Below are 115,343 nucleotides of genomic sequence, written 5' to 3'. Positions count from 1 at the left end.
CCCGTTATATTGGTTTAACCATGCCGCGTGTATTGGGTCGCCTACCTTATGGTCCAGATACTGTACCTGTTCGTAGCTTCAATTACGTCGAAGAAGTAAAAGGGCCAGATCACGAGAAATATTTGTGGACGAATGCCACATTTGCCTTTGCTGCCAATATGGTAAAAAGCTTTATCAATAATGGCTGGTGTGTGCAAATTCGTGGCCCGCAGGCAGGTGGCGCAGTGAAAGATTTACCTATTCATTTATTTGATTTAGGAACAGGTAGTCAGGTCAAAATCCCATCTGAGGTGATGATCCCAGAAACCCGCGAGTTTGAGTTTGCGAACCTTGGTTTTATCCCGCTGTCTTACTACAAAAACCGTGATTACTCCTGTTTCTTTTCTGCCAACTCAGCCCAGAAACCAGCACTGTATGACACCGCTGACGCAACTGCAAACAGCCGTATCAACGCCCGCTTACCGTATATTTTCTTACTGTCTCGTATCGCCCATTACTTGAAGCTTATTCAACGCGAAAACATTGGTACCACCAAAGATAGACGCCTCCTTGAATTAGAACTCAACAACTGGGTGCGTGGTTTAGTGACTGAAATGACTGATCCGGGGGATGATTTACAAGCCTCTCATCCTTTACGCGATGCAAAAGTGGTTGTCGAAGATATTGAAGATAACCCTGGCTTCTTCCGCGTGAAACTGTATGCCGTCCCACACTTCCAAGTCGAAGGTATGGATGTTGATTTATCGTTAGTTTCACAAATGCCTAAAGCCAAAGCCTAACGGTTCATAAAGGTCATTCAGGATGAAAATCTACCGTCCCCTATGGACAGACGGGGCCTTTTTGGCCCCTCAACAATTTCAACAACAAGCCCGTTGGGACAGCCATGTCGCTGAAGTCGTTGCTCAAATGGGCATTGCCTCAACGTGGGGGGTGATTAGCGCGGAATTTGATGCCAGTGCTTTAACCTTATCTCGCGTTAGCGCACAAAAAATGGTTGTGCGTTTCCATGATGGCACACTTATTGATACCACTCTAGCTGATGCGCTTCCTCCTGTGTTATCCCTTGCTGACTACGCAGACCGCCAGTCGTTAGACATCGTTTTAGCATTACCTTTAATGCTAGCAAATGGTGGCAACTTAGCCTCTGAAGCGGGTACCGATCGCCCTCGTCGATTTAGTCAAGAGTGGGTTAAAGTTCAAGATCTGCTCGGACATGAGGAAACGGATATTGCCGTATTGCGTCATGTGGCAACGCTACGTTTTGCCCATGATGAGAATGAAGCCTATATGACCTGTCCGGTTGCACGGCTTATCCGCAACGCTCAAGGGATGTGGGAATTCGACAACCGTTTTATTCCCCCCTTGCTTGCTTGTCAGGGTAGCCTTGAATTACGTTCATTACTCTCGGAGTTTATGCATAGATTAGTAGCTAAACGCCGCCGTTTAATGGCGCTACGTCGCGAAAGTAATGAAAAAATGGCCGACTTTGTGGTTGCTGATGTCTCATTATTTTGGCTATTGAATTCACTAAACAGCGCTGAACCCGTACTCAATGAACTCGGGTCTGCATTACATCGTCATCCTGAATTACTCTACCGAGAACTTGCTCGTTTAGCAGGGAGCTTATTAACCTTCTCTTTAGAACATAAATTGGAAGATATACCACTATACAAACATGAGCAGCCTGAGCAGGTTTTTCCACCGCTTTTTTCTTTATTAAATACGCTACTTGAAGCCAGCTTACCTTCGCGTGTTATCAGTATTGAATTAGTAAAAGAAGGTCCATTCTGGAAAGGTCAACTCCATGACGGTCGATTACGTGAAGAAGCCGATTTTTACTTATCGGTTCGCTCATCATTACCGGCTCACTTATTAATCGCTCAATTTCCACTCCTTTGCAAAGCGGGTAGTAGTGATGATGTGGCTGACGTCGTTAATGTAGCACTCAATGGTATTCCATTGAAACCGCTCAGTCATGTCCCAACGGCGGTTCCTCTTCGCTTAGAAAATCAATATTTTGCGCTAGATATTGAAACACCTGCGGGTCAAGCCATGCTCTCTTCTGGGCAGTGTGCGTTCTATGTTCCAAGCACGTTAGGTGACATTCAATTAGAGCTGTTTGCGGTACTTCGCTCATGAACAATACAACATCGCACCATACTATCGACATGATCTTCGCTCAAACTTGGCTGATGGTTTGCCAATTACATCAAGGCACTGCCATCACTCAAGGGGATAGTTTTTATCGTCGTGTTTGCCAACTCATTGATGAAACACGCCAAAAATTACTCGAACATGGCTACCCTGAATCCGCCATTGAACATATGCAATATGCCCAATGTGCGCTAATTGATGAAAGCGTGATGAATCGCCAGCACCAAGATGATGGGTACAACACTTGGATCCAATCTCCTTTGCAAGCCCGCTACTTCAATACATTAGAAGCGGGAGACAAACTTTGGGATCGCCTACGCAGCATTTTAAACGAAACCGCCCCGAATCCTGACGTTTTGCTCTGTTTTCATCGTGTGCTTACCCTCGGGTTTGTCGGTAAGTTTCGTCAAAAAGAAGCGCCAGAACGTGAGCGGATCGTCGCTCAACTCAATGTTCAACTTCCGGACTATCTGGTCACTTCAGAATTACCTCTCGTCGTAAAACCTAAATTACGGTTTAGCCGTCGCAGACTTTACTGGTTTGGTTGGATAGGCGGCATTCTCATACTCGCCGCCATGTGGTGGGGGTTCAGTGCTTCGCTAGAACATTTACTACAACAGTGGATGACACAAGGATAGGTATGCAAAATCCAATCAAACCGTGTCTGACGCTTTTTGCTACGGGACTTTTCTTGTGGCTACTTTGGGGGTTTTGGTCTCTAGGGCAAAGTGTCTCCATTTTTGTTTCCGTCTTCGTCTTAGTACTGACGGGTGGAATGTTGTTTTGGCAATATAAACAACGACGCCAAGTGTTATCCACTGAACATGATTATACAGGTGCATTTCCGGCTGATAATTATCAGGGGCCTGTCATTTTAGTTTGTGGTCAATCTCAAGCGCTATTTCTGGATGTCCAATTACACAGAGAAACAAATCAAGGTTGGTATATTCGTGTATCCGCGCCCACTGAGCTCGTTAAATTGATTGCCGCATTGGTGGAATATGCCCCATCGCTATCTGGGCACTTATCCTTACTATACGTTGTATTACCCGAGCAACTGACACAACAAGAAACCCTAACACAAGCGCTACTCAATTGGCGTCGAGCTATTGGGGAAGGTCGTCAAAAAATCGGTGCTAAATTGCCATTTTGGGTAACGGTATACCTTTCTAAACCTCATCACGCTGATACCGCTATGCATGTTGATGATGAACATACCCCTTGGATGACGTTACTCAGCCACCAAACTGAATTTCAGGTGGAGCAAGAAGGTACAATGTCAGTCCCTTACTCTGTGTGGCTACCCACGCATATCGGTCAGTCAGAACAAAGCCTGCAATTTTCTCTATGGCTAGATACCTTACAAAGCTGGCTAAACCAAGTTTTAGTTCCTCAATTCATACTACCTCAAGCTGGAGCACCGAAACAAATCCCTTCAGCATGGGCTATTCAGTGGATTGATATCACTAGCCAACCAAACAATTTATGGCAGCAATTTATTCAAGAAAAAACCATGCTGCCTCTATATTCATCAATTCAAACTACTGATTTGCTAGCTTTGCCCGATGTGATGTTGCGTCGCTTACACCATGATATTAGCTTAAGCCGTACAGAAAGAACCCTCGGCGCTATCGGAATTATTTTTGGTGTTTTCTTAATAGGCACATTAATCGGAAGTTACTACCATAATCAGCAACTCATTCGTCATATTGGTGAAGATATTGCGCGTTTTTCGCAACTGTCAGATACACCACTTGCACCAAAACAGACTGCTTACCAGCAACTGCAAGATGATGCAGCTCAATTAGCGCGCTGGGAACGCGAAGGAGTCCCAACCTCTCATTCTTTAGCGTTATATCAGGGAGCGAGAATATTACCCTACTTGCACACACTATTAAGTGGTTGGGCGCCCCCACCGCCTCCTGCGCCTATCATTGTTCAAAATGCCCCCGAAATAGTCAGCCTTGACAGCTTATCGCTATTCGATGTGGGACAATCGTCGCTAAAAGCAGGTGCCACCAAGGTTTTGGTCGACGCCTTACTCAATATTAAAGCGAAACCCGGTTGGTTGATTGTCGTCTCAGGCTATACCGATAACACCGGAAACCCAGCACTCAACCAAACACTATCCCTGAAACGCGCCGAATCGGTCAGAGATTGGATGATAAAGACCAGTGATATCAGTCCAGCCTGTTTTGCCGTTCGAGGAGATGGCCAGAATAACCCTGTTGCCGATAATCAAACCGCTGAAGGCCGAGCGAAGAATCGGCGCGTTGAAATACGACTCATCCCTCAGGCAGATGCTTGCCAAGAGACAGATAATCAAACCGTGTCACCGATGGACGATGACACACATTCGACCCGAAAGGAGAAGTAACAATGGCTATTCCTGTTTATTTATGGCTAAAAGATGACGGCGGCGCAGATATCAAGGGCTCTGTTAATGTACAAGACCGTGAAGGCAGTATTGAAGTGGTCGCACAAGACCATAACCTGTACATCCCAACCGATAACAATACCGGTAAGTTAACGGGTACACGTATTCATACCCCGTTTATTTTCGTGAAAGAAATTGATGCATCAAGCCCTTATTTGTACAAAGCGGTAACGACTGGCCAAACCTTGAAAGAAGCCGAATTCAAATGGTACCGCATTGATGATGCAGGACAAGAAGTCGAATATTTCAATACCAAGCTCGAAAACGTCAAAGTGGTCAAAGTCGCGCCAAAAATGCACGACATTAAAGACCCTAATAAAGAGAAGCACAACCATCTCGAAGAGATTGAGCTGCGCTATGAAAAAATCACTTGGACATACAAAGACGGCAATATCATTCATTCCGACTCGTGGAATGAGCGTGCTACCGCTTAATTAAGACAAGCAGGCGTTTCGGCGTCTGCTTTTTTGTACGTATTCGTACGCCGATGACACACAACACACAATTTATCTTGATACCTAATGAACCTCGGTTAACGGTTAGGGGCGGTAGCGTTCCTTGCTGTCTCTAACCATTTTCCCCCCAATACAAGAGAGAGAATATGGACAATTCATCCGTGATGCTATTACGTCGCCTAAACCCTTACTGTGCCAGCGCATTAGAAGCGGCAGCTTCACTCTGCCAGACACGAGCGCATGCGGAAATTACCATTGAACATTGGTTGCTCAAATTATTGGAAATAGGGGAAAGCGATATCACGGTGTTAGCTCGCCGCTATGAGTGGGATATGTCAGCCCTTTGGCAGAGCTTATTGGCTAAAATCGATAGCTTACCGCGCTCTATCCATAGCCGCCCCTCCCTCTCAAAATCACTCCTAAACTTAATTCAAAACGCTTGGGTGATAGCCTCATTGGATGAAGATATCGAGCACATTCGCAGCGTCCATATTCTTGCGGCGATTGTGAAGCAACCCTCTTTAGTTCCGAACGACGCCCTTTGGCCATTAATGACCTTAAGCATCACACAATTACAACGCTTAAGACCGATGCTTGATGCGCAATCCGATGAGCGCCCTGAAGTGCAGCAACTTGCGGTACATAATCAATCTTTACCGGCAGAAGCGCCACTTGAAACGCAATCAACAAACGAAACTCCAGCACCGAATGTCATCGGTAACACACTGAACGATGCCTTACTGGCAGTGCTGAATAAATTTACGGTGGATGTCACCGATAAAGCACGCGAAGGCGCGATTGACCCTGTCTTTGGACGTGATGACGAAATACGCCAAATGGTGGATATTCTCTCTCGCCGTCGCAAAAACAACCCCATTCTCGTGGGCGAACCGGGGGTGGGTAAAACCGCCTTGGTAGAAGGTTTAGCTCTACGCATCGTTGAAGGCAACGTTCCTGTCAGCCTGCAAACCACATCATTACGCACATTAGATTTAGGGCTACTGCAAGCGGGAGCTGGCGTAAAAGGCGAATTTGAACAGCGCTTAAAAAACGTGATTGAAGCCGTACAACAATCCCCAACACCAATTTTACTGTTTATCGATGAAGCCCATACCATTATTGGTGCAGGCAACCAAGCCGGTGGCGCAGATGCCGCTAACTTACTCAAACCCGCTCTGGCCCGTGGTGAATTACGCACGATTGCCGCAACCACTTGGTCTGAATATAAGCAATATTTCGAGCGTGACGCCGCTTTAGAACGCCGCTTCCAAGTGGTCAAAGTCGATGAACCTGATGATGAAAAAGCCTGTTTAATGCTGCGTGGATTAAAACCTCGCTATGCCAAATATCACGGTGTTCACATTACCGATGATGCGGTCAAAGCCGCTGTCACCTTATCTCGCCGTTACTTAACCGGTCGTCAACTCCCCGATAAAGCTGTGGACTTGCTCGATACCGCCAGCGCGCGTATCCGCATGAGCCTCGATACGCTCCCGGAAGAACTGACGCGTTTAAAAGCCAAACGCACCGCATTAGAACTTGAACAGCAAGCCATTCTTGATGACTTGGCCATTGGCAACACCACCAACCAATCCCTGCTGAGCGAATTAGTCACTCAAGACGCCCAAATCGCCCTACAACTGGCTGAGCGAGAACAGCGTTTTGAACAAGAAAAAAACCTTATCAGCGAGCTCTTAGAGCAGCGTCGACAATCCCAAGATGTCAGCGATATCCAATCACAGTTAGAACTCGTACAACAAAATGAACCGCTGATCACTCCGGATGTGGATGTCAGAACGGTGGCCACTGTCATCGCTGATTGGACAGGCGTGCCCTTATCCAGCCTATTAAAAGATGAACAAACCGAGCTACTTGAGTTAGAAGAGTCGCTAGGTAAACGCGTAGTCGGTCAAGAAAGCCCATTATTGGCGCTTGGACAACGGTTACGTGCGGCGCGTACAGGACTCGCTTCAGAAAATGGCCCGCAAGGGGTGTTTTTACTGGTTGGCCCAAGTGGTGTAGGGAAAACCGAAACTGCCTTAGCCTTGGCAGATGTCCTGTTTGGCGGAGAAAAATCCTTAATTACCATCAACATGTCTGAGTATCAAGAAGCCCATACCGTCAGCCAATTAAAAGGCTCGCCTCCAGGTTATGTGGGTTACGGTCAAGGCGGGATTTTAACGGAAGCTGTTCGCAAGCGTCCTTATAGCGTCGTATTACTCGATGAAGTGGAAAAAGCCCACCGTGATGTACTTAACCTGTTTTATCAAGTATTTGACCGTGGTTTCATGCGCGATGGCGAAGGCCGTGAAATTGATTTTCGCAATACCGTGATCTTAATGACAGCCAACTTGGGCAGTGACTTGATCATGCAACAACTCGAAGAATTCCCTGAGTCGACCGACGACGAGTTACAAGAACTGCTGCGCCCAACCTTGCGTGACCACTTCCAACCTGCATTACTTGCCCGCTTCCAAACCCTAATTTATCGCCCATTAGGCCCTGTGGCACTGCGCCAAATTGTTGAAATGAAACTGGGTAGCGTCATTAAGCGTCTCTACACCCACTACAAGCTTGAGGGTATTATCGAAGAAGCGCTGTATGACACCCTCGTGAGCGCCTGTTTATTACCCGACACTGGCGCACGCAATATTGATAGCCTGCTTAACCAACAAATTTTACCGGTACTTAGCCAACAATTACTTATGTGTCAAGCCAACCACCAGCAAGCACAAAGCCTGACGTTAGGGTATAGCGAAGAAGACGGGATCACCCTGAGTTTCAGTGATATTGAGGATATAAATCCATGAGCCTACTCGATACAGCCAAAAACCTGATCCAAGGCCAAAGCCGCTACCGATTAGAAGTGCAAGGCTGCACAGATTTACTGGACGTTGAACATTTTACCGGGCGTGAAGCCGCTAGCGACACCTATCACTATCAAATTACATTTACCTGTTCTGCCCAAGATCTTTCTGCTCAACAATTATTGCGCCGTAATGCCAGCCTAACCTTTTGTGCGCCTATAAATAACGTAATGGGACTTGCCACTCAACCTACCGTTGCCAAGCGAGTTCATGGCGTGGTGACCGATTTCCGTCGCCTCTCAGGCTCTGCCGATGAAGCCCGCTACCAGTTAGTTATCGAGCCTTTTTTTGCGCTACTGCGCCATCAAATTCGCAGTCATCGTTTTTTTATTAACCAATCCATACCGGATGTGGTCGAGCAAATCTTACGTGAACATAATTTCAAAGGCTGGGAATTCGAATTTCATCTCGAAAAAGCGTACCCAAAACGCGAACAAATTAACCAAATTAACGAAAGTGACCGCCAATTTATCGAACGCTTACTCAGTGAGGTGGGTATTTTTTATCGCTTTGGTTTACAAGATGATACCCAAACTGAGGTGCTCCACTTTACGGACAGCCAACGCGGTTATGTGTATGACAAAACGCTGCCATTGAATAGCCCATCTGGGCTAAGCGATAACCATGTCGACAGTGTTTGGGGATTATCTTTACGTCATCAAGTAGTTGAAAGCACTGTTTTTGCCAAAGACTATAACCACCGACTGGCGGAAGATACGTTGATTTCCGCTGTCGCAGACATGACTCGCGGTGATGGCGAAAAAACCAACTACGGCGATGTTTACCACTATAAAGGCCGCCACCTCACCCGTGGAGATAAAATTCGCCCTGAAACTGAAACCGCTAACTTCTGGGCAAGACTCGATCACGAGCGCTTTTTGGCTCGCCAGACTTTGCTACGCGGAGAAAGCAGCGCAGCAGACCTGACGCCATTATTGGTATTAAACATTCAAGATAACCCGCTCAGTTCGACCTTACCGGCCGTCTTTAAATCACCGATTTTAATTACGCGATTACGCTTTACCGCCAGCCGAGATAAAGCGCTGACTGTTCGTTTTGACGCCGTACCTTACACGGAATCACTGTGCTGGCGTCCTGCACTCAAACCGCGCCCTGTCATTGCCGGAACCTTAATGGCACGCGTCACCAGCGCAAAAGACCACGATATTTATGCCCACCAAAATGAACATGGGTTTTATTGGGTCAAATTCGATGCAGACCGTGATGATAAAACCAAGGGTTATGAAAGTATGCCCGTACGTTTGGCGAAACCCTACGCCGGCGATACGTATGGGATGCATTTCCCGCTAATTCAAGGGACTGAAGTCGCTATCGCATTTCATGAGGGTGACCCAGACCGTCCTTACATTGCTCATGCACTCCATGACTCCCGCCACCCCGACCACGTAACGGATAAAAATAACACCCGTAATGTGATCCGCACGCCTGCGAATAACAAACTGCGCATGGAGGATAAACGCGGGCAAGAGCATATTAAACTCAGCACCGAGTATGGCGGAAAAACGCAGTTAAACTTGGGGCACTTGGTCAACGCCGAACGCGAACAACGCGGTGACGGTTTTGAGCTACGTACAGATAGCTGGGGAGCGATCCGTGCGGGTAAAGGGTTGTTAATAAGTACTCAAGAGCAAGAAAAAGCGAGCGAGCAACAACTCAATATAGATGAAATTAAACGCCAACTTTCTGATGCATTATCCATGGCTGAATCTCTCTCAACAATATTAGAGACAGCGGAGGTTGAGCCTTTAGATAATCAAACGCAAGAGACCTTTTTACATGGCAATATTACGCAATTACAAGAACCCGTGATCCTTGCAGGGGCTCCAGGCGGTATTGCAGTATCCACCCCCAAACATATTCAGCACAGTAGTAATGGCAATCAAATCTATACAGCGGTAGGTAACACAGAAATATCATCACTCAAACGTATGGTTTTATTTGCCAAGAAAAAGATGGTGTTATTTGCTCATGAGTTAGGCATGAAGTTAGTGAGTGCGGCAGGCAAGATAGAAATTCAAGCTCAAACAGGTGAAGTCGACATCATTGCACAAAAAGGGCTGAATATTACTAGTACCAATGATGAAATTATTATCAGTGCGAAGAAAAAAATTACACTGCAATCTGGTAGCTCGTATATCACCATTGAAGGTTCACAAATTGAGCACGGAACTAGTGGAGATTTCAATGTAAAAAGTTCAAATCTTCAATATATGGATGCTGCAACATTGAATATGCCATATTCACAATTTACAGCTTGTGAATCCATGGCTTCAGAAGCTGCCCAAAATGGAACGGGTACGGTTCCACTGCGCTAGGAGTTTATATGGAATATTATTTATCTCAACCCAAAGCGCTTGGTGAACATCAATTTGCCATCATTGACAAAGCGTTCGCCAGCGAATTAGTTGAACGTTTTCCCTCATTAGATATGGTCTCTGCACACCTTAAACCACAAGCACATTTGTACCCTGCGTTAATATCACTACATGAATTGCCCGCATCTGACTGGCAAATGCTGCTGGCAGAAATAAAACAGCAGTCTGTCGATTCATCGACACCAAAAGTATGTTTATTTTTAGAGAGTCTATTATCCGCTGAATCCTTATGTAATGAATTAGCTAACGCCCTATTAATTAGCGATGAAAAACACCAAAATTATCTGCTACGCTACTACGATCCACGCGTGTTATTTCAGTTATCATGGATGCTCACCCCTTGGCAATTACAAATTTATTTAAAAACTCAAGTGGTTCCTTCATGGACATTTTGGCTAGATAAACAATGGCATACATTAAATTTTTCAGAAAAAATCAATTATCATAAAAATACCCCTATTGATTTGCCACTAGCTCAATTACACCGTATCGGTCTTATTAATCAAATTCTGAGCAAGTATTCACCGTTCGTCTCTTTAGACGAAAGGAATATCCTTAGTCAACAGATTGATTCATTGTTATTAAGAGCTACTGAATATGGTCTAAACACAAACGAAGATATTATGACTTTTGTCAAACAAGGCTGTTCTTTGCAATGTGCTTTTTGGCTACATCATGATGTTCAAGCGTTATTAAAAATCTCAGCCCACAACCCCAACTATTACAGCCGCATAACATCCAGCTGGCATGACTCTCATTGGCAAGAAATTAAATCCCACACCTCCATATTGGCTTTTTCTAAAGGACTCTCAAGATGACCGAACAAAATCAATCGCAAGGGTGCAATTTCTGTATTCGTCAGGGATTGCCCATCTTACTTGCTCGCCCAGCCATCATGTCTAAACAGGATATTCTCCCTGTCATGCCTCAAAGCATACACGTTCCCGTTGAAGCCCAAGGGGAAACAGCGTATACCTTGCGATTATTGCGCTCTGGCTACTTAAACATTTGGGATGAAATCGGCAATGAATGGATCAATTACTATATTACTGAGGAGGGATTTTATTACCCCTTACCACCTGATGGGGATGTACCTGACAATGTAGTCTCAGGGAAAATCAAACCTTGCATCTCCCAGCCTGAAGAATTAGCAAAAGCCTCACTCATTGCATTGCCTATGATGCCGAAAGGCATGAAAAATGGCCAGTTCTGGTTTGCTTGGTCTGAAGTCAAATGGACCGATACCATTCGAAAACAATTCGAAGAGAAAAGTCATCGTGAACAGTATATGCAACGCTTTGATATGGATGCTTGGCTAAATAACCAAAATACTGAGCAAGCCTTGCCATTAGCACAAATTGAAAACACCATTGCAGAATACAACCAACATGCCCAAAAAAGTCAAATGCGAGACTGGTCTACCTCGCTATTATCTCGAGCACTTGATGGATTTATTACCTATTCTTACCGATTTAAAACACAGTGGTTTACGCCAACGGCCTCAGGGGAGAAAATTGAAACCGCAGTTCAAAGCCAAATTGACCAATTAGATCCTCGTGGTGCTATTTTTGTTCTGCAAGACCCTACGGGAATATTAAAAGACCTCCCGACATTAATTCAATATGAACTGGATAAAAACGTCTATAGCCGACCAGATATTGAGCGAAAAGTAGCACTCTATGGAGCTATATCCAGCTTGAAAGCGGGTATGAGAACAGACTTTGAAAGAGCTTATACCGCAGAAACAGAGTTTAATGATAAGATCGCTAGAGGTGGTGTTTTTGAGTACCTCCATGTCAGAAACAAACCCGCGATTGAAACAATATATACGCCTGTTCGTGATAAACGCATGTCAGCAGCTGCAGATGCCAACTGGGCAAAATATCAACAGTATTATTATGCGGATGCCGTTGATGATTTTAGACTCAAATTCCAAAAAATATTAACCGAATATAATCAGCGTGTTGTCAGCCCTCGAACAAAACTCTATTTGGATTGGTTTCAGTCTTCAGCACTACAATACTATTTTCAACAATACTTTGATCCTAATGATTTGTTAAGCGGCATTGCTTACACAACGATTGTTAGCTACTGCATTACGAATATGTCAGACAAAAAAGGTAGCCTGGATTTTTTTCATCAGTCACTTTTAAATAACTTGTCTGATCCTAGTAATATTCTGGGAAGAGCTTTAGTACTTAATCAAGCAATTTTAGCGGAGAAAATTGATGAAGCAACAGCACAGCAATCAATTGAAGTGCTTGAGCTACCATGGTCTACCATCGACCAAAATATTTCCGTCAGCAAAATTACATTGCCTTGGTCTGGACTAGCTGATGCTTTTGCAAAAGTGATAGAGCCTCAGCGTTTAGCATCACAATCAGTCATAGCAATCTATTTAGGGCGGCTAGCCACCATTACAATGAAAGCATTTGATAGCACCATCAGCTCCCCTAAAGTTTATGCTTTTGCTATCGCAATAGGTGCATTTCAAAATAAAGAAATTGTACGAGTTCATGAAAAGGCAAAATTTGGCCATTTTGTTAAAAAAGTGTCAGACGCCTTGATTCGATTAAGCGATAGCAACAATACATTAAATGAGTCTGAAATTAGGCGGCTTGCCCACGAAGAGCTAAAGCGTTTACGGGTTTCAGGTTTACCGATGAACAAAAATAAAATCTTGGATTATTGGGTTGATATTGATACTAGAGAGCTTGACCGAGTAAAACAGCTTCCCCCGCAACAACAAGAGAGGGCTTTAACTAAACTCTTACGACTATTCAGTGAAACCGAAGCAACAAATTACGCCCAATATCGCACCAGTATGACCTCTGGGACAGGAAAATCCGCGATAATTGTCAGTGCTGGTGGATTATCAGTAATTTTACAAAGCTTAGCCTTGTTCCATTCCGCCGATTTAAGTGATAAAAAAACACTTTCTGAAGATCAATTTGAAGCACATAGCCGTTTCTTATCAGGCATTGCTGGTATCATCAGTGGAATTATCGGTGTATTGGATGAAAGTGTTCAACGATTTGTGCTATTACGAAGCTTCAAAAATATCACGGCATATAACACCCTTAAAACAGTTGGAGTACGTTTAGGTGTAGGGGCTGGGATAGTAGCTGTTGCGTTTGATATTTTTAATGCCATAGATGAGATAGGCAAGAACAACTATGGGCTTTTTATTGCTTATCTTCTTTCTGCCGCCAGTGGTGTTTGGCTTATTTTTGCTGCACTTGTATCAACAATACCTGTTTTTGGCACCGTGATTGCCGTACTCATCGCATTAGGAACTGCTATTTTCATTGCGTATGAAGGACAGGACAATATTCAAAAATGGTTAGAGCAATGCTGGTGGCGACGCGTCCCCAAACATATCCCTGTAGATAAATGGCCCGAAATCTACCCCTCAATGTGGATGGAAATGGCTGAGTTTAAACGCGCAATAGGACAATAAATATGGATTATTACGGGTTATTTCCACAATTTAAAATCAATAGACCATTAAATGAAAGTGAGTTTTCTGGAAAATTAGAGCAAAAAATACGAGTAAATATCGATACAAAACAACTCATGCCGGATTTAAAAGTTATTACTATAAACTCTAATTACTTAGAAATGGTGGATAAATTTTATTCTTCCAAGGGATTATTATCACTTGCCGCTTCCTTTGGTTGCTTATTTTTTATAGGTACATTTGCTTGGCTAGCTATTGATGTTATTACTCGGTCATTCTATGAAGTAGGGTATTTACTGGCTATTCTAGTTGGTTTGCTAATAATATTTCCGATGGCATTCTGGATGCTATTCTTATTAAAAAAAGAGTGGTTCGCATGGACTCATTACCCTATCCGATTTGATCGTAAAAATCAGTTGGTCCACGCAACTCGCATTGATGGCTCGGTCTTTACTGTCCCTTGGCAAGACATATTTTTCACGACCGGATTAAACCATCGCAAAGAAATTGGCAAGGATTACTATATTAGTGGGCATGTTTTGGCTGAAGATGGCATCACGATTATCGATACCTTTTGTCTACCTGCCTCACATGGCAATCTTGAAGAGCTGAGAGCCCACTGGGAATTTGTGCGTCGTTATATGGAAGAAGGCCCACAAGGTATGAAAGAACGTATTCCTTTTTGTTTACCAATCGCCAATAAAAAAGAAAGTTTTGGATTTACCTTCTTCTACTCCATGACGCAACATAATGGTACACCCGTGATACTGTTCCCTATCACAGTCCCTTTAGCTTTTTTATACGCAATACCTCGCTATATTGCAATTTTAACCAGCCGTCGCCCTGTTTGGCCTGATAATATTCAAAAGCAAGCGATAGTAGATGAAAATGACCCTTACTATTTGGATGCCTCCACCAACCCTAAAAATTTGTGGAAAACTTTTTTTTAAATAGCAAAAAAATACTAACAATATTGGGGATTTTAACTCCCTGAGTCTGTGATTGTCTTTTACCTTACCGTCACAGATTCATTTTGCACGCCATAAAAACATTGAATGCATTCCTCATCAATCCAATTTTACACTCTATCAATCACAATCTAAAGGCTCCTCATCATGAAAGGTATTATTCGAACTGGCGATAAAACTACAGGCGGTGGTCAAGTTCTCTCCGGCTCATCACTCATGGTATTTAATAGTATTGGTGTGGCTCGCTTAGGTGATCCCGTTTATTGCCCTAAAAAAGGACACAATAATGTGGTTATTGCACAAGGCCATCCCACATTTTTAGATAATGGGATCCCTGTTGCATTTGATGGTCATAAATGTAGCTGTGGCTGCACCTTGATATCCTCTCTTCCTAATGCCAAAGCGAGCCTCTAAACTGATGCCTGTTGATTTATTATCACTACCGCCAAAAGCAAAACGTCAAGATTTCCCATCAATTAAACGATGGAGCATTTTTTTTGTTTTACTATCAGTAGTCATTTATATTTCACATCGATTCTTAGTTTCCCAGTCGTTAATAGAAAAAATACCAGAGTTTAATTTACTCATTTTCACCATCATAATTTGGCTAGGTTTATATTCTGTTAGATACATATTTTTTCTTTTTAATAAATGGGCAGCTGATGGATGGGATACACAAAGACAAATAGACAAAGATAAAAGAATATCGATAGGCCAAAGAAAAGTTACACTTTTAGCACAAGCCATGATTCTTCCTCACATAACAAACTGCAAAGATTTATCAACACAAATAATTGCCAGTAAAACATCTCTTTTGCCTCCTAACCTAGTCAACGGTAAAGCAAGTTACTGTGCTCAGTTCATTGATAGCAACACATCAGATGTAGAAAGAGTTATCAATAGAATTAAAGCGTTAATTAGTGAGCCATCAATGCTAACCGCAATCAAATGTCTATCTAACAATGTATCATTAAATATTTTAGTTTCGATTGGTGAAAGTATCATTCTAAGTGAAAATGATACTAAACAAATTAATCAAGAAATATCTCAATTACTCGAAAGACCATTCCGTATTAATTATAAAAAAAATATCCCAATTAGCATTATAGATAACTGGTTAGATAAAGTTGATGATTTTGAATACTTACTCACTATAAACCTTTACCTGATTAAACAACCTATTGATAAATACACAGAGGTTAGTGTGGCTCATTTATTATCATCGCCTAAAAAAACGCTTAACAAATATATCGCTTTTATTCACCGACCTGAATCTATACCCCAGCATAAGAACAATACGCTGGAGTTAAGTAAATCTATTGATAATGCTCTCCTTTGGGGGAATGTCGAGCTAACCAAAGTAAAGTCTATTTTTATTAATGCTTTTTCAATCAGCAATCTGGATAATACTAGAACAGAAGTTCTATTTACCGAAAACGGAGGGAAAATTCCTTTATATAGTATTGATAATATTATTGGCTGTACTCAGCATGCCGCCCCTTGGGTTAACCTTTATATTAGCATTTCATGTTTAATAAAAACCGAAGCTGCCCAACTTGCGATTACACATCAAAATAATGAAATATTTGTTTGGATAGTTACCCTCCCATCGGAATTTAATGCTTCATTACATTGAAACACATTAATTACTTTATTTTCATCGTATCTGGAGCCACGATATGAAATCTTATTTACTCTCCATACTAAAAAATTTAGAAAAACCATGGGTTATTCTATTAGTGTTATTCAGCATAGCTATAACCCTTGGCTTCATTCTTTATTTCTCACCAGAAATATTAGAAATTCAGCCTAATTCGGAAAAACAATATAATGCTCTGAATACCCTCGTATGGGTTAGTGGTTTTATTGGCTTGGCTTCTATTGTTGTTTTTACTGTTAGTCGCTGGATAGGTAAACATGCTTATAGTGGAACAAAAGAAAAAACAAATAACATCATTAAAAATCATAATGATACGGAGAATGTATTACTACTAGAAATCCAAAACACCCTAAAATCCCAATACGGCACTTTCTGGCATTCCAAAGTCTCCATTCAGCTCCTCCTCGGCTCCCACTCCGCCGTCGAAAAACTCGCCCCTAGCCTGACGCAAGAAATCTGGCAAGAGTGTGATGGCACCTTGCTTATCTACGGTGGCGATATCGGCAGTTCCATCGACTCAAAGCGACTAGAGACCCTCAAACACCTACGCCGGCGTCGTCCGCTCGATGGCGTGATTTGGGTGACGGAAAACAGCATTTCTTCCCAGCTTTTAGACAACAACGTCACTTTCACTAATCTCAATACCGCAACAGCCCATAACGCAGGGCGTGCAATCCAAAACCTCTTCCAAGCATTAGGTTGGCGTGCGCCTGTTTGGGTATGGAGTGTCAGTGACCAACAATCCCTCAGTGCTGTTGAAACGCCCTCTATCCTCTGCATGATAGAGCAAAATATGCCAGCCGAGGCGTTATCACCTAGCTTGTTAAGCCTGATCCCCGCACTTGTGATCAACGGAACCCAAGCATTACTTCGCGAACAGAAACACACCTATCTACTCGCCTTAGCCCAATTTCTACAAAACGGGGGCAGCCAGCAGCTTGCGACCGCATTAGCGCCACTCAATACCCAATTACGTACGCTGCCTTTTTCTGGCATCGCATTTAGCCCTTCTATCAATTCGTTAAATCAGCAACGGTTACCCAATAGTTGGCACCCTGATACCCGCTGGACAAGCTGGTTGAATGTGCAATCTGAACTGGCATCCGGTTTACAGCCTGCCTCTTTAGGCTTTGACAAAAAACGTCTCGTTCAATACGGCGCGGCCACCGCCATGACCTTGTGGGGCGCAGGCATGATTGTCTCTTATTTCGCCAATCGCCAGCTTATTGAAGAGAGCTACCAAAGTGCGAGCGTCGCCGCTAACAGCCAATTACCGGAAACTGAACGCCTCAAAGCTCAGTATGATTTTCAGCAAACTCTTGGGCTGTTAACTCATCGGGAACAGAACTCAGTGCCTTTTTGGCTGCATTTTGGCTTGAATAGCAATGAGCCGCTATTAGCGCATTTATGGCCGTTGTATCAGCAGACGGTACTCCCTCCTCTGCGAGATAATATCCGTCAACAACTTGAGCAACGATTGCAAGCCTATACACAATTATCGCCAAATAGTGATGAGCGTCGCCAAGCTACACAACGTGCATATCAAGATTTAAAAACTTATCTCATGATGAGTACGCCTGAACGCATGGATCCGGCGTTTTTCACTGATAGTATCCTAACTACCCTACCCGCCCCTCAGGGAATGGATGAAGGAGAATGGCACACTCTCGGCAAAGAGTTGCTCATGTTCTACGCGCAGCAGCTACCCAAGCATCCTGGCTGGCAATTATCGGCTAACAATAATCTGATTAATCAAAGCCGTACCTTACTCATTCGACAAATCGGCCAACGCAGCGAAAGTGCTTCGTTATACCAAAAAGTGCTTTTGCAAGCACAGAATCAATTTCCGGATATGACTCTCAATGACATGACAAACGATACCGATGTTAGCTTTTTATTGACCACCGATGAGTTTGTACCGGGAATTTTTACTCGCAAAGCATGGGAAGAGTCCATTGAGCCAGCAATCAAAAAAACGGTCGAATCGCGACGCAATGAAATTGACTGGGTATTGAGCGACAACCAGCATGAACTTAGCCAAGATATTTCGCCTGACGTACTTAAACAGCAACTCACCGAGCGTTATTTTGCCGATTTTTCAAGTAGCTGGTTAAATTTTTTAAACAGCCTGCAATGGCGACAGACCGACAGCCTGTCCGATACTATTGACCAGCTCACATTAATGAGCGATGTTCGCCAATCTCCGGTAATTGCACTGATGAATACCCTTTCCTACCAAGGAAAAACCGGACGCCAAACAGAAAAACTAGCCGACTCTTTTGTTAACTCGGCGAAAGAATTGCTCAACAAAGAACAAAAACCAGTGATTAACCAAAAAGCCGATTTTACGGGCCCATTGGAAGACACTTTTGGTCCTATCCTGAACTTTGTTGACCCTCAAGCAGCCTCACAAACTGGCGATAATCTGAGTTTACAAGCGTATTTAACCCGCATTACTCGTGTACGTTTAAAACTCCAACAAGTCGTGAATGCCCCCGACCCACAATCGATGTCACAAGCATTCGCACAAAGCATTCTAGAAGGCAAAAGTGTCGATTTTGCCGAAACGCGGGATCTGGGGAGTTTGATTGCCGCTAGCTTTGGGCAAGAATGGCAAAGCTTTGGGGATGCATTGTTAGTGGAGCCCATGACTCAAGCTTGGCAACAATTACTCACACCAACAGCTCAAGGTATCAATAGCGAATGGCAAAATGCGATTGTCAATGAATGGAACAACGCCTTTGGTGGCCGCTATCCATTGAAAGATACGCAAAGTGATATTTCTTTGCCTCTGATGGCGCAATATCTTCGCCCTGATAATGGGCGCATTCAACGTTTCTTAGAAACGCGTTTGCAAGGTGTTTTACGCAAAGAAGGTAATCACTGGGTACCTAACAGTACTAATGCGCAAGGATTGCGTTTTAACCCTGAGTTTATTCATGCAGTAAATACATTGAGTGAGTTAGGCGATGTGGCCTTTGCTAATGGAGAAGCTCGCCTATACTTCGAAATGCGCCCAGGCACCAGTAAACAAGTGATGCAAACCATATTGGTGGTCGATAAGCAAAATCTCACTTACGATAACCAATTCCCACAATGGCAACGTTTTGTGTGGCCTGCCGATACCATCGCCTCAGGTGCCTCATTGGCTTGGATGACGACCTCCACAGGCACCCGACTCTATGGTGATCATCGTGGTGTCTGGGGGTTAATCCGTTTACTCGAAACAGCCAATGTCGCGCCTTATGCGGGCAGCTCCAGCAGCTATACCGTGTCGTGGGTAACACCGGATGGCAACACGCTCAATTACCAACTGCGCACCGAAATGGGCCAAGGCCCGCTGGCGCTATTAAAACTACGTAACTTTGTGCTACCTGAAAAAATCTTCTTGGATTAGCCTCGATAGGACATCACCTATGCCTTTATTAACTGCCTTACGCACAGCCTGTTTTACCGGAAATCCGCTTGTCGCTAATCAATTAGTGGAACAACAAGTCGTGTTATGGGAACGCTGGTTATTGCCAATCACAGCTGAAAATCCGGTTGGGGAAGACCCTGGCTATGACGATGACTTCGAACGCATGAAAGAAGAAGTCAACAAGTTATCAGGCTCAGATACACAATTAATCTGTACACTTGCCGAAAATCTCTTAACTCATGTCTGTAAAGACGCACGCGTGATCACTTACTACGTTTGGGCACGCTTGCATCAAGAAGGTGAAACGGGCCTAGCCGATGGGTTAGGATTACTGGCAGGGTTACTCCACCGTTACCATGATGACTTGCTACCAAATCGCCAAAATAGCCGAAAGTCGGCCATTGAATGGTTGGCGGGTCAACGGGTTATCGACAGCTTATCCCTTTATCCTGAAGTGGATAGTAACGAATTTGCACGTATCGTGGCGTTACTTAGCTCGATTGTGGATGAATTTAGTACATGGGATGAAGTACACCGCCCTAATCTTGCACCACTACTACGCGCATTAGAAAATCGACTTGCACAATCTGGTGGTGCGAATAGTGTTGTTCCACAAAATATTAAATCAACAGAAAATATCTCAACGAAACAGACATCATCGGGTATCAGCACTATCACGCCTATTCAGTCTGGTCGAGAATTACTTGATCAAGCCAAAGTACTCGCCAATTATCTGCGTAATCAACCGAACGGCTGGCTGTCGGGTCACCGGCTGATGAAATCTGTCCGTTGGGATACCCTGCACCAATCGCCACCACAAAATCAGCAAGGTTGTACTCGATTAGCCCCACCACGCTCAGATGCCAAAGCGCAGCTAAAACGTTTATATCTGCAACAAAATTGGCTCGAACTCACCGAGCAAGCTGATCGATTGTTTGCAGAAGGAGTTAACCATTTTTGGTTAGATGTGCAGTGGTATTTGCATCAGGCATTGAGTAAATCCCCTGCGCCGTGGGACGGCTGGGCAGAGGTGATTGCTTCTGATTTAAAGCAGTTCTTACTTCGCTTGCCGGGTTTAGAAAATCTCGCTTGGGAAGATGGCACACCTTTCGCTGATGAAGTCACATTAGCGTGGATCAAACAGCATATTCTAGAAGAGAATATTCAGTCTCTCCATCACATGCCTGTTCGTGGCACAAGTGACGATGATAACGACTCAATATTTTCGTTAGAACAAGAAGCGTTAACTCAAGCTGACACTGAAGGCGTTGAAGCCGCATTAGCCTGGTTAATGTCACGTCCGAATATCCAAACACCCCGTCAAAAATGGTTGCTGCAATTAGTGATGGCAAGAGTGGCCGAACAATTTGCTCGTTATGATTTGGCACTGAATTTACTTCGTGAATTAGACCACAGTGCTGAGCAGATGCGTCTCGCTGATTGGGAACCACACTCGTTATTTGAAGTTAAAGCCCGCCAATTGCAACTGTTGCGAGGGAAAACGCAGCGTAATACACCTGACAAAGCTGAACTGCATCATCAGATGTCTGAGTTACTGGCTCAACTAACACGATTAGATCCTGTGCGAGCCTTAGTACTCTACCCCTAAATTAATCAATGAGAACCACACAAATGGATGATTTAACCCTTCGCTATTATGATGCGGAGATGCGATATCTGCGTGAAGCAGCTAAAGAATTCGCTCAAGCTCACCCCGATCGTGCGGCGTTATTAGATTTAGACAAAGTGGGCATTCCTGACCCTTTTGTTGAACGACTTTTTGAAGGTTTTGCCTTCTCCATGGGGCAATTGCGCCAAAAAATTGATGATGATTTACCTGAGTTAACAGAAGGGTTAGTTAGCCTACTTTGGCCTCATTATCTACAAACCATTCCATCGCTTTCTGTCGTTGAACTCGCGCCAGATATTCACGATATGAAACTCTCATCGGTGATCCCTGCTAACTTTGAAGTGCTTTCGCGCCCGATTGGTCCCAAAAAGACCGTCTGCCGCTATCGCACAACGCGAGACTTAACGCTCAATCCCATTGTGCTATCAACCGTTAATTTAACCACAGAGCCTGATGGCCGTTCCGTAATTCGTTTGCAGTTCGATTGTGCGAAGCTCGCTGACTGGAAACAAACCGCACTTAATGCACTCTCCTTTTATCTCTCTGGTGACGTTCCAACGACCTATGCACTCCATTTAGCGCTGACTAAGCAAGTTGCAGCCACCTATATTCGCCTGCCATCGTCCCCTGATCGTATTCGTTTACCCCTTTGGTTTTCCCCGGGGGGCTTTGCTGAAGAAGACCAACTGTGGCCTAAAAGTGATAGCACTTTCAGCGGCTACCAGCTATTACTGGAGTATTTTTCTTTCCGTGAAAAATTTTTTTTCGTCAACTTAAACGGGCTCGGTGAAATTCAATTACCTGAAGGATTGAGTCATTTTGAACTCGAAATTGTGCTTGATACGCTATGGGATAGCGACATTCCATTAAGTACGGATAACCTAAAACTGCACAGCGTTCCGGTGATCAACTTATTCAATATTGAAGCTGACCCACTCACCGTTAACGGGTTAGAAAGTGAATATTTACTGCGTCCCCGTCGCCTACAAGATGGGCACACCGAAATTTATGCTGTCGATACGGTTCATGGCACAAGACGAGATGAACACATTCACTATGTTCCATTCAGCAGCTTCCGCCACAGAGGCGGCATGTTGCGCCGCAATGCGCCAGAACACTACTACCACACTCGTGTTAAGCGCGGTGTCAGTGGGTTACATGATACATGGCTGATTTTAGGGGGAGAACGAGAACAACCGACCGCTACCCTTGAAAGTGAAACCTTATCTTTACAATTAACCGGCACTAACGGACAACTTCCACGCAAAGCGCTGCAAAGTACATTGCTCGACAGAACCGAAGAAACGCTACAAACCCAATTGCAGGTTCGTAATTTATGTAAGCCAACCCTGCCGTGCTATCCCCCTGCAGAAGATCGGTTCCATTGGCGTGTCCTCAGTCACCTTGGCGCTAGCTTCCTCAATATGATGGATAACGTAGAAGTATTACGTGGCACATTGGCACTCTATGACTGGCGAGATGATGATCTAAACAGCCGCAAACTCGATGCCATGATCCACGTTGAACAGCACCTTATTGAGCGCTTCGAAAAAGGCTTTTTACAGCGTGGTATTGCCATCGATATCACCCTTGATAGCAACGGATTTAACGGTGAAGGTGATATTCATCTCTTTGGTGAAATGCTCAATCGCTTTTTCGCGCTTTATACCGACGTGCATCTATTTAACCAATTAACTCTCCATATTGTACCAAAAGGAAATAGCCTCACATGGACAGAGAATCATCCTCAGTAAATCAGCTTTTTGATGCACTAGGGGAGCGTCTACCACTGGTTAACTTCTATCGGTTTTGCCAACTGCTAGAACAGAGTAATAAACAGCGCCCGCCACTCGGTAGCACCCAAGACCCGAAAACAGATGTTATCCGGTTTCGTCCCCATCGTGGGATGGGTTTTCCTGTCACCGAAATTAAAGGTATCGACATTGAAGACCGCTACCGAGATAGCAACACACCCAGTATTCGAACGACATTTTTAGGGTTATATGGTGTCACTTCCCCGCTACCGACAACCTACCTTGATGACATTGCACAACGACGTGAGGGAACCGAGTCTCTTACCGATTTTTTAGATATTTTTAACCACCGACTGACGACGCAGTTTTATCGTATTTGGCGAAAATACTCTTACCCTGCAACATTTTTAGCGGGAGGTGAAGACGAAACTTCCCAGTATTTATATGGGTTAATTGGCTTAGGTATACCTGGCACGGCGCAACATATACAAGCTCCGTTATCCCGATTTCTCGCATTACTGGGTACGCTACGTTTTCCAACTCGTACCGCCGAAGGGGTTATATCATTAGTTAAATTACTCGCGCCTGATACCCAAGTTAACATCAAGCCTCATGACCCAAGACGCATTGAGCAAACCACTCAAACAGGGTTATCCTGCAGAACACCGATGACCTTAACCAACAAGCCTGTTTTAGGTCAGTATTCTACCGATATAAACAGCCAAATTTTGATTACCTTACAGACAGATAACTTTAATGAAGCCCGCAATTGGTTGCCTGACGGACAACTGTATCAAGATTTAATGGCGCTGTTGCATGTTTACCTAGGGTCAAGAGTCAATGCCCGTCTTTGTCTCAAATTACCCAGAAAGTTGCTCCCTAACGCAACGTTAAGCACGCAATCTCGCCAAGGTGTTCAACTGGGACGTACCGCCGCGATGGGCACATTGGCGCCTAATGCCCCTCACCGAGAACACATTATTACCTTAAATTTGGGGCGCTATCAGCGGTTATCGGCAACATCACACTCTACGCCGCCCTCACATTATGCTAATTATCGATTCTAATTCTGGGACTCACCTATGAAACAACTCCCTTTATTGTCATTTTGCGGCAAGACATTGGTGCTTCTGACAGCATTAAATCTCACTGGATGCGGACTTACTCAAATGGTCAGCGATGGCACTCGCAGTGCAGCAAACGCGATATTTTATAAGCAAGTGAAAGTCGTCCATCTTGATTTCGTGGCACGCGAAGCACTCAATACTGACGATACTGGCGCTTCGCTATCAACGATTATCCGTGTTTATCAACTAAAAAACTTTGAAAGCTTTGTTGAAAGCGACTATGCCACCCTTTTCGCTAAAGATAGCCAAGTACTCAAATCCTCATTAGTCACACAAAAAGACCTGCGAATTCGCCCTGGCGAATCAATTTCTCTTGATATGCCCCTTGAGGACGGTGCTGAATTTGTTGCCGTTGCCGTAATGTTCCATCACCCTGACCTTATCACCGACGACTGGCGCGTGGTGATCCCCAAAAAGCGGTTATTACCCGATGATCCACGCTTACTCACCCTCGCGGATAACACCATGACCTTGAAACCACTCGGAGAAAAATAGCATGTCCCAGCCTTCATTATATGAAATGTTGACGGGGTATTTTGCGGGAGGATTAGATATTGATGCTATCCCAGAACATGACCAAGTGATGGTATCCGTGATGGACAATATTCGCCGCATTCTCAACGCCAGAGCGGGTAGCATCGAACATCTTCCCGACTACGGACTCCCCGATATGAGTAAAATGATCCAAGGTCTCCCCGGTACCGCTCACAATATGATGACCATTTTATCAGCAACGTTACTCAAGTATGAGCCCCGTATCAAATCACTCTCTTTAGTGTTATTACCGCAAAATAGCTTTGGGGCACTCCATTACGCCCTTGAGGTTGAATTACATGAGCAAGGGTTAATCCGTTATGGCACTGAGTTTATGCCGGATGGACGCATTCTCGTCCACCATCTGAAAAAACAATTCGATACGATTTAACCGACGATAGCGTGAGAAGACTATGACCCCAGATTTAAACACATTACGCCTTGGTGGCGACCCTCGCACCCTGACTGATTTCTCTGCCCTTAAAGACGAGTTAAACAAACGCTTCCACCCTGCCCGCCCTGATGTTGACTGGGCTCGAGCTCATGGGCTATGTTTGTCCTTATTCAACCAAAATGGCGCTGATTTACAAACTTGCGCATGGTTTACCCTGATCCGCCAGCATCAAAATGGCATAGCGGGATTAAACGAAGGCTTATCTTTACTCCAACATTTACTGAGCCGCCACTGGCAAGGATTATGGCCACAACAGACCCATGCCCGGGTTGAGATCCTCGCAACGCTGAGCCAACAACTCATGACAGGGTTACGCGCCCATGCACCTGTTTATGCAGACCTGCCAGCACTGTATCAAACTGAAGCGACGCTCAACCAAATTGGACAGTTGCTGCAAACATTAGAGCTCAAACACCTCACTCAGCTGGAACGACTGCAAAACTTGCTCACCACTCAAGCCAAGCAACTCGAAAATACCGATGTTCCCGATAGTGGTTTTATTCCACCAACGCCGCTGCAATTGCCGAAAACCTCACCATCATCATTTCATGCCCGTGCCGCAGCAACGCCAATTTCCATCAAGGCCAATGCCACTATCAGTACACCGACACCGACCAAGCCTTCTTACCGCAAAGGCATTTGTGTGGGTCTGGCTTTCGGTATTGTGCTCACAGGCGCGCTGTGTGCAGGAACTTTGTATGTGTTACACCCGCAAATCAATAACCACGTTTTAGCGCAAGCGCTACCCCAGTTACCTGACTTTACGCCGAATATTGCCTCAATTCTTGAGCAACAATTACAACCTAATGCCGCGCAACCGAATAGTTTTTCTCCTGAAAAACTCAAGTTAATCAATAACTACCTCGTAGAATTAGAGTCCGTCTCCCCAATTTGGTCTCAACAGTATGGATTAAGCATGGTGAGTTACCTCACGAAGCAATATGGTGAACGGCAAGAAGTCAGTGCGTTAAACGATAAATGGCAGCAAAATATGCAAATCAATGCGTCATCTCGCGATAAACTCCAACAGTGGTCTGAAGGAATGTCAGAGTTAAATAATCTCAGTACGCGCTTAGACAGTCTCGATGGTAAACCTCGCAGCTATATCACTGGGTCTGAATTAAAAACGATTATTTTTAATGCACGTCAACATTTTAATCAAGGGTTGCCACTCGAAGAAGAACTACGCCAACTAGAACAATTACAAGCGCAAGGCACTGTACCTGAATCAGAATATCAACGTATTGATACTCACTTTAAACAACTATTGAACCGATATGCATTGATTCAGCAAAATAAATAATTCCCTATCACTCGATAAATTGCTCATCGATATTGCCATCATTCTCGCCTTATTTTTCATAAATAAATGTATTTGAGTATAAGTGGGAATATCAAATCAATCATCGGCATGCTCAATTTGAAGAAAATACAATGAGTCAGGATGAACAAGGCGAAAATATCCAGCACCATTTTTGTCAATTTGATGTGAAAAAACGGATTTCTTGGGAATGTACGACTGAACATCAATCACGGAACGCCAAAGCCCACCTTTATGTCCCTGCAACCAAAGTGGTTCCTGTTATTTTTTTACCTAGCATTATGGGGTCTAACTTAAAACATAAAGATACGGGCGATTCTGTCTGACGACAACCGTTCTACTGAGATGAATGGCGATAAGCGCAAATATACGTTACTCAAATCTAGCAATAAATGGAAAAGTACGCCATCAATGGATTATGAGGGCGGGCACGATGACGGTACAGTGCCTAAATATTCTATAAATTTAGATAGAAAAGAAATGTTTAAAGAAATTTTAGAATTCATTATTAAGACAAATATAACAAATGATTGAAATCTGGAATAGGATTTTACAACCCTTTGATGTTCGTCAAAATGCTTATTAATCGGTTAATTAACGCAGTGCTAACTTACTTTCTGCTATTACGCTATGTATACTAGTTATCATCGATGAATGAATCAAAAATGAGTTACCTTCTATTTATTAGTGCATTATTCTCATTCATTATATTAAATTGTGCATATGCAACTAAAACCATTGGTTGCTATTATTTACACTATTCCGAGAAAAAATCAAATAATGATGTTAATACACTTATTAATCTAAAATTTAAATTTAACAATGAGGCTAAGTTAACTATTTCATCCTGGCAAGAATTATATTCTTGCCAGGGGAATTATACATTAAAAGAAATAGCCACAGGATTTAATGCATCTATTATTGATGAACAGGATTGTAAAATCCCCCCGCCTCAATTCGTTATAAGCAAAAATGCTAATAGATATTTAATTAAAAATGAGTCACTTTTAATTAATGATCCCTCCTCCTACCAACTGATTGAGTGCCATTCTGAGTGATTGAAATGACTTGGCCGCTTGAATGTTATTTTATTTTTTATACGAGAATTGATTAATTATTTTTACTTCCAAGAAGGTCTAGTAATTTCTAGTGGAATCTAAGTACTCATGTATATAGTATTTTTTATGGGCAAATTTATTTAGCCGATACCAGAAGAAAAGAGATGAAGCAAAAACAGCCTTTAGAGAGCATAAACCAACTGATAGATGTACAAATAAAGTTATTGCTAAAATTATTTATACTGTAAGAGCCGGACAGGCCACTGAACCCTATTTATTCTAAATGTTTTTTTATCGTACCAATACATTGTTTGGAATTATCTATAATGATGACTTTAGAAGAAAATAAAGGATTTTGTGCAAAGAAATCATCAAGCTGCTTATCAAATTGCTTTGCAAAGCGTAGTAACTCAACTGTATTGAAAAATGTCTCTTTGGGCCCTCTCGTTGTAAATTTAGATGCAAGGTATCGTTTTACGATTCTAAAGGCACATATATGGTAAGGTACATTTAAGCGAATAATTAACGTACAGTCATGAAAAAAGGGAGTTAAACGCCTATCGTAAGCACCTTCAATAATCCATTCTTTTTTAGATGTTATCTCTAAGACTAATGCGTTAATAATAGGTTGAGGATTTTTGATATATTCTGCCTGAGTTTTATTCCAATAAATTTCATCATAGCCATATACAGGCGTATTAAATTCATCGGCTAGCTTGGCAGATAATGTTGTTTTTCCTGCCCCGGACGTCCCTATAATACAAATTTTCATATTTTATCTTCATTTATTAATAATCAAACTGCGAATGATAGATTTACATAATAACTATGCCGATGAACCAAAAATTAAAAAATATTATTCGCAATAATATATTTTAATTAATTTTAACATAAATATCAATGCGTTAAAAACAATGTAGACCATGATAATTTTAATTTATATTGCTGAATTATTGATAAAACAATATACTTATCCCCCTTATGACTAGTACTATAGCTAAGTACCAGATAATTATAAGTGACACTATTCATATCCCCACAATAAAACCGTCGATAGGATATATACATGATAAATCAAAGCCCCACATGCAATGACACACCGGATGGCTATATCAATGCACAAGATGCAGGTATATTACCAAATACAGATAAAGATTTAAGTCAGGCGATATTAAGTTTACTTAAAAAAAGTAACACATCTCATAAAGGTATTTATTTCCCTGCCGGTACTTACTTATTTGCTAGCGATGTATTATTAACATCTTATAATTCCTTATTGGGTTCGATAGAAGGCACAATTTTTCGTTGTTTAAATCCCAAAGGACAATCGGTTATGTTCGGTGATAGTACCTACAGAACAAAAGTGTCAAATATAAACATAGAGAACATAATCTTTGACAATATTCGAATACATTTTTATGGACACAAATCTGCAATTCGTATTAGCCATAATGTATTTATTAACACAATAACCGAATACAGCACAGCGCAACTGACCTGTTCTAGTCATTTCTATACAATAAATGGTAATGTTTTTATGCGTGGGCGTAACTATGCAGGAGTTGGTCTTAGTACTTATGGTAATAGTTCCGGTTTATTAATTGAACAAAATTTTTTAGGTTCGGTCGATGAGATTAACTTAGCAACACCATGGCTTGATAAAAAAACACAGATACTGCTCACCACACTTTTAAGTTTAAGAGATAAAAAATTAATATCTTTTGATGATGCCCAAGGTGAATTTGTTTCCGGTTGGTATTCGACGAGTAATCTCAAAAAAGGGATATTTCGTAAAAACTTTATTTCAGGTAGTGACCAAATCTTTCTCTACAATCCTAAAACAGATAAAGATGATATACAACGTGATCATGGTATTTATATTAAACAGTATGAACAAGTTGAAGTTATTCAAAATTATTTCTCTGGCTGGCCAAAAGATGATAAGCCATCCGGTCAATTAAAGTTTCGTAATGCAAAAGGACTCGTATTTGCTGGTAACTATCTTAATCACATTTCTTTTAATGCACGCCCCTATGACAATGTCGATGACAAATGGCTAATTATGCAAGACACCTTCATTTTTAATAATTATTTATCTGACGCTTTAATTAGCTATTGGCAAAATTTTGTAGATACTGAAGATAAATCTATTAATATTAAAAATTATCTAGTTTTCTCTAATCGCTTTATCAATAGGACTAAGAGCAAACCATTAGTTACTTCACCAGAAAAATCATTCTCATCTAATCAGTTCTTTTGTTCAGAGAATATTTTCGTTGAAACAAACGAGTTAGTACCGACAAGTGGTGTCATTGCTGAAATAACAATTGATAAATTAAAGGCTCGCCTACCTGATTATGCAGCACAATATTTATCGACTAAACCGATCATGCCATAATTTATAGGTACTTTTTATATATCACGTTTAGTTAAATAATGTCGTTGCATGCCTGTCTCCGGGAAGTCAGGTAATGACATTTGTTTCACATATCCTAATTTTTCATAAAATGGTAAGGCTTGAAAACTAAATGTGTCAACTAAGCTATGAATACAACCTAATTTTATTGCTTCCCGTTCAGCGGTATACATCAATTCACGCCCTAATCCATCATTTCTGGCACTTTCACTAACCCATAAATAATCAATACATAACCAATTTGCCTTAACTGAGGCAAGTAAACCACCAAGCATCACACCATCATCATTTTTAAAATAAATTCCTAATGAACCAAATCGGTCGGCATTTAAAAACTGAGTATTAAAACTACGCAACCCTGCAAGTAACTCCTCTTTATCTTCAGTGGTGATTTCATGTGCAATAATAATATTCATTCGATACTCTGCTGATTCTCGGCTAATAACGTATTATTTCAAACATATTTACCTTGGTAAGTAAACAGTAAAATAGAGATAATAGAATAACCTATTTTAAAATACATCCGTTTCGATAATTTGGGTAATTAAGGCTGTTACAGACAATATCAATGAAGATTTGATCATTTGCTGAAAACGGTGTTTTTGCAATTCAATTAATTGATTATCAATAAGATCTTCCGGCTGATTAAATCTCATCATTTCTGGTAATGGTTCCATACAATGAAGCATTTTAATACTGCCTAAAATTTCATCATCCGTAAAATTTATATTTATTTTTTCTGCAGATAATGACTCATTCAAAGCAAGAAATAATTCTATATCTTCATAGGTTTCACGAGAAATAGCCCCTAACGCAAATAAGAGTTTCAAACGAACCGATAACTCCCCTAATGGGCCATTTCCAGTTAAAAGAGGCTCAACTGCATATTTTACTGCATAGTCATCCTTTCTGAAAACTTTTAACATTAATTTATCAATAGCTTGTGAAATTAAAATAACGACATCTTGAACAAATAAGTGCACCTCTGGTCGTTGATTCAACCGCTCAAGAATTTGATTTTCAATGTTTTGTTTATTTTCCATATTAGCTTCTTTTATCACTTTATGGCTATATTACTTGCTTTCACATAGTAGGTAGCCATAAAGTGATTGAACCTCAATAATTAACCCATTATCCGTAATATTACTTTTTACTCAACATCATTAACTGGTATTGAGTACAAATTTTATCAATTACCTCTGGATATTGCTCTATTCCACAAAGTTGAATGACCGTTTGGGTAAGTCCTTTGTCTGCAATTAACTTTGCCATTTCATTTGCTTGGGGATCAGTTTCACACCTAAAATGCAATGCAGCTGCAATACCTATGATCAGATTTTCATGTGATAATTGATATTCAAATGTACCAAATAACGGCTTAATTAGACGATCATTTGAACTTAATTTTCGCATAGGTTGTCGTCCTACTCGGCTAACATCATCTTTTAAATATGGGTTCGCAAAGCGGCTCAGTATTTTATCTATGTATTGATTATGTATTTTCGAATCAAAGCCATAACGTTGAATTAATACTTGCCCGCTTTCTTTCATTGCCGATTTAACAATAGTGTGGATCCTCAAATCGCCAATCGCTTCACTAATTGTTTGGTATCCATATAATTGCCCCAGATAAGCTGTTATTGCATGGCCTGTATTTAACGTAAATAGCTTACGTTCAACAAATGCCATTAGATTATCCGTTAATTCCATTCCTTCGATAATAGGAATATCACCAACAAATTGTGTCTGGTCAACAATCCACTCACTAAAGGATTCGACGGTAACATCAAGCGGGTCATCATTCGCTGCCTCCATCGGAGGAACAATACGGTCAACTGCGGAGTCTACAAAACCAATATGCTGCTCAACCCATTGATGTAACTCTTCAGGCAATTGAGCCAATACATGTTGCTTTAATTGGCTAGTTCCTCTCACCATATTTTCACATGCAATAATATTGAGTGGCTGGTTATTTCCCAACGATTTTCTATGAATAATGCCTTTAGCTATCGTTGAGGCAATTTTTTCAAGCACTTGAGGCCCGACTGCTGTTGTAAGCATATCTGCCGTTGCAATAAACTCTATCGTTTTAGGGTCATTACTATTAACAGCGTGAATGTGTTGGACTTTCTCAATACGATTTTCCTGACCAACAACATGAACATTATAAGATTGTTGATGTGCTAGTTGGTCAATTAATGGCTGATTGACATCCGTAAAAGTGACTTGTGAATTTGCGTCTGCTAATAATTTACCAATAAAACCGCGGCCTATATTTCCTGCACCAAAATGAATGACTTTCATTATTATTCTCCTTATGCTGCACTTTGAGACGCTAAAATTTCGAGTACTTCCTGAACATCTTGGGTTTCACATAAACGCTCAATGACCCCATCTTCATCTAAAGCGGAAGTAATTCGTGTAATAACTTCAATGTGCTCATTATTTTGTGCTGCAATACCAATCACTAAGCGAGCAATTTCATCGGGTTCTTCACCAAATTGTACGCCTTTAGGATATTGGCAAATAACAATGCCAGTTTTTAATACGCGGTCTTTGGCTTCTATTGTTCCGTGAGGTACCGCAATAGACTCTCCAAGATATGTTGGTGTTAGTTTTTCACGAGCTAGCATAGCCTCTATATATTCAGGCTCAACATACCCGCCTTCAACTAGCTTCTGCCCTACAAAGCGGATAGCTTGGGTTTTATTTTCTGCCGCCAGATTTAAATGAATGTGCTTCGCACTTAAAGTAAACAAAGCCTCTTCATGTTCGGTTATGTCATATGACTCATCATTAGCCGCAACAATAGTTTGTTTAATTAAATGCCCATCATTAGCTGCCTTAGGATTTTTTTTAGCTATTAAATTCGTGACTAAATCATTATACGTTTGACTATCTAAGAAGTTTGTTAAAGAAATATGGATTGCATTTGGCGCAAATGATTTCGCTCTTTGCGTTAAATCCCTATGAGTGATAACAATATCAACATTTTCTGGTAAATCGTTGATTGCCATATTAGTGACGGTGATGTCTAGCAAGCCAGCATCACGTACTTTTTTGGCTAATACCCCCGCTCCCATTGCACTTGAGCCCATGCCTGCATCGCAAGCGACAATAATGTTGTGCACTTGAGCTAAATTGATAGAAGCATCTTTATTGATTGAATTTACTGATGATGACTTTGATTGCGTTTTCATATTACGCATTTTTTTCGTAGCACTCTCGAGTTCATCATCATCACCAATTCGTGTTCGTTTTAATAAAAGAGCTGAAACGATGAAAGAAACAACTGTAGCACTTGCGACCGATAAAATAACGCCGATAAGTGATGATTTAGGCGTCATCAGTAGAACTGCAAATATTGAGCCCGGGGATGCAGGAGAGACTAACCCAGCATGAAAAAGGTTCATCACAAATACCCCTGTCATTCCACCCAGAATAACAGCAAGAATTAACCGAGGATTCATTAAGACGTAAGGAAAATAAATTTCATGGATGCCACCAAAAAAGTGAATAATTGCGGCTCCTGGCGCAGACTGCTTAGCATTACCTTTGCCAAAAAACATATACGCGAGTAAAACACCTAAACCGGGTCCAGGGTTGGCTTCAATTAAGAAAAAGATGGATGCACCTGTTTCTGATGCTTGCTGAATACCTAGTGGTGAAAAAATACCGTGATTGATAGCATTATTAAGAAATAAGATTTTGGCAGGTTCAACAAAAATAGACGTGAGTGGAAGTAAATTATTCTCCACCATCACATTTACACCGGCTGCTAATATCTTGGATAGCCCTGCAACAAGAGGCCCAATCGCTAAATAAGCCAAAATGGCTAATAACATACCGATAATGCCAGATGAAAAATTATTCACTAACATTTCAAAACCCGTTTTAATTTTGCCTTCTATCCACAAATCAAAACGTTTTATTGCATATCCGCCTAATGGGCCAGCAATCATTGCCCCCATAAACATTGGCATGTCGGCCCCAACAATTACACCCATTGTTGTTATTGCGCCAACTATTCCACCCCGCTCTCCACCGACTAAACGGCCACCGGTATAACCGATTAATAGTGGTAGTAAATAGGTGATCATAGGGCCTACAAGTTGAGCTAATGTCTCATTAGGCCACCAGCCAGTTGGGATAAATAACGCAGTAATTAATCCCCAAGCGATAAAAGCACCGATATTAGGCATAACCATATTACTGAGGAAACGCCCAAAATTCTGTACCTTTAATTTGATATTTGATGTTACCATGACAGAACCCCGTGGTACGAGAATGATAAAGTAGTAACGTTATCGCCAAATAACGTCCGTGATTTTTTCAACACTTTCACTCTAGCATGAGCTTTATCAGATTCGCACCACGTGGGCCTTTATGTGATCAAAGTCACCATTACCCCCCTGTCCACCCTATATTTATATTGATGAAGCTCACAAAAAGCTCGTGTCACTAAATTACATTGATCTTTTTTTGTACTAAAAAATCATTTTTTGTGACTTAAATCACAAATTAAAAAACGTTATTTATCTTTAAATAGTGACTTTTGTCACAATTAATTTTCAGTTTCTCTTTTTTAATCCTATGAGCTGCTATCAAATTCTCAACTGACCAAATACTTTTTTAATTTTGTAATAAAATTACCAAATGTATTTTCTTTGTTTTTCTTTTTATGCTGCAACAAATCAGATTATCGTTTCTTATGGTCAATGCTTGTTATCGCTATTTGTAAACTTCATTCTTAATTACATTATTGTTATCTTTTAGCGACAATCTTAAATGGAGCTAACTGCAACATGTTATTATCAATACATTATTTAGCCTTGCTTCGCTGAGTGTTCATCGATAAATTACCTCTAATTTTCTTAATTAAAATGTGAATATCATGACGTTAACCGTTATTGTTTTTCTTTTAGTTTATATTGCAATGGGCTTTGGTAAGCTACCAGGCTTCAAAGTTGATAGAACGGGCGCTGCTGTTATTGGCGCCCTCGCTATGATGGCTATCGGCAGTATTACACCGCCTCATGCGTGGAATGCTATCGATTACCGAACGATTGGTATGTTATTTGGGCTTATGGTCGTTTCTGCTTCTTTTGTTGTGTCTGGTTTTTATAGTTGGACCGCAAACCGAGTGGCAATGCTAAAAGTTTCTCCCCCTACATTACTCGCGGTTTTAATTCTTGTCGGTGGCTTTCTTTCTGCATTTCTCACTAACGATGTTGTTGTTGTCGCCATGACACCATTATTAGTATCAATTAGTTTATCTCGCGGTTTAAACCCAATTCCATTTTTACTTGGTTTTTGTTTCGCGGCGAATAATGGCGCGGCCGGCTCATTAATTGGTAGCCCACAAAATATGATCGCAGCCCAAGGGCTCGATATCTCGTTTGTAGGCTTATTACAGGCATCAGCAATACCAGCCCTACTTTCTTTACCATTAACATGGTTGGTACTCGTTTGGTTATATCGTAATCGTTGGTATTTGGCTAAAGAAAATACGCTAGCAGCTTCCCCACAAAAAACCCAAGAAACATTAAATGTATGGGAGACAGCAAAAGCTGGTGTTATTACTTTCGCAGTCATCATTGCCTTTATTGTGACTGATATTCCTAAAGAACTTATAGCATTGACTGCTGCTGGGTTTTTATTATTAAACCGGTCCATTGCCTCGAGTGATATGCTTAAACTCGTCGACGGTAATCTTCTATTACTCATCATGGGGTTATTTGTTGTTAACGCTGCTTTTGCCGCCACAGGCCTTCCTCAGCAATTATTAACGGATTTACGAAGCTACGGTGTGGATCTCAATAATCCATTAGCCCTATTTTTAGTGACCGGTGTTCTAAGCACTATCGTTGGAAATAATCCCTCAGTTATGTTACTCGTCCCATTCTTAACACCTGATGGTAATGCCGATTCATTAGGCGCAGCTCTTGTATTGGGTTCAGGCTTTTCAAGTAATTTACTGGTCTTCGGTAGCCTTGCTGGAATTATTGTCGTTGAACAATCAGCGGCATATGGTGTAAAAATCTCTTTCGGTGAATTTTCTAAATCTGGAGGAGTTGTCGCGCTATTGTGTATGCTATTAGCCGCTGCATGGATTATAATTGCTTTATAGCCGTTTTAACCAATCTGCTATTACATTAGCAGATTGGTTATAATTATATTTCCTATGGAAGTATTGCAAAAGAACGCACAGGAAAACCACTGGCATTATTTGGTTTAGCGACAATATTAAAAATCACGGCACCACGTGTGGGCACTTGGTCTAAATTAGCGAGTAATTCAACTTGGTATGTATCTTGCTCTAATACATAATACTCACCGAGTAATGCATTATTTTTTCGAAAATCTTTTGCTGCATCAGTATCAAATGTTTCATGTCCAATAGCTTTTATTCCACGTTCTTCAAATAAAAATTTAAGAGCGTCCATTCCCCAACCCGGTATTTGGTTATTGCCCTCATCATCTTTATTATCCATAAGCTCTTGTGATGGCCAACGTTTACTCCAATCGGTACGTAATGCAACAAAACTCCCGGATTCAATTTGGCCATTTTGTGCTTCAAAATTGAGAATATCATTACGAGAAAATGCAAAATTTGGATCTTCTTTTGCTCTTTCTGATTGGTCTATAACAATCAATGGCAAAACAAGTTCCTTTAATTCGAGTTCATGTAAATAACGCATTCCTTCGACAAAATGACAAGGAGCATCAATATGAGTGCCATATTGGCCTGGAAATGTAAATTGCTGTGCAAAAAAACCCTCTGGATAACCAAATAATGTTTTAAACTCAGCAGAATCAAACATAAAAAAATGCGGTGAATCTTTATCGAAGCTATGTGTCAAATCAACCCATCTTTTAGATTTTATTACATTAAATGCATCAATTAATTCGTTACTCATACTTTCCCCTGTCAGTTTTATTTTTTACATAAACTTATCTATATTCTATTTTTATAATTCAGCTCTTAATCTATTAAATAACGAAAAAACATCAGATTGTCTACAAATTCAACACGAATATTTTTCACATTAAATCAGTAAGATATTTAGTTTATATAGAAAAAACCACTAATTAATAAAAATTAGTGGTTAACGTAATACTAATAATAAAAAAACAGACTAGGGTTTTATTTAGGATATTTGTTCCAGCTTTCAGGTTCAATAAAACCATCGTAAATACGCTGCGAACGAATATAATCTGCATATTCTTTAGACTCAAAAGCTTCTTTCAAATCTTTTGCCCACTGAGCATCTAGGTCTTTTTGCATGACAGTCACAATAACACGATGCTCTAGCGGTGAATTTTCTACGACCAAGCCATCAGCAATGCGCTGACCTGCACTTGCAACATAGTTGCCATTCACAACGACAAAATCGACATCATCTAATAATCGTAACCCTTGTGCTGCATCAGTTTCTCGGATATCTAAGTTATATTTATCAGGCGAAATATCATTAACACTAAAGCTTAATGTACTCACATTTGGCTTAATTTTAATCCAACCTAACTGTTCCAGAATTCTAGCACCACGTTCTGCATTAACAGGGTCATTAGATAGCGCGACGATCATACCATCTTTCACATCATCCAGTGTTTTATGTTTATTTGACCGCAGACTTTGTGGCGCACTCGGTGAATCTGTCAATGCCACCATGTTAATATTATTCTTTTTGTTATAAGCCTCCATATAGGCGCGGCTTTGATTAACAGAAGCATCGATTGAACCTTCTTCAAAAGCAGGATTAATTTGCCTATTCTGCGAAAATTGGCGCAAATTAACCGTATAACCTTTTTTCTCTAAAATCGGGACGATACCTTTATCCACTTGGTCAATATAATTACCAACACCAAAACCTATCGTAATTTGTTTTTTATTCGGATTATCTTTTTCACTATTATCACCACAACCTGCCAACGCAACTAAAGCCGTAGTAATTAAAGACAAGCCTATTATTTTTTGTTTTAACATATGTAACAACCCTGTAAAGATATTTTGGGCAGTATAATCATAATTAGAGAGCACGACTTAGACTATATCGTTATAACTTAATACAAAAGTAATATAAGGGCTTAGTTTAATTTCTTTTGGTTATAAGCATATAACAAATAGATCGTTCGATTAGTGATGTGATTGATATGTAATGAAGGAGATAAAAAACGTTTAAAAAAAGTGAGTTACTTTATGACTATTTCCAATAATGATGTAATTAATTATTTAACTAACTTAACACCAGATTCCAGTCTAACTAAGATTCGCCATGAACGTAATGTGGCGACTGAAAATACTCAAGCCGTATTTGAAGCCATTTTTTCAGCGCCCTCGACACGGCTAACAAGTGATGTGAAATATTATTTTGCCCATGAAGTTGCAAAAATTACAGGAAGTCCCCGCCTTGCTGAATTTTATTTGCAATTAATAAACTCAATTCCTGATGAACCGCTTAGCAAACCACTTGCCACAGCAAAAGAATATCTGCAAGTTTTAACACAGTCACCGAAAGACACTCATTACCAATTGATTGCCGAATTAACTAACCAAGGTTGGCAAGAAAGTGACATTATTTTACTTGCTCAATTAATAACTTATGTCACTTATCAAGCTCGGCTAATCGAAGGAATTCTGTTACTGACGGATAGTAGTAATCTTACAAATAGTGCACCTAAAGTTGTTGCAGGTAAGTGGAACCACCAACCTTTAACCCGCAAAGGAAATTCATCCCCAACCGCTTTTACACAAGATAATTTAGGATGGGAAGCTTGGATTTCAGCAAGAGATGCGAAGACATTATCCGCTGAAGAAGCCCAAGTTATGAAAAAATTTGGTCAATTAAACTCTGAATATTTTTTACTACTTGCCCATCAAAGCAAAATTTTAGAATTACGAACTTTAATTGACCGTGGCGTATTTTATACCTCTGAAGGGCTACCTCGCTGGGAACGTGAATTTGCAGCAGCTGTAACTAGTAAAGTTAATGGTTGCATATACTGTGCTTCTGTTCACGCAAGAAAAGCCAGTCAATATGCAAAAGAGCGACGCGCTGATGTTGATAAACTATTAGCAACGGCGACAGGTTCAGTACTTGCAGAAGGTTTTGATGACAGACTACTAGCCATCACAGATTTGGTTGCTTCCTTGTCTGCAACCCCCATCCAAGCCACATCATCACAAATTAAAGAGTTACAAACGCTAGGCTTGTCTGAACTTGAATTACTCGATTTAGTTCAATCAACAGCCTTCTTTTCATGGGCGAACCGCTTAATGTTATCACTAGGAGAACCCTTTGAAATAGCCGAGGACAAGGAGTAATTCAATGGAACTGATTATGGGTTTAGAGGCATTAGAAGCGCAAATAAAACAAGATTTGCAATATTTAAATTTACCAATAACGTCTTGGTCATTATCAAAAAACTGTCCTGAAAACCAAGTTATTGATGTCGCTATCATTGGCGCGGGCATGTCAGGGATTGCAGCAGCTTTCGCTCTGAAATTACGCGGAATTAACGCCATTGTTTTCGATCAGGCCGCTTCTGGCAAAGAAGGCCCATGGCAAAGCCCTGCACTAATGGAAACATTACGTTCACCAAAACATGTGGTTGGCCCTGCACTTGCATCTCCCTCATTAACTTTCCAAGCTTGGTTTAAAGCCCAATTTGGTATTCAAAAATGGGATGAACTTGATAAAATTCCACGTTTGCAATGGGGTGAATACCTGCAATGGTATAAAACCATGACTGAACCCCATGTGCTTAATCAATACCATCTCGTTGATGTACAACTTAATGATAACTACCGTGAATTAATTTTTAATACCCCTGAAGGAACAGTCAGTTATCAAGCACAACATGTTATTTTAGCAACGGGTATGGAGTCTTTTAGTGAGGCCAATATCCCTAGCTTTATGAATGATATTCCAACAGCCTATTGGGAACACTCCTACGCAGGCACTGACTATCGCCGTTTTAAAGGCTTAGATATTGGTGTTGTAGGTTATAGTGCAGGAGCGATGGATAGCTCAGCAACGGCATTAGAAAATGGCGCTAATTCGGTTGAAATTTTGATCCGAGCTAACGATATGCCTCGTGTAAACCGAGGAAAAGTTGCTGGAAGTGCAGGTTTTACCAATGCATATACCTATTTTACCGATGCTCAAAAGTGGCATTACACGGATTATGTTGCTAAAGCTAAAACACCAGCCCCTCACGGAAGTACCTTGAGAGTCTCTCGCCATGAAAATGCTTATTTCAATTTCAATACTCAAGTTAAATTTATTGAAGTAAAAAACAAAAAGTTGCACGTCACGACCACAACAGGCAAATTCATATTAGATTATTTAATCTTGGCAACTGGCTATCGAATTAATTGGGCTAAGGACAGAGCTTTTCATCAATTATCTCCGCTAGTCAAAACATGGGGGGATGCATACACACCATCTTTCCATGAGGAAAATGCAGAGTTAGCTTCACACCCTTATTTAGGTAATCACTTTGAATTTCAAGCTAAAAGCAACTCAGACACATTAAAAATCAATCAGTTATATTGTTTTAATTTAAGCGCATCACTCAGCATGGGGCCCGTTATAGGGTTAATCCCCGGAACGAATGTTGGAGCTGAACGATTGGCTGACCATATTGCCGCTCAATTGTATCTGAACCATCAAGAACAACATCTTGAGCAAGTCAAAAATAGCCAAGAAGCTGAATTATTAGGTGATGAGTGGCTCCCCGCTGCACCACCTTCAGAACGTATGCAATTAACTGATAATGTAGAGTAAATTATGATTACCTTTCAAAATATTCAAAAAGTCTATGAAAAAGATGGGCAGTCTTTAGTTGCATTGCAAGATATTAATTTGCATATCAATAAAGGGGATATCTTTGGATTTATTGGTTATAGCGGAGCTGGTAAAAGCTCACTTATCCGCCTAGTGAATCAATTAGAAAAACCAACCAGTGGTGCTGTTATCATTAATGGCCAAAATATTGCTGAGCATACCCCAGCAGAAACTCGTTCACATAAAAAAAGCATCGGTATGATTTTCCAGCATTTTAATTTACTGGAAACGAAAACTGTTGCACAAAATATTGCGATGCCCTTAGTACTCTCAGGTATCGATAAACAGGAAATCACTCAGCGAGTTGATAGCATTCTTGAATATGTCGAACTTAGCGATAAAAAAAACCAATACCCAGGGCAGTTATCTGGTGGACAAAAACAACGAGTTGGTATTGCTCGCGCTTTGATCAATAACCCACAAATTTTATTATGTGACGAGGCCACCTCAGCACTTGACCCACAAACGACTCGCTCAATTTTGCAATTATTAAAAAAGATCAACCAAGAACAACATATTACTATCTTACTCGTGACTCACGAAATGGAAGTTATTGAACAAATCTGTAACCGTGTTGCTGTTATGGAATCAGGTAAAATTGTCGAAGAAGGAACCGTACTTGATATTTTTGCCAACCCACGCCAAGACACAACCAGAAAGTTTGTAGGAACCGTGTTAAACGAAGAAATTCCAGAGCGCGTTCTACATAACTTAGAACATCAACAAGATGTTTATCGTCTTGAATTTTTAGGAACTTCCGCTCAACAACCTGTTGTTAATGAGTTAATACTGAAAGAAATTGTCAAAATAAATATTTTATTTGCCAACATGAAAGAAATCAGTGGTGTCGTGCTAGGTAGCATGTTTGTCCAATTTATTGGTGATAAAGAAAAAATGGATGAGGCGGTTTCTTTTCTTCGTCAACGTGGGGTTGCTGTCAATAAGGGGGCAATATGACACAATTATTCGAAACCGCTTTAACAACTAAACAGTTTTTATTAGCGATGTCAGAAACCTTTACGATGGTCAGCGTTGCACTCGTATTAGGCTCTATATTTGGGATTCTGTTAGGTATCGTACTTGTTGTAACGAGGCCAGACGGTATTTGGGAAAATAAATGTATTTATCGTATAGTGAACCCTATTATTAATATTATTCGCTCATTGCCTTTTATCATATTATTAGTTGCAATGATCCCCCTAACACGCTTTATGGTTGGAACCTCAATAGGAACAACTGCAGCAATTGTACCATTAGTTATTTTTATTGCTCCTTATACTGCACGTTTAGTTGAAAACTCATTACTCAGCGTACATTCAGGTATTATTGAAGCGGCTGATTCTATGGGAGCAACAAATTGGCAAATTGTTTGGCACTTTATTTTACCTGAGGCGAAGTCATCATTAATCCTAAGTTTAACCGCTGCCAGTATTACTTTAGTTGGTGCAACCGCCATGGCAGGCGCCGTTGGTGGTGGTGGTGTGGGTGACTTAGCTCTAAACTATGGTTACCAGCGTTTTGATAATGTCGCAATGGCTATCACCGTTGTTACATTGGTAATTATCGTTCAAGGCATGCAATTTATTGGCGACTATTTAGCTAAAAAAGCTCGCTATCATTAGTGTAATGGTGAAGGTCGAAAATTTTTTCGGCCTTCTTTATTTTGACCTTACTTTATAAATGCCTATTCCCTCCCTTCAATACTTCTCTCCCCACGCCATAATTATCTTTGATTAAAAAAATATAATAAGCCCACCTCGATGCTTACTTATTCAAATTTATCGTTTTTTTACGTGCTTTAACTCACTTTAATGACAAAAAATGCGATAAATAATCAAATTATTTAAATTTATTTATATTATAATCATGTAGATATACTTTTTAATGGATATTATCGGCTTTTCGCTAAAATAATCTATTCTCAGTGTATATTTAGTTATCTTGCTATTTTGACATTTTTTGCTTTCTACGCGCGCTTTACGATGCATCGTCAGCGTTTTATTCACTTACAGATTAAACTGATTATGCCAACTATTGAACAACTCATTTTATTGATTTCTATACTCATTCTTTTGGGTATTTTCTCTAGCAAATTGTCAGCTAGACTTGGTTTACCCATGCTAGTCATGTTTTTATTTATTGGCATGTTAGCCGGTGAAGATGGGATAGGTAAGATTACGTTTGATAACGTTAATGTTTCGTATGCCGTTGGTTCTCTTGCTCTTGCTTTAATTTTATTTGATGGAGGTCTGCAAACATCCGTAAAGTCAATTCGTTTAGTTTGGAAACCGTCTTTTACACTAGCAACACTTGGTGTTCTTGTAACTGCTGGTGTAACTGGGCTCGCCGCAGCTTATATTCTCGGTGTCCCTCTGCTTGAAGGGCTACTACTTGGCGCTATCGTCGGTTCTACCGATGCCGCTGCCGTCTTTTCCTTACTGCGCAACGCTGGGATCTATTTAAACGAGCGTCTGCAATCTACTTTAGAAATAGAAAGTGCAACCAATGATCCTACTGCCATATTCTTAACGGTTGGTTTATTACAACTCTTAATGAATCCACAAGCTTCAGGTAGTGAATTAATTTTGCTATTTTTTAGCCAGATGGGAATAGGGACAGTTGTTGGCTTGAGTGTTGGCTGGGTTTCAGTCAAAATTATCAATAAGATTAAGCTACTAGCAACTGGATTATATCCTGTCCTTGTCGCTGCATGTGGACTACTTTCTTTCGGGCTCGCCAGTAACTTAGAAGGCAGTGGTTTCTTATCTATTTTTGTTACCGGTGTGGTAATTGGTAATCATCGGTTTGTTTTTCAACGTAATACATTTTTATTCCATGATGGATTAGCATGGCTAAGCCAAATTATCATGTTCGTTATGTTAGGGTTACTTGTCAACCCAAGTTCTCTTATTGAAGTCTGGCTTGAAGGCTTAGTTATCGCCCTTGTCTTAACTTTTATTGCGAGGCCATTGGCTGTAATACCTGTCCTAAAATTATTTGGTTTTCCAAAACCTGAAATAACATTGATTTCCTGGGTAGGTTTACGTGGCTCAGTGCCTATTATTCTCGCTATTTTCCCGTTTATCTACGGGCTACCTAATGCCCATCTGATTTTTGACGTGGTTTTCTTTGTGGTATTAATCTCAGCAACTTTACAAGGCTCAACCTTGCCTTATGTAGCACGTAAATTGAATTTAATGCAGCCACCTCCATTGATCCCTGCAGCCACTTTAGATATTACCGCAGTAGACCAAATAGATGCTGATTTAGTGGAATATACTTTAGGGGAGGATTGCTCTGCGGTAGGTCGTCGGTTATCACAATTAGCATTACCAGACCAAACTGTCATTGCAATGATTACGCGAGAAAAAAGTGTTTTACCACCAAGGGGGTCAACTATTCTTCACGCTGATGACCATTTATTCGTTGTTCTTAAACCTGAAAACCGTATTTTCCTTGAACGTCTTTTTTCAGAAAAAAATATCTCTGAGCACATACCTATTGAACTACCCGATACAGGGTTAAGTCTAAAAGGAACGACGCGATTAAATGAGATCCAATCCTCTTATGGTATTCAAATTGATAACGGCGATGAAAGGACGCTTAACCAATTTATTTATGCTTCTATATCGAGTCCTTTACAAGATACCGTCATAAAACTAGAACAACTGCAATTAAGAATTGGAGAAATGATCGAAACACGTATCGTCACAGTAATATTAGAGCCAATTCAAGAACAAGAAAGTTAACTAAGCATAAGCACGCCAGAAAAACTACCCCCATACCGAGTGAAATATTAAGTAATTGTTAGTTTAAGGATATAAAAATAAAAGCCCTTTCGGGCTTTTATTTGTTCTATTATGAAACATAAGCTAAAAATAGCTATTGTCTTATTTAAATCATACACAGCAGATACATTTAATTTACGTTCCCAATTGAAATAATTAAGAACGAAAGTTAATTGCGTTTCATTCTGAGACAATATGGATATTTGGTTATACAAGGGTATATGCAGAGCTTTCAAACCCTTTATCACCAGTGCTCTCATCTACTTGAGTATCATCTTGTAGGACTTCACTAAAAAACTCACCCATGTTAACGTCTAAAACTTTTAACACTCGAACAAGGCAATCTATATCAATACGATTAACACCGCGCTCGTAACGAAATAGCTGCTGTTCACTTATATCTATCTCTTTAGCTAACTGAAAAACAGTAAAGCCTTGAGCTCTTCTAAGGGCTTTTATTTTTTGTCCAACTGCACAAGCGACAGGATATTTCGTGTTCATAAACATTCTCGCTTCAATTTATATTAAGGAAATAAAAATTAGCAGATAATTATCTACATATTTTATTTTTATATTTATGTGTATAACATTTGATAATGCTATAGTCGATTCAGCATATATCGGAAAGAATGATATACTACCATTATAATTAGTTTCAACTAGTCCTAAATTGACATTGCAACTATGTAACAAAGTATTTCACTCTATACACTTCATGTTTAAAATCAAAATAGTGCTGTAATATCACCTAGTTACGCACAAAATGAGTAATACCTCATGCTTATATTCCATAAGACACCCACCTTTCTTTGGAATATTTATCTAAAAAAGACCCATATAGCCGATGTATAATCTAAAAACAAAGGAAATAAACAGAATTATTTAACACTGTAACAATATTAATGTTATTGATACAATTTAAGTTGGAGAAATGTGATAAACCCAGTTTAGATGGTACTTTTATGTAAAAAATAGTAAAAACAATCAATTTTATCTCTAAAACTCTCTGATTCGACAAAATATCAGTACGCTAAAAAGCCAGTTAACCTGTTACAATTAGCGAAATAGTAAATTTTTAAAGTAGCAAGAATAAAATTTATAATATTCAAGTACCAAACATAACAAAACCATAACGTTAAGAAAGCTTATTATTCATTTTACTAGATGAGCATCACAAAATTATGAAAAATGACTTTCATCGACAATCTAATTTGGTTCTTACTAGTTTCTATTTTTTACAGTACGCAGATTGCTATAATATTTCAAAAACAAACACGATCTCAGAGTTTATAACCAAGATGTAGTATCTCACATTTACGATATAATAAAAATAGTTTATAAAAAATTGATATGTACTTTCTCTATTCCACAAAATAGCAATTAGACATTCATTTATACAATTTTATTTTGTCATTTATGCCTAATTAAATCATTATAGTCTATCGCTTACTCCTTTATTATCTATTAGTAGTAAAATATATTCTGCTAATGCCATATAGAAATATAGGTGTAAGAACGAAATGATCATTGCAAAGCGCATCCTGAATTATTCTACATATCAGGCAAGCAGTATAATTGCTAATTACTTTAATCCTTATTGAGTCCTTTAAGAAATAAAACTGCCATAATATGTGTGTATTCGCTAGATTTAGTCTGCAATAACACCATGTCTTAATGGTGGGTCGTACAGGATTTTCCCTACGGGCTGAACCTGCAACCAGCTTGTCGAGGTATAGCTTGGCAACTTGAGTATTTACTTGATTGGGAATTAACTTAGAAATGGCTGAGATGGTGGGTCGTGCAGGATTTAAATCCTTCGGATTTTCCCTACGGGCTGAACCTACAACCAGCTTGTCGAGGTATAGCTTGGCAACTTGAGTATTTACTTGATTGGGAATTAACTTAGAAATGGCTGAGATGGTGGGTCGTGCAGGATTTAAATCCTTCGGATTTTCCCTACGGGCTGAACCTACAACCAGCTTGTCGAGGTATAGCTTGGCAACTTGAGTATTTACTTGATTGGGAATTAACTTAGAAATGGCTGAGATGGTGGGTCGTGCAGGATTCGAACCTGCGACCAATTGATTAAAAGTCAACTGCTCTACCGACTGAGCTAACGACCCATCTTGGAAATTCTGATTTTTTTACTGCTTAGATGGTGGGTCGTGCAGGATTCGAACCTGCGACCAATTGATTAAAAGTCAACTGCTCTACCGACTGAGCTAACGACCCATCTAAATTGTATTTTAATGCAAGTATCTAATGAAGTGGTGGGCGATAGCGGGCTCGAACCACTGACCCCCTCCTTGTAAGGGAGGTGCTCTACCAACTGAGCTAATCGCCCACTTCATGACTTATATTACATTATAATAAATAATTGGTGGGCGATAGCGGGCTCGAACCACTGACCCCCTCCTTGTAAGGGAGGTGCTCTACCAACTGAGCTAATCGCCCAATTATTTATTGTCATCGTCAACGGTGGTGGGCGATAGCGGGCTCGAACCACTGACCCCCTCCTTGTAAGGGAGGTGCTCTACCAACTGAGCTAATCGCCCCGTCGTCGATGGAGGTGCATTATAGGGATACTGAGTTCTGAGTCAACGCTTTTTCAATAGATTTTTATCGTTCGTTGCAAAAATAATCAAGATGTTTCAATATTCACCAGAAAAGCTGTCTTTTTAATCAATTACCTATCATTTTCTCTTTGTTCTTTTAAGAAAAAAACAGAAATTATTTTTAAAGCGCATTTATTTATGTCAAATTTGTCGAAACTGCGTAATTTCTTGTCTTCTATTCTGATAACTTGATTGAGGAATCATTGTAGGATGATAGAATAGATACACATTTTAGCAATGCTTAGACATTTCGCTGTTTAGAACATCAAACTTGCTACCCAGTTAACTGTGCTTGTTTTTAGTCTTTTACAGTAAGTAAATAGATAAGCGCTTCAAAAACATGTTTTGCAATTAAGGCAATCTCGATGAGTAAAATCAAAACCCGTTTTGCGCCAAGTCCAACTGGCTATTTACACGTTGGTGGTGCACGTACCGCTCTGTATTCCTGGTTATTTAGTCGCCACAATCAGGGCGAATTTGTCCTGCGTATTGAAGATACTGACTTAGAACGTTCAACTCAGGAAGCTATCGACGCCATTATGGACGGTATGAACTGGTTGAATTTAAATTGGGATGAAGGCCCTTATTATCAAACTAAACGTTTTGACCGTTATAATGATGTCATTGATCAAATGTTAGATGCGGGTACCGCTTATCGTTGTTATTGTTCAAAAGAGCGTCTAGAAGCGTTACGTGAAGAACAAATGGCAAATAACGAAAAGCCTCGGTACGATGGTTGCTGCCGTGATCATGCTCACAACCATACGCCAGATGAGCCACACGTTGTTCGTTTTCGTAATCCACAAGAAGGTTCCGTTATTTTTGACGACAAAATTCGTGGGCCAATTGAGTTTAGTAACCAAGAACTGGATGACTTAATCATTCGCCGTACTGATGGTTCCCCGACATATAATTTCTGCGTCGTAATTGATGACTGGGATATGGAAATCACTCATGTTATTCGTGGTGAAGACCATATTAATAACACACCTCGCCAGATAAATATTCTAAAAGCATTAGGGGCACCAGTGCCTGTGTATGCCCACGTGTCAATGATCCTAGGTGATGATGGTAAAAAACTGTCAAAACGCCATGGTGCAGTTAGCGTTATGCAGTACCGTGATGACGGTTATTTGCCGCAAGCGCTTCTTAATTATCTTGTGCGTTTAGGTTGGTCTCATGGTGACCAAGAAATTTTCACCGTTGAAGAAATGAAAGAGTATTTCAGCCTTGATGCTATCAGTAAATCAGCAAGTGCGTTTAACACTGAAAAACTGCAATGGTTAAACCACCACTATATCAATACATTACCAGCAGAAGAAGTTGCAACCTATCTTGCATGGCATATTGAACAACAAAACATTGATACCAGCACAGGGCCTCAATTAGTTGATCTAATCAAATTACTGGGTGAACGCTGCAAGACATTGAAAGAAATGGCGGAATCCTGCCACTATTTCTACCAAGATTTTGAAGAGTTTGATGCTGATGCCGCGAAAAAACACTTACGACCTGTTGCACGTCAACCGTTAGAAGTCGTAAAAGATAAGTTAGCTGCGATCACTGATTGGACGGCTGAAAATGTTCATCAAGCCATCGAAGCTACTGCAGCTGAATTAGAAGTGGGTATGGGTAAAGTGGGAATGCCTTTACGTGTTGCTGTAACAGGTGCCGGCCAATCTCCAGGCCTTGATGTGACCGTTCACGCTATCGGCCAAGCCCGTTCAATCGCTCGTATTGAAAAAGCACTTTCATTTATTAGTGAGCGCGAATCAAGCGCACAATAATAACAACTAAAATTAAATAACCTCATGCGTCTTATCACGTATGAGGTTATTATTTATATATTACCTGGGTTCATATAAAATCTTAATTAGACGTATGGGTGATGATTAATTTATGGTAAATACTTCTATCACACAATTACGGTCATTAAATGAAAAAATTCATTATCAATCTCACAATCATATTACCTATATTAATATTTTCAAAAATGAGTTTTTCCTCTATTCTCTCAGAAAAGAAAGTACTCATTGATAATAGTAAAAACCAACAAATTAGAATAGCTGAAAACAGAAACAATATTCCTATTATAGAGGTAAACCCAAGCGATAAAAACCAAGTTTCCCATAATTATTATCAAGAATTTCATGTTAATAAAAAGGGATTGAAAATCAATAACCACCCTATTTATCCAGCAAAATTAATTATTAGCGAGGTCACTTCCAATAACAAAAGTTATATTAACGGTAATATTAATATTAACACCGAGAAAACCCATCACCTTATCGTCAACCCCAATGGGATCAACTGTAATCGCTGTAGCTTTGATAATTTAACCACTTTAACAGCCTTTTCAGTCCAACATATTAATAATCAAGGAGAATATAAACCCAATACAGTTCAAAAAGGAACAATCAACATCAGTAAATTAAAAAATAATTATAATGACTTGAATTTGATAGCCAATAAAATTAGGTTTAATAAAGAAAATCACTCTGAAGGAAGTATTAAAATTTATAATGGTGATGTTAAAATCACAAAAGATGAAATAATTATTCCAGATATCTTTCCTGAGGCAATACCACAACAGCGGAAAAGAAAAAATATTCTGATAAGGCCAGCTGCAACGGTAAATACACCTTATCTATTCATTCATAGCGAAAATGAATTTAATATAGCAAATAATGGAATTATTAATACTAAACGCGCAGAGATCTCAACTCTAGGTGAGTTTCAAGGAAAGGTGTTTTCCGCCATTAATATCACACGGCCAGATGATAAAAAAACCTCATCAATAAGCATGAATAACATATCATTAAAAAATACGCTCCTTCTCGTTGATAGCAGTAGCTTATTGCTTATGGCTCCAAATCTAACTAATGATGATATCCAATATAATAATACGCTGCTCTTGAGAAACGGTGCAAAAATTAACATCGGCCAAGGGTTTGGCTTTAATAAATAAAAATTACCCGCTGATTACTTCAATCATTTGAATTAGCTAGAATTTGCTTTATATTTAATCAATCGGTTTGGAAATGCTATTATTTGATTGACACTCTCTCTAGCCTTGAATATCATCCCTGCGTCCAAAAGATTTTGTTTGGGGCTATAGCTCAGCTGGGAGAGCGCTTGCATGGCATGCAAGAGGTCAGCGGTTCGATCCCGCTTAGCTCCACCATCTAATTCCCTGTTAGATGGCACAATACAAAACATTTCGATTGGGGCTATAGCTCAGCTGGGAGAGCGCTTGCATGGCATGCAAGAGGTCAGCGGTTCGATCCCGCTTAGCTCCACCATTAACTTTCTACACTTTCAGTCTGTTTAGCTTCCGATTTAATCCAATTTAAAAATGCTAAAACTTCTGGTTTTTCAATAGATTCCGGTAACATCACTAAATAATACGCGAACCTCGCTGGCCATGGCTTATCAATCACTTGCACTAGCCGCCCTTCTTCGATTTCCTGTATCGCATACTCTTTTGGGACTAAGGCTAAACCTTGCCCTGCAATCGCAGCACGGATCAATAAATAATCATCATCAAATGCACTTCCCCGTTTTGCTCTTTCGCTATTTTCCACGCCATGAGCCGCTAGCCAAAGTGACCAGTCCATACGGTCATTATCTTGTAATAATGGGTAATTCAGGCAGTCTTGCGGGGTTTCAATCGCGCTATTAATCGGAAAATCAGGACTCATCACCGGTAATAAAACAGGTGTAATTAACCGCTCACTCACTAAATTTGGGTAATGCCCTAAACCATGGCGAATAGCTATATCAACCCGCTGCTGATGCAAATTAACTAATGCTGAAGAAGCTTCAATATGCACCTCAATTTCAGGATGTGACTGCGTGAACCTCCCTAAACGGGGTACTAGCCAAGAGGCGGCAAATGAAGGAACGGTACTAATGTTAATCGTTTTTTCTTTACGAATATTTTCTAGCACATACATTGAACCTTCGATTTGTTCGAATGCCTGCAACAACGCAGGGTAAACACACTGCCCTGCATGTGTTAATTCCATGCTGTGGTGACTGCGCACAAACAATGGCATTCCAATCCGTTCTTCTAATAAACGAATTTGCTGGCTAACCGCACCTGATGTCACACCAAGAAAGTGTGCGCCGCGCTTAATACTTTTATGTTTCGCCACTTCGGTGAAAGCTCGTAAAGCAAGTAATGGAAGAACCGGATTCATAGTTTAGTTTTTCTAAATTTAAGTTGAGTTAATATGGTTTTATTTTCTTCAGTAGAAAACCAATAATCAAGGCATCAATTCAATCTTAACGATATAGAAAAGCGAATACAACTATGCTTGAACTTTATACTGATAGCTCACCAAATGGATTTAAAATAACAATAGCATTAGAAGAACTAAACCTTCCATACCACCTTAATCATATACAAATTTCTCGTGGTAACCACCAGCAACCCGCTTTTTTACAGTTAAATCCTCATGGACGTATTCCTGTTATTTATGATCCACAAACAGAGATTACTCTCTTTGAATCAGCCGCAATTTTATTATATCTTGCTGAAAAAACAGGCCAACTTCTTCCCGCTATCCCTAAACAAAAGTGGGAAGCCATTAAATGGCTACAATTCCATTCTGCCAGTTTAGGGCCGATTATAGGTCAATGGGTAAACTTCGCTATTTTCGATAAATCACCAAAGCCAGAGATTGTGGAACGCTATTTTAATATGACCCACAAGGCACTCGCGGTATTAGACAAACAACTCGAAAATGCACCTTATCTTGCAGGCTCTGATTACTCCATCGCAGATATCGCTAATTTCGGCTGGTTACACATTGCTCAGGTTATTGCGTTCGATTTTAGCCAACACACACATTTAACGAAATGGTATGACCGAGTTGCCTTGAGACCCGCTGTCATGAAAGGGATCACTCTACCCGCCCCTGCTACAGAAGCCTAATATTGGACAATGACATGAATACATCCCCATTTTTCCCTAAACAAAAAGCACAGCCATCATCGTCCTTTGCATCTCATGTAGGCTATAATCGTATGTTTTCTCCTAACAAACTTACTGTCGGAATTTTCCTGCCCTTACGTTTTTATCAAGGAGATACCCAGATATTAAAAGGGCAAATAAACTTAATCGAACATATTGATGAATATAATTTTGCTGCAGTTTGGGTGCGAGATATTCCCTTATTCGACCCATTGTTTGGTGATGCAGGTCAGTTATTTGATCCTCTGACCTATTTGTCCTTTATTGCTGCCAGAACAAAAAATGTTGCATTGGTTACAGGAAGCTCGATTTTTTCATTACGACACCCAATTGATTTAGCCAAAGCGGCCACCACAATTGACCAACTTTCAGGTAACCGGCTAGTAATGGGTATTGCCTCAGGAGATAGAGCTATTGAGTTTCCTGCCTATGGTATTAATTATGAGCAACGTGCAAAAAGATTTGCACAGGCTGTTGATTACTTTAGGCAGTTAATGGCTGATGGGTTACTGAATATTCAATCCCCACTAGGTGAGTTCAATCGAGCCCAGCTACTCCCGAAACCAATCACTGGGCAAATACCATTAATCGTCACAGGAGGCTCAGGCCAATCTAAACAGTGGATTGCTGATTATTCCGATGGTTGGTTATCCTATCCTGAAGCTACCAGTCATCCAGAAGGCGCTCTTCGTTTAGCTGAGAAAATTGCATCCTGGCGTGCCCTCATCCCTGAACATGACTTTAGGCCACATATGACAAATGAATGGATTGACCTTGTCGATGATCCTGATTTCCCGCGCACTCCTTTACGAGGAGGATTCACTCTACGAACAGGCCGTAACGGTTTGATTCAACTACTCGAAGAATGGCAAGCTGCGGGAGTTAACCATGCCGCGATTGGAATTCAATACTCTGAGCGACCAGCTTTAGAGGTACTACAAGAAATGGCTGAAGAGGTTTTACCACATTTCCCTAGCCACCAAGGGATGCAAAGCAGGCTCGTAGACTGGTAGTAATTTTGGCGTCTTCCCTCATTTTGTGGCTGACGCCAAACCTTGATTATTTTGCATCACTGCGCAGTATAACCACCATCAATAGGAATAAACGCCCCTGTTATAAAGCTACTCTCTTCTGATAACAAGAAAGCGACAACATTAGCAATTTCTTGCCGAGTAGCCATTCTACCCATTGGATGAGTTGAAGCCATCCATTGCTTCGTTTCCTGTGGTAATACGCTAATATTCGGTGTTTCTACATAGCCGGGGCCAACCGCATTGATACGAATACCTTTTTGAGCGTTTTCTAAGGCTGCTGAACGCGTTAACCCCAGTACCGCATGCTTTGCTGCGGTGTAAGGTGCTATGCCCGCTATCCCTGTTACCCCATTGCAAGCTGATAAATTCACGATAGCTCCCCCACCACTGCGCAAAATCGCAGGAATACTGTACTTTAAACCATGAAATGTTCCTGTTATATCGGTCTCGATCACCTCATGCCAAGCCTCTAAAGGATAATCTTCAATATTGACGCCATGAGGCCCAGTGATCCCTGCATTATTCACCAAGTAGTGCAATGCACCGTATTGTTGCTCAATTTTTTCAACTGTTGTTTTAAAGTCTTGTGCATTTGCGACATTCATTTTTATGGCATAGACACGTTGTCCTGTTGGGTCTATTTCTTTAGCGGCTTGTTGTAAAGCTGCCTCATTACGCCCCGTAATTACCGCTATTGCGCCAAGTGAATACAGCTTTTGTGCAATAGTGAAACCGACACCTGTCGATGCCCCTGTTATAAGCGCAACTCGCTGATTAAATATACCCATAGCTCACCTCAATTATAATTAACTTTAGTTAACTATAATTAATTAACTAAAGTTAATCAACTGGTCGTCTTATTATTAAAATCAATATATACTCAACAGATTGAATATTACGGGATCGTCATAATGCCAAATTCTCTTGAAGATGCGCTTTCTCTACTGCAATGTACGCTAGTTGCACGCAGAGTTAGCTTTACCCCTGAACAAATAACTTGGGGCCAATATGATGTGCTAGAGATATTGAGATTAAAAGGAGACTTAACACCAAGCCAGTTAAGCCAAGCACTTGGCCTTTCTCGCCAAAATTTATCGAAGTTTCTTCGAGTTCTGAAATATTATGAATTTGTCGAGCAATATCAATCTGAAGAAGATAGACGGGAACTGATCACCCATTTAACCGACAAAGGGCATCATTTTTTGCAGCGTGCAGCCACAGGACGTGCTGAAAACGCGGCTAAGGTCAAAGCAGCATTAACCCCCCAAGAGCAAAAGTTATTTATTACTTTAAGCCAGAAGATTACTCACGCACTAGGGCACAATTAACCTCGCTTTAAAGGCTTTACTAGCCCTTCTAAGCCTTCTATTTTTAACCCTAGGGTCATCTCCATTAACTGCCCTAAACGTCCAGCAGGAAACTCTCCTTTCTTATAGAACCATAATAAATATTCTTCGGGTAAATCAATTAATACGCAGCCTTTATATTTACCAAATGGCATATAGGTATTGGCCATATCGATGAGATCTTGTTTTTCCATTATTAGTTCTCTTTTGTGTCAAAGCATAAAAAAACGGCGCTCATTTGAACGCCGTTTCTTAATTTAGCATGTTTTAGTGGATTACAAAACTAACCCGACAACGGCTGCAGATAAGAAGCTAACTAGGGTTGAACCGTACAGTAATTTCAAACCGAAGCGAGCCACGGTATTACCTTGTTTCTCATCTAAGCCTTTAATTGCACCCGCAATAATACCGATGGATGAGAAGTTAGCGAAAGAAACTAAGAATACAGATAAGATACCAACAGAGCGCTCAGATAACCCACCAGCAATCGCTTGTAAGCCGTCCATCGCAACGAATTCATTCGTCACCATTTTCACTGCCATAATTCCGCCAACCTGTAAGGCTTCATCGGCAGGAATACCGAGCATCCACGCAAACGGATAGAACACGTAACCTAACATGGTTTGGAAGTCGATACCGAATACGGCTGAGAAAATACCGTTAATCATCGCAATGAGGGCAATAAAACCAATTAACATTGCTGAAACGATAATTGCTACTTTAAACCCTGCAAGAATATATTCACCTAACATTTCAAAGAAGCTTTGCCCTTCATGCAGGTTGCTCATTTGAATATCTTCTTCACCTTCCGGTGGATACGGGTTAATCAGTGAGAGTACAACGAAAGTACCAAACATATTCAGAACCAATGCAGCGACCACGAAACGTGGCTCTAACATGGTCATGTATGCCCCAACGATAGACATAGATACCGTTGACATGGCTGTTGCGGCCATGGTGTACATTCTGCGGTCTGACATCCGGTTCAATTGGTCTTTATACGCAATAAAGTTTTCTGACTGACCCAATAACAATGAGCTGACTGCGTTAAATGACTCCAATTTCCCCATACCATTCACTTTCGATAGCACGGTACCGATGATACGGATCACGATAGGAAGAATTTTGACGTGCTGTAAGATCCCGATCAACGCAGAAATAAAGATGATTGGGCATAATACTTGTAAGAAGAAGAACGCTAAGTTGCCTTCAATCATACCGCCAAAAATAAATTTGGTCCCTTCTGCTGCATAGCCTAGCAAGTGGGTAAATACCCCTGCCACACCAAGAACAAATGATTCGCCAATATTCGATTTTAAGAACAGATAAGCTAATGCAATTTGAATAACCAGTAGTTGAACAACATAGCGAGGGCGGATCCCTCTACGGTTACTACTGGCTAAAATAGCAAGAGCAGCTATTACTACTAAAGATAAAACGAAATGCAGGATCGAGGTCATATGCGACTCCAACAAATTTAAGAATCAGTCTATGTGCATATTCTATGTAATAGACAACATTTAAATGAGACGGAGGTCACATTAATATGAAAGCTTACTAGGTGTATTTTGCAAAAAGAAGAAGGGGATCACGTTTCAACTATAACAAATCCTAGTATTCGCTTTTTTTGCACAGAAATTTTACTGAGAATTTAAGTTAAGACTTACAACAACCTGCGTACAAAATTGTTGCCTACAGAGATTGTAGGCAACTAAGCCAAATTGAATATAGTTCACTATTGAATATTCAGCAAACGAATCAATTCATTTTCATCTATAACACGTATGCCAAGTTCATTTGCTTTCGCTAATTTAGAACCTGCAGCCTCACCAGCAATCACCAAATCTGTTTTTTTAGAGACGCTTCCTGAAACCTTTGCACCTAAAGCGACTAATTTGTCTTTGGCTTCATCACGCGTCAAGATACTCATTGACCCTGTTAGCACTACCGTTTTACCTGCAAATGGGCTATCAATTTCTGCACTGTTGACGACTTTTACTTCAGGCCAATGAATATTTGCCTTAGTCAGTAAATCTTCAATCACCGCTTGGTTATGAGGTTCGCGGAAAAAATTGACCACATGCTTCGCGACCACATGACCAATATCTTGAACCGTTTTTAGTGACTCTTCATCTGCCGCCATCACGGCTTCAAGTGTGGTGTAATGCGCGGCTAAGTTTGCCGCCGTTGCTTCACCAACTTCACGAATTCCAAGGGCATAAATAAAACGAGCTAACGTCGTTTGTTTAGACTTATTGAGTGCATCAACCAGATTTTGTGCCGATTTCGGCCCCATTCTATCCAAGCCTGTTAAGATACCCGCACTTAATTGATATAAATCTGCCGGCGTTTTGACATACTCTTTTTCAACTAATTGGTCGATAATTTTATCGCCCATGCCATCGACGTCCATTGCTCTGCGTGAGACAAAATGTTTCAGTGCTTCTTTGCGTTGTGCCCCACAAATAAGCCCACCTGTACAGCGCGCTACCGCTTCGCCTTCGATTCGTTCGATATCAGAGCCACATACTGGGCAATGAGTTGGAAAAACAATTTCCCGGCTATCTGCAGGGCGGTTATCAACCACAACACTGACGATTTGCGGAATAACATCTCCGGCTCGACGAATAATAACCGTGTCACCAATATGCACACCAAGGCGTTCGATTTCATCGGCATTGTGTAAAGTCGCATTGCTGACAACGACGCCTGCAACTTGCACGGGCTCTAAACGCGCGACAGGCGTGATAGCCCCGGTACGCCCGACTTGAAATTCAACATCTTTTAATAATGTCACTTGTTCTTGCGCTGGAAATTTAAATGCGGTCGCCCAGCGAGGTGCTCGAGAAACAAACCCTAACTCTTCTTGAATCGCAATCGAGTTAACCTTAATAACCACACCATCGATATCAAAGCCAAGGTCAGGTCGAACTTGCTCAATTTCATGGTAAAAATCCAATACTGCCTGATGACCAACACGTAATTGAACATAATCACTAACCGGTAAACCCCATGCCTTGAATTGCATTAAACGGTCATAATGTGTATCCGGTAAAGAGCCTCCTTCCACAAGCCCCACACCATAACAATAAAAAGTAAGCGGCCTTTTGGCGGTAATACGTGGGTCTAATTGGCGTAAAGAACCTGCTGCTGCATTACGTGGGTTTGCAAAGACTTTGCCATCCGTTTTGCGTGCTTGCTCATTAAGCGCTTCAAAGCCTTTTTGGGGCATAAAAACTTCCCCACGGATCTCAACGCGATCAGGAATATTGCTTCCCGTTAAACGCAATGGGATAGCACGAATGGTTCGAACATTCGCAGTAATATTTTCGCCTACGGTTCCATCGCCCCGAGTCGCGGCCTGTACTAGCTCACCGTTTTCATACAGCAAACTGACCGCTAACCCATCTAACTTGAGCTCACAACAAAAAGTCAGTTCTTGATGATTTTTCAAGCGATCCCTGACTCGCTTATCAAACGCAAGATAGCTTTCTTCATCAAAAACGTTATCTAGCGACAACATAGGAATTTCATGGCGTACGGTATCAAACGCAGCTAATGGTGCAGCACCAACACGTTGAGTCGGTGAATCACTGGTGACAAGTTCAGGATGCTGCGCCTCTATCTCTTTTAGACGTTGCATTAACTTGTCATATTCCACGTCTGGAATTTCAGGCGCATCTAATACATGGTACTGATATTCATGATGACGTAACTGCTTTTTTAATTCGTCTATTTCTTGTTTGGTAGTCATGATTCACTCATACAGATAAAAAACCCCCAATTAATGGGGGTTTTGTTCAATGTTTACTTAACTTAGTGTGTTTCTAATTCGTGCATGATACACCTCTATTTTTTGAGGTGTCAGCATTTTGCGTTCGTCATCAAGAACAACTCCTCCCGCATCTGATGCGATACGTTGAGCCGCTTGCAACATCAGTTTGAAATTTTGCCCTGCATCACCGTAAGACGGTACCATCATAAACATGGAAACCCCTGGGGTGGTAAAGTCCGCCATTGTCTCAGGGTCAAATGAGCCCGGCTTTACCATGTTAGCTAAGCTAAACAGCACAGGCCCTGTACCAGACGGATTCACATGACGGTGGAATATTTTCATTTCCCCAAATTGGAAACCGGCTTGTAAAATACTCTGCAGTAACAATTCACCTTGAAGTTCTTGTCCTTGAAGAGCGGCTACGTGAAGTACCAGGACTGTCTCCTTGCTACTTGTTGTAGCAGAATTTTCCTGCGGCTCAGCTTTCTTCTCAATATGCTGCGTCTCTTGTTCATAGGTACTCGGCTGAGGCTCTTCGCTCAATTTAGTTGAATCAATATGCGGCTCAGCGGCAGTACCAATGACTGGCTGAGTACGAACTTCTGGCTCAATAGCCACTTCCTCACTCATATTAATGGTGAGTTGCTCAGGTACATGAACAGGTTCAGTACGTTGGTGCATCGTAGGCTCATTATGAACTGGCGATTTAGCCTCTGGCTCCATATTCATAATAATGTCAGGTTCAACCGATGCCTGTGGCTGTATATTAGGTTCAACTGGAGACTCATTTTTTACCGGATATACAGGCTCAGTCGCAGCGGGGTGAACAGGCGCTTGCTGAGTAGGTTGATTTTCAGTAAATAATGCGGAATCATCATATTCTGATGAATTCTCTTGCATATCGTTTTTTCTACGTTTTACGGGTCTATCGCGAAATAACTTTGAGCGCTCTTTACGGCTGGTCCATAAACCATGCAGTAATAAAGCGACAATCGCTATCGCACCTACGACCACTAATATCAGACGCAAATCCTGCATCGCTGCTATCTCTAGTTGATGAATGATAATGCCAATACGGCGGAAACTACCCTAAGATTATTTCTCAATTGCTCTAAGTGCAACCCCCAGAACGATTTTCTTACAAGAAAGAGAATATTCCGCTTTCATTTGCTGCTTTTTTAAGCGAATAATGGCTAGTCAGCCTAATTTCATATCTATATGATACATGGTCAACCGAAAAGGAGAGAACAAGAAGTATGACCCAATCGACATTTTCGACACAAAAAGACCATTCCGGTTTTTATTATTTTACACAAGGGTGGAGATTAATCACTCGTCCCGGTATTAAACGTTTTGTTATTTTGCCCCTATTAGCCAATATTTTATTCTTAGGCGGCGCATTTTGGTGGTTATATACCAAGCTTGGTGGCTGGATAAACCAAGTGATGAGTTACGTTCCTGACTGGCTACAATGGCTCGACTATGTTATTTGGCCAATCGCCGTTATCTCAATACTGCTCGTATTTACCTATTTCTTTAGTACGGTTGCTAATATTATCGCGGCGCCTTTTAACGGTTGGCTATCAGAGAAACTCGAAGCTGAGCTAACGGGTAAACCATCGCCAGATACGGGTGTGGCTGAGTTATTAAAAGATGTTCCTCGTATGATAAAACGCGAGTTTGTCCGAATCGGTTACTACTTGCCTCGCGCTATTGGGTTATTAATCCTATTTTTCATACCTGGTATTGGCCAAACTGTCGCTCCGGTACTGTGGTTTTTATTTGGTGCTTGGATGATGTCAATTCAATATTGCGATTATCCGTTTGATAACCATCGTGTTGGTTTCAGTGAAATGAAGCAAGCGCTTGCCAAAGAACGAATGAGAAATGTTCAATTTGGTGGTGTCGTTAGCCTGTTAATGATGGTGCCTTTTGTCAACTTAGTGATCATGCCTGTTGCTGTCTGTGGTGCAACATTGATGTGGGTTGACCGGTATCGTGAGCGTTACGCACGTTACTAATTTTATCAATTATTGTATACCAATTATTGCGCAGGCTTATCGCCTGCGCCTTTCTCTTATCGAATACTTCACTTCTTTTCAGCGAAATTTCTTAGAACAATTGGATCTAAAATAGCATTACGTTATAAGCTTATACTCAAATCATATTTGCATTAATTTGTTCTTAACGTATGTTGAATCCATCTCATTATTTTTTTATTAATACCGATTACATTACCGGCTAACCGATTTTAAGGATATCCCATGAGCAAAATTTATGATGATAACTCGTTGACCATTGGCCACACCCCTCTTGTCCGTTTAAAGCATTTTGGTAATGGCAATATTTTAGCAAAAGTGGAATCTCGCAACCCAAGCTTCAGTGTTAAGTGCCGTATTGGTGCGAACATGATTTGGGATGCAGAAAAAAAAGGTATCCTCAACAAAGACAAAGAATTAGTTGAGCCAACCAGTGGTAATACGGGTATCGCTTTAGCCTATGTGGCTGCGGCAAGAGGTTATAAATTGACGTTAACCATGCCTGAAACTATGAGCATTGAACGCCGTAAACTGCTCAAAGCATTGGGTGCCAACCTCGTTTTAACCGAGGGTGCAAAAGGCATGAAAGGTGCGATAGCTAAAGCTGAAGAGATAGTGAATAGTAACCCTAAAAAATACCTATTACTTCAACAGTTTAATAACCCAGCAAACCCTGAAATTCATGAAAAAACCACAGGGCCTGAAATTTGGGAAGATACCGATGGCAATGTAGATGTTGTAGTCGCAGGTGTCGGTACGGGTGGGACAATTACCGGTATTGCAAAGTATCTGAAAAATACCAAAGGTAAAGATGTGACTATCGTCGCTGTTGAACCCGAAACATCTCCTGTCATTACCCAAGCTTTGGCGGGCGAAGAAATTAAGCCGGGTCCTCACAAAATACAAGGGATCGGCGCTGGGTTTATTCCAGGTAACTTAGATTTAAAATTGCTTGATAAAGTCATTCAAATCAGTGATGACGAAGCGATTAAAACCGCACGCGAACTGATGGAAAAAGAAGGTATTCTCGCAGGGATTTCATCAGGTGCAGCAATTGCTGCTGCCACTAAGATTGCCGCTGACCCTGCTTATAAAGGTAAAAATATTGTCGTTATTTTACCTTCTTCAGGTGAGCGTTATCTGTCAACTGTCCTGTTTGCTGACATTTCCGCTGAATAACATAATTTCGTTACAATATCGTTAAAAAAGCACCTAAATGGTGCTTTTTTTGTGGCATGGATCAAACTTTAGCACGGATGGAGATGATTTCTAATTCGGGGTTTAGTATTAAACATAGTAATTATTTTGCACCTCGAAATTAATCACTTTTTAGCCAACCTCTAGGCCAAGTAAAATAATTTGCCAACGAGAAAAAGTCACGAGTTCGCAAGAAAAGCAGAAAAAGGGTTGATACCGCACAAAGTAGGAAACCTTTTTTCAAGTTAATAATCTAACTTATACGCAAACCTAGTCTATTTCATCTACAATTGGCTGGGTAATTAAAAAAACGAAAGTTATTGAGGAAATACTATGTTTCAGCAAGAAGTTACTATTACGGCACCAAATGGTCTACATACTCGTCCTGCAGCTCAATTCGTAAAAGAAGCAAAAGCATTCTCTTCCGATATTTCTTTAATCTCTGGTGGTAAATCCGCTAGTGCGAAAAGTTTGTTTAAATTACAAACCTTAGGCCTAACACAAGGCACAGTAGTGACAATTTCAGCTGAAGGCGAAGATGAAAAAGAAGCCGTTGAGCATTTAGTTAAACTGATGGGCGAATTAGAATAATTTCGCACGAATATAGCGTTTACTGATTTCATTCAATGTCCCTGAGTGATCTCATTCGGGGACATTTGTATAATCAGCTATATTTATTGTCGTCTCTGCAACATCAGAACTCCCAGCACTAGCAGCAGTAAGGTAATATTATGATTTCAGGAATTTTAGTATCCCCGGGTTTTGCTTTTGGTCAGGCTTTAATCCTCAAAGAAGATCCTATCGTTGTTAGCACAAAAAAAATCGCTGACGATCAGGTTGATAAAGAAATCGCTCGTTTTATTGAGGGTCGTAACAAATCAGCCGAACAACTCAATTTGATTAAAGAGAAAGCCGAAAAAAATCTTGGAGCCGAAAAAGCTGAGATTTTTGAAGGTCATATCATGCTGCTGGAAGATGAAGAGCTGGAACAAGAAATTGTCTCTTTAATCAAAGGTGATAAAAAAACTGCTGATGCAGCTGCATATTCCGTTATTGAAGACCAAGCCCAAGCACTTGAATCTCTTGACGATGAATACCTTAAAGAGCGTGCCGCTGACGTACGCGATATTGGTAAACGTTTATTAAAAAACATCTTAAATATTCCTATCGTTGATTTAAGTGCAATCAGCGAAGAAGTTATTTTAGTCGCTGCGGATTTAACCCCTTCAGAAACCGCCCAGCTGAATTTAGATAAAGTATTAGGGTTTATTACTGATTTAGGTGGCCGTACATCGCATACCTCAATTATGGCGCGTTCCCTTGAGTTACCTGCCATTGTCGGTACGAGCGATGCCACCAGTAAAATTAAAAATGGCGATTTCATTGTGTTAGATGGTGTCAACAACACTATCCACTTGAACCCATCTGAAACCGAAATTGACAAACTGAAAGCCTTCCGTGATGAATATCTTCAAGAAAAAGAAGAGCTCGCAAAATTAAAAGATTTGCCAGCTATCACCCTTGATGGTCATCAAGTTGAAGTTTGTGCCAACATTGGTACCGTGCGTGATGTTGCCGGAGCAGAACGCAATGGCGCAGAAGGCGTTGGCCTCTACCGTACTGAGTTTTTATTCATGGATAGAGACTCTCTTCCTACTGAAGAAGAACAATTCCAGGCATATAAAGCAGTTGCAGAAGCAATGGGCAGCCAAGCCGTTATTGTCCGCACTATGGATATCGGCGGTGATAAAGACCTGCCATACATGAATTTACCGAAAGAAGAGAACCCATTCCTCGGCTGGCGTGCAATTCGTATTTGTCTTGATCGCAAAGAAATCTTACACTCACAATTAAGAGCTATTTTAAGAGCCTCTAAATTTGGTAAACTGCGTATTATGTTCCCAATGGTCATTTCCGTTGAAGAAGTTCGTGAACTAAAAGCAGAGCTAGAAATGCTAAAAGCTCAGTTACGTGAAGAAGGTAAGGCTTTTGACGAGTCAATTGAAGTCGGTGTGATGGTTGAAACGCCAGCAGCTGCTGTTATTGCTCGCCATTTGGCAAAAGAAGTTGATTTCTTTAGTATTGGGACGAACGATCTCACTCAATACACTTTAGCGGTCGACCGTGGTAATGAACTGATTTCTCATCTTTACAACCCGATGTCACCTGCTGTCCTAAACTTAATTAAGCAAGTGATCGATGCATCACACGCTGAAGGTAAATGGACTGGGATGTGTGGGGAGTTAGCTGGAGATGAGCGTGCAACCTTATTGCTACTTGGCATGGGGCTGGATGAATTTAGTATGAGCGCAATTTCAATTCCACGTATCAAAAAGCTAATTCGCAATGCGAGCTTTACTGATACTCAAGCTTTGGCTGAACAAGCACTTGCTCAACCAACAGCGGATGAATTGATGAAACTTGTAGATACCTTTATCCAAGAAAAAACGTTATGCTAAGAACAGCACATTAGTTCGGTCCCATATAAAACGATTAGGAGAAGGTCCATGGGTCTGTTTGACAAACTGAAATCACTCGTTTCGGAAGACAAAAGTAGCAGTGGCAGTATTGAGATTATCGCGCCTTTATCGGGTGAAATAGTCAATATTGAAGATGTTCCAGACGTTGTGTTCGCAGAAAAAATTGTAGGTGACGGTATTGCGATTAAACCCGCAGGTAACAAAATCGTTGCCCCTGTAGACGGTACAATTGGTAAAATCTTTGAAACTAACCATGCGTTTTCTATTGAATCAGATGATGGCATAGAACTATTTGTTCACTTCGGTATTGATACTGTTGAGCTTAAAGGTGAGGGTTTTAAACGCATCGCCGAAGAAGGTCAAGCAGTGAAAAAAGGTGATTTAATCATTGAGTTTGATTTAGCACTATTAGAAGAGAAAGCAAAATCGGTTCTAACTCCGGTTGTCATTTCTAATATGGACGAAATCAAAGAGCTAAACAAACTGACGGGCTCAGTGACAGTGGGTGAAACTGTCGTCATGCGTATTAAGAAATAACTCAACTACCCATATTTAGTTTAAACCATCAGGCTTGCCTGATGGTTTTTCATTGATGGGGTACTTTATTGCACGCCAGTGGCAATTAAATTATCTCACTCATTAAATACACCTGTTGATAAATATCGGTCTCCTCGGTCGCAAATGACTGCCACAATCACCGCTCCTGGGTTAGCTTGAGCCACTTTTAAAGCACCGGCAACCGCTCCACCTGAGCTCACACCACAAAAGATACCTTCAACCTTCGCTAAGGCTCTCATGGTTTCTTCGGCTTCTTGCTGGTTGATGTCCAGTACGCTATCAACTAATGAGCTATCGAAGATGCCGGGCAAGTAACCCGGTGACCAGCGCCTAATACCCGGAATTTGGCTTTTTTCAGCAGGTTGTAAGCCAACAATGTGCACGTCCGCTGACTGGGATTTTAAATAGCGGCTAACCCCTGTAATGGTCCCCGTGGTTCCCATACTCGACACAAAATGGGTAATTGCGCCGTGAGTTTGCTGCCAAATTTCAGGACCCGTTGTTTTAAAATGGGCTAATGGGTTATCAGGGTTATTAAATTGGTCTAAAACTTTCCCCTCTCCTCGCTGCTCCATTTCTTTAGCAAGATCCCGTGCACCTTCCATACCGACAACCGTACTTACTAAGATAAGTTCTGCACCATAAGCTTGCATAGAGGCTTGTCGCTCTTTACTCATGTTATCTGGCATGAGTAATTTTAATTTGTAGCCTTTTACTGCGGCTATCATCGCGAGGGCGATACCGGTATTACCGCTAGTCGCTTCAATTAGCGTATCGCCTGGCTTAATTTCACCCCGTAATTGCGCTTCATTAATCATTGAAAATGCCGCACGATCTTTCACTGAACCCGCGGGGTTATTGCCTTCAAGTTTTACCCAAATTTCAGCTTCAATCCCTTGTGTTAAACGCTGAAGTTTTACTAATGGGGTATTACCGATAAACTGTTCCAGAGCCGACACTTTACCATCCTTATAATTTTTATATATAAATAAGAAAGAATAGAGATAAGATATTACCCCAATATTGAAATGTAAAAATTGAAATCTCTTCACATTAACATTAGAAAAATAGATTATCTTAATTACCATTTCTGATATAGCTAATTGATATATTATATTACAATAAGTTTATAGAATTGCCAGTTATATTTCCCATAAAAATACAATAATTAATTATTTGATATCAAATGGTTATGCGAAAATTAAACATAGAGAGATTAGACTTAATATTTTTAATATAAAGTCTAATCATCGGGAATATACCTAGAAAGTAATAGAGAAGGTAACACCAATAATATATTTATTAGTGTTATAAATTATTGAATTTTATATTCATGCACTTTCAGCGAGTTGTGGAAAAATTAACGCCTGATCACCTTGATAAATCTTTGCCTGCTGGCTACCTAAAAAGTAACGTTCACCTCGAGTGGGTATTGTTTTCTCAGACTGCCAAATCACTGACAACGGCTCTTTCCCCCAACCTAACGGTTGAACGGTTAATTGCCAAAAATGCCCTCTTGGCCCCGATTCCGTGACCCTTACAGGTAAACGGTGCTGCTCATCCACTTCAGCTTGTAATGAGATATCCCAAGGACGTAAAAATACGTCGACTTCTCCTTGTTGAACACTAGTGTGGTTCAGTGGAAAGTCATAGCCACCGATATTTAATGTTGAACCTTTGATATGGGCAGAGATTTGGTTGACTTCCCCCATAAATTCAAGGACAAATCGTGTTTCTGGGCGCTGCCATATATCACTCGGTGTGCCAACTTGCTCGATATGACCTTGGCTCATCACCACCACTCTGTCTGCAACTTCCATGGCTTCTTCTTGGTCATGAGTCACAAAAACACTGGTAAATTTTAATTCATCATGTAATTGACGTAACCAACGGCGTAATTCAATACGTACTTGTGCGTCGAGCGCGCCAAAAGGTTCATCCAATAATAAAATTTGTGGATCAACGGCTAAAGCTCTTGCTAATGCCACTCGCTGTTTTTGCCCCCCTGAAAGTTGTGCAGGGTAACGTGAAGCTAAATGACCGAGTTGAACCATTTCTAGCAATTTTGTTACTTTATCTTTAATAGCCTGAGCGGATGGGCGCTGTTTTCTTGGTAAGACAGTTAAACCAAAGGCTACATTATCAAACACTGTCATGTGGCGAAATAGTGCATAGTGTTGAAATACAAAGCCAACATGCCTATCTTTAGCATGGATTTTACTGACATCGTGACCATGAAAACGTAATAGCCCCTGACTTTGTTGCTCAAGCCCTGCAATAATCCGCAATAAGGTTGTTTTTCCTGAACCGGAAGGCCCTAATAGGGCAACCATTTCACCCGATGCAATATCCAGTGAAATATCGTTAAGTACTTGGGTTTTACCAAATAATTTACCGATTTTTTCAATTTCAATACTCATGATTAATGGACTCCTGATTCAGATTGCTGGCGACTCAAATGCCACTGCAATGCACTTTTAAGAATTAAGGTGATAATTGCCATTAGTGCGAGGATCCCTGCGGCCGTAAATGCGCCCACCGTATTATAATCCTGATGCAACAATTCAACTTGCAATGGTAAGGTGTATGTTTCACCGCGAATAGCCCCTGAAACCACCGAAACCGCACCAAATTCACCGATCGCGCGAGCGTTAGTTAGAACAACCCCATACAACAATGCCCAGCGGATATTAGGTAATGTCACACGCCAAAACATCTTCCATCCTGAGGCCCCAAGTAAAACCGCCGCTTCATCTTCTTGGCTACCCTGACTTAACATTAGCGGGACTAACTCACGTACCACAAATGGGCAAGTGACAAAAATAGTCACCAATGCCATACCGGGCCATGAAAACATCAGTTGGATGTCAAAACCTTCAAGCCATCCACCAAACCAACTGTTTGAGCCATAAAAAAGTAAGTACAGCAAACCTGCAACAACAGGTGAAACCGCAAACGGAATATCAACTAGGGTTAGTAATAATTGGCGACCAGGAAACTGAAATCGCGTCACTAACCACGCCATCATGGTACCAAAGACTAAATTTACCGGAACCGTAATTAAAGCAATTAATACTGTTAAACCAATGGCATGTAGCATATCAGAGTCTGCCAAATTCAGTAAAACAGCATCTAACCCTTTTTGAAAAGCTGTAATAAATATCCAAACAATTGGAATAACTAATAGTAAAAGTGAAAACAATAAACCTATCGCTATTAATAGCCATTTCCCCCAGTTTATTTGGGTACGGCTAGCAGTATGAATGGGGGTAATTTGCGCCATTACTTACCTCCTAACCGTTTACCGAAGCGGCTTTGTACTAAATTGACACTAAATAACAGTAACAATGAAACCGCTAAAATAACTGAGGCGACAGCACTGGCGGCCGGATAATCAAATTGTTGTAACTGACTAAAAATCATTAATGAAACAACCTCGGTTTGCCACGCAATATTACCCGCAATAAATATAATGGCGCCAAACTCACCTAAACTACGTGTAAAGGATAAAACCGTTCCGGCTAATAAGGCTGGTGAAAGCTCCGGTAATACCACTCGACGAAAAGTTTGCCAACGGCTTGCACCTAGAGTCTGAGCAGCTTCTTCGTACTCAGGGCCGAGCTCTTCCAACACTGGTTGAACCGTACGCACAACAAACGGAATACTGGTGAATGCCATTGCAACCGCAATTCCCAGCCAAGTATTAACAACTTTAATATCAAACTGGTGCAGATATTGCCCATACCACCCTGAGGTTGCAAATAAGGTTGCTAATGTTAGCCCCGCCACAGCGGTAGGTAATGCAAAGGGTAAATCCACTAAACCATCTAAAAACAAACGCCCAGGAAAGCGATAACGCGTTAAAATCCAAGCTAATAGCATGCCAAATACCGCATTAAACAGACTTGCGACTAACGCTGACAGTAACGTCACTTTATACGCAGCAACCACTTGTGGGTAACTTATGACGGCCCAGTATTGCTGCCATGTCATTTCTGATAATTGAATCACCAATGCACTCATGGGTAATAGCAAAATCAAACACGTATAGAACAGACTGCTACCTAGCGTTAGTCCAAAACCCGGCAAAAAGCGCTTTCCTGAACGATTCATTAACGGCGCCCTTCTGCCATTAATTTGTCAAATTCCCCACCAGTGACGAAATGAACATCCATCACTTTTGGCCAGCTCTCAAATTGAGATTCAACCGTAAACAGCTGAGTTTCAGGAAATTTATCCTTATTCGCATTCATTACCGCTTTATCATTCACCCGATAATTATACTGAGTGATGATTTCTTGCGCCTGTGGGCTATAGAGATAATTTAAGTAAGCTTTAGCGACGTCTTCAGTCCCATTTTTTTGTACATTTTTGTCGACCCAAGCGACAGGGAATTCTGCTAAAATATCCACTGGTGGCACAATAACTTCATAGTCTGATTCACCATACTGAGAGCGAATATTATTCACTTCAGATTCAAAGCTAATCAGGACGTCACCAAGCTCTCGCTCAATAAATGACGTTGTTGCACCACGCCCTCCGGTATCAAATACCTCGACATTTTTCAAAAACTGTTTCATTTGCTCACGGGTTTTCGCTTTATCACCTTTATTTTCTTGATTAAAAGCCCCCCATGCAGCAAGGTAGGTATAACGACCATTTCCTGAAGTCTTTGGATTTGGAAAGATTAATTTGACATCTTCGCGGACCAAATCATCCCACGTTTTAATTCCTTTCGGGTTTCCTTTACGAACTAAAAACGCCATTGTTGAATAATACGGTGAGCTATTATTTGGCAAGCGAGCTTGCCAGTCTGCTGGGATCAAATTGCCTTTATCATGCAAAATTTGCACATCGGTGACTTGGTTGTAGGTCACCACATCTGCTTTTAACCCTTGTAAAATCGCTAAGGCTTGCTTTGATGAGCCTGCGTGTGATTGTTTAATCGTTAGTTTGTCGTCAGGGTGAGCCTCATTCCACTGTTTTTCAAATGATGGGTTCAACGCCACAAATAGTTCACGTGCAATATCATAAGAACTGTTAAGCAGTTCAGCTGCAATTAGTGGCGAGCTGCCGAGTAATGAGACTGTTGCCAAACTTGCGAGTGCCGTTTTTTTCAAAAATGATTTTTTCATTCCACACCTGTTCGTAACTAAACCCAAATGGCTGACATTGGAACCACTGTATATGTTTTGGTTATAACTGTGTAGCTATCAATCACCTTTTTATATATCAAATTAGAATAACAAAGAAATGAACGTCATAAGCAGGAAAATTAACTGATTTTTTAATTAGTTAGTGATATGAATATTACTCAATGGAGGAGCATTCTATAAGTTAAATCATTACTAGGTAGTAAGTAGGCATTAATGATAACGGGCTAATAATAATAGAATAAATACAAATCATTATGTTTAAATTGCTAAGTATAAACAGTTACTCTAAATAATTTGTGTTACAGCTAGGCGGCAAGGAAGATTAGCCCTAGGAGCATACTAGAGTATGTGACTAAGGCAATCTAGCCTACCTAACAGCACTGTAACGCAAAGTATGACGAGTAAACTTATAAAGACAGCAATGACTCTATTGATGGAGCATAGTAATAACTGCCCGATACCGCTTTCGTCATTCGCAACAAATCATCGTATTTGCCGTCTTTTTCACCAAACATACTTAATAATTGCTGTTCGATATTGTGTAATCTTGCACAATAAGCCACAAAGAATAAGCCGTGCTTACCGCTTGCTGTTCCATATGGCAAGCTGTGACGCATAACTTCAAGCTCTTCACCTTCTTCTTCAATAACCACACGGGAAACATGAGAGGTAACATTACGGGCATCTTCGTCCAGCTCAATACTGTCTTTTTTCGTCCGACCAATCATTTTTTCTTGTTCATGTTCCGAAAAACGATCCCATTTTCTTAAATCGTGTTCATAGCGTTGGACTAAAACATAGCTTCCGCCTTTATCTTCACCGTCTTCGATTAATGTGACCTCCGCAATTTCTTCCCCTTGCGGATTTTCGGTTCCATCAATAAAACCACTTAAATCTCTATCATCTACCCAACGGAAGCCATGGATTTCTTCAACCACAGAGATAGATTTACCAAATGCTTTTAAAGCCGCCTGTGCTAATGAAAAGTTAATATCGTGGCGCAGTGATTGAATATGAATAAACATATCCCGTTGAGTGGCAGGAGCGAGTCCTTTACCTAGCGTGCGAAATGGTTTCAATTCAGGGGCACTATTTGTCTTACCGAGCTGTTTCCAGATGTCAGAGCCAAACGCGATAACCGCGCCGAGGCGGTCATCTGGGTATTGGGCTTGTAATTTAGTTAAAGCCTCGACAAAGCTTTTACATCCAGACTTAATTTCATCCAGAGATCCCTCTTGCACTTGCGCTTCAATAAAAATACCAAAACGGCTATGTTCTTTCAAAATACCACTTTGAGAATGAGACATACGGTAAACCTCGTAAAATGAATATGTTATATAACCTATTTCTTATATAAAACGATATTAATATCCTATCTTATCGCCATGATGTTCACCTTGTTTTAACGCAAGGGAATATAGGTTTCAGGTCTATTATAAGAAAGAAAATTTAAGAAAGGGGAAATTTCTTTGAAAACAACGAAAAAGAAGTATTAGTGGGAAGATATCGCCAGTCTGAATAGGCCCGGCGATATCATTAATGAAATAAAACTATTTATGCCAAATAATTTGCGAGATTTGCCATGTTTTTAGGTCATCATCTGGAGGCATTAAATCTTCTGGCCCTTGCCATTTACCAGTAAAACGGTAAACCACTTTACTTGATTGTGGTGAATTACATTCAATAGTCGGAACGTCATTGACTCGTTCACCTAAGCCGCAAATACCGAAGGCTTTTTGGTAAATTTCGCTAAATTCAGTACCAATTTCAGGCCCCCATTCGGTGACGATATTTGGATCACTCACCGTAATACGTGAGACATAACCGTGCTCAGGGCCCACTATTTCTAATTTTACTTCATTGTCATCCATACCTTGGAAAACTGTGACCACATCCCCACTTTCCATTTGCATACCGCTGCGTAGTGTATAACGGTCACTAAGTTGTTTCTTAATGATATCCGCTTGCATTGGTGTAAAACTGGTCACTTGGCCAAGCCCTGAGCTAGAAACTACCAACGGGCCACTAAACCAAGTTGATGGCGAAAAAACCTTCACACCCGCACACCCTGATAACAAGGCTGCTCCACAGAGTAGAGAAACCTTCAACAACGGCGATAATCCATTATTACTGTTCAACTTTGCATGTTGGGACATATCATCCTCTTTTATGAGTCGCATAATGCATATTGTGACAATCTATTTACTAAAACATTCCCATAGAAAGTTAAATAAATAGTCAATTAACTTAAAAATCCGTTTCGTGCGTTAATTTTTTCGAATAAATCAAACGTTCAGGTTGTTCTTCTTCATACAACATTTTTTCAAACATGCAGATAGCGGCATCAGATTCCTCACTCACTAATAACTCTATTCTTCCGCAGCCTCTGGCTATCAGTTTTTTTTCTAGTCGACTCACTAATGCATTAGCAATACCACGACCGCGATATTCAGGGTGAACAGCAAGATAAACAGCTGTTCCACGAATGCCATCGTAGCCCCCCATAATAGTACCGACAACTTCACCGGCAACTTCAGCCACTAAAAATAAGTCGGCCCCACACTGTAATTTGCGTTCAATATCGAGTTCAGGATCACCTGAAAATTCATTGAGAGCACAACGCTCCCATAAGGTCAGGACGTCTTCATAATCACTTTGCCGAAAGACTCGTATTTCCATCTCATTTGCCTACTTAAGCTAATCTTTCTGCCATTATCTCTGCTTTTGCAACACAATCAATATTCAATATGCCTTTCTTCGAGTAAAAGGGTATACTTTAACCATTATTTTTTTGCTATGGTTCTATTATAAAACAATGAATTACCCAGATATTGATCGCGTAAAAGCCTATTTGCAGAACTTGCAAGAGACTATTTGCCAAAAAATTACTGAGCTAGATGGTAAGCAAACTTTTCTAGAACAAACATGGGAACGAACTGAAGGTGGTGGCGGTCGTAGCCGAGTACTAACGAAAGGCGCATTATTTGAACAAGCTGGGGTTAACTTCTCACATATTAAAGGAGAAAAGTTGCCAGCATCAGCCTCTGCACATCGGCCCGAGCTTGCTGGCCGTAGCTACCAAGCAATGGGCGTCTCTCTTGTTATTCACCCTCTGAATCCTTACATTCCAACTACCCATGCTAATGTTCGTTTCTTTATCGCTGAAAAAGAAGGTTGTGAGCCCGTTTGGTGGTTTGGTGGCGGTTTTGATTTAACCCCTTTCTATGGTTTTCATGAAGATGTTATCCACTGGCATACCGTTGCTCGTGATCTATGTCGCCCTTATGGGACTGATGTATATCCTAAATATAAAAATTGGTGCGATGAATACTTTTTCCTGAAACATAGAAATGAACCTCGAGGTGTTGGTGGGCTATTTTATGATGACCTTAACCAAGGTGGTTTTGAGTCTTGTTTTAGCTTCACTCAAGCGGTGGGTAATGGTTTTTTAGATGCCTATGTCCCGATTGTTGAAAAACGCCGAGCTCATTCATGGGGTGAAAGAGAACGTCAATTCCAATTATATCGTCGTGGTCGCTACGTAGAATTTAATTTAGTATGGGATAGAGGTACATTATTTGGCTTACAAAGCGGAGGCCGCACAGAGTCAATTTTAATGTCAATGCCACCGCTTGTTCGCTGGGAATACGACTATCATCCAGAACCTAATAGCCCAGAAGCTGCCCTCTATACTGAATTTTTAGTCTTAAATAAAGAGTGGGTTTCGCCATAATTGATAACACTGGTTTATAAATTAAGGTAGAAAAATAACCGTTCTACCTTTCTAACATAAAATAATAATTATTGATTATAAATCTTAAATATCAAGTAGTTACAAATCAATCACGACAGATTATGATTCCATTTCACCCAACTGAATGGAGTTGTAATATGAATCAAATTTTAGGCCGTTCATTATTATCACCTTGTTTATTAGCAAGTTTAGTCACTAAATCAGGCCACACAGACTTAAAATCAACGCTCACGCATATCAATGATATTATGAGCCGAACCTATTCACATGAAGATGCATTACTCCACCGCAATAATCTTTCAGCTTGCCCTATAGATATGATAGGAAAGCGCTATAATCGCTTTATTCGCGATGCTCAACGCCCTGTCCCACATAAAAACCACTGGCATTCCGACCTGCCAATTTGTGAACGTTCAGGACTTTCACCTGATAGCCATATGCCACATGATGACTACGCGGTGATTATGCGCGAAGAAGATACTCATGCGCCATCAGAACCAGCGGGGCAAGTATTTAATTCAATTGGCATTATCCGTACCTTTTTTAAGGAAAAATTAAATATTGACCAAATTTTTGGCTGTTCTGCTGATATTAATGCGGTTATCCATTATGGAACAAACTACGCTAATGCATTTTGGAATTCTCAAGCTATTTTCTTTGGTGACGGGGATGGAATCGTTTTTGGCCCATTCTATAATGACATCGATATAATCGCTCACGAGCTGGCTCACGGCTTTATTAGTTCAAAAGCTGATTTTAGATATACTTACCAATCTGGTGCGCTCAATGAGTCTGTCGCAGATGTACTTGGGATTATGGTGAAACAATATTTAAATAATGAAACAGCCGATACTTCTAATTGGCTACTAGGCGAAAATTTATTTATTGACCAAATAAATGCGCCGGCACTACGTTCTATGATAAACCCAGGGGATGCTTATTATCTTTCTGACGATGTTAGAGACCCGCAAGTTGGTCATATGTCTCAATATCAGGATTTACCTATTTTTATTGACAATGGCGGCGTACATATTAATTCAGGTATCCCAAATAGAGCCTTTTACCTATTAGCTAAGAGTCTTGGAGGTTATACATGGGACATCGCCGGTAAAATTTGGCTTGAAGCCGTGTCTGACAATAATGTGACAAAGAGAGCCAACTTCATCGAATTTGCTAATGCAACGATCCGTGCTGCTAAGAAATTATTTGATGATAATATCGCGCAAAAAACACAGCAAAGCTGGTTAGATGTTGGACTAGTTTTAAAACTGCAATAATTTATATAAACAGTTTTAAACTAATTTAAGATTAATTTTTCTGTAAAACATAAAGGCCGATAATAAAGAGCTCAAAACAACTCTTTTATTCAGCCTTATTAATCAAACCTGCACGTTAACGTTTTTTCTTTTTTCTACCTGGTTGTGTAAACTTTTTGCGTGTCGGGTTTTCTGGTTTTACTTTGGGTTTACTTGGCGAAGTCTGCTTTGTATTACTTTTGTTAGCAGAAGCTGACTTCTGTGGCTTCTTTACTTTTACGTCTGATTCAGATTTTTCCATCATATCAAATAATTCAATCAGTTCATCATCAGTTAAATCACGCCACTCCCCGACAGGAATGCCTGTTAACTTAACATTCATGATGCGAACACGTTCAAGCTTGGTGACCTCAAAGCCAAAATGCTCACACATACGACGAATTTGACGGTTTAGTCCTTGTACAAGTGTAATTCTAAAAACAAAAGGAGCCTCTTTCTTAACCTTACATTTTTTCGTCATTGTTCCAAGAATGGGTACTCCAGCCCCCATTCCACGAATAAAGTCATCCGTTACGGGTTTATTGACCGTGACTAAATACTCTTTTTCATGAGAATTGCCTGCCCGTAAAATTTTATTCACCAAATCCCCATGGTTGGTGAGAAAAATTAACCCTTGAGAGTCTTTATCTAAGCGGCCAATCGGGAAAATTCGGGTACTATGATTAACATAATCAACAATATTATCTTTTTCACCACTCTCTGTCGTACTAACAATACCGACAGGCTTATTGAGTGCGATTAATACTAAATCTTCTTCATTACGCGGCTCTATTAATTGCCCATTAACTTTTACCACGTCACCAGCAAAAACTTGGTCGCCAATTCCTGCACGCTTACCATTAATAAATACATTACCTTGTTCAATATAACGGTCAGCTTCACGCCTTGAGCAAATACCACTTTCACTAATATATTTGTTTAAACGTGTAGAAGAACGAGTGTCCATAATTTTCCTCAATCTTTGATTCTTACCCTTACGTTCATCATGATATATGCTAGTAACGTAAGGGCGATATTCATTCTTAAAGTATTATCCAGATAATATTAAAAAGCCGTAACATAATGACTTTGTTACGGCTTTTATGCGTTCAATAGGGCTAATTAAGCTTTCATCAGCGCCTTATTGACTAGCGTTTTTTCAAATGCTGCATTAAACGCTTACGCTTACGCAACTGGGTTGGCGTTAACTTATTTTTCTTATCTGCATAAGGGTTTTCTCCCTCTTTAAACAGAATTCGAATTGGCGTTCCCATCACTTGCAATGAACGGCGGAAGTAATTCATCAAATAACGCTTATAGCTATCTGGTAAATCAGAAACTTGGTTACCGTGGATCACTACAATCGGTGGATTGTGTCCCCCAGCATGGGCATACTTCATTTTAACACGACGACCACGAATAAGTGGCGGTTGGTGCTCATCTTCTGCCATCTTCATGATACGAGTTAATAATGCAGTACCTACTCGACGAGTTGCAGACTCATAAGCTTCTTGCACTGATTCAAATAAATTACCCACTCCACTACCATGCAGTGCAGAAATAAAGTGAATACGCGCGAAATCAACAAAACCAAGACGCAGTTCAAGCATGTCTTTTACGTGCTCGCGGTCTTCTGGCTTCATACCATCCCATTTATTGACTGCAATCACCAATGAGCGCCCCGCATTGAGGATAAAGCCAAGTAAAGATAAATCTTGGTCTGAAATACCTTCGCGTGCATCGATAACTAAGAGTACGACGTTCGCGTCTTCAATCGCTTGCAATGTTTTGATAACAGAGAATTTTTCCACTGTTTCTGTAACTTTTCCACGCTTACGCACACCGGCGGTATCGATTAAAATATACTCACGCTCATCGCGTTCCATTGGGATGTAAATGCTGTCACGTGTGGTTCCTGGCATATCAAACACCACAACACGTTCTTCACCTAAAATACGGTTGGTTAATGTCGATTTACCGACATTCGGACGGCCAACGATGGCTAATTTAATCGGTAATGTTGTTGGGTCAAAGTCATCTTCTTCGTCTTCATCAAGCTCACCTTGAGCTTCTAACTCAGCCCAATATGCCGCATTTTCTTCTTCCTCGGTCAACTCAACTTCTTCCTCGTCTTCTTCCACAAAAGGTTTCAACGACTGTTCAATTAACTGAGTAACACCGCGACCATGTGATGCCGCGATCGGATGAATTTCGCCTAGGCCAAGCGAGTAAAAATCTCCGATTGCCGTAGTTACATCAATTCCATCGGTTTTGTTCGCGACTAAATAGGTTTTTTTCTTGCGACTACGAAGGTGTTTGGCAATGCCTTCATCAGCGGGCATTAACCCGGCTCTTGCATCAACCATAAACAGAACAATGTCTGCCTCTTCAATTGCTTGCAAGGACTGTGCGGCCATGTGCGTCTCTACGCCTTCCTCAGTCCCATCGATACCACCCGTGTCTATAATAATGAACTCATGCCCTTCAACTTCAGCACGACCATATTTACGATCACGAGTCAGACCGGGAAAGTCCGCTACTAATGCGTCACGGGTACGGGTTAAACGGTTAAATAACGTGGATTTTCCTACGTTTGGACGCCCTACCAGCGCTACGACGGGTATCATTTTTAGATGCCTCACAACTTTTATTAACTAAAGGAATTCTGAGGCTTTAACTCAGAAAACAAAAAACGAAACGGCTCCTATCTTCAGGAACCGTTGATTTTATCGATAAATTGGCGGTTTGTCAGAAAATTAACGTGTTAACAGGTAAACTGTTCCGTTTTTTGTCTGAACCATTAGCTTATCACTTGCAACCACTGGACGACTGTGAATACCGGAGCTGTTTAATTTGTTTTGTGCTACAAACCCGCCCGTACTCATATCTAACCAATGCAGATAACCTTCTTTATCACCGACCACAAGATAGCCATTATACATTTCTGGCGCAGATAGCCCGCGGTTTAGCAGTTCTTCCTGTGTCCACAGCGTTACACCATCGCTTTTACGAACAGATAACACGCGATCATTTTGGTCGACAAGATACAGGTTTTCACCTGACATCACCATGTCATTGATTGAGCCAAGCTCGCGTTTCCACAGAATTTGACCTGAACGCATATCCAGTGCGGCTAAAGTACCATTATAAGCAATCGCATACACTTTACCGTCATCAATAATTGGTGTCATATCGACATCATTTAAACGGCCGATTTCTGTCGAACTTGTCACTTGAGAAATACGTTGTTGCCAAATTAACTGACCTTGAGACAATAGCACCGCACTGACACGGCCGTTATCCCCACCGACAATCGCAGCACCAAAAGCAACCGCAGGAGCAGATTCACCACGTAATGACAACGATGGTGTATCCATGTTAACGGTCCACTTGATTTCACCACTATTGACATCTAAAGCTTGTAGTTGACCATTACTGGTGTGAATAATAACAAAGTCGTTACTCACAACAGGTTTAGAAAGGGCTTCGCCTGCAACTTCGACATCCCAAGCAACTTGGCCATCTTCTTTGTTCAGAGCAATAACGGTTCCGCGCTCAGTACCCACAAAAATTTTATCACCATCAACGGTTAAACCACCTGATAGCAATGCCGATAAGTTAGCAGAAAGAAAACCCGTGCGTTTAGATAAATCGACTGACCACAGTTCTTTGCCACTATCGAGTTCAAAGGCTTTAACTAAACCTTTGCGGTCTGCTGCATAAACGGCTGAACCATCCCAAACAGGTGATAATTCAGAATAAAATTGTTCAACACCATTTCCAACCGATTTATCCCAAACAATTGATGGGGTGAATTGATTTTCAACCTGTGGAAGTGGCGCCATGATAATAGAATCAGTTTCGCTGGAACAACCGGCAAGTAAAGCTGAAGCGACTAGGCCAACTAAAAGTGTTTTGCGCAACTGCATGTTTGTCGTTTCCTTTCTTCTTATGAATTAGATACGTTGTTCAACTTCAGAGTCAAAATACCTCTAATAGATTGAGAGCCTTCACTTTCTAACCCCTGAGCATAAGCGGCTTTTGCACCAGCTTTATCGCCCTTATGGAGTAAAGCATCGCCACGGACATCCTGTGCCGTTGCTTGCCATGATTTACTTTTAATATTTGCAACTGACGCTATCGCGCCATCAGCATTACCTTGGGCTAATTGCACTCGCGCTAAACGCAAGTTAATTAAATCTTGCATATCCACGGTTTTTGCCTTGGCTAGTGCATTGGTCAATGCAGTTTGTGCATTAGCTAAATCGCCTTTATCCACCGCGATTTGTGCAAGCTCTAAGCCCATCATCGCACTGTATACATCGTCGGTTTCAGCCGCGAATTTTTGCGCTGCAACAATGCCTTGCTCTGAGCCTGAACGTAATTGGCTATTTACTGCTTCAAACTTTTGAGCGCTTTCCTGCAGTACATTCGTTTTATGAGACTGCCAGTAGTTCCAACCAAATACACCACCAACACCAATTACGAGGCCAACAACTAATGCCACGCCATTATTCGCAAAAAAGCGTTTAATCGCATCGACTTGATCATTTTCGTTTGTATAGACTTCCACTTGTCTCTCCTTAACCTAATAACTCGGCGATGCGTGACGCCATAAGTTGCTGCGAAATAGTTTCTTGTACGCCTGTGCGTAAATCTTTCAATGTGACTTGGCTATTTTTAATTTCATCTTCCCCCAAGATCAGTGCAATTTTAGCGCCTTGTTTGTCCGCTCTTGCTAACTGTTTCTTGAAGTTACCACCACCGTGGTTAGTCATTAACCGTAGTGTTGGTAGTGCATCACGTACTTTTTCGGCTACTAATATCGCTGCTTGTTGGCTATCTTCGCCAAAAGAAGCAAGATAAACATCAGCAACTGAAGCATCCGCTGTAAATTCTGGGTTCACTTCTTGGACTAATAACACCATCCGTTCCATGCCCATGGCAAAACCAACCGCAGGTGTTGCACGACCGCCTAATTGTTCAACTAAGCCGTCATATCGACCGCCCGCGCAAACTGTGCCTTGTGAGCCCAACGCCGTTGTTACCCACTCAAAAACGGTGCGATTATAGTAGTCAAGACCACGAACTAAGCGTTGATTAACGCGGTATTGAACCCCAGCAGCTTCTAACAATTTGCATAAGCCATCAAAGTGCTCACGTGATTCGACATCAAGGTAATCAAACAGTTCAGGTGCATCATTCAATAAAGCCTGAATTTCTTGATTTTTAGAATCCAAAACACGTAGAGGATTTGTATACATTCGACGCTTACAATCTTCATCCAGCTTGTCTTTATGCTGTTCTAAGAAAGCAACTAAAGCCTCACGGTAATTGGCACGCGCTTCTAATGAGCCAATCGAGTTCAGCTCTAAAGTCACATGCTCACTAATGCCTAACGCTTTCCACCAGCGTGCCGTCATTAAGATGACTTCAGCATCGATATCAGGACCCGCAAGACCAAAAACTTCAGCCCCTAACTGGTGAAATTGACGATAACGGCCTTTTTGTGGGCGCTCATAACGGAACATAGGTCCTAAATACCACAAACGCTGTTCCTGATTGTACAGCAAACCATGCTCAATACCTGCACGGACACAACCTGCGGTATTTTCAGGGCGTAATGTCAGACTTTCATCGTTACGGTCATTGAAAGTGTACATTTCTTTTTCAACGACATCCGTCACTTCACCAATCGCTCTGCGAAATAGCGGGGTCTGCTCTACAATCGGGGTACGAATTTCACTAAAACCATAACCCTGTAAAATATTTTTCAATGTTGCTTCGATTTTCTGCCATACACGCGTGTCAGCTGGTAAGTAATCATTCATACCGCGAATGGCTTGGATATTTTTTCCCACTTTATTTCTCTATTTTCAGAATTACATAAGTTTGATTATAAGAGCGAAATATCATCTGGTTCAATCAACAAACACCAATTACTGATACTAATCGGGATTTATCTGTCAATTTGTACGGTGAGCGACCGATTTTAGAAAAAAATGCGGATGATTGATAGAGTGTTTGTTCTAAACATGCCAAACGACTCGGTGAGCCGCTTAGCAGTAGAATACACAAAATTAGTCTTTTAAGTTGACTTCAATCCGCTTGCTTTCATCCATCATCGCCGCTTTGGCTCGAATTTTAGCCTCTAACTGGTCGATAATGTTGTCATTATCAAAACGCTCTTTTTGTCGTTTACCGTCTTCATAAAAACCGCTCTTGGTTTTTGCCCCTGCAACGCCTAGCGTAGAAACTTCCGCTTCACCGGGGCCATTAACCACACAGCCAATAATCGATACATCCATTGGTGTAATGATATCTTCTAAACGCTGTTCTAATTCATTCACGGTACCAATCACATCAAACTCTTGCCGTGAACAAGTTGGGCAAGCAATAAAATTAATACCACGTGAACGAATTCGCAGTGATTTTAAGATATCAAAACCCACTTTAACTTCTTCAACAGGGTCAGCAGCTAAAGAAATACGCAAGGTGTCACCGATACCTTCAGACAATAGCATTCCTAAGCCAATTGCAGATTTTACTGAACCTGCACGGGCACCACCGGCTTCGGTAATCCCTAAATGCAGTGGTTGATCGATTTTATTCGCTAATAAACGGTAAGAGCCGACAGCAAGAAATACATCTGATGCTTTTACACTAACCTTAAACTGATCAAAATTAAGCCTATCTAGGATGTCCACATGACGCATTGCCGACTCAACCAATGCTTCAGGTGTTGGCTCGCCGTACTTCTCTTGAATATCTTTTTCAAGGGAGCCACCATTAACCCCAATACGAATTGGAATATTGTAGTGGCGTGCGCAATCAACAACTTGGCGAATTCGTTCTTCGCTACCAATATTACCTGGGTTAATACGCAAGCAATCAACGCCGTATTCTGCCACTTTTAATGCAATACGATAGTCAAAATGGATATCCGCCACCAATGGAACACTAACTTGCTGTTTAATCAATTTAAATGCTTCAGCGGCATCCATGGTGGGAACAGAAACACGCACAATATCAACACCCACACGCTCAAGAGATTTTATTTGGCGAACTGTGGCTTCGACATCAGTTGTACGGGTATTAGTCATTGACTGGACAGCGATAGGAGCGCCATCGCCTACGGGTACGCTACCTACATTAATACGGGTGGATTTACGTCTTTTTATCGGTGATTCATTATGCATTTTGGTTTAATTCTCCGAACGTCCATGTGCTCTTTGTTACCGTGGTACTCTTTATTACCGTGATATTCTTTGTTACCGCGATATAGTTTTAACGATTATTTTTATACGCTCAACTATACACAAGAAAGCAAACTATAGCCTATCAAAAAAGATGTTTTCGGATATAGTTTGCTTCTTTTTACCTGTCTGTTTTTAGGCTTCAGGTAACTTCAATTTTGCTGGACGTTTCGCTTTAATGAAGCGGCTTAAATCAACAGTATTGCCTTGAAACTGTACAGTGACATTCGCTGGTGCACCAATATTCAGGCGATAAGGTTGCGGCCCATCAAGTTCCAACTTATCACCATTATTTTTGGTGCCACTAAATAAGATTTTATTATTCGCATCACGAATTTCTAACCAGCACTGGCCAGTAAAATTCAATACTAGGGCTTGGCTGCTTGCAGCAACAGGTTCAGCCGTTTCTGTATTTTGTGTTCTGTCTAATGCAACTGAAGATTGCGGTGCATTAGGTAATGGAATTGTTTTGACAGGCTCGGCAGCAGAGTCAGTCGCTAATACGGGCTCTTGAGTTTGTAATTCAAGAGTATTTTCCGGTACAACAGGCGCCGTGTCAGTTGAGACGACCTCTGTTGATGTCAGTAATTCAACCGGTGTGGTGTTATTATCTTGCTGGGACAAAATCAAATCATTTTGATTTGCCATTGAAACTAGCTCATTTTTTTGAGCGTTATGATCCTGCCACCACCATATGCCAACCATTGCGATAAGAACAATCACAATCAACCAAGTCAGCTTCATTAACCAACCTTCGCGCTTTTTGCGTTTTTTCCCCAAAGAATAACTTTGCATAGGAGAAACTTTGGCTAACGTAACGGTTTCTTCCGTTTTCATATACGTTTTTAATTCGCTTTCGGGTATACCTACCATACGAGCGTAAAGACGAATATAGCCTCGTAAAAATGTTGGTTCCACGCCAGCGGGAGCAATATCTTGTTCTATCTCTTTTACCGTACTGATTTTAAGGCACAATCGTTCTGCAACAACATCTTGGGTTAGCCCCATGCGCTCACGTGCTTGCGTCAATAATTGTCCTACTGTGGTCGTAGCTTGTTCGGTATTATTTTCGATAGTCATTTGCTGGCAACACTATTTCCAAGTTTAAAAGATATAAAGCAAACATTGAGCAGCTTTATTCGTCAATAATTTATCATCATGTTGAAACAACAATTAAATTTTTCTTATTGCTTCAACTATTGTAGGTGAACAAAGGCGTTTTGCCTAACTCTAAAACGCCCTAAATCATCACCTAATTCACTGATTCAAGCCTATTTATAAATCAGACTGTTTTTACCTTGATAGGTTCCCCTGCTAAGCGTTTTTTTAACGTTCGTTTTGTTCTGTCGATCACGTCGCCAGCAAGTTGCCCACAGGCAGCATCAATATCATCACCGCGTGTTTTGCGCACTATCGTGGTAAAACCATATCCCATCAATACTTTACAAAAACGGTCAATACGACTATTCGAACTTCTACCGTATGGCGCCCCTGGGAACGGGTTCCATGGAATTAAGTTAATCTTACTCGGTGTATTTTTTAAACATTCCGCTAATTGATGTGCTTGCTCAACACTGTCGTTCACGTGATCTAACATCACATACTCAACAGTTACTCGCCCTGCATTAGCATTCGATTTCGTTAAATAACGATTCACACTGTTGAGGAAGGTTTCAATATTGTATTTTTTATTAATTGGAACGATATCGTCACGGATATCATCTGTTGGCGCATGCAATGAAATCGCTAACGCAACATCAATCATATCCCCTAGCTTATCCAGTGCAGGCACAACACCTGAAGTGGAAATCGTGACACGGCGCTTAGATAGACCAAAGCCGAAGTCATCTAACATAATTTCCATCGCAGGGACGACATTATTCAAATTCAGCAATGGTTCGCCCATTCCCATCATCACAACGTTGGTAATTGGACGACGTCCACTGGATTTCAGTGAACCAATAATTTTGGCAGCTCGCCAAACCTGACCAATAATTTCTGAAACACGTAAGTTACGGTTGAAGCCTTGTTGCGCCGTAGAGCAGAATTTACATTCCAATGCGCAACCCACTTGTGAAGAAACGCACAATGTTGCACGGTCTGCTTCTGGGATATACACCGTTTCAACCAGTTGGTCACCCACTTTGATTGCCCACTTAATGGTGCCATCTGATGAACGCTGTTCATCAGCGACTTCCGGTGCACGGATTTCCGCGACTTCTTTCAGTTTTGCTCTAAGGACTTTATTAATATCGGTCATTTGGTCAAAATCATCATAGCAATAATGATAAATCCATTTCATGACCTGATCCGCGCGGAACGGTTTTTCACCCATTTGAGCAAAGAACTCGCGCATTTGCTTGCGGTTTAAATCAAGTAAATTGGTTTTTTGGTTCGTTTTTTCTGGTGTGACAGAAATAGCGGAAGAAGTTGCACATTGTGCATCTGTCGTCATATCAGACATGGTGTATTGCCTCGTTGTTACACTTTCGGCAGTGCTAGTGGTGAGTATAGCACGACGTAATTTTTGCGGTCTTAAAAATATAATCGCCCCGCTAATCATAGCAGGGCGTCGCATTGTACAAACTTTATAACAATAATGCTAATGCATTAGTTAAAGAAGTCTTAGCGTGGGCAGATTTCATCAGCAGTGAAGAAATACGCGATTTCACGTGCAGCAGATTCTTCAGAGTCTGAACCGTGAGTTGCGTTTTCAGTGAAACTGTCTGCGTAGTCTGCGCGTAAAGTACCCGCTAATGCGTTATCTGGGTTAGTTGCGCCCATCAGGTCACGATGACGTTGGATTGCATTTTCACCTTCTAACACTTGCAGCATGATAGGGCCTGAAGTCATGAATTCAACCAGACCTTCAAAGAAAGGACGGCCTTTGTGTTCAGCGTAGAAGCCTTCAGCTTGCTCACGAGTCAAATGCATCATTTTAGCAGCGATGATTGTGAAACCCGCGCTTTCAAAACGGTTGTAGATTGCACCAATAACGTTTTTCTTCACAGCGTTTGGTTTAATAATAGAAAATGTACGTTGAACAGTCATAAATAACCTCTTACCGATTCATTAGGCCTTTATTCTTTATTCTTCCCTGTAACTTAGGATGCAAGAACTTAAAATAGGCATGTTGTAGTTTTTTATATTATTTCTAATTCTATTGTTAGGCCTTTAGACTTCAAAAGCAACCATATCTAGGAAAAAGAAAAATAAGGCGATGATTATAGGGGCTCTGATTACAATTTCCTACAGTCACAACAACATTTTGTTAAACTTTTTATAGCAAAAAACACTATTTTTTCGGGTAAGTCACGTTTTTCATCTATTACTTCACTCTAAAGCTCATTGCCGTCACTTGGCCGCTTAAATCTAATACCGAAATTTGGTAGTTTCCACTTTTATCGAGTGTCAGCAAAATAGAACCGTTTTGCTCGGTTGTATTCACTTGTTCTCCGTTTAAAAACCACCATTTCTGCCCTTGCCCACCCTGCGTGACTAAACGTAAATCTAAGCTGGTTTTCCCAGGTAGACGCTGTAAAACCTCCCCATCACGGATACCAGAAATCAATAATGGCGGCATTTCTAGCTTCATCGGTGGACACGATAAATCCGCTTTGGGTAAACGGTTCTCACGTTTTTCACTTGATGGCAACCAAGATTCGACGGTAATAGGCCATAAATGTACTTCTTTTTCTTGGGCATTTGGGCAATCTGCCGCGACTTGGAGCCCTTTTTCATTCACCCAAATTTTTTGTCTTAATCCTAATAGAGACTCTTGATCTCGCGCCATTAAAGTAGGCGGAATGGTATTATCCAAGATCCAACTAAGACGCCTTTGGCGACAATTATTATCGTCTTTCAGTAATGAAGTTCCTCCCGGCCAGCAGATCACCGCTTGGCTCACACTGGCAGGTTTTACATCTTTTGGTAGTGGTTCGTGGGATTGATAGATTTTGCTCAGTAACATGCCATTAATTTGGTTCATAATCGGAATGGCGGTTGCAAAGCCTAGTTGTCCCGCAACGGGTGTCGCATCAGGCCGCCCAACCCAAACGCCGATGGTATAACGTGGATTAACACCAATCGCCCACGCATCGCGATAACCATAACTGGTTCCCGTTTTCCATGCCAAATTGAGTTGCCCTGATAAATTAGCCTCAGGAACAGGGCGTGCTTCCCCCCCCATAATACGGCGTACTATCCATGCAGCTCCCGGTGACATCAACGCTCTATCGCGAATTTCATCGGTTGGTTTAAAACGTAACGGTGACACATTACCTTTTCGCGCAAATGCGCTATAGGCAGAAACTAAATCTTCCATCCGTGTGGCTGTGCCGCCTAAAATCAGCGACAAGTTTGGTTCACTACCTAACGGAAAACGCAGCTCAGTCCCAACATTGCGCAGTTGAGCCGTAAATCGTTTGCTGCCATACACATCTAACAACTGAACCACCGGTAAATTCAATGAACGAACGAGCGCATCGCTAACACTCACTGGCCCATTAAAACCACTGTCAAAGTTCCCCGGACGATAATCATTAAAGCGCCGTGGAACATCTTGTAATAACGATTCCGCATGGATGAGCCCGTCATCCATAGCTAATGCGTATAAGAATGGTTTTAACGTTGAGCCTGGAGAGCGCCAAGCACTAATCATGTCCACATGACCAAAACGGCTATCATCCTGAAAATCAATTGAGCCAATATACGCTTTCACTGCCATATCTGTATGATCAACCACCAAAATTCCCAATGATGTTTGTTTTGGTAGTTGGTTTTTCCAATTCATGGCCATGTCTTCCAGTTGCCTTTGCAAACTGGCATCGATAGTGGTTTCAATGATGGACTGTTGCGTATCTTTGGTCACCCTCCTTGCAAGCAAAGGGGCTGAATGCGGATTCTTTCGCGGTGCTAACCAAATTTGTTCTTGTTTAATATCGGCAACTTTTTCAGAGCTCCAGACTTGGTATTCTTCTAACCTATCCAATACTTTATCACGGGCGGCTTGTGCCCTTTGTGGATAACGGTCTGGCCTTAAACGGCTAGGGGCTTGAGGTAGAACAGCAAAGAGAGCCGCTTCACTCGCCGTCAATTTTGCCGGTGACTTATTCAAATATACCCAGCTAGCTGCGCCAATACCTTCAATGGTTCCGCCATACGGAGCACGGTTTAAATACATTTCTAAAATTTCATCTTTCGAATAGTGATATTCGAGTTGAGCCGTACGCCAAAGCTGTTTCAGCTTACCGCCCAATGTTCTTTCATGGGGGTCAATTAACCGTGCAACTTGCATCGAAATGGTACTTCCGCCCGACACAATACGCCCTGAACTCACAAACTGCCCCGCTGCCCTAACTAACGAAAACGGGTTTACCCCCGGGTGACGGTAAAAATGGCGGTCTTCATACGTTAATAACGCTTCGATAAAATCAGGAGAAACCTCTTCGAGTGTAACAGGAAAGCGCCAAATTCCTTCTTTGTCTGCAAAGCGCCACAATGGTGTACCATCAGCTGCAACCACGGTTCGTGCCATTTCAATTTGCTTAATCGGCAACGGCCAAATTTTATCAGCGGCTAAAAAAGCCAGTGGCAAAATAATGACCAACAGAACCAGTGTGATGCCTGTGCGACGTAACCATTTTTTCATTGATGGGAGTACCGAAAATAAATTAAAAAAGCCCTTATATCTGAGTATCAATATAAGGGCTTTAGAAGGTGATTAGCGAACGATTTCTAATTGGCCATCTGAGTAGCCAGTCGCACGCCAGTCAGGGACATACATTGATTCAACTTGTGGTACCGGAATACTATACACACCCGGCGTCACCGCTCGCGCTAAGTAGACTAAGGTCGTTGGGCGGTATTGCTGAACTTCAACCGCAGCCACAAAACGGTCATCACGGTATTCCATATGGCGTATTTGCGATTGCTGCATGTCATCAATTAATTCTTGCAGGTTCGGCGCGGACTCACTCAAATTAGCGCTACTGTTAGCTAAATTTTGGTTTTCCAGTTCTAAGCCTGCGGGCAGCAAGTCAACCACTAACGCATCCGGCACACTTTGGGATGCTTGAACTTCCAGTTTAACCACCACCATTTCACCGCTTCTTAATCTATCTAATGAAATGCGATTGCCTTTCATATCATAGTAGCTACGAGTGATACCTAATACATTCGAGCTTGGTTTTGGTGAATGTTGCGGATAACCCACCACATTTAAGCGTGTATACAGAGTATTCGTTCCGCTGTTTTCGATGCTATAACCTGTCTCCAATTGATTTTTACTCAGGAATTCACTTACAGGTTTATCTGAGACCATCGGGGGTTCTTGGCCATTAATCGTAGCTTTCCACGGTGCTTCACTTTCATTTAAGTAGAAACGACCCGCTAAATACAACGCATTGCTCTCTTGTGTTGAGAAATAACGTTGTGAAGTCAAGTTATTAGACAGAGTTTGCAGTTTTTGGTCACGGGATTTTGGCATTAAATTATATTCATTTAATAGCGCAACAATCATCGCGTCATCACGGATCACCGAACCGTAATCCCCTACATAGCTATAGCGGTTACGTTGTTTTTTCAGTCCGTCAATCACTGCACTCTCACCACGTGATTTATCACCCATCAAGTTCAATGCAACTCCAAGCTGAACCAGAGGTAAACCACTTGCTGCAGAGTTTCTTTGGTTATAAAGTTGACGTAATGCGCCTAACGGTGCTTTTTGCTGTGATGCTAACACTAAACCTGCATAGGCCTGAGTAGCAAAACGAGCGCCCTCTTGGTTTTCCGTATACGGGTAGTTGATTTGACTACCATCCTGTAAATAGCTCAGTAGACGCGTATTGGCGTTACTTATCGCCTCTTGCGGGACAGTAAAGCCACGTTGATTGGCTTTATTCAAGAAATCCGCCGCATACGCAGTTAACCAATACTCTTCGCGACCGTTCCTATCCCATAATGAAAAACCGCCATCATTACGTTGCATACTTAACAAATGTGGAATACCAATTTCAATCGCTTTATGGCGGTCCGCATCTGTTTGCGTTTTAATCCCTAACTTATTCAGTTCGGCTTGGGTTGAGAACAATGAAGGGTATAAACCACTGATAGTTTGCTCTAAACAACCGTATGGATAAGCAAATAACTCTCGAATATAACGTGAGATATCTAATGGCGGACGGCTGGTTAACAGGACTTGCCCTTCAATGGTATCCGGTTGCAGGCCTGCAATTTGGTTAGTTGGCAGTGCCCATGAAGTACCTGGCTCAATGGAAGTGGCAAAAGAAACCGTTTCTGCTGGCTGTGCCGGACGAACACCCACTTTCCAACTATTGCTGTAGTCTTTATTCGCTTCGCCTTGAATTTTCACGCCATTAATGGTCATCGAAACTTCGCCTTCACCGAAGCCGTAGTCTGCTCTGACAGGTAAATTAATGGTGGTGCGTTTGCCTTTTGGTAACTCCAACTCACGGCTGCTGACGCCATCAAGTTTTACCATTCCTGATGCCTTGAAATTAACAGTCACATTTTGTGTGTTATCCGTCATATTGGTCAAATCAAGCGCAAAGTAAGACTTATCACCGCCCGCCATAAAGCGAGGCATCGACATTTGTGTCACTAATGGTGCCGCGACAATCACTTTGCTATCCGCATGGCCGAACTCTTTTTCATTCCATGCTTGAGCCATCACACGTAATTCCCCGTTAAAATCAGGGATAGCAAGGCTAATTTCACCCTCACCGTCTTTATTTAATGTGACAGGTTTGGCTTGCTCCGCAATGATTTGCACTTCAGTGAGTGGCTTCATACCACCACGCTCTAATGCCGCATCCTCGCTGTCACCACCAAAGCGTAAGTTAGCAATCTTACCTTGTCCTTCAATTAAGTGACCATAAACGTCATACTGATCAACGCCATAGCGCTTGCGGCCAAAAAAGGCGTCATACGGGTCTGGGGTTTTGAAATCCGTGATATTTAATACACCAGTATCAACTGCAGATAACAGCACATTCACTTTTTCAGGTAACGGTTTGCCATCTTGCGCTGTCGCTTTAATTTTTACCGTTAAGTCTTGATTAGGGCGCATTTTGTCTGGCGTCGTTAAGGCCAACGCAATCTTACGGTTTTCATCTGCAATTGGTAAATGCAACACACCCACCGCACGTTTCACCGTGGCTTCTTTAGAGTCATCACCTGGACGAACAACGACGGCAGAAACGTATAAATCATGACGAGCCCACTCTTTATTGACTGGGATTTCAACGTCTAAGCCCTTTTCTGGTACATCAATTTCTTCCCACCACAGTGGGCCATTACTCGACTCGAGCAATATATAGCCTTTGCCGGCTTTAGGGGATTCAATGCGAACTTTGGCTTTTTCACCCGGTAAATATGCAGGCTTATTCAGGCTGAGTTTCACTTGGTCAGGACGAACTGAGCCGCTTCCCCCTGTGTTATCTTGCCATGAATACCCCGCCCAGAACTGGACGCTGGAAACGAGCTGATTCTCTGGGTTTAATACCTCTAAACGGAATGCCCCCCAATCCACAGGGAAGGAGACTTTCGCTGTACCGTCTTTGGCGATGGCAATATTTTCATTCGCCATAACAAGGTCTTTTTGGTCATAATTTGAAGACCAACCACCACTTTCAGACCAACTCCAGTAATAATCACGGCGTTCATACACTAAACGCACGGTTAAGTTTTCTGCTGCCAGTTTATTACCCGCCGCATCCGCCATGACTAATTCAAATTCTGCGAGTGAATTTTCATCCACATTGTGGCGTTTGACATAACGATCTGTGCGGTAATCGTAAATTTCTTTTTTGGCAAATAATGGACGAATACCGACTAGTTTTTCCGCAGGCCAAATGGCTTGCTCAGCACGACGCGTCACTGGACGTCCGCCAGCTTCGAGTAAACTTGCTTGTAAAACTGCCGAAATTGGTGAACGTGTTGAGCTCCAATTACTGTTTGGAATTGAAATGACGGTTTCACCGTTGCTGTCCAGCGTCAAGTCAAACTCATCTAATTTACGAGGTAAGCCCTCTTCATTGACAGCGCCAAATTCAAAACCGGGTAATTTTGCTACCGCTTCACGGTCTGCTTTTAAAACAATTTGGCCTTGCAACTGGTTGTCTGCTGCAGGTGCTCCGTATAAATAACGGCCTTGAATATCAAAATCAACTGACTGGTCAGTTAAACGAGGAACATCACTGCCAACAATTTCCAGCGCCATGCGTTCTGGCATGAAATCTTCAACATTGAATTTGTAATAACGTTGCGGTGAACCGTCACCTAAATCAAAACGTAACGACCAACCGCCCGTTTCTGCATTTTTAGGAATTTCAAATTGGTATTGATATAACCCATTTTGGTTTTCTTCCGGCTGCCACACGAAACTACGAACCACTTGCCCATCTGTTTTTAATACATCAACTTTAACCGGCTGAGTTTTAACTGGGTTACCATCGCCATCACGCAGTAAGCCATTCACCAGCAGCAGTTCACCCGGGCGATATAAATCACGCGGCCCAAAGGTGAAAAATTGTTTTGCATAGCCTTCTGGCCCTGAAATATCAAATTCAGACAGGTCAAGTGCCGGCTGCGTGAGATCAATCATACTGGTTTGCCCTTCATGGGTTGCCAGTAATAATTTTCCACCCGCTAATTTATCTAATTGAGCGTGACCATCACCATCTGTGGTGCCTTTTGTCACTAACTGACCTTTTTCATCCAAAATACGTAGCTCAACGCCTTTAATGGCAGAGCCTTTCGCTAAGGATTGCGTGAAAATATCGACTCGGTCTTGGTAACTGTGTAGTGACACGCCAATATCACTTAATGTGAAGACGGTTGCAGGGAATTGATAGCTATAGCTGCCTGCTTTTTGCATGATGGCCAAATATACGCCATCTTGCTGTAATTCTTTGACATCTTTCAACGGCAGTAAAATAGTTTGGCGAGTATTTTTATCTGGATTTAAATCAAAACGGCCGGTATAAGCCAGCTCCACTTTGTCGAGAAACTCTTCTGAATACCAATACTCATAATTACTACGATACTGCCACTGCGCTAAAAATTGTGGCAGCTGCTTTTCATCCACACGGAAGAAATTAACATCAACCTTATCAACATTCAGCGCAATCACAGGTAAACCCTGTGCGACCTTACTCGGTAATAAAGAGCCTTTACTTGCAAAACCAACTGTTGGGATGATTTGCGCCGTGGTGAGTTTTTTCTCAAAACTTTCGGTCGTTGTACGCTCATTAACCGCTTTAATACCCGGGTTAATGGTGAGGTTTAATTCTTTAGACGGTGGAAGGTGACGAAAACGTAATTCCATTTGGTTATCAGACAGTTCCCAAGCGCCATCTAACTTACCGGTTTTAACATCAATGAGGTTTATGTACTGGCCAAAATCTTGGTTTGCTTGTAATGGAACGGAGAATGTCACCACCATGGCACTCGCACCATCAAGCTGCAATTCAGACGCATCCAAAATGGTGAGATCTTTCCCTGCATATTTTTTTACCATTTCTTCAGTGGAAAGTTTCGGTGCTGCTTTTTTCTGCTCTGCAACTGGCGCTGTTTTAGTTTGATTTTCTGGCGCTGTCGTGGAAACATTTGGCTCATTTTTGGTTGCTTCTTCTGTATTATCACAACCGGCCAATGCCACGACAGATGCCAACGCAAGTGCTAAATAACGCTTTTTGGTTTTTAGACCCGCCAATGAAGCCCAACTAGATTGTTGTTTCATTACCGCCCGCCCTTTAATTAGTTAAAATTTATTCTGTTTTTTTAAGGTTTTAACAGGAGGTTAAAACCCACTATATACTTGGAAATGGCTAAAAACACACACAGATAAATACTGCTGATATTGTTTCAATTATCAATATAATTTAACAGAATGTGATTAGAACACCTATCAGACAAAACGGAAAAAATGATGGGCGAGAAAAACAGTGAAATGAAATAATATTTTTTAAATAGTAAGCAGAATATATATTTAATAAATGAGCAATATGCCTTTTATGAGTGAGAAAAACATTTTTCTCACTCTATACATGGAACTATTAGGTGTTTTTTACTGGGATTGTGTCTCGTAAGAAGCTACCAAGGCGACGCTGATAAAAAGGCTGAATATGTTGAGTAATAAAGTGGCTGACACCTTGCTCATTCTCATTTACCACACAAAAATCAATAGATTCGTCATCGGCTAAAAACTCACAAGCAAGTGTCCCCGCCTCATGAATAATGGAATCAATATTTTCTGCCCCTGCAGTAAACTCTAACGCTATCATTAATATTGGCGTTTCTTCAGCGTTATCACTCTCTACTGCGGAGACCATAAAACCGCGTCTCACGACTTTGTGTTGTTTAAAAAATTCGCTAAGCGCATCAACAATAGCCTGCGGCTGTTCTTCTAACACACTTAATTTAAGTGATGAGCCTTTCGGTACGGTTAACTCAGTAAATTGGATCTCAGTTTCTTGGGTGGAACTGTTATTATTCGATTGCTGCGACATTGCCAATCCCCTGCTATTAAAAAGAAGAGCTTATTATACTCGCAAATACATCAAGATAAAAAATAGGCACGAAAAGTTACCTTCCCGTGCCTGTTATTAATCAAACATTCACTACTTTGATTTACTGATTAATAAGTTTGCTAATGTTCTTACACCTGTACCCGTTGCGCCTTCTGCCCATAAGCTAACTGCAGATTTACGGTAAGTCGCGGAGCAGTCGATATGTACCCAATTTTGACGATAATTTTCGACAAAATGCGATAAAAATGCCGCAGCAGTGCTTGCGCCTGCAGTGTGCGATGGTGCCGCGATGTTGTTCAAATCCGCAAAGCCAGACGGTAATTGTTGGCGATGGAACTCTGCCAAAGGTAAACGCCAGAACAGTTCAAACTCAGCGTCTGAAGCGCTCATCAAGTCAGCAACTAATTTATCATCGAAGCTCAACACTGAATGGTAGTCATTGCCCACGGCGGTTTTCGCCGCACCCGTCAAGGTTGCAGCATCAATGATCAGCGTTGGTTTTTCTTTGCTCGCATCAATCAGGCCATCAGCTAACACAAGGCGGCCTTCAGCATCCGTATTCATAATTTCAACGGATTTACCATTACGGTAACGAATAATATCACCCAATTTGAATGCATTACCGCTAACCATATTGTCAGCAATACACAGGAACATTTTGACGCGTTTTTGTAAGCCACGAGAAATCGCCAATGCCAATGAACCCGCTAAGGTTGCAGCACCGCCCATATCCGCTTTCATTGAATTCATGGAAGACGATGGTTTGATGCTATAACCACCTGAATCGAAAGTAATACCTTTGCCGACTAACGCAGCAAAAACAGAGGCATTTGGGTTCGCACCTGGGTTGTAATCTAACGCTAAAAAGACAGGTGGGCGACTTGAACCACGACCGACCGTATGAATACCGGTATACCCCTGTTCTAATAAGTCATCGCCTTTAATAATGCGGTAGCTAATGTCTTGTGCGCCCACAGTGCAGAGTAAATCAATGGCGCGTTGTGCGAGTTGTTCTGGGCCTAACTCTTCTGCAGGTGCGTTAATGACATCACGTACCCAATCAATGGTACGAATACGGTTTTCTAATTCTTTGCGGTCTGCTTCAGGCAATACTGGCCATTCAATCGTTCTCGCCCCTTTTGGCGCACGAAAACCTTGCCAAAATGCCCAGCTTTTTTCTAAATCCCATCCTTCGCCAGCCAAAGCAACATTGCGGATCCCTTGACCATCTAATTTACGGCCAGCGCTTTGTACTGCACATAATTTACCTGCATGTTTCAGGTGGATTGTCATCCCTTTATCACTAGAGCTTAACAATGCGCCTTCACCCCAACAAGGTGCAGCAGGCTCACAAGAAATCATTACTGGCATAATTTGTTTTGTCATCGTTTTTCTCACTTTGTCTATTTTTGCAGACAGTAAAAACCCATTGATTCTGTCGGCAGATAGCATTACCTTAACTGATAAATACCAATAGGGATATCATTATAGTGCTGATATAAAATAAAAAACCGAGCACTATTTCTGACAGTCACTCGGTTTTTAGGGTAAAACTCTACTTATTCGAACTCATCCAGCCAAACTAACAAAATGGCTTCTAGGATTTTCTCATTCGATTTTTGCGGGTCATCATCAAATTCTTCTAAATCACAAATCCACTGGTGCATATCAGTAAAGCGCACCGTTTTAGGATCAACATCAGGAAATGCGTCGTACAGTGCTTCACCGATTTCGCGGCTATTTGACCATTTTAAACTCATGTTCTCTCACCAATTTGATTATTAAATGATTTTTACCATTGATGCTCTACGTTACAACGCCAAACATGCCGAGCATTTCAATTTTTTAAATAATTCACATTGTAGCTAGGCGGCGATTGAGCTAATCCCTAGGAGCATACAAAAGTATGTGATTCGAGTTAGCGAAAGAAGCCAACAACGCTACAGTATGAAGTATGACGAGCGTTTCTATTTTTTAAATAATTCACGTTGTAGCTAGGCGGCAAGTTGAGCTAATCCCTAGGAGCATACAAAAGTATGTGACTAGGGTTAGCGAAAGAAGCCAACAACGCTACAGCGTGAAGTATGACAAAAATCAGTGTTCGCGGGCGTGATTGATAGTATAACGAGGGATCTCTACCACTAAATCCTCATCCGTCACCAATGCTTGACAACTTAGACGGCTTTCAGGCTCTAACCCCCATGCTTTATCTAACATGTCATCTTCGAGTTCACTGCTTTCTTCCAGTGAATCGAAACCTTCACGAACAATACAATGACAGGTTGTACAAGCACAGGATTTTTCACAGGCGTGCTCAAGCTCAATACCGCTGCGTAGTGCAACATTTAAAATAGATTCGCCTTCTTGTGCTTCAACTACTGCACCGTCTGGACATAAATCACTATGAGGTAAAAAAACTATTTTAGGCATAATTATATCTCATCCACAGAATGGCCTGACAACGCTTGGCGAATGGAGGTATCCATGCGACGCGCTGCAAACTCCTGCGATTGCTTATCCAGTTGTTTAATGGCATTTTCAATTACGATTGGGTCTGTACCCTCAACCGCTTTAATTAACTCATTGACTGCATTATCAATTTCTGACTCTTCTTCTGGCGTCAGTAAATTGCCATCTTGGGCTAATGCGCTCGTTAAACTTTCAAGCACTCTTGCAGCTTCAACTTTTTGCTCCGCTAAGCGGCGCGCATTTAAATCATCTTGCGCGTTAGTCATTGAATCTTTAATCATGTTTGAAATTTCGTTATCCGTTAACCCATACGATGGCTTAACTTGAATCGATGCTTCTACACCTGTCGATTTTTCCATGGCGCTAACACTCAACAGCCCATCGGCATCGACTTGAAAAGTCACACGAATATGTGCCCCACCTGCGGCCATCGCTGGAATATCACGCAAGGTAAAGCGAGCTAATGAACGGCAATCTGCCACCATTTCGCGTTCACCTTGTACGACATGAACGCTCATCGCCGTTTGACCATCCTTAAAGGTGGTAAACTCTTGGGCTCGAGCAACAGGGATGGTGGTGTTACGCGGGATCACTTTTTCGACTAATCCACCCATCGTTTCCAAACCAAGAGAGAGTGGGATCACATCTAACAACAGCATCTCGCTATCAGGCTTGTTTCCGACTAAAATATCCGCTTGAATTGCAGCGCCAATGGCGACAACTTTATCTGGGTCGATGGATGTCAGTGGTGATTTACCAAAAAACTCCCCGACTTTTTGACGTACTAGTGGCACACGAGTCGAACCACCGACCATCACGACATTCAGAACATCTTCAGCCTCAACACCCGCATCTTTTAACGCACGGCGACAAGCCATCAGAGTGCGCTTTACGTAATTTTCAATTAACGTTTCAAACTGCTCACGACGAATTTCCCCTTGCCAGTTGGCAAGCTGAATAGTCACTGTTTCTGCATCACTAAGCGCAACTTTGGTTTCTGTCGCCACATTTAATAACTGACGATTTAAATGATGATCACCTTGTAATGAAACCCCTGCCTGCTCAGCAATCCACTGAGCCAATACTTGGTCAAAGTCATCACCACCAAGCGCGGTATCGCCGCCCGTTGCTAACACTTCAAAAACACCACGGCTCAGGCGTAAAATGGACACATCAAAAGTGCCACCACCGAGGTCATAAACAGCAATCACACCTTCTTGCCCAGAGTCTAATCCATAGGCAATCGCAGCCGCAGTCGGTTCATTCAGCAAACGCAATACATGTAAGCCTGCAAGGCGCGCTGCATCTTTGGTCCCTTGGCGTTGTGCATCATCAAAATAAGCCGGTACTGTGATCACTACGCCATCCATTTCCCCACCTAAGGTTTCTTCAGCACGTTTTGCTAGTGTTCTTAGAATGTCAGAAGAAACTTGGATTGGGTCAACTTGGCCAGCCACGGTTTGAATAAACGGCAAACCATTTTCACTGGCAGTCAATTGATAAGGTAAGTCAGGGTAGCGTTTTTGAATATCGGCTAATGAACGCCCCATCATACGTTTCACTGAAATAATGGTATTGACCGGGTCTTGCTCGGCAAGTTGTTTCGCTTCCCATCCCACTAATTTGCTTTCGGGTTGATAATTAACAATCGATGGTAATAAAAAGCGCCCTTGGCTATCAGGCAAAGCTGCAGCTTCACCACTGCGCACTGTCGCAATCAAAGAGTGGGTGGTACCTAAATCAATGCCTGCAGCCAATTTGCGTTGATGCGGAGCTGCTGTCATACCGGGTTCGCTGATTTGTAGTAACGCCATAATCGTTTTCTCTTAAAATTCATCTAGTAATCGTTCTTCGAGTTGCTCTGCTTGCTGCTGAAGCTTGTCGAGAAAACGTAGTTTACGTACGGTATCAGCGGCTTTTTCCCACTGCATGGCATCTAGCTCTGTCACCATCAGTGCACTTCGTGCTTGCTGCATTTGTTTGACGCTCTGCATAAATTTAGCCAATAGATCAAGTGCGTCATCACTGTTCTCAATATTGTCTAACTCTTCGCGTAGCTCAAGTTGCTCCATCAAAAATGCCGTATCATGCATGGTATGTTGTTCGTTATTAATATCAAAACCATGCAATGAAAGCATATATTCCGCGCGTTTTAGCGGATGACGGAGGGCTTGATAAGCAGCATTAATGGTTGCTGCTTTTTGTAGTGCTTGCATTTTCTCCTGTTCAGAACAGGTTGCAAAACGGTCAGGATGGTATTGACGCTGTAAGTCTTGAAAACGTAACGTCAGTTGTTCGCTATCGATGGCATAGATGGGAGTCAACCCAAAAAGAGTAAAATAATCCATAAGTGCTCAGTTTCTCGAACCGGTTACCAATACCACTAATAAAATAAAATTAGTAAGATTGGCCAAAAATTAGGCTTAATAAAACGCATTATACGTGAAAACTTTCACCGCATCCGCATTCACTATTGACGTTAGGGTTATTAAATTTAAACCCTTCGTTTAAGCCTTCTTTCACGAAATCCAGCTCAGTACCATCAAGATAAACAATGCTCTTGCCATCGATGATGACTTTCACACCTTTATCTTCAAAAACTGTGTCTTCTTCATTGATTGTATCAGCAAATTCAAGAACATAAGCCATTCCTGAACAACCTGAAGTTCTTACACCTAAACGCAAGCCTTCGCCTTTCCCACGATTTTGTAGAAAGGATTGAATACGCTGCGCAGCACTTTCTGTAAGAGAAATAGACATTGCAAACCTCACTTTAGAAACAAACAAGGCAGATGCTACTCATGAGTCGCATCCGCCTTCAAATTATTTTATACCCACCCTATTTCTAAACTAAGAAACTCAGCGATGTTTAGCCTAGACGCCGTGGGTATTGTTCCAGTTATAGGACGATAACTTGTTGTTATTTATTAATATGGGTTGCCCTATAGACTGATTAAAAACTTATTTGCTTTGGCGTTTGCTTTTGTAATCAGCAATAGCAGCTTTAATTGCATCTTCAGCCAGAATTGAACAGTGAATTTTCACTGGTGGTAATTCTAACTCTTCGGCAATCGCTGTATTTTTGATTGACTCCGCTTCGTCCAAACTTTTGCCTTTCATCCATTCAGTCACGAGTGAACTTGATGCAATTGCTGAACCACAACCATAAGTTTTAAAGCGTGCATCTTCAATAATGCCGTCATCATTTACTTTAATCTGTAATTTCATGACGTCACCACAGGCAGGTGCGCCTACCATACCGCTACCTACGCTTGGGTCGCTGTTATCAAACGAACCAACGTTGCGTGGGTTTTCATAATGATCGATAACTTTTTCACTGTAAGCCATTTTTAAACTCCTGAAACCGTCTGATTAATGGTGAGACCATTCGATGCTGTTAAGATCTACGCCGTCTTTGAACATTTCCCATAAAGGAGACAGCTCGCGTAAGTGGCCAATTGCGCCATGAATCATTTTGATTGCATAGTCAATTTCTTCTTCTGTCGTGAAACGACCTAAAGAGAAACGGATTGAGCTATGTGCCAGCTCATCATTCATCCCTAAAGCGCGCAGTACATAAGAAGGTTCTAGGCTTGCAGAAGTACATGCAGAACCTGAAGATACAGCCAAATCTTTTAATGACATCATCAGTGATTCACCTTCAACATAGTTGAAGCTGACGTTCAGAATGTGCGGCGCACCGTGTTCTAAATCACCATTGAGGTAAACTTCTTCGATATCTTTAATGCCATTCCACAAACGTAACCGTAAACCGCGTAAGCGTTCAGATTCCGCCGCCATTTCTTCTTTGGCAATACGGTAAGCTTCGCCCATACCCACGATTTGGTGTACAGGTAATGTCCCAGAACGCATACCGCGCTCATGACCACCCCCATGTTGCTGCGCTTCAAGGCGAATACGCGGTTTGCGGCGCACATATAACGCACCGATACCCATTGGCCCGTAAAGTTTGTGAGCAGAGAATGACATTAAATCCACTTTTAGCGCACTAAGGTCGATAGGTAATTTACCTACGCTTTGTGTTGCATCAACGTGGAAAATAATTCCTTTGCTACGGCATAATTCACCGATAGCTGCGATATCCTGCACAACCCCAATTTCGTTATTAACATGCATAATAGAAATTAAAATGGTGTCTTCACGGATAGCGTCTTGTAGGTCTTGCATAGCAATTAAACCATTGCTTTGTGGTGACAGATAAGTCACTTCAAAACCTTCACGCTCTAATTGGCGGCAAGTATCTAAAACGGCTTTGTGTTCCGTTTTACAGGTAATAATGTGGTTGCCTTTCTTTTTATAGAAATTAGCAGCGCCTTTAATCGCTAAGTTATCAGACTCAGTTGCGCCTGAGGTAAATACAATTTCACGTGGGTCAGCACCCACTAATTCGGCGATTTGATTGCGAGCAATATCCACCGCTTCTTCAGCTTGCCAGCCGAAACGATGAGAACGGGACGCTGGGTTACCAAAGTTCCCATCCATTGTTAAACATTGCATCATTTTTTCAGCCACACGCGGGTCAACCGGTGTTGTTGCTGAATAATCAAGATAAATTGGTAATTTCATTGCTCACTTACTCCAAAGGACAAGCTAACTTGCCTTTAATTTTTAAAGATACAAATGGCGGAAATTAGCTCTTCGTCTAATAACTCACCAAAATGTACCGACTGCAATTTTTTTAATATTTTTAAGCACGTACATTGATAATCGATTCAGGTGTAATCCCATTTGGCATGGTCTTACGCTGTTCGTTATCTTGTCTATCAGCAACAACCATGACTTCTTGGTTTTTAACCAGTTCATCAAGGCTAATGCTGCTAAGGAAACTTGTAATTCTATCGCTTAAATCGCGCCATAATGCGTGAGTTAAGCAGCGATCACCATTTTGGCAACCTTCTTTATTACCCTGACAACGGGTGGCGTCAACAGATTCATCTACCGCAGCGATTACTTCAGCAACAAAGATTTGGTCTGCGTCTCTACCAAGCAAATAACCGCCACCTGGACCGCGCACACTCGAAACTAACTCGTTTTTACGTAAACGAGAGAAAAGTTGCTCAAGATAAGAGAGGGAAATTCCCTGACGTTCAGAAATGTCAGCTAAAGGCACTGGACCTGACTGAGAGTGTAATGCGACATCTAACATCGCAGTTACTGCGTAACGCCCTTTGGAAGTGAGTCTCATAACATATTACTCCATGGTAAATTATGGTCAGATTGTGACATTCCTGAGTAATTTAGTCAACTATTTACCTGACTAATTTACTCAAGTATTATTCACCTGATTTTACCACGGATTTAACCTCACTTTTTCGCCCATTTTTCCATTGATGTTAAGATACCCCGCAGGATATGTAACTCTTGGGTTTCGATATGCGCTCGAGTGAATAAACGGCGTAATTTATTCATAATTAAGCCAGGGTGCGCTTTACGAATAAAACCTGATTCATTCAACACGCTCTCAAGATGGACATAAAAACGTTCAACATCTTCTGACGGTGGGTATTCTACCTCATCATCAGCGGAAATTACCGTATTTTTTTCATCCATTGAAAGATACGCCATGCGTATTTCATAACTCACCAATTGCACTGCCATCGCTAAATTCAAAGAACCGTATTCTGGGTTTGTGGGGATATATAAATGATATTGGCATTTTTGAAGTTCTTCGTTGGTTAAGCCCACTCGCTCACGGCCAAATACGATAGCAACAGGTGATTCTTTGGATTGCTCAACAGATTTAATGCCGCATTCACGTGGTTCAACCATTGGCCAAGATAAGGTGCGAGAACGTGCACTGGTACCGATCACTAACTTACAGCCTTCTAAAGCTTCATCGAGAGTTTTAACTATTGTCGCATTACCAATAACATCACTTGCCCCGGCAGAAAGCGCAATAGAGTGTGAATCAGGTTCAACGAGAGGATTAACGAGGTACAGATTAGAAAGCCCCATGGTTTTCATGGCACGAGCTGTTGAGCCCATATTACCAGTGTGTGAGGTTTCAACAAGAACAATACGGATATTATCTAACATGATTTATACGTTTAATGAAAAAATTATCGCAATAGCTTAACACAAAATTGCTTATTGTGACGAACATCTATATACTTCGGCACTCAAGTTTTTCGTTCTTTAACATTCCAGTGGAAAAAGCCCATGCATCCGATGCTTAACATCGCCATACGTGCAGCACGTAAGGCCGGTAATCACATAGCTAAAAACTATGAAATGCCTAGCAATATTAAAGTCACTCAGAAAGGCACTAACGATTTCGTTACTAACGTTGACCAAGAATCTGAGCAGCTGATTATTGAAATCATCCGCAAATCATATCCTGACCACACTATTATCACTGAAGAAAGTGGTGAATTAATTGGTAAAGATGATGATATTCAATGGGTAATCGATCCACTGGATGGCACTACCAACTTCACAAAACGTCTCCCCCATTTTTCTGTTTCTATCGCTGTGCGCGTTAAAGGCCGTACAGAAGTTGCTGTTGTTTATGACCCAATGCGTAATGAATTATTTAGCGCAGTACGTGGGCAAGGCGCTCAGCTTAACGGTTATCGTATTCGCATCGACGAAAAACGTGACCTTGATGGCGCTATCGTTGCGACAGGCTTCCCTTTCAAACAAAAACAACATGCACCTGTCTATATGAACATCATGACTGCGATGTTTAACAAATGTGCTGATTTGCGTCGTACCGGCTCCGCAGCATTAGATTTATGCTATGTGGCTTCTAGCCGTGTTGATGCTTTTTTTGAAATTGGTTTAAAACCGTGGGATTTCATGGGCGGTGAGCTGATCATGCGTGAAGCTGGCGGCATCATAACTGACTTTGTTGGCGGTCATAATTATTTAGCCTCAGGTAACTTAGTTGCTGGTAGCCCACGTGTTGTTAGAGACATACTGTCCGTCATGAAAGATGAGTTATCAGAAGCATTAAAGCGCTAACACATCCTTTCTAGAGACGAACTAAAAACAAAACCCACTTTTATTGTGGGTTTTTTGTTATTATTTAAAGATAAATTGTTATTTAAAATAAAATAACACCTTTAATTAATTCACGATTATTAATAACATCACTTTCATAAATATCACCAATGGTATTAAAATCAAATTGATGCGTTAGCATCATACCACTAGATAACTTACCTTCTGCCATTAACCTTGCAACTTTATTGAAATCTTCAGGAGTGGCATTTCGGCTTCCCATCATTGTTGTCTCTTTCTTATGAAAATCTGGATCTGGAAACGATAAATTACCTTTAAATAGCCCAACAAATACAATTAAGCCACCATGACGAATTAAATTCACCGCGGTGTTCATTGCGTGTTGATTCCCCGTTGCATCAATAACTTTCTCAGCAAGCATACCTGAAAAATGGTGTTCAATACTTGATAAGTAGTTTTCATCGGCTGGGTCACACGTTTTTAAGCCTAATACTTTTTCAACATGTTGACGACGTGCCTCGCTGGTATCAGCCACTAATACGTTAGCACCATCCGCTTTAGCAATAGCAGCAACACCTAGCCCTATAGGCCCTGCCCCTACAACTAAAACAGTATCTTGAGGTTTAACCTGCGCACGCCTGACGGCATGAGCACTGATTGAAAATGGTTCGATTAAGGCGCCATCAATATCTGTAACTGTATCTTCAATCGCTAATACATTTTTCTCTGGCACATTTAAATATTCACAAAAACCACCATCTTCGTGAACACCAATAACTGAAATTTTTTCGCAGCAATTTGTTTTTCCTTCCTTACAAGCACCACATTCATAGCAGGCAACATAAGGCATTACAGCAACACGCTGACCGACTTTCCATTGTGTAACGTCAGGTGCAACATCACAAATAGTTCCAGAGATTTCATGTCCTAATACTCGTGGATATTGAAAAAAGGGCTGATTTCCTCCCCAAGCGTGGATATCCGTTCCACATATTCCAACCGCATGTATTTTTATTTTTACATGCCCAACTTGCACTGTAGGTTCAACGACTTGTTGATAGACTAATTTTTTAGGTTCCTGACAAATCAATTGTTTCATATTTTCCTCCGTCAATTAATCTGTCTTTTTTAATTTAAAAAACATAGACTAGATACTTAACAACCGAATTTTGTGATTAAATGTTTTTAAATCGGTTTTAAATCGGTCTTTAAAGAATAAAAATCAGATTAAGGAGTGTTTAAATGGTGAGGAGTAAAAATATACGCTATGGGTCAATTAATGAATTTTTAGACGCTATACATAAAAATTTATTAACATCCCCCTTTCCCTCACAATCTTCTTTAGCTGAGATGTTTAATATCAGTCGAACCACAGTGAGACATACCCTCGAATATTTATTAGAAAAGAAAATCATTGAAAAACAAGGGAATGAATATCATGTTATTCGCTATCCCAATAAAACTGATTTCTTTCCTGTTGAATCAAGTCTTCCTGATCAACAAATCGTCTTATTCGAAAAAGCGTTTTATCAAATGATTAAACGCAAAGAATTGATGCCTGGGGATACTTTTACTGAATTACAACTAGCAAAAAAAAGCCATGTAAGTTCTAGTATTGTTCGGGAGTTCTTAGTGGAGTTTTCTCGTTATGGGTTAATTAAAAACACCCACCGGGGGAACTGGCACATGATGAAATTTTCGCGTGAATATGCAGAAAAGCTTTTTGAGTTCAGGGAATTGCTAGAAACCAATGCTCTGACTCATTTTTTAAATTTACCACCAGATGACCACCGTTGGATTTTAGCGAAAGAGCTATTACTCAAACATAGGACACTACGGGAAACCGTTACTATCAATTACCGCGACTTTTCCCAACTAGATTATGAACTACATAGTCTTATTTTATCAGGTGCCAATAACCCGTTTTTTAATCAGTCTCTTGAAATCATCACTGTGATATTTCACTTTCAATATCAATGGGATGAGTCAGATTTAAAAGAAAGAAATGTACTGGCAATTGAAGAACATATGACCATTTTAAGTGCTTTGATTAGCCGTAATGATATTGTGGCGATGAATGAACTTCGACATCATTTAGATACCGCTAAAAGAACTATGATTAACTCCATACAGCAAACTTATGAATAAATAACATTAAGTTACAAGGCCAATGAATGGTCAACGATGACTTATTCTTTGGCTCGATAATATATACATCAAATAAAACCTGAATTTTTTAGTAAAAAAAACAACTTAATTATAAAATTACTATTAATCAAAATTATAAAAAATAAAAATATTACTATTTTTCATGCAATTAAAATACCAACTAACTAAATAGATTGAATTCATTTATAATTCCATCTGTTTTTAACTGATAAAAAACAGATTAAAAACATCAAAAAGCCATTCATTCCACAAAATTGATGCAATTAATAGTCCATAGAAAAAAATACTTCTAGTCTGAATCAACACCGGATGATTAATACACATAATAACTAGAGGAATGGTCATGGATTACTTAAATAGACAGTCAATGGCTAATAAGCAATACCCAGAGAGAATTTTGCAATTCGGAGAAGGTAATTTTCTACGTGCTTTTATCGACTGGATGGTTGACCAACTGAATGAAAAGACAGATTTCGATAGTGGCATTACGCTTGTCAGGCCAATTGACTCATCACATCCCTCAATTAATCAGCAAAATGGACTTTATACTGCCATCACCAGGGGAATTAATGAACAAAAACAAAGCGTTTCGAATATAAGAATTATTAATTCGGTTAACCGTGAAATACTGATTTATTCTGAATATGATAAGTTTCTAAAATGTGCAGAAAATCCCGAATTACAATGGATCTTCTCTAACACGACGGAAGCAGGGATCGTATATAAGCACGACGTACGCTTAGAAGATGCACCAGCAAGTAGTTTCCCTGCGAAACTTACTCAGTTTTTATTTCACCGCTTTCAACATTTTAATGGTGATAATAGCAAAGGGTTGTTCATCATCCCCTGTGAGTTAATTGACTATAATGGCGATAAGTTACAAGAGTTTGTGAATCAACATGCGCAAGACTGGCAACTCCCCGCAGATTTTATTGCTTGGCTAAATAGCAGTAATACGTTTTGTTCTACGTTAGTCGATAGGATCGTTACTGGCTACCCGAAAAATGAAATTGAGAAACTGGAAAAAGAATTAGGTTATAAAGACGATTTTCTCGTCACTGCTGAATATTTCTATTTATTTGTCATTCAAGGGCCAAAAATACTAGAGCAGAAGCTAAAACTGAATGAATTACCATTAAATATCAAAGTAGTCGATGACATAAAGCCCTACAAAGAGCGTAAAGTTGCAATCTTAAATGGTGCGCACACCGCGATGGTTCCTGTTGCTTACTTGGCAGGGATCAGAACTGTCCGTGATGTCACTAGCAACCCAATCTTTTTAGCTTTAATTAAAGATTTAATTGATAATGAAGTTATTCCTGTTTTATCTCAAAGCCCTTCGGAGCTCGCGGCTTTTGCCTCCGCAGTTATTGACCGCTTTAATAACCCATATATAGAACATGAATTAATTTCAATATCTCTAAACTCGTTAACTAAATTTAAAACTCGCCTATTACCTCAATTAATCTCTTATGTTAAGCAATACAATAAAATTCCTTATTGCATTTCATTTTCACTTGCTGCACTTATTGTTTTCTATCGAGGAAAACAGGCTGAACAACTCATTCCTTTAAATGATGATGATTATTTACTTGAACGCTTTAAAGCTTGGCATGAACTCTATGACTCAAATGTAAAACAACTTACTGAAAATGTGCTAGCAATGTCTGATTTATGGGGATTAAACCTCAACGAAATACCACAATTACAAGATGATGTGAGCCAAAAAATTACTGAAATTCTGAGTAGCGGTACAGAATCAATGCTACGCAGAAAATACATTGGTTAGAAAAAGAAAATAAATACTTAAAACAATAAATCCCCCTACAGGAGATACCTTTATGAAACTGAGCACATTAAACGGAAAAAAACTTCTTAGCTTAACACTCAGCACAATGCTATTAATGGGCAGCATGACAAATGCCGCATTTGCAGATGCTAAATATAAGTTAAAAGTCGCTTATGAAAATAACCCTGGAGAGCCTTTTGATTTAGCTATTCACGAATGGGCAAAAAAATTCAATGAAAAAACTAATGGTGAAGGTGAATTAATTCCTTATCCAAGCTCACAATTAGGCTCCAAAAAAGATGTCATCGAACAAATGAAGTTAGGTAGCCCACTAATTACCTTAGCAGATGGTGCCTTCTTTTCTGATTATGTACCTGATTACGGCATTATGTTTGGGCCGTATTTAGGACTATCTTATAAAGATATTTTTAAATTAAATGCCTCACCTTGGTATGGTTCCTTAGAACAACAGTTAGATAAAAAAGGCCTTCACGTGGTTTCTAAAGATTGGTTATATGGTTCACGCCATATCTTAGCCAATAAAATGATCCAAACTCCAGATGACCTAAAAGGTTTAAAAATTCGCGTCCCCAATAATAAAATTCAAATTAAAGGTTTAGAGGCAATGGGTGCCACACCAACACCATTACCTTTAGCAGAAGTTTATACTGCACTTAATCTTAAAATTATTGATGGCGCAGAAAACCCAATTCCTGTGCTATATGGGCAAAAACACCATGAAGCAGCCAAATTCTTGATTTTAACGGGTCATGTAGAGAACGTAACCAACCTAGTCATGGGCAGCAAAACCTACGCTAAATTACCTGAAAATATTCAGCAGGCTTTAGTTGAATCAGGAAATGAAGCTGGGCAATTCCTAACAGATTTAGTCTTACAACAAGAAAAAGAAATCATTGAGAAAATGAAAAATGAAGGTGTTACTGTTGTTGAAGTAGACAGAGCGCTCTTCAAAGAAAAATCTAAGCCTTTCTATAATGAATTCCCTGAATGGTCTGCGAATTTATATCAACAAACTCAAGATATTATTAATAAGTAACCCTATTACTTGGCGGTTAATACCGCCAATATTTTTACAATACAAATGGTTAACTATTATTCTCGCAAGGATCTTTTATGTTTAAATTTCTGGGGAAATTAAGTGATATAGTGGCTTCTCTTGCTGTTGCCGCTATTGTCATTATTACCATTCTTGCTGTATTCATGCGTTGGCTTCTTAATGACCCTTTAATGTGGAGTGAGGAAGTTTTAATCATTTGCTACATTTGGTTGGTGATGATTGGCGCAGCATCTGCGGCAGGCAAAAGAATGCATGTCAGTATTGATGCAATTACCTCTTTATTTCCTGAAAAAGTACAATTAGCTATTGCGGTCGTTACTCATATTATGGCCATTATTGCTTTATCAATTTTTGGTTATCTTGGATATGAACTCTCTATTATTGCAGAAGACAAAATAACACCAATTATTGGTGTCTCTTATTATTATATCGACCTTTCTGTACCCATTGGCGCATCCATCATGGTGTTATTTTCTATCCAACATTTACTGGAAGACATGAGTAAATTACTAAAAGGAGATAAACCATGTCAGTAATTATCGCCTGTATCGTATTAATATTCTGCTTTTTAATTAATGTTCCCATTTTTTTAAGTGTACTGATTGCATTACTCACCTACTTTTTCTCTGCGGGTGACATTTCTCCCCTCATTGCGGTACAACGCATTATTGGGGCTGGGGAAAATGTGACGTTACTTGCTATCCCTTTCTTCATTTTGTTAGGTAACCTTTTGAATTACACTGGTATTACTAGACGAATGTTGAAATTTACTGGTACTCTGTCTGGCCACTATCCAGGAGGACTTGCCCAATCTAACGTATTATTAAGTACAATGATGGGCGGACTTTCTGCATCTAACCTCGCTGACTGTGCAATGCTATCTAAAATGTTAGTGCCAGAAATGACAAAATTAGGTTATGGAAAAAGCTTCTCTGCCGCTGTCACTGCCGCAGGCTCATTAATAACACCTATAATTCCACCGGGTATTGCATTAATCATCTATGGATTTGTCGCTGACGTCTCTATTGGTAAGATGTTTATGGCTGCAATCATTCCTGGATTAATGTGCTGCGTTGCTTTAATGGTTGCAATTTATCTGATTGCAAAAAAACGTGGATATAAGCCTGCTAGAGATAAAGCACCTACATTTGCTGAAGTTTACCAAACAGGTAAAGGAGCGATGTCTGCTTTCCTATTAGTTCTCGTTATTATTGGTGGAATTCGCTTTGGTATTTTTACACCAACAGAAGCTGGTGCTATTGCTGTACTTTACGTTATTGTAATTGGTACCTTCTTTTATCGTGAAATGAAGTTAAAAGACATTGCTGCCTCATTTTTAGAAACAGCCCGTTCAACAGCAAGTATCATGCTCATTATTATGACTTGTTCCGCATTAGCATGGGTATTGACGAACGAGCAAGTGGCGCAAGATGTTGCCAGAATGATGACCAATTTTTCTGATAACCCGTATGTCTTCTTAATGATTGTCAATGCGGTGTTGTTAATCCTAGGTATGTTTATTGAAGGAAATGCCGCAATTATTGTCCTTGTTCCATTATTAATGCCTACAGTAAAGCTATTAGGGATTGATCCTATCCATTTTGGCATTGTCATGATCCTTAATTTGGCCATCGGCTGCTTAACACCGCCAATGGGAACCGTCATGTTTGTAGCCACATCGATTACTGGTGTCCGTATTTCTGATTTTATTCGTGAAGTTATGCCCTTGTTCTTTGCATTAATTATCGTTTTACTCTTAGTCACCTTTATGCCTGTATTTACTACTTTCCTACCAAGCTTATAAGATATCTTTCAATGGCAAATCATTTTCTATGATTTGCCATTTTATTATCAATTTATTTTTTATAAATTAAATTTTATTTAATTCCATGAGTTAATATTACTTCTATTTATGATTAAGTTAATTGACCTTTGCCATTGTCATAATAACACTTACAACGAGAAGTATTCCAATAGACAAACCACTAACCACCAATAAACACACTTATTACGCGTTATTTTGAAACAATCAAAAAAATAATATTACATTAAATTCATATATATAAAAAACACACCAATCTCATTATTTGTTTTTTTAATTTTGAATTTGAAAAAAATGCACTTTATATCTAGCATAAAACAATACAGCTAATTTACATTCAGCTGTTAATCAAAGTTATATAACTTTATTTTATTTTTGACCTTATGGGGTTAATTATGTCTAGATATATACTACCTCTGTCTTTACTTTCTTTATCTTTTATATCAGGTTCAGCACTTGCAATAACGAATAGTGCTGGGGGAATTATTTCAATTTCTGGAGCAATAAGCGATACAACTTGTACCATTAATGGCGGAAATAGTGCCGATATGACTGTTGTTCTTGATCCAATAACCGTAACAGATGCAGGGACAACTGCCGCCACGGTTATTTCTAAAAATCAAAAACAATTTTCTTTAACTTTCTCTGATTGCGCACCCGCAAGCGTCCCTGTAAGTAATCTGAAATTACACTTCTATTCGTCAAGTAATATTTCTCCTTCCGGTTTGTATTTAGTGAATACTTCCGTGAATGAAAATGATGCTTCCGTTGCCAAAAACGTCGGATTTAGTTTATCTAAAACCAGTACTCCAACCACCGCAATTCCACTCAATGTGGCTTTTGATACTAACCTTACAGGAGCTGATACTGGTGGTGCGACAGGAGCTACCCTCAATTTAATTGCCAGTTATTATAAAACTAATGCAACTGCCGCCAAAGTCGGTCTTTTGCAATCAAACGTAATATATACAGTTTCCTATTTATAATTATGACTTAGCCAGGCTTTTATTAGCCTGGCTTTAAATGGATGCTATTATGAAAATTCTAGTTTTATTACTCACTATTTTATTTTCGAGCGCAACACTTTCTAATGTTATTATTACTGGCACTCGAATTATATATCCTGCTGACGCTGATAGTATTGCTGTACAATTAACCAATAACAGTAAAACATCGTCTCTTGTTCAGTCATGGATTGATAACGGTGATGAAAATTCCACGCCTGAGAATTCTGAAGCGCCTTTTTATTTATCCCCTCCTATTGTTAAAATTGAAGGTTTACAAGGTCAGCAACTAAAAATTAAAAAAATACCCGGAAAACTTCCTGAAAATGTTGAAAGCGTATTTTTCTTAAATGTTTTAGATATTCCTAAAACGCCAGAGTCTGCTAAAGGCAAAAATGCAATTCAGCTAGCCACACGTTCACGAATTAAAATTTTTTATCGTCCTATTGGGCTAACTGAATCTCCCGATGAGGTTATTAATAATGCAAGCTATCAGATTAAAAATAATAAAATATTAGTTAAAAATAATTCACAATACCATTTAACTATTGCAGCTATCGCACCATCTGACGATAAAAATAACTCATTAACTGATTCTGCGATGATTGCCCCTATGTCTGAAAAAGAATTACCTATTAAAGGAATAATGAAAAACCACGATCTTATTTTAATGTATGTGGATGACTATGGTGTTTTCAAATCTAAAAATATTAAACTTTAATAGAAGAAATCATCGTGAAAAAAGAAAATTATCTCTATCTCCTAATCTTAATAGGACTACAAAGTTATCAAAAGAACTCAATAGCGGACGAGTTTGAGACTTCCCTATTGGTAGGTAAATCTGCACAAGGAGATATTTCACGATTCTATACTGACAATAACATTCCATCAGGTAAACAATTAGCCGACCTTTATGTCAATAATAATTGGAAAGGTCAGTTTGAAATTGATATCAATAATGATGGTAAACTGATCAGCCTTGCTGCTGATGATGTGCAAAAATTAAATCTGAATTTGTCTTCTGAGGTAATTGAACAAACCAAACAACAGCCATTTATTCCTATAGATGATTTAGTACCCAATATAAAGTATAAATTTAATATCAACGACCTGCGGCTCGATATTATCGTCCCTCAAGTCGCTCTGAAACAAATCGAAGCTAACTATGTTGACCCCAGCCTCTGGAATTATGGCGAGCCTGCAATTATTTTTTCTTATAATACAAATTATTATAGTTACAAAGAGAAAAAAAACTCAAAAACCAGCAGTGACAATTTTTATGCGACCTTAAATTCAGGCATTAATTTGGGCGCCTGGCAATTTAGAGATGAGTCCAGCTATCGACATAGCTCTCATGGTAGCCAAAAATGGAAAAACAATACCCGTTATATTTATCGCCCCCTTAGTGCAATCAAATCCGGGTTGAAATTAGGTGATTTTTATACACCTGCAGCCCTATTTAATAGTATTCGAGTTCGAGGCATTGCATTGGCAACAGAAGCCAGTATGTTGCCAAATTCAAGTCAAAATTTTGTCCCCATTATACGCGGTGTCGCTCAAACAAATGCATTAGTCAGCGTATACCAAAATAACAATCTGGTTTATCAAGAAAACGTTCCCCCTGGTGAGTTCGCATTTAATGACCTTCAGCCTAGTGCTGGTGGTGGTGACTTATTCGTCGTTGTCCAAGAAGCTGATGGAAGGCAAGAAACCTTTACTGTACCCTATTCTGCTGTACCTGATATGCTCAAACAAGGCGTTTACAATTACAGCCTCATTGCTGGGCAAACAAAAATCGACAATACCCATTATCAACCCAAATTTACTCAAGGTGAGTTTCACTATGGTTTAAATAATTTAGTGACACTTTATGCAGGAATGTTATTTAGCGAAAAATACTATTCCGGCGTTATTGGGAGTGGTTGGAATTTTAGTTTTGGGGCCATTTCAGCTGATATTACGCAAGCAAATACTAAATTAGATTCAGGCGATCATAGTGGTCAAAGCTATCGCTTGACTTATAACAAATATATTAACGCAACGTCGACCAATTTAACCTTGGCGTCATATCGTTATTCGACTAGTGGCTACTATAGTTTTATTGATGCCATTTATTCCCAAGACAATTATCGCGCTTGGAAAGTTTATCAAGACCAGCTATCAGAAAAACTCGGCAATAATATTCCACCTGAACTTTCACTCACTAATTATGACGCCTTACGCGGTTCACGTGCTAAAAACACATTTACATTGAATTTAAACCAACAATTAGCAGATGGTTATGGTTCGGTATTCATCTCGGGGACACATCGTGATTATTGGAATACAAACGGTAATAGCCGTGAATATCAAGCTGGTTATGCCAATAACTATAACGATATTTCCTATAGTGTGTCTGTTTCACGTGTTCGTAATTACGACAGCGAAGAAGAAACACGTATTTATGCCAACTTTAGTGTTCCTTTTTCTTTATTTGAAAAACGCGCCAATATTAGCATGGGAAGTTATTTCACTGACTCTCGTTACCAACAAACTACGCTAAGTGTCAGTGGTATTGCAGGTAAAAATGACCAAGTCAATTATACGTTAACTGCAACGAACCAAAACGGTGGGAATAACTTAGTTGGTGGCAACGTCAGCTATCAGCTTCCCTCTAGCACGCTTTCAGGATCTTACACAGAGGCCAATAATTACCGCCAAACTGGTTTAGGCGCCAAAGGAACTCTGGTTGCTATCCCTGGGCATATTGTTTTTTCAGGGGAAGCAGGACAAACCTATACCATCATTGATGCTCCAATGGCCAGTAACATGATGGTCAACGCCGATAAAACTACCTTAACCAACCAACAAGGTGTCGTTTTAGTTGCTAATTCCACACCGTATAGAACCAATACCTATACCTTGACGGATACAGAAAAAACCGCAGGTGCAGAGGTGCTCGGTAATATGGCCAATGTGAGTCCATATCAAGGAGCGGTGAATTACATCAAACTCGAAACCGATACACGACAAACTTATCTCATCCGAGGCGTGCTTGCTAATGGCGATAGCTTACCTTTTGGTACAGAAATCACAGATGCTAAACAGCAAAGTGTTGGTTATGTCGGTCAATCTGGCGTGATGTATATCAAAAGTGAGCAATTACCGATGGCATTGCACATAAAGCTTAAAGGGAAAAAGACATGTGTTATTGAGCCACTACTCAATACGATGGATAAGAATAAAAACCTCTGTCGATAAAGGAAAACATGATGAAAAAAATCACTTTAGCACTGATGCTTTCCAGTATATTGGCTTATAGCCAGTATTCCTCAGCACATTGTAGACAAACATCTACAGTGACGGCTCCCGCTCTTGCTTTTGATTTATCGACAGAACTTACCAGTACATCGACTCAAGTTAGTAAAAATAGCAGAACCATCTACCCTGGAACTTTTACCTGTACTGCAAGAGGATTGCTTTTTCCTAACTCTATCGGTATTGCATCCCCCTTCCAAGGCAGAACAGCCACTATTGGTTTTAATGGTGGAAAGCAGTTTGTCTCAATTACAGTCACTGCATTAGAAAAAGATAGAGTTGTCGGCCTTACGGAAGGTATACATCAAGGTAGTGAGCTCGATACAAATTTTACCGTTCAATTTAATTTGCTCACAGCCAAACCCGGAACCAACTATGTCGAAGTATCAGGAAGTACCGCCACAGTTACCCCTATTGTACTCGCCTCTGATGCATCCAGCTTGGGAATTCTACAGTGGTTATTAGATATTGTAGTCAAATTAGTCACTTTTCTGTTAACGCTACAATGGCCAACCAGTGCCGATGACATCTACTTACAACCAATGACCTTAACTTATAATCCCATTCTCACTACCTGTAATTTTGTTAACCAAGGTTTAGTCGTTGCGCTACCCCCAGTAAGTATCAATGCGGTGAAAACTGTAACCAGAGCAGGCTACACGCCATTCACGCTTAACTTTACCTGCCAAGACTTTTTAGCAGGCGGTAATGCTTCTCGTGATGTATCTATTTTTTTATCCAGTAGTAATTTACTCTCAAATGATAAAACAACCTTGAATAATACCATTAGCCAAGGTGCTAAAGGCGTTGGTTTCCGATTAGTTAGCGCAAGCAATCTCAATACACCGTTAGTACTTTCGGATAGCGTAGCAGCTAAAAATGGCGCGACAAATATTTTTACTGTCCTTAAAGGAAATCCGATTTCCCCTTCTTTTTCAGTAAACTT

The 115,343-nt window shown here is 40.7% G+C and carries 95 protein-coding genes and 7 tRNA genes (2 of these 102 cut by a window edge); 52 read left to right on the top strand and 50 right to left on the bottom strand.

Features of this window, described 5'->3' with window-relative positions; translation table 11 throughout:
* The 21 genes from tssC to P3L37_RS07115 all read left to right on the top strand — a co-directional run.
* Positions 1-779: the 3' portion of a type VI secretion system contractile sheath large subunit gene (gene tssC, locus P3L37_RS07215; RefSeq protein WP_109911521.1), read on the top strand. 766 nt of this gene lie to the left of the window's left edge; only the last 779 of its 1,545 coding nucleotides appear in the window; its start codon lies beyond the left edge, outside the window; its stop codon occupies positions 777-779.
* Positions 780-801: 22 nt separating this feature from the next.
* Positions 802-2,139, top strand: a complete 1,338-nt coding sequence (gene tssK / locus P3L37_RS07210; protein WP_004912456.1) for a type VI secretion system baseplate subunit TssK — start codon at positions 802-804, stop codon at positions 2,137-2,139.
* Positions 2,136-2,792, top strand: a complete 657-nt coding sequence (gene tssL, locus P3L37_RS07205; RefSeq protein WP_004912460.1) for a type VI secretion system protein TssL, short form — start codon at positions 2,136-2,138, stop codon at positions 2,790-2,792. The genes tssK and tssL overlap by 4 nt, the downstream gene beginning before the upstream one ends.
* A 2-nt stretch (positions 2,793-2,794) precedes the next feature.
* A complete protein-coding gene (locus P3L37_RS07200) occupies positions 2,795-4,531 on the top strand; it encodes an OmpA family protein (RefSeq protein WP_272667348.1) in 1,737 nt (578 codons plus the stop codon).
* Between the two features lie 2 nt (positions 4,532-4,533).
* On the top strand, positions 4,534-5,025 hold the full coding sequence (locus tag P3L37_RS07195) for an Hcp family type VI secretion system effector (RefSeq protein WP_004912469.1): 492 nt from the start codon (positions 4,534-4,536) through the stop codon (positions 5,023-5,025).
* 167 nt (positions 5,026-5,192) lie between these two features.
* Positions 5,193-7,856 carry a type VI secretion system ATPase TssH gene (gene tssH, locus P3L37_RS07190; protein ID WP_110732013.1) on the top strand — a complete coding sequence of 888 codons (2,664 nt, stop codon included), beginning with the start codon at positions 5,193-5,195 and terminating at the stop codon, positions 7,854-7,856.
* Positions 7,853-10,249 carry a type VI secretion system Vgr family protein gene (locus P3L37_RS07185; RefSeq protein ID WP_272667347.1) on the top strand — a complete coding sequence of 799 codons (2,397 nt, stop codon included), beginning with the start codon at positions 7,853-7,855 and terminating at the stop codon, positions 10,247-10,249. Before tssH ends, P3L37_RS07185 begins: the two co-directional genes overlap by 4 nt.
* A gap of 8 nt (positions 10,250-10,257) precedes the next feature.
* On the top strand, positions 10,258-11,127 hold the full coding sequence (locus P3L37_RS07180; protein WP_109911517.1) for a DUF4123 domain-containing protein: 870 nt from the start codon (positions 10,258-10,260) through the stop codon (positions 11,125-11,127).
* Positions 11,124-13,769 (top strand): T6SS effector BTH_I2691 family protein, encoded by a 2,646-nt coding sequence (locus P3L37_RS07175; protein ID WP_109911516.1) that lies wholly within the window; start codon positions 11,124-11,126, stop codon positions 13,767-13,769. Before P3L37_RS07180 ends, P3L37_RS07175 begins: the two co-directional genes overlap by 4 nt.
* 2 nt (positions 13,770-13,771) lie before the next feature.
* Positions 13,772-14,719, top strand: a complete 948-nt coding sequence (locus tag P3L37_RS07170; RefSeq protein ID WP_109911515.1) for a DUF6708 domain-containing protein — start codon at positions 13,772-13,774, stop codon at positions 14,717-14,719.
* A 165-nt stretch (positions 14,720-14,884) separates the two neighbouring features.
* The gene (locus tag P3L37_RS07165) at positions 14,885-15,151 is read left to right on the top strand and encodes a PAAR domain-containing protein (protein WP_109911514.1); all 267 of its coding nucleotides are present in this window, start codon (positions 14,885-14,887) and stop codon (positions 15,149-15,151) included.
* A 4-nt stretch (positions 15,152-15,155) separates the two neighbouring features.
* A complete protein-coding gene (locus P3L37_RS07160) occupies positions 15,156-16,373 on the top strand; it encodes a hypothetical protein (RefSeq protein WP_109911513.1) in 1,218 nt (405 codons plus the stop codon).
* A gap of 43 nt (positions 16,374-16,416) precedes the next feature.
* A complete protein-coding gene (locus tag P3L37_RS07155) occupies positions 16,417-19,794 on the top strand; it encodes an ImcF-related family protein (protein WP_272667346.1) in 3,378 nt (1,125 codons plus the stop codon).
* A 19-nt stretch (positions 19,795-19,813) separates the two neighbouring features.
* Complete coding sequence (gene tssA / locus P3L37_RS07150; RefSeq protein WP_272667345.1) at positions 19,814-21,424, top strand: type VI secretion system protein TssA; 1,611 nt, start codon at positions 19,814-19,816, stop codon at positions 21,422-21,424.
* Between the two features lie 23 nt (positions 21,425-21,447).
* Positions 21,448-23,199 carry a type VI secretion system baseplate subunit TssF gene (tssF, locus tag P3L37_RS07145; RefSeq protein ID WP_110732018.1) on the top strand — a complete coding sequence of 584 codons (1,752 nt, stop codon included), beginning with the start codon at positions 21,448-21,450 and terminating at the stop codon, positions 23,197-23,199.
* A complete protein-coding gene (tssG, locus tag P3L37_RS07140) occupies positions 23,175-24,266 on the top strand; it encodes a type VI secretion system baseplate subunit TssG (RefSeq protein ID WP_109911508.1) in 1,092 nt (363 codons plus the stop codon). The genes tssF and tssG overlap by 25 nt, the downstream gene beginning before the upstream one ends.
* A 15-nt stretch (positions 24,267-24,281) precedes the next feature.
* Entirely contained in the window at positions 24,282-24,821 is a 540-nt protein-coding gene (gene tssJ, locus P3L37_RS07135) for a type VI secretion system lipoprotein TssJ (RefSeq protein ID WP_004912506.1), read from the top strand.
* Position 24,822: 1 nt separating this feature from the next.
* Positions 24,823-25,251: a type VI secretion system baseplate subunit TssE gene (gene tssE / locus P3L37_RS07130; protein WP_004912512.1), complete on the top strand. Its 429-nt coding sequence runs from the start codon at positions 24,823-24,825 to the stop codon at positions 25,249-25,251.
* Positions 25,252-25,273: 22 nt separating this feature from the next.
* On the top strand, positions 25,274-26,617 hold the full coding sequence (locus P3L37_RS07125; RefSeq protein ID WP_110732019.1) for a VasL domain-containing protein: 1,344 nt from the start codon (positions 25,274-25,276) through the stop codon (positions 26,615-26,617).
* 131 nt (positions 26,618-26,748) lie between these two features.
* The gene (locus P3L37_RS07120; protein ID WP_181937046.1) at positions 26,749-26,961 is read left to right on the top strand and encodes a hypothetical protein; all 213 of its coding nucleotides are present in this window, start codon (positions 26,749-26,751) and stop codon (positions 26,959-26,961) included.
* A gap of 324 nt (positions 26,962-27,285) precedes the next feature.
* Positions 27,286-27,693, top strand: coding sequence for a hypothetical protein (locus P3L37_RS07115; protein WP_004912519.1), 408 nt, complete (start codon positions 27,286-27,288; stop codon positions 27,691-27,693).
* Between the two features lie 274 nt (positions 27,694-27,967).
* Here the strand turns inward: P3L37_RS07115 and P3L37_RS07110 are convergent, their stop codons facing one another.
* Positions 27,968-28,465: an AAA family ATPase gene (locus tag P3L37_RS07110; RefSeq protein ID WP_110732021.1), complete on the bottom strand. Its 498-nt coding sequence runs from the start codon at positions 28,463-28,465 to the stop codon at positions 27,968-27,970.
* Between the two features lie 294 nt (positions 28,466-28,759).
* Here P3L37_RS07110 and P3L37_RS07105 point away from each other — a divergent pair, with 294 nt between their 5' ends.
* Positions 28,760-30,091 (top strand): glycosyl hydrolase family 28-related protein, encoded by a 1,332-nt coding sequence (locus P3L37_RS07105; protein WP_110732022.1) that lies wholly within the window; start codon positions 28,760-28,762, stop codon positions 30,089-30,091.
* 14 nt (positions 30,092-30,105) lie between these two features.
* Here the strand turns inward: P3L37_RS07105 and P3L37_RS07100 are convergent, their stop codons facing one another.
* The 4 genes from P3L37_RS07100 to P3L37_RS07085 form a co-directional block, all read right to left on the bottom strand.
* Positions 30,106-30,525 (bottom strand): GNAT family N-acetyltransferase, encoded by a 420-nt coding sequence (locus P3L37_RS07100; protein ID WP_109911505.1) that lies wholly within the window; start codon positions 30,523-30,525, stop codon positions 30,106-30,108.
* A 96-nt stretch (positions 30,526-30,621) separates the two neighbouring features.
* Positions 30,622-31,152, bottom strand: a complete 531-nt coding sequence (locus P3L37_RS07095) for an MltR family transcriptional regulator (RefSeq protein ID WP_004912528.1) — start codon at positions 31,150-31,152, stop codon at positions 30,622-30,624.
* 100 nt (positions 31,153-31,252) lie between these two features.
* The gene (locus P3L37_RS07090) at positions 31,253-32,413 is read right to left on the bottom strand and encodes a mannitol-1-phosphate 5-dehydrogenase (RefSeq protein WP_109911504.1); all 1,161 of its coding nucleotides are present in this window, start codon (positions 32,411-32,413) and stop codon (positions 31,253-31,255) included.
* 11 nt (positions 32,414-32,424) lie between these two features.
* Positions 32,425-34,374 carry a PTS mannitol transporter subunit IICBA gene (locus tag P3L37_RS07085; RefSeq protein WP_109911503.1) on the bottom strand — a complete coding sequence of 650 codons (1,950 nt, stop codon included), beginning with the start codon at positions 34,372-34,374 and terminating at the stop codon, positions 32,425-32,427.
* Between the two features lie 629 nt (positions 34,375-35,003).
* Here P3L37_RS07085 and P3L37_RS07080 point away from each other — a divergent pair.
* Complete coding sequence (locus P3L37_RS07080) at positions 35,004-36,239, top strand: SLC13 family permease (RefSeq protein ID WP_004912534.1); 1,236 nt, start codon at positions 35,004-35,006, stop codon at positions 36,237-36,239.
* Positions 36,240-36,291: 52 nt separating this feature from the next.
* Here P3L37_RS07080 and P3L37_RS07075 read toward each other — a convergent pair whose 3' ends face one another.
* Positions 36,292-37,029, bottom strand: coding sequence for a cyclase family protein (locus tag P3L37_RS07075; RefSeq protein WP_109911502.1), 738 nt, complete (start codon positions 37,027-37,029; stop codon positions 36,292-36,294).
* A 227-nt stretch (positions 37,030-37,256) separates the two neighbouring features.
* Positions 37,257-38,099 carry a MetQ/NlpA family ABC transporter substrate-binding protein gene (locus P3L37_RS07070; protein WP_004912542.1) on the bottom strand — a complete coding sequence of 281 codons (843 nt, stop codon included), beginning with the start codon at positions 38,097-38,099 and terminating at the stop codon, positions 37,257-37,259.
* Positions 38,100-38,312: 213 nt separating this feature from the next.
* On the opposite strand from P3L37_RS07070, the gene P3L37_RS07065 reads away from it, so the two are divergent.
* The 5 genes from P3L37_RS07065 to P3L37_RS07045 all read left to right on the top strand — a co-directional run bounded on the left by P3L37_RS07065 (position 38,313) and on the right by P3L37_RS07045 (position 44,711).
* Positions 38,313-39,437: a CMD domain-containing protein gene (locus tag P3L37_RS07065; RefSeq protein WP_109911501.1), complete on the top strand. Its 1,125-nt coding sequence runs from the start codon at positions 38,313-38,315 to the stop codon at positions 39,435-39,437.
* Positions 39,438-39,441: 4 nt separating this feature from the next.
* Positions 39,442-40,902, top strand: a complete 1,461-nt coding sequence (locus P3L37_RS07060) for an NAD(P)-binding domain-containing protein (RefSeq protein ID WP_109911500.1) — start codon at positions 39,442-39,444, stop codon at positions 40,900-40,902.
* 3 nt (positions 40,903-40,905) lie between these two features.
* Complete coding sequence (locus P3L37_RS07055) at positions 40,906-41,919, top strand: methionine ABC transporter ATP-binding protein (protein ID WP_109911499.1); 1,014 nt, start codon at positions 40,906-40,908, stop codon at positions 41,917-41,919.
* Positions 41,916-42,584 (top strand): methionine ABC transporter permease, encoded by a 669-nt coding sequence (locus P3L37_RS07050; protein ID WP_004264861.1) that lies wholly within the window; start codon positions 41,916-41,918, stop codon positions 42,582-42,584. Before P3L37_RS07055 ends, P3L37_RS07050 begins: the two co-directional genes overlap by 4 nt.
* A 360-nt stretch (positions 42,585-42,944) precedes the next feature.
* Positions 42,945-44,711: a potassium/proton antiporter gene (locus P3L37_RS07045; RefSeq protein WP_226537920.1), complete on the top strand. Its 1,767-nt coding sequence runs from the start codon at positions 42,945-42,947 to the stop codon at positions 44,709-44,711.
* 246 nt (positions 44,712-44,957) lie between these two features.
* Here P3L37_RS07045 and P3L37_RS07040 read toward each other — a convergent pair whose 3' ends face one another.
* The 6 genes from P3L37_RS07040 to P3L37_RS07015 all read right to left on the bottom strand — a co-directional run bounded on the left by P3L37_RS07040 (position 44,958) and on the right by P3L37_RS07015 (position 47,305).
* On the bottom strand, positions 44,958-45,251 hold the full coding sequence (locus tag P3L37_RS07040; protein WP_004912555.1) for a helix-turn-helix domain-containing protein: 294 nt from the start codon (positions 45,249-45,251) through the stop codon (positions 44,958-44,960).
* 1,546 nt (positions 45,252-46,797) lie between these two features.
* A tRNA-Lys gene (locus P3L37_RS07035) sits at positions 46,798-46,873 on the bottom strand.
* 33 nt (positions 46,874-46,906) lie between these two features.
* A tRNA-Lys gene (locus tag P3L37_RS07030) sits at positions 46,907-46,982 on the bottom strand.
* 36 nt (positions 46,983-47,018) lie between these two features.
* A tRNA-Val gene (locus P3L37_RS07025) sits at positions 47,019-47,094 on the bottom strand.
* Between the two features lie 34 nt (positions 47,095-47,128).
* Positions 47,129-47,204 (bottom strand) — tRNA-Val (locus P3L37_RS07020).
* 25 nt (positions 47,205-47,229) lie between these two features.
* A tRNA-Val gene (locus P3L37_RS07015) sits at positions 47,230-47,305 on the bottom strand.
* 425 nt (positions 47,306-47,730) lie between these two features.
* Between P3L37_RS07015 and gltX the strand changes: the two genes are divergently transcribed.
* The 4 genes from gltX to P3L37_RS06995 all read left to right on the top strand — a co-directional run bounded on the left by gltX (position 47,731) and on the right by P3L37_RS06995 (position 50,667).
* Positions 47,731-49,152 carry a glutamate--tRNA ligase gene (gltX, locus tag P3L37_RS07010; RefSeq protein WP_004912558.1) on the top strand — a complete coding sequence of 474 codons (1,422 nt, stop codon included), beginning with the start codon at positions 47,731-47,733 and terminating at the stop codon, positions 49,150-49,152.
* 149 nt (positions 49,153-49,301) lie between these two features.
* Positions 49,302-50,333 (top strand): filamentous hemagglutinin N-terminal domain-containing protein, encoded by a 1,032-nt coding sequence (locus P3L37_RS07005; RefSeq protein ID WP_109911498.1) that lies wholly within the window; start codon positions 49,302-49,304, stop codon positions 50,331-50,333.
* Positions 50,334-50,473: 140 nt separating this feature from the next.
* Positions 50,474-50,549 (top strand) — tRNA-Ala (locus tag P3L37_RS07000).
* A gap of 42 nt (positions 50,550-50,591) precedes the next feature.
* A tRNA-Ala gene (locus tag P3L37_RS06995) sits at positions 50,592-50,667 on the top strand.
* On the opposite strand, the gene P3L37_RS06990 is transcribed toward P3L37_RS06995, so the two are convergent.
* Complete coding sequence (locus tag P3L37_RS06990) at positions 50,668-51,567, bottom strand: LysR substrate-binding domain-containing protein (RefSeq protein WP_222960479.1); 900 nt, start codon at positions 51,565-51,567, stop codon at positions 50,668-50,670.
* A gap of 113 nt (positions 51,568-51,680) precedes the next feature.
* Here P3L37_RS06990 and P3L37_RS06985 point away from each other — a divergent pair, with 113 nt between their 5' ends.
* Together P3L37_RS06985 and P3L37_RS06980 are read left to right on the top strand one after the other, a co-directional pair.
* Positions 51,681-52,304 carry a glutathione S-transferase family protein gene (locus P3L37_RS06985; protein ID WP_004912566.1) on the top strand — a complete coding sequence of 208 codons (624 nt, stop codon included), beginning with the start codon at positions 51,681-51,683 and terminating at the stop codon, positions 52,302-52,304.
* 14 nt (positions 52,305-52,318) lie between these two features.
* Positions 52,319-53,356, top strand: coding sequence for an LLM class oxidoreductase (locus tag P3L37_RS06980; protein WP_196718972.1), 1,038 nt, complete (start codon positions 52,319-52,321; stop codon positions 53,354-53,356).
* Between the two features lie 56 nt (positions 53,357-53,412).
* Here P3L37_RS06980 and P3L37_RS06975 read toward each other — a convergent pair whose 3' ends face one another.
* On the bottom strand, positions 53,413-54,165 hold the full coding sequence (locus tag P3L37_RS06975; protein WP_222960478.1) for an SDR family NAD(P)-dependent oxidoreductase: 753 nt from the start codon (positions 54,163-54,165) through the stop codon (positions 53,413-53,415).
* A 123-nt stretch (positions 54,166-54,288) separates the two neighbouring features.
* Between P3L37_RS06975 and P3L37_RS06970 the strand changes: the two genes are divergently transcribed.
* Positions 54,289-54,705 carry a MarR family winged helix-turn-helix transcriptional regulator gene (locus tag P3L37_RS06970; protein WP_109911494.1) on the top strand — a complete coding sequence of 139 codons (417 nt, stop codon included), beginning with the start codon at positions 54,289-54,291 and terminating at the stop codon, positions 54,703-54,705.
* Here the strand turns inward: P3L37_RS06970 and P3L37_RS06965 are convergent.
* The 4 genes from P3L37_RS06965 to zipA form a co-directional block, all read right to left on the bottom strand.
* Positions 54,702-54,917: a DUF3820 family protein gene (locus tag P3L37_RS06965; protein ID WP_004912576.1), complete on the bottom strand. Its 216-nt coding sequence runs from the start codon at positions 54,915-54,917 to the stop codon at positions 54,702-54,704. The genes P3L37_RS06970 and P3L37_RS06965 overlap by 4 nt on opposite strands.
* An 81-nt stretch (positions 54,918-54,998) precedes the next feature.
* Positions 54,999-56,183 carry a NupC/NupG family nucleoside CNT transporter gene (locus tag P3L37_RS06960; RefSeq protein ID WP_004264869.1) on the bottom strand — a complete coding sequence of 395 codons (1,185 nt, stop codon included), beginning with the start codon at positions 56,181-56,183 and terminating at the stop codon, positions 54,999-55,001.
* 275 nt (positions 56,184-56,458) lie between these two features.
* Entirely contained in the window at positions 56,459-58,477 is a 2,019-nt protein-coding gene (gene ligA / locus P3L37_RS06955; RefSeq protein WP_109911492.1) for an NAD-dependent DNA ligase LigA, read from the bottom strand.
* A 57-nt stretch (positions 58,478-58,534) separates the two neighbouring features.
* Positions 58,535-59,536, bottom strand: coding sequence for a cell division protein ZipA (gene zipA, locus P3L37_RS06950; RefSeq protein WP_109911491.1), 1,002 nt, complete (start codon positions 59,534-59,536; stop codon positions 58,535-58,537).
* A 218-nt stretch (positions 59,537-59,754) separates the two neighbouring features.
* Here zipA and cysZ point away from each other — a divergent pair, with 218 nt between their 5' ends.
* From cysZ to crr, 5 genes are all read left to right on the top strand, one after another.
* A complete protein-coding gene (cysZ, locus tag P3L37_RS06945) occupies positions 59,755-60,519 on the top strand; it encodes a sulfate transporter CysZ (protein WP_109911490.1) in 765 nt (254 codons plus the stop codon).
* A 243-nt stretch (positions 60,520-60,762) separates the two neighbouring features.
* Positions 60,763-61,716 carry a cysteine synthase A gene (gene cysK, locus P3L37_RS06940; protein WP_004912592.1) on the top strand — a complete coding sequence of 318 codons (954 nt, stop codon included), beginning with the start codon at positions 60,763-60,765 and terminating at the stop codon, positions 61,714-61,716.
* A gap of 351 nt (positions 61,717-62,067) precedes the next feature.
* Entirely contained in the window at positions 62,068-62,325 is a 258-nt protein-coding gene (gene ptsH / locus P3L37_RS06935; protein WP_004264876.1) for a phosphocarrier protein Hpr, read from the top strand.
* A 140-nt stretch (positions 62,326-62,465) separates the two neighbouring features.
* Complete coding sequence (gene ptsI, locus P3L37_RS06930) at positions 62,466-64,193, top strand: phosphoenolpyruvate-protein phosphotransferase PtsI (protein WP_004912596.1); 1,728 nt, start codon at positions 62,466-62,468, stop codon at positions 64,191-64,193.
* Positions 64,194-64,241: 48 nt separating this feature from the next.
* Positions 64,242-64,751, top strand: coding sequence for a PTS glucose transporter subunit IIA (gene crr, locus P3L37_RS06925; RefSeq protein WP_004912598.1), 510 nt, complete (start codon positions 64,242-64,244; stop codon positions 64,749-64,751).
* A 95-nt stretch (positions 64,752-64,846) separates the two neighbouring features.
* Here crr and cysM read toward each other — a convergent pair whose 3' ends face one another.
* The 8 genes from cysM to P3L37_RS06885 all read right to left on the bottom strand — a co-directional run bounded on the left by cysM (position 64,847) and on the right by P3L37_RS06885 (position 72,607).
* The gene (cysM, locus tag P3L37_RS06920; protein WP_109911489.1) at positions 64,847-65,731 is read right to left on the bottom strand and encodes a cysteine synthase CysM; all 885 of its coding nucleotides are present in this window, start codon (positions 65,729-65,731) and stop codon (positions 64,847-64,849) included.
* 372 nt (positions 65,732-66,103) lie between these two features.
* Positions 66,104-67,192: a sulfate/thiosulfate ABC transporter ATP-binding protein CysA gene (cysA, locus tag P3L37_RS06915; protein ID WP_109911488.1), complete on the bottom strand. Its 1,089-nt coding sequence runs from the start codon at positions 67,190-67,192 to the stop codon at positions 66,104-66,106.
* A 2-nt stretch (positions 67,193-67,194) separates the two neighbouring features.
* Positions 67,195-68,055, bottom strand: a complete 861-nt coding sequence (gene cysW / locus P3L37_RS06910) for a sulfate/thiosulfate ABC transporter permease CysW (RefSeq protein WP_109911487.1) — start codon at positions 68,053-68,055, stop codon at positions 67,195-67,197.
* Positions 68,055-68,885 carry a sulfate/thiosulfate ABC transporter permease CysT gene (cysT, locus tag P3L37_RS06905; protein WP_004912608.1) on the bottom strand — a complete coding sequence of 277 codons (831 nt, stop codon included), beginning with the start codon at positions 68,883-68,885 and terminating at the stop codon, positions 68,055-68,057. The genes cysW and cysT overlap by 1 nt, the downstream gene beginning before the upstream one ends.
* Positions 68,885-69,907 (bottom strand): sulfate ABC transporter substrate-binding protein, encoded by a 1,023-nt coding sequence (locus P3L37_RS06900; protein WP_109911486.1) that lies wholly within the window; start codon positions 69,905-69,907, stop codon positions 68,885-68,887. Before P3L37_RS06900 ends, cysT begins: the two co-directional genes overlap by 1 nt.
* Positions 69,908-70,335: 428 nt before the next feature.
* Complete coding sequence (locus P3L37_RS06895) at positions 70,336-71,235, bottom strand: Dyp-type peroxidase (protein WP_109911485.1); 900 nt, start codon at positions 71,233-71,235, stop codon at positions 70,336-70,338.
* Positions 71,236-71,478: 243 nt separating this feature from the next.
* A complete protein-coding gene (locus tag P3L37_RS06890) occupies positions 71,479-72,084 on the bottom strand; it encodes an RpoE-regulated lipoprotein (protein WP_110732026.1) in 606 nt (201 codons plus the stop codon).
* Between the two features lie 91 nt (positions 72,085-72,175).
* Positions 72,176-72,607, bottom strand: a complete 432-nt coding sequence (locus P3L37_RS06885; protein ID WP_004912619.1) for a GNAT family acetyltransferase — start codon at positions 72,605-72,607, stop codon at positions 72,176-72,178.
* A 136-nt stretch (positions 72,608-72,743) separates the two neighbouring features.
* Between P3L37_RS06885 and hemF the strand changes: the two genes are divergently transcribed.
* Together hemF and P3L37_RS06875 are read left to right on the top strand one after the other, a co-directional pair.
* On the top strand, positions 72,744-73,661 hold the full coding sequence (gene hemF, locus P3L37_RS06880; RefSeq protein WP_004912622.1) for an oxygen-dependent coproporphyrinogen oxidase: 918 nt from the start codon (positions 72,744-72,746) through the stop codon (positions 73,659-73,661).
* 158 nt (positions 73,662-73,819) lie between these two features.
* The gene (locus tag P3L37_RS06875) at positions 73,820-74,959 is read left to right on the top strand and encodes a M4 family metallopeptidase (protein WP_184957485.1); all 1,140 of its coding nucleotides are present in this window, start codon (positions 73,820-73,822) and stop codon (positions 74,957-74,959) included.
* A 115-nt stretch (positions 74,960-75,074) separates the two neighbouring features.
* Here P3L37_RS06875 and rluF read toward each other — a convergent pair whose 3' ends face one another.
* The 22 genes from rluF to trmJ all read right to left on the bottom strand — a co-directional run bounded on the left by rluF (position 75,075) and on the right by trmJ (position 102,311).
* Positions 75,075-75,944: a 23S rRNA pseudouridine(2604) synthase RluF gene (gene rluF / locus P3L37_RS06870; RefSeq protein ID WP_109911482.1), complete on the bottom strand. Its 870-nt coding sequence runs from the start codon at positions 75,942-75,944 to the stop codon at positions 75,075-75,077.
* Positions 75,945-76,125: 181 nt separating this feature from the next.
* Positions 76,126-77,604, bottom strand: coding sequence for a ribosome biogenesis GTPase Der (gene der / locus P3L37_RS06865; RefSeq protein ID WP_004912629.1), 1,479 nt, complete (start codon positions 77,602-77,604; stop codon positions 76,126-76,128).
* A gap of 129 nt (positions 77,605-77,733) precedes the next feature.
* Positions 77,734-78,906, bottom strand: coding sequence for an outer membrane protein assembly factor BamB (gene bamB, locus P3L37_RS06860; RefSeq protein WP_004912633.1), 1,173 nt, complete (start codon positions 78,904-78,906; stop codon positions 77,734-77,736).
* A 20-nt stretch (positions 78,907-78,926) separates the two neighbouring features.
* Positions 78,927-79,550, bottom strand: a complete 624-nt coding sequence (locus P3L37_RS06855; protein ID WP_004912636.1) for a YfgM family protein — start codon at positions 79,548-79,550, stop codon at positions 78,927-78,929.
* A gap of 10 nt (positions 79,551-79,560) precedes the next feature.
* Positions 79,561-80,838 (bottom strand): histidine--tRNA ligase, encoded by a 1,278-nt coding sequence (gene hisS / locus P3L37_RS06850; protein WP_004912638.1) that lies wholly within the window; start codon positions 80,836-80,838, stop codon positions 79,561-79,563.
* Positions 80,839-81,057: 219 nt separating this feature from the next.
* On the bottom strand, positions 81,058-82,176 hold the full coding sequence (ispG, locus tag P3L37_RS06845) for a flavodoxin-dependent (E)-4-hydroxy-3-methylbut-2-enyl-diphosphate synthase (RefSeq protein WP_004264895.1): 1,119 nt from the start codon (positions 82,174-82,176) through the stop codon (positions 81,058-81,060).
* Between the two features lie 192 nt (positions 82,177-82,368).
* The gene (gene rodZ / locus P3L37_RS06840) at positions 82,369-83,313 is read right to left on the bottom strand and encodes a cytoskeleton protein RodZ (RefSeq protein ID WP_110732028.1); all 945 of its coding nucleotides are present in this window, start codon (positions 83,311-83,313) and stop codon (positions 82,369-82,371) included.
* Between the two features lie 202 nt (positions 83,314-83,515).
* Positions 83,516-84,697: a bifunctional tRNA (adenosine(37)-C2)-methyltransferase TrmG/ribosomal RNA large subunit methyltransferase RlmN gene (locus tag P3L37_RS06835; RefSeq protein WP_004912645.1), complete on the bottom strand. Its 1,182-nt coding sequence runs from the start codon at positions 84,695-84,697 to the stop codon at positions 83,516-83,518.
* Positions 84,698-84,858: 161 nt separating this feature from the next.
* Positions 84,859-85,284, bottom strand: coding sequence for a nucleoside-diphosphate kinase (gene ndk / locus P3L37_RS06830; protein ID WP_004264899.1), 426 nt, complete (start codon positions 85,282-85,284; stop codon positions 84,859-84,861).
* 277 nt (positions 85,285-85,561) lie between these two features.
* On the bottom strand, positions 85,562-87,883 hold the full coding sequence (pbpC, locus tag P3L37_RS06825; RefSeq protein WP_198641519.1) for a peptidoglycan glycosyltransferase PbpC: 2,322 nt from the start codon (positions 87,881-87,883) through the stop codon (positions 85,562-85,564).
* A gap of 72 nt (positions 87,884-87,955) precedes the next feature.
* Positions 87,956-92,995, bottom strand: coding sequence for an alpha-2-macroglobulin family protein (locus P3L37_RS06820; RefSeq protein ID WP_272667344.1), 5,040 nt, complete (start codon positions 92,993-92,995; stop codon positions 87,956-87,958).
* A gap of 316 nt (positions 92,996-93,311) precedes the next feature.
* Positions 93,312-93,764 carry an enhanced serine sensitivity protein SseB C-terminal domain-containing protein gene (locus P3L37_RS06815; protein ID WP_004912652.1) on the bottom strand — a complete coding sequence of 151 codons (453 nt, stop codon included), beginning with the start codon at positions 93,762-93,764 and terminating at the stop codon, positions 93,312-93,314.
* Positions 93,765-93,875: 111 nt separating this feature from the next.
* Positions 93,876-95,171 (bottom strand): aminopeptidase PepB, encoded by a 1,296-nt coding sequence (gene pepB, locus P3L37_RS06810; protein WP_272667343.1) that lies wholly within the window; start codon positions 95,169-95,171, stop codon positions 93,876-93,878.
* A gap of 173 nt (positions 95,172-95,344) precedes the next feature.
* The gene (gene iscX, locus P3L37_RS06805; protein ID WP_004912658.1) at positions 95,345-95,545 is read right to left on the bottom strand and encodes a Fe-S cluster assembly protein IscX; all 201 of its coding nucleotides are present in this window, start codon (positions 95,543-95,545) and stop codon (positions 95,345-95,347) included.
* 334 nt (positions 95,546-95,879) lie between these two features.
* Entirely contained in the window at positions 95,880-96,215 is a 336-nt protein-coding gene (fdx, locus tag P3L37_RS06800; protein WP_004912660.1) for an ISC system 2Fe-2S type ferredoxin, read from the bottom strand.
* A gap of 2 nt (positions 96,216-96,217) precedes the next feature.
* Complete coding sequence (gene hscA, locus P3L37_RS06795; RefSeq protein ID WP_004912663.1) at positions 96,218-98,068, bottom strand: Fe-S protein assembly chaperone HscA; 1,851 nt, start codon at positions 98,066-98,068, stop codon at positions 96,218-96,220.
* 12 nt (positions 98,069-98,080) lie between these two features.
* A complete protein-coding gene (hscB, locus tag P3L37_RS06790; RefSeq protein WP_004912668.1) occupies positions 98,081-98,602 on the bottom strand; it encodes a co-chaperone HscB in 522 nt (173 codons plus the stop codon).
* Between the two features lie 88 nt (positions 98,603-98,690).
* The gene (gene iscA, locus P3L37_RS06785) at positions 98,691-99,014 is read right to left on the bottom strand and encodes an iron-sulfur cluster assembly protein IscA (RefSeq protein WP_004912669.1); all 324 of its coding nucleotides are present in this window, start codon (positions 99,012-99,014) and stop codon (positions 98,691-98,693) included.
* Positions 99,015-99,215: 201 nt separating this feature from the next.
* The gene (gene iscU / locus P3L37_RS06780; protein WP_004264914.1) at positions 99,216-99,602 is read right to left on the bottom strand and encodes a Fe-S cluster assembly scaffold IscU; all 387 of its coding nucleotides are present in this window, start codon (positions 99,600-99,602) and stop codon (positions 99,216-99,218) included.
* Between the two features lie 24 nt (positions 99,603-99,626).
* Positions 99,627-100,841, bottom strand: coding sequence for an IscS subfamily cysteine desulfurase (locus tag P3L37_RS06775; protein WP_004912674.1), 1,215 nt, complete (start codon positions 100,839-100,841; stop codon positions 99,627-99,629).
* 121 nt (positions 100,842-100,962) lie between these two features.
* Positions 100,963-101,460 carry a Fe-S cluster assembly transcriptional regulator IscR gene (gene iscR, locus P3L37_RS06770; protein ID WP_004264917.1) on the bottom strand — a complete coding sequence of 166 codons (498 nt, stop codon included), beginning with the start codon at positions 101,458-101,460 and terminating at the stop codon, positions 100,963-100,965.
* Between the two features lie 119 nt (positions 101,461-101,579).
* Complete coding sequence (gene trmJ, locus P3L37_RS06765) at positions 101,580-102,311, bottom strand: tRNA (cytosine(32)/uridine(32)-2'-O)-methyltransferase TrmJ (RefSeq protein WP_004912680.1); 732 nt, start codon at positions 102,309-102,311, stop codon at positions 101,580-101,582.
* A gap of 123 nt (positions 102,312-102,434) precedes the next feature.
* Here trmJ and suhB point away from each other — a divergent pair, with 123 nt between their 5' ends.
* Positions 102,435-103,238: an inositol-1-monophosphatase gene (gene suhB / locus P3L37_RS06760; RefSeq protein ID WP_109911478.1), complete on the top strand. Its 804-nt coding sequence runs from the start codon at positions 102,435-102,437 to the stop codon at positions 103,236-103,238.
* A gap of 82 nt (positions 103,239-103,320) precedes the next feature.
* Here the strand turns inward: suhB and P3L37_RS06755 are convergent, their stop codons facing one another.
* Positions 103,321-104,337 carry a zinc-binding alcohol dehydrogenase family protein gene (locus tag P3L37_RS06755; protein ID WP_110732031.1) on the bottom strand — a complete coding sequence of 339 codons (1,017 nt, stop codon included), beginning with the start codon at positions 104,335-104,337 and terminating at the stop codon, positions 103,321-103,323.
* A gap of 143 nt (positions 104,338-104,480) precedes the next feature.
* On the opposite strand from P3L37_RS06755, the gene P3L37_RS06750 reads away from it, so the two are divergent.
* From P3L37_RS06750 to P3L37_RS06710, 9 genes are all read left to right on the top strand, one after another.
* Entirely contained in the window at positions 104,481-105,386 is a 906-nt protein-coding gene (locus tag P3L37_RS06750; protein WP_222960470.1) for a GntR family transcriptional regulator, read from the top strand.
* 364 nt (positions 105,387-105,750) lie between these two features.
* Positions 105,751-107,196 (top strand): tagaturonate reductase, encoded by a 1,446-nt coding sequence (locus P3L37_RS06745; RefSeq protein WP_272667341.1) that lies wholly within the window; start codon positions 105,751-105,753, stop codon positions 107,194-107,196.
* A gap of 52 nt (positions 107,197-107,248) precedes the next feature.
* Positions 107,249-108,253 (top strand): C4-dicarboxylate TRAP transporter substrate-binding protein, encoded by a 1,005-nt coding sequence (locus P3L37_RS06740; RefSeq protein WP_004912689.1) that lies wholly within the window; start codon positions 107,249-107,251, stop codon positions 108,251-108,253.
* Positions 108,254-108,330: 77 nt separating this feature from the next.
* Entirely contained in the window at positions 108,331-108,810 is a 480-nt protein-coding gene (locus P3L37_RS06735) for a TRAP transporter small permease (RefSeq protein WP_004912692.1), read from the top strand.
* Positions 108,801-110,078, top strand: coding sequence for a TRAP transporter large permease (locus tag P3L37_RS06730; RefSeq protein WP_109911474.1), 1,278 nt, complete (start codon positions 108,801-108,803; stop codon positions 110,076-110,078). The genes P3L37_RS06735 and P3L37_RS06730 overlap by 10 nt, the downstream gene beginning before the upstream one ends.
* Positions 110,079-110,491: 413 nt before the next feature.
* Positions 110,492-111,082, top strand: a complete 591-nt coding sequence (locus P3L37_RS06725; protein WP_109911473.1) for a fimbrial protein — start codon at positions 110,492-110,494, stop codon at positions 111,080-111,082.
* 49 nt (positions 111,083-111,131) lie between these two features.
* On the top strand, positions 111,132-111,821 hold the full coding sequence (locus tag P3L37_RS06720) for a molecular chaperone (protein WP_109911472.1): 690 nt from the start codon (positions 111,132-111,134) through the stop codon (positions 111,819-111,821).
* A 14-nt stretch (positions 111,822-111,835) separates the two neighbouring features.
* On the top strand, positions 111,836-114,340 hold the full coding sequence (locus tag P3L37_RS06715) for a fimbria/pilus outer membrane usher protein (protein ID WP_109911471.1): 2,505 nt from the start codon (positions 111,836-111,838) through the stop codon (positions 114,338-114,340).
* A gap of 11 nt (positions 114,341-114,351) precedes the next feature.
* Positions 114,352-115,343, top strand: the 5' portion of a protein-coding gene (locus P3L37_RS06710) for a fimbrial protein (protein WP_109911470.1). Its footprint extends 88 nt past the window's final position; the window shows 992 of its 1,080 coding nt (coding positions 1-992); it begins with the start codon at positions 114,352-114,354; the stop codon falls past the right edge of the window.

It is taken from the genome of Providencia sp. PROV114 (assembly GCF_032704305.1).
GTDB classification, from domain to species: Bacteria; Pseudomonadota; Gammaproteobacteria; order Enterobacterales; family Enterobacteriaceae; genus Providencia; species Providencia rettgeri.
Note: the sequence above shows the minus strand (reverse complement) of the source record. Positions and strands in the feature narration are given on the sequence as shown.

Coding starts and splice junctions, on each gene's coding strand:
- tssK (WP_004912456.1), top strand. CDS start 802: ATGAAAATCTACCGTCCCCTATGGACAGACGGGGCCTTTTTGGCCCCT.
- tssL (WP_004912460.1), top strand. CDS start 2,136: ATGAACAATACAACATCGCACCATACTATCGACATGATCTTCGCTCAA.
- P3L37_RS07200 (WP_272667348.1), top strand. CDS start 2,795: ATGCAAAATCCAATCAAACCGTGTCTGACGCTTTTTGCTACGGGACTT.
- P3L37_RS07195 (WP_004912469.1), top strand. CDS start 4,534: ATGGCTATTCCTGTTTATTTATGGCTAAAAGATGACGGCGGCGCAGAT.
- tssH (WP_110732013.1), top strand. CDS start 5,193: ATGGACAATTCATCCGTGATGCTATTACGTCGCCTAAACCCTTACTGT.
- P3L37_RS07185 (WP_272667347.1), top strand. CDS start 7,853: ATGAGCCTACTCGATACAGCCAAAAACCTGATCCAAGGCCAAAGCCGC.
- P3L37_RS07180 (WP_109911517.1), top strand. CDS start 10,258: ATGGAATATTATTTATCTCAACCCAAAGCGCTTGGTGAACATCAATTT.
- P3L37_RS07175 (WP_109911516.1), top strand. CDS start 11,124: ATGACCGAACAAAATCAATCGCAAGGGTGCAATTTCTGTATTCGTCAG.
- P3L37_RS07170 (WP_109911515.1), top strand. CDS start 13,772: ATGGATTATTACGGGTTATTTCCACAATTTAAAATCAATAGACCATTA.
- P3L37_RS07165 (WP_109911514.1), top strand. CDS start 14,885: ATGAAAGGTATTATTCGAACTGGCGATAAAACTACAGGCGGTGGTCAA.
- P3L37_RS07160 (WP_109911513.1), top strand. CDS start 15,156: ATGCCTGTTGATTTATTATCACTACCGCCAAAAGCAAAACGTCAAGAT.
- P3L37_RS07155 (WP_272667346.1), top strand. CDS start 16,417: ATGAAATCTTATTTACTCTCCATACTAAAAAATTTAGAAAAACCATGG.
- tssA (WP_272667345.1), top strand. CDS start 19,814: ATGCCTTTATTAACTGCCTTACGCACAGCCTGTTTTACCGGAAATCCG.
- tssF (WP_110732018.1), top strand. CDS start 21,448: ATGGATGATTTAACCCTTCGCTATTATGATGCGGAGATGCGATATCTG.
- tssG (WP_109911508.1), top strand. CDS start 23,175: ATGGACAGAGAATCATCCTCAGTAAATCAGCTTTTTGATGCACTAGGG.
- tssJ (WP_004912506.1), top strand. CDS start 24,282: ATGAAACAACTCCCTTTATTGTCATTTTGCGGCAAGACATTGGTGCTT.
- tssE (WP_004912512.1), top strand. CDS start 24,823: ATGTCCCAGCCTTCATTATATGAAATGTTGACGGGGTATTTTGCGGGA.
- P3L37_RS07125 (WP_110732019.1), top strand. CDS start 25,274: ATGACCCCAGATTTAAACACATTACGCCTTGGTGGCGACCCTCGCACC.
- P3L37_RS07120 (WP_181937046.1), top strand. CDS start 26,749: ATGAGTCAGGATGAACAAGGCGAAAATATCCAGCACCATTTTTGTCAA.
- P3L37_RS07115 (WP_004912519.1), top strand. CDS start 27,286: ATGAATGAATCAAAAATGAGTTACCTTCTATTTATTAGTGCATTATTC.
- P3L37_RS07110 (WP_110732021.1), bottom strand. CDS start 28,465: ATGAAAATTTGTATTATAGGGACGTCCGGGGCAGGAAAAACAACATTA.
- P3L37_RS07105 (WP_110732022.1), top strand. CDS start 28,760: ATGATAAATCAAAGCCCCACATGCAATGACACACCGGATGGCTATATC.
- P3L37_RS07100 (WP_109911505.1), bottom strand. CDS start 30,525: ATGAATATTATTATTGCACATGAAATCACCACTGAAGATAAAGAGGAG.
- P3L37_RS07095 (WP_004912528.1), bottom strand. CDS start 31,152: ATGGAAAATAAACAAAACATTGAAAATCAAATTCTTGAGCGGTTGAAT.
- P3L37_RS07090 (WP_109911504.1), bottom strand. CDS start 32,413: ATGAAAGTCATTCATTTTGGTGCAGGAAATATAGGCCGCGGTTTTATT.
- P3L37_RS07085 (WP_109911503.1), bottom strand. CDS start 34,374: ATGGTAACATCAAATATCAAATTAAAGGTACAGAATTTTGGGCGTTTC.
- P3L37_RS07080 (WP_004912534.1), top strand. CDS start 35,004: ATGACGTTAACCGTTATTGTTTTTCTTTTAGTTTATATTGCAATGGGC.
- P3L37_RS07075 (WP_109911502.1), bottom strand. CDS start 37,029: ATGAGTAACGAATTAATTGATGCATTTAATGTAATAAAATCTAAAAGA.
- P3L37_RS07070 (WP_004912542.1), bottom strand. CDS start 38,099: ATGTTAAAACAAAAAATAATAGGCTTGTCTTTAATTACTACGGCTTTA.
- P3L37_RS07065 (WP_109911501.1), top strand. CDS start 38,313: ATGACTATTTCCAATAATGATGTAATTAATTATTTAACTAACTTAACA.
- P3L37_RS07060 (WP_109911500.1), top strand. CDS start 39,442: ATGGAACTGATTATGGGTTTAGAGGCATTAGAAGCGCAAATAAAACAA.
- P3L37_RS07055 (WP_109911499.1), top strand. CDS start 40,906: ATGATTACCTTTCAAAATATTCAAAAAGTCTATGAAAAAGATGGGCAG.
- P3L37_RS07050 (WP_004264861.1), top strand. CDS start 41,916: ATGACACAATTATTCGAAACCGCTTTAACAACTAAACAGTTTTTATTA.
- P3L37_RS07045 (WP_226537920.1), top strand. CDS start 42,945: ATGCATCGTCAGCGTTTTATTCACTTACAGATTAAACTGATTATGCCA.
- P3L37_RS07040 (WP_004912555.1), bottom strand. CDS start 45,251: ATGAACACGAAATATCCTGTCGCTTGTGCAGTTGGACAAAAAATAAAA.
- gltX (WP_004912558.1), top strand. CDS start 47,731: ATGAGTAAAATCAAAACCCGTTTTGCGCCAAGTCCAACTGGCTATTTA.
- P3L37_RS07005 (WP_109911498.1), top strand. CDS start 49,302: ATGAAAAAATTCATTATCAATCTCACAATCATATTACCTATATTAATA.
- P3L37_RS06990 (WP_222960479.1), bottom strand. CDS start 51,567: ATGAATCCGGTTCTTCCATTACTTGCTTTACGAGCTTTCACCGAAGTG.
- P3L37_RS06985 (WP_004912566.1), top strand. CDS start 51,681: ATGCTTGAACTTTATACTGATAGCTCACCAAATGGATTTAAAATAACA.
- P3L37_RS06980 (WP_196718972.1), top strand. CDS start 52,319: ATGAATACATCCCCATTTTTCCCTAAACAAAAAGCACAGCCATCATCG.
- P3L37_RS06975 (WP_222960478.1), bottom strand. CDS start 54,165: ATGGGTATATTTAATCAGCGAGTTGCGCTTATAACAGGGGCATCGACA.
- P3L37_RS06970 (WP_109911494.1), top strand. CDS start 54,289: ATGCCAAATTCTCTTGAAGATGCGCTTTCTCTACTGCAATGTACGCTA.
- P3L37_RS06965 (WP_004912576.1), bottom strand. CDS start 54,917: ATGGAAAAACAAGATCTCATCGATATGGCCAATACCTATATGCCATTT.
- P3L37_RS06960 (WP_004264869.1), bottom strand. CDS start 56,183: ATGACCTCGATCCTGCATTTCGTTTTATCTTTAGTAGTAATAGCTGCT.
- ligA (WP_109911492.1), bottom strand. CDS start 58,477: ATGACTACCAAACAAGAAATAGACGAATTAAAAAAGCAGTTACGTCAT.
- zipA (WP_109911491.1), bottom strand. CDS start 59,536: ATGCAGGATTTGCGTCTGATATTAGTGGTCGTAGGTGCGATAGCGATT.
- cysZ (WP_109911490.1), top strand. CDS start 59,755: ATGACCCAATCGACATTTTCGACACAAAAAGACCATTCCGGTTTTTAT.
- cysK (WP_004912592.1), top strand. CDS start 60,763: ATGAGCAAAATTTATGATGATAACTCGTTGACCATTGGCCACACCCCT.
- ptsH (WP_004264876.1), top strand. CDS start 62,068: ATGTTTCAGCAAGAAGTTACTATTACGGCACCAAATGGTCTACATACT.
- ptsI (WP_004912596.1), top strand. CDS start 62,466: ATGATTTCAGGAATTTTAGTATCCCCGGGTTTTGCTTTTGGTCAGGCT.
- crr (WP_004912598.1), top strand. CDS start 64,242: ATGGGTCTGTTTGACAAACTGAAATCACTCGTTTCGGAAGACAAAAGT.
- cysA (WP_109911488.1), bottom strand. CDS start 67,192: ATGAGTATTGAAATTGAAAAAATCGGTAAATTATTTGGTAAAACCCAA.
- cysW (WP_109911487.1), bottom strand. CDS start 68,055: ATGGCGCAAATTACCCCCATTCATACTGCTAGCCGTACCCAAATAAAC.
- cysT (WP_004912608.1), bottom strand. CDS start 68,885: ATGAATCGTTCAGGAAAGCGCTTTTTGCCGGGTTTTGGACTAACGCTA.
- P3L37_RS06900 (WP_109911486.1), bottom strand. CDS start 69,907: ATGAAAAAATCATTTTTGAAAAAAACGGCACTCGCAAGTTTGGCAACA.
- P3L37_RS06895 (WP_109911485.1), bottom strand. CDS start 71,235: ATGTCTCATTCTCAAAGTGGTATTTTGAAAGAACATAGCCGTTTTGGT.
- P3L37_RS06890 (WP_110732026.1), bottom strand. CDS start 72,084: ATGTCCCAACATGCAAAGTTGAACAGTAATAATGGATTATCGCCGTTG.
- P3L37_RS06885 (WP_004912619.1), bottom strand. CDS start 72,607: ATGGAAATACGAGTCTTTCGGCAAAGTGATTATGAAGACGTCCTGACC.
- hemF (WP_004912622.1), top strand. CDS start 72,744: ATGAATTACCCAGATATTGATCGCGTAAAAGCCTATTTGCAGAACTTG.
- P3L37_RS06875 (WP_184957485.1), top strand. CDS start 73,820: ATGAATCAAATTTTAGGCCGTTCATTATTATCACCTTGTTTATTAGCA.
- rluF (WP_109911482.1), bottom strand. CDS start 75,944: ATGGACACTCGTTCTTCTACACGTTTAAACAAATATATTAGTGAAAGT.
- der (WP_004912629.1), bottom strand. CDS start 77,604: ATGATACCCGTCGTAGCGCTGGTAGGGCGTCCAAACGTAGGAAAATCC.
- bamB (WP_004912633.1), bottom strand. CDS start 78,906: ATGCAGTTGCGCAAAACACTTTTAGTTGGCCTAGTCGCTTCAGCTTTA.
- ispG (WP_004264895.1), bottom strand. CDS start 82,176: ATGCATAATGAATCACCGATAAAAAGACGTAAATCCACCCGTATTAAT.
- rodZ (WP_110732028.1), bottom strand. CDS start 83,313: ATGACTATCGAAAATAATACCGAACAAGCTACGACCACAGTAGGACAA.
- P3L37_RS06835 (WP_004912645.1), bottom strand. CDS start 84,697: ATGTCTGATATGACGACAGATGCACAATGTGCAACTTCTTCCGCTATT.
- ndk (WP_004264899.1), bottom strand. CDS start 85,284: ATGACTGTTCAACGTACATTTTCTATTATTAAACCAAACGCTGTGAAG.
- pbpC (WP_198641519.1), bottom strand. CDS start 87,883: ATGAAAAAATGGTTACGTCGCACAGGCATCACACTGGTTCTGTTGGTC.
- P3L37_RS06820 (WP_272667344.1), bottom strand. CDS start 92,995: ATGAAACAACAATCTAGTTGGGCTTCATTGGCGGGTCTAAAAACCAAA.
- P3L37_RS06815 (WP_004912652.1), bottom strand. CDS start 93,764: ATGTCGCAGCAATCGAATAATAACAGTTCCACCCAAGAAACTGAGATC.
- pepB (WP_272667343.1), bottom strand. CDS start 95,171: ATGACAAAACAAATTATGCCAGTAATGATTTCTTGTGAGCCTGCTGCA.
- iscX (WP_004912658.1), bottom strand. CDS start 95,545: ATGAGTTTAAAATGGTCAAATAGCCGCGAAATCGGTGAAGCACTGTAC.
- fdx (WP_004912660.1), bottom strand. CDS start 96,215: ATGCCTAAAATAGTTTTTTTACCTCATAGTGATTTATGTCCAGACGGT.
- hscA (WP_004912663.1), bottom strand. CDS start 98,068: ATGGCGTTACTACAAATCAGCGAACCCGGTATGACAGCAGCTCCGCAT.
- hscB (WP_004912668.1), bottom strand. CDS start 98,602: ATGGATTATTTTACTCTTTTTGGGTTGACTCCCATCTATGCCATCGAT.
- iscA (WP_004912669.1), bottom strand. CDS start 99,014: ATGTCTATTTCTCTTACAGAAAGTGCTGCGCAGCGTATTCAATCCTTT.
- iscU (WP_004264914.1), bottom strand. CDS start 99,602: ATGGCTTACAGTGAAAAAGTTATCGATCATTATGAAAACCCACGCAAC.
- P3L37_RS06775 (WP_004912674.1), bottom strand. CDS start 100,841: ATGAAATTACCAATTTATCTTGATTATTCAGCAACAACACCGGTTGAC.
- iscR (WP_004264917.1), bottom strand. CDS start 101,460: ATGAGACTCACTTCCAAAGGGCGTTACGCAGTAACTGCGATGTTAGAT.
- trmJ (WP_004912680.1), bottom strand. CDS start 102,311: ATGTTAGATAATATCCGTATTGTTCTTGTTGAAACCTCACACACTGGT.
- suhB (WP_109911478.1), top strand. CDS start 102,435: ATGCATCCGATGCTTAACATCGCCATACGTGCAGCACGTAAGGCCGGT.
- P3L37_RS06755 (WP_110732031.1), bottom strand. CDS start 104,337: ATGAAACAATTGATTTGTCAGGAACCTAAAAAATTAGTCTATCAACAA.
- P3L37_RS06750 (WP_222960470.1), top strand. CDS start 104,481: ATGGTGAGGAGTAAAAATATACGCTATGGGTCAATTAATGAATTTTTA.
- P3L37_RS06745 (WP_272667341.1), top strand. CDS start 105,751: ATGGATTACTTAAATAGACAGTCAATGGCTAATAAGCAATACCCAGAG.
- P3L37_RS06740 (WP_004912689.1), top strand. CDS start 107,249: ATGAAACTGAGCACATTAAACGGAAAAAAACTTCTTAGCTTAACACTC.
- P3L37_RS06735 (WP_004912692.1), top strand. CDS start 108,331: ATGTTTAAATTTCTGGGGAAATTAAGTGATATAGTGGCTTCTCTTGCT.
- P3L37_RS06730 (WP_109911474.1), top strand. CDS start 108,801: ATGTCAGTAATTATCGCCTGTATCGTATTAATATTCTGCTTTTTAATT.
- P3L37_RS06725 (WP_109911473.1), top strand. CDS start 110,492: ATGTCTAGATATATACTACCTCTGTCTTTACTTTCTTTATCTTTTATA.
- P3L37_RS06720 (WP_109911472.1), top strand. CDS start 111,132: ATGAAAATTCTAGTTTTATTACTCACTATTTTATTTTCGAGCGCAACA.